Origin of the sequence: Falsiroseomonas frigidaquae (genome assembly GCF_012163145.1) — a bacterium.
In the GTDB taxonomy this organism is placed as follows: Bacteria; Pseudomonadota; Alphaproteobacteria; order Acetobacterales; family Acetobacteraceae; genus Falsiroseomonas; species Falsiroseomonas frigidaquae.
In genome coordinates, this window is record NZ_JAAVTX010000005.1 from 277,292 (window position 1) to 388,145 (window position 110,854).

The window sequence follows — 110,854 nt, forward strand, 5'->3', positions numbered from 1 at the left end:
AGACCCCCACGCCGCGGGCGCGGCGGCGGCAGTTGAAGCTGGTGGGGTAAAGGGGCGCGTAGGCCCCCACCCCGACCCTCCCCCGCTGCGCAGGGGAGGGAGAAGATGCGCTTCCCTCCCCCGCGCTTGCGGGGGAGGGTCAGGGTGGGGGCAGCAGCCTCGCGACCACCCATCTCAACAAGGACCGCAAAAATGCCCGGCACCGTCGACGCCAACCTCGCCAAGCTCGGCATCACCCTGCCGCAGGCGCCCGCGCCCGTCGCGAACTACATCGGCTTCAACCAGGTCGGGAACCTGCTGGTCGTCTCCGGCCAGATTCCGCTGGTGGATGGCAAGATCAGCACCACCGGCAAGCTCGGCGCCGGCGTCTCGATCGAGGAAGGTCAGGCCGCCGCGCGCACCTGCTTCATCAACCTGGTGGCGCAGGTGAAGGCGGCGGTGGGCGACCTGGACCGGGTGAAGCGCGTGGTGCGCCTCGGCGGCTTCATCGCCTGCGGGCCCGAATTCACGCAGCATGCGCTGGTGATGAATGGCGCCTCCGACATGGCCGTCGCGGTGTTCGGCGATGCCGGGCGCCATGCGCGCAGCACCATCGGCGTTCCCTCCCTGCCCGGCGATGCGGCGGTGGAAGTGGAAGGCATGTTCGAGATCGGCTGAGGCATTGCCGCGGCTCGGGCGCGCCCAATTTTGAGCGGCATGCCCGAACTCAGCCTGTCCCTGCACCGCGCCATCGCGGATATCCCGCCGCTGGACTGGGATGCCTGCGCCGGCGGCGGCAACCCCTTCGTCAGCCACGCCTTCCTCCTCGCCCTGGAGGAATCCGGCAGCATCGGCGGGCGCAGCGGCTGGCTGCCGCAGCATGCGGCGTTGCGCAACGAGGCCGGCCGCCTGCTGGCCTGCGCGCCCTGCTACGCCAAGGCGCATAGCCAGGGCGAATATGTCTTCGACCATGGCTGGGCCGATGCCTTCGAGCGGGCCGGTGGCCGCTACTATCCGAAGCTGCAGGTCGCCGCCCCCTTCAGCCCGGTGCCCGGGCCGCGGCTGCTGGTGCGGCCGGATGCGGGCATCGGGGTGGAGGCGCTGGCGCAGGGCCTGGTGCAGGCCTGCGGGCAGCTCGATCTCTCGTCCGTTCACTGTACCTTCTGCACGCCGGGCGAGTGGGAAGCCCTGGGCGAGGCCGGCTGGCTGCAGCGCATCGGCACGCAATTCCATTGGTCCAATGCCGGCTATGGGTGTTTCGACGATTTCCTCGCGGCGCTGTCCAGCCGCAAGCGCAAGCAGATCAGGCGCGAGCGGCGCGATGCCGAGCAGTCCGGCTTCGTGCTGAAGACGCTACGCGGGCATGAGATCACGCCGCGGCACTGGGAGGCGTTTCATCGATTCTACGTCTCGACCTCCGACAAGAAATGGGGCCGCAGCGCCTATTTGAAAAAGTCCTTCTGGCCGCTGCTGGGCGAACGACTCGGTGACAGGGTCGTGCTGATGGTGGCGGAGCAGGACGGCGAGCCGGTGGCCGGCGCGCTGAACCTGCTGGGCGCGGATGCACTGTATGGCCGCAACTGGGGCTGCCTGGTGGACGCGCCCTTCCTGCATTTCGAGCTATGCTACTACCGCGCCATCGACTTCGCGATCGAGCACAAGCTGCCCCGCGTCGAGGCCGGCGCGCAGGGCGAGCACAAGATCCAGCGCGGCTACCTTCCGGTGCCGACCTATTCCGCGCATTGGATCCAGCATCCGGGCCTGCGCCGCGCGGTGGCCGATTTCCTGTCCCAGGAGCGCCCGGCGATGCTGGCGGAGATCGAGGCGCTGCACGAGCTTTCGCCCTTCAAGCGCGAGGGCGAGGGGTAGCGTGCTGACGGCCTATGCGCAGCTTGCGTCCTCCATGGCGCTGGTCGGCGCCAATGTCGGCGTCGCCAAGCTGCTCGCGGCCTCCCTGCCCATTCCGATGATCGCCGGGCTGCGCTGCCTGCTGGCGGTGGCGGTGCTGTTTCCGCTGGCGCGGGTGATGGAAGGCGGCGTGCGGCCGGACCGGCGCAGCCTGTGGAACCTGGCCTGGCAGGCCGCCTTCGGCACGGTGATCTACAATGCCGGGCTGCTGGCGGGACTGCGTCTGACGACGGCGCTGGAGGCCGGGCTGGTGCTGGCCACGCTGCCCGCCGTGGTCGCCATCGGCAGCGCGCTATGGCTGCGGGAGACGCTGCCGCCACGGCAATGGGCGGCGGTGGCGCTGGCCGCTTTTGGCATGGCGGCGATCACGCTCGCCCGCACCGGCGCGGAAGGCAGCGGCAGCCTGCTGGGCAATTTGCTGGTGTTCGGCGGGGTGTGCGGGGAGGCGATGTATGTGCTGCTGGCCAAGCGCATCGCCGGCCGCGTGCCGGTGGTGACGGCCAGCCTGTGGATGCAGGGTTTCTCGGTGCTGTTCCTGCTGCCCTTCTGCCTGCCGGTGCTGGGCAGCGTCGCCGCGCTGGCCGACCCCGCTGTGGCCGGGCTGCTGGTGTTCCACAGCCTGACCACGAGCGTGATCTGCCTGCTGCTCTGGTATGCCGGCATGAAGCGCGCGCCGGCCGGCATCGCCGGCATCTTCACGGCCTTCCTGCCGGCGACGGCGGCGCTGGTGGCGGTGGGCTTCCTCGGCGAGACCTTCTCCGCCGTGCATGCGGCAGGCTTCGTGCTGCTGACCGGCAGCATGCTGCTGGCCACCTGGCCATCCCGGAGGCGAAACGCCTAGGCTGTGCCGATGCGCGCCTGGTTCGACTGCACCGGTTCCGAATTGCTGGCCCTGACACCGGATGCGGTGGCGAATGCCCTGGCCGCCAGCCAGATGTCCCGTCGCCTGTCCGGCGAACCGGCGCAGCTCCGCGCCTGGCAGGAACAGGTGCGCCTGTTGCAGGAATGCGTGCGGCACTGCGATGGCCAGGGCTGGACCATCGCGCTGGAATTCGACCTGCTGCGGCTGGAGAAGCGCATCGACGTGGTGCTGCTGACCGACTCCGCCATCCTGGTGCTGGAGTTCAAGGTCGGCGCCCGGGCGATCAGCAATGCCGACCGTGCCCAGGTCTCCGACTACGCCGAGGATCTGCGCGACTTCCACGCCGGCAGCCGGCGCCACCCGATGCAGCCCATCCTGGTCGCGACCGGGTTCGCGACGCCCGCCACGCCGCAGATCCCGCTGCCCATCCCCGGCGTGCTGCCGGTGGCGGAAGCCAATGCCGCGACGCTGCCCGGCCTGCTCGCCACGCTGCGCGACGCCCTGAAGGGGCCAAGGCTCGACGGGCGCGCCTGGCTGGCCGCCGCCTATCAGCCGGTACCGAGCATCATCGAGGCCGCAGCCACCCTGTTCGCCCGCAACAGCGTGGCGGAGATCGCGGCCGCCCGCGCCGACACCGTTAACCTGACCCGCACCACCGCCGCCATCGAAGCCGCGCTGGACGCGGCAGCGGCGGAGGGCGCTCGGGTGGTGGTCTTCGTCACGGGAATTCCGGGGGCCGGCAAGACGCTGTGCGGCCTAAACGTGGTGTTCGGCGACCGGCGGCGCGACGGCAGCGCCTTCCTCACCGGCAACAGCCCGCTGGTCGCCGTGCTGCGGGAGGCGCTGGCCTGCAATCGGGCCGGCATCGACCTGGCGCGCGGCCCCAGCGCGGACCCGGAACGCCGGCGCCTCGCGCCAAGGCTGCGCAAGGCGCGGCACGAATCGGAGGCGGCGCTGCAGAACGTGCACCGCTTCCTGGCCGACAATGCCGGGCGCGAGGCGCCACCGGCGGAGCGCGTGATCGTCTTCGACGAGGCGCAGCGCGCCTGGGATGCGGCGCAGGCCACGCGCGACACGCAGCGCCGCGTCAGCACATTGCACATGAGCGAGCCCGCCCATGCGCTGGAAATCATGGGGCGCCACAGCGGCTTCGCCGCCATCGTCGCCCTGATCGGCAATGGGCAGGAGATCAACACCGGGGAGGCCGGACTGCGCGAATGGGGCAGCGTGATCGCCGCGACGCCCGGCTGGCGCGCCGTCGCCGCCCGGCGGGTGCTGGACGCGGCGGAGCCGGCGCAGCGCCTGGCGGAAGGCCATCCCGACTGGCTGCGGCTGGACCCGGCGCTGGACCTCACCGTCTCGCTCCGCAGCGTTCGATCGGAAGCCGCGGCCGGCTGGGTGGATGCCGTGCTGCGCGGTGCCGTGGCCGAGGCACGCGCGACGGCGGAGGGGGCGCCGGAGGGCCTGCCCTTCCTGCTGACGCGCTCGCTCGACGACGCGCGCCGCGCCCTGCGCCAGATGACGCCGGGGCTGCGCCGCGCCGGCTTCGTGCGATCCTCCGGCGCCCGCCGGCTGCGGGCGGAAGGCTTCGATGCGCAGCTTGTCGGCACGGAGGAGCCGGTCGCCTGGTTCCTGGAGCGCTGGCCGGATATCCGCGCCTCGGACGCGCTGGAGGTCGCAGCCACCGAATACGCCTGCCAGGGGCTGGAACTGGATACGGTCGGCCTGGCCTGGGGCGGCGATTTCCGGCGTGGCGCCGATGGGCAGACAGGCGGTTGGCAGGCGCGGCGCTTTGCCGGGGCGGGCTGGCAGCTGGTGCGCAATCCGGCCGAGGCCGAATTCACCCGCAACACCTACCGCGTGCTGCTGACCCGCGCCCGCTACGAGACGGTGATCTGGGTACCGCCGGGCAGCCCGCGCGACGACCCGTTCCACGACCCGACCCGCGACGCGGCGGAGATGGATGCCATCGCCGATTTCCTCACCGCCTGCGGCGCCCGGCCGCTGCCCGAAGCCGCCCCGCCACCACAGGACACCGCCCCCGCCCTGCTGCTATAGCGCGCGCCATGCGCCGCATCCTGACCCTGTTGTTCCTGCTCCTCGCCATCCCCGCCGGGGCGCAGGAGATCAAGATCGCCACCTGGAACATCGCTTGGCTGACGCTGAAACCCTCCGGCCACCCCGACCTGCCGCGCAATGTGGATGCCCGCGCGCCCGAGGATTTCCGGTTGCTGCGCGACTATGCCAATCGCCTCGATGCGGATGTGGTGGCCCTGCAGGAAATCGACGGGGCGGAGGCCGCCGCGCGCGTCTTCGACCCGACGCAATGGGCCATCCACCTGACGGATGAGCCGGACGTCCAGCGCCCCGGCTTTGCCATTCGCCGCGCCCTCCGCGTCACGCCGCAGCCGGACCTGCGGGCGCTGGACCTGTTTCCGCGCGCCCGATACAGCCTGCGCCGCGGCGCCGATATCCTGGTGGAGGCGCCGGGCGGGGCGCGGCTGCGCCTGCTTTCGGTGCATCTGGACGCCGGTTGCCGGGAAGATGCCTTCAGCCGCGACTCCAGCCGGGATTGCCAGCAGCTCGAGCGCCAGGCGCGGATCCTGGCGGATTGGGCGCAGGCACGGCAGCGGGAGGGGGTGGGCTTCGCCATCCTCGGCGACTTCAACCGCCGCATGGGCGAGCAGGACGATTTCCTGGCGATCCTGGAAGCGGCGGCCCCGCTGGTCCGGGCAACGCAGGGCCTGTCCTCCCCCTGCTGGGCGGATAGCCGCGGCGGGCGGCCCTTCATCAGCCACCTGCTGCTCGGCGGCCCGGCGCGGGACTGGCTGGTGCCGCGCAGCCTGGCGGTGATGGTCTATGCGGAGCGCGCGCGGCGCTACCGGCAAAGCCTGTCAGACCATTGCCCGGTGAGTGTCCGCCTGCGGCTCCCCTGATCCGCGCGGCCGTGCCAGGATAAGGGCATGCGCCTTTTCGCCCGGATCACGCTTCCCCTCGCCGGGCTGAACTTCGTCAACCAGGCGTCCCGCACCATGATTGCGACCCTCGGGCCGCTGCTGGCGCTGGAATTCGCACTCTCGGCCAGTGAGCTGGGGTTGCTCGCCGCCATGTTCTTCGCGGCCTATGCGGCGGCGCAGCTTCCGGTGGGGCTGGCGATCGATTTGTGGGGCTCGCGCCGGGTTCAGACGGTGCTGGGGCTGGTCGCGGCGCTCGGCTTCGTCATCTGCGCGCTGGCGACCGGCCCGTTCGGCCTGGCCTTCGGGCGGGTGGTGACCGGGGTCGGCATCTCGGCCGGCTTGATCGCCATGATCAAGGTCAACACGCAGTGGTACGCGCGGGACCAGGTGGCGGGGATGACCGGGCTGGGCGTGCTGGTCGGCTCCATGGGCAGCATCGTGGCGACGGTGCCGGTGACGCTGCTGGTGCCGGAGATCGGCTGGCGCGGCGTGTTCGGGCTGCTGGCACTGATGTCGCTGGGCGTTTCCGCCTGGATCTGGGCCTCCGTCCCGGAACGCGGGCCGGGCGCACCGCCGCCGCCGCGCCGGGCTTTCGGGGCGGAGGTGGCGGAATTCGGCCGCATCTTCCGCCACCCCACCTTCCTTCGCTTCGCGCCCTCCGTCGCGCTGCTCTCGGCGATGAACTTCACCTATCAGGGCCTCTGGGCCGGGCCGTGGCTGCGCGACGTGGCGGGGCTGGAGGAAGCGGCACGGGCGGTGCTGCTGCTGTGCTATGCGGGCGGGCTGATGGCCGGCAGCGTCGGCACCGGCCAGGCGGCGTCCTTCCTGCAACGGCGCGGCGGGCACCCGATGCTGGTGCCCTGCATCTCCATGGGCGGGATTGCCGTGATGCAATTGCTGCTGATGACGCAGCCGGTCGGCAACCTGGCGGTGCTCGGCGCGATCTGGTTCCTGTTCGCCCTGTTCAGCGCCGCGGGGCCGGCCGGCTATGCCGCGATCGGCCAGCGCTTTGGCGCCGAGCTGGCCGGGCGGGTGGCCACTGCCATCAACGTCACCATGTTGGTGCTGGTCTTCCTGCTGCAGAACGCCATCGGCTGGATCCTGGATCTGTGGCCGCGCACCGCATCCGGCGGCTGGGATGCGGCGGGGTATGGCTGGGCGCTGGGGATGACGCTGGCGCTGCAGGCGGTGGCGGCGCTGCGGATGTTGCGACCGGAACGAGGATGAGGACTGGATGGAAGAACGGATCGAGTCGGTGCTGTCCCGCTTCCGGGTGGAGGAGGGGCAAGGCTTCCACCTGAAGGACCACAAGCCGGACGACACCGGCGGCCTGTCGATGACGAAGTCGGATGCGCCCGCCCTGCTGAAGCGCGGAGTCGAAATTCTCGCGGCGCAGCAGGACATGCTCTACGCGCAGGACCGCTGGGCGGTGCTCTGCATCTTCCAGGCGATGGACGCGGCGGGCAAGGACGGCGCCATCAAGCATGTCTTCTCCGGCGTGAACCCGCAGGGCTGCCATGTGGTGTCCTTCAAGGCGCCGAACGCGATCGAGCTGGATCACGACTTTCTCTGGCGCCACGCCGCGGCCCTGCCGACGCGCGGGCAGATCGGCATCCACAACCGGTCCTGGTACGAGGAAGTGCTGGTGGCCCGCGTGCACCCCAAGGTGCTGGATTCGCAGAAGCTGCCACCGCGCCTGCGGACGGAGCGTATATGGGAGGAGCGGCTGGAGGATATCGCCGCCTTCGAACGCTACCTCGGCCGGCAGGGCGTGGTGGTGCTGAAGTTCTTCCTGAACGTGAGCCCGGAGGAACAGCGCAAGCGCTTCCTCAAGCGGATCGAGGAGCCGGAGAAGAACTGGAAGTTCAGCGCCAACGACGTGGTCGAGCGCCGGCACTGGGACGACTATCAGGCAGCCTATGAGGCGGCGATCCGTGCCACCGCAACGCCGGACGCGCCCTGGTACGTGGTGCCGGCGGACCGGAAGTGGTTCACCCGCCTGGTCGTCGCCGCCGCCATCGCCCGGACGCTGGAATCGCTGGACCTGCACTACCCTGTGGTCACGGAGACGCAGAAGCGCGCCCTGGTGCAGGCGGGCGAGGAACTCGGCGCCTGATCCGGCGGCGTGCCCTGGGGCTGGCGCTGCTCGCCGGCGCCTGTTCGCCGAATGACGTCGCCAACCTGGCGACGCCGCGGCGCGGCACCATGCTGCTGGAGGGGCTGCGCTACGGCCCCCTGCCCCGCCACCTTCTGGACCTGACCCTGCCGCCGATGCCGCTGCCGGACACGCCGCTGGTGGTGTTCATCCATGGCGGCGGGTGGGAGATGGGCGATCGTGGGCAATACGCCTTCGTCGCCCGGCGCCTGGCCGCGCTGGGCATGGCGGTGGCGGTGCCGGACTACCGGCTGTGGCCGGCGGCGCGCTGGCCGGATTTCGTCGAGGATGCCGCGCGCGCCGTGGCCTGGCTGCGCGCCACGCCGGATATGCCGCGGGGCCCGCTTTTCGTCATGGGCCATTCCGCCGGCGGCTTCATCGCCGCCGCCCTGGCGCTGGACCCGCGCTGGCTAGCCTCGGCCGGGCTGCCCGGCGGGCGCGGGGCGCTGGCCGGCGGCATCCTGCTGGCCGCGCCGATTTCCTGGCAGCCGACCGATGAGCCGGTGGTGAGTATTTTTGCGAATGCCCCGGGCGGCCGGATCGAGGCGGCGCCCGACCCGACGACGCTGGCCGGCGCGCCGCCCATGCTGCTGCTGCATGGGGAGGCGGATACCATCGTCGGCGCGCTGCATTCGCGGGAATTGGCGGCCGCGCTGCGAGCCAATGGGCGGCCGGTGCGGCTACGGCTGTATGACGGCGTCGGCCATATCGGCATCATGACCGGCTTTGTCCCCGGCGCCGGTCTGGTCGGGCTGACCACGGCGCCGGTGGTGGCGGAGGTACGGGACTTCGTCGCCGCACCAGGCTGATCGGTCAGCCCTGCCCGGTCCCGTCCATCGCATCCAGCACATGCAGCGAATAGGTCAGCGCCGCGCCGGCGTTCAGCGCGATGGCGACGCCCAGCGCCTCCGCCACCTCCTCCTTCGTCGCCCCGGCGGCCTTGGCCTTGCGGGCATGGGCATCGATGCAGCCCTGGCAGCGGGTGGTGACGGCCACCGCCAGGGCGATGAATTCGCGGGTCTTGGCGTCGATATGCGTGGTGGTTGAAGCGCCGCGGTTCAGCGCCATGAAGCCCTTCATCACCTCGGGATGCAGCGCGCCCAGTTCCTTGCCGCGTTCCCGCAGCCCGGCGCTGTAGCCATCCCAATCCTCGATCCGCGTATCCGTCGTCACTGACCCATCTCCCCCTGGCAAAAAGAAAGGTGTCCCCCTTCCGGGAGACACCTTTCCAACTTCGAACGCGGCAGCGTCCCGAAAACTACTCGGCGGTTTCCGGTTCCTTCTCGGACTCGCCGTCGCCGCTATCCTCGGGCTTCGGCAAGGCGGGCGGGGCGGCTTCGAAATAGTCGAAGACCAGCGTGCCGTCCTTGAGGCCGACCTTCACCGAGCCACCCTTCACCAGCTTGCCGAACAGCAGTTCCTCGGCCAGCGGCTTCTTCACCACCTCCTGGATCACGCGGCCCAGCGGACGCGCGCCATAGAGCGGGTCGTAGCCACGTTCGGAGAGCCATTCGCGCGCCGCGGAGGACAGCTCGATGGTCACGTTGCGGTCGGCCAGCTGAGCCTCGAGCTGCATGATGAACTTGTCCACCACCCGCGCGACGGTCTCCGGCGTCAGGCCGGCGAAGCCGATCACCGCATCCAGCCGGTTGCGGAATTCCGGGGTGAACAGCCGCTTGATGGCGTCCTCATCCTCCCCGGTGCGCTTGTCGCGCCCGAAGCCGATGCTGTTCTTCGCCATGTCGGAGGCGCCGGCATTGGTGGTCATGATCAGGATGACGTTGCGGAAGTCGACGGTCTTGCCGTTGTGGTCCGTCAGCTTCCCGTGGTCCATCACCTGCAGCAGGATGTTGTACAGGTCCTGGTGCGCCTTCTCGATCTCATCGAGCAGCAGCACGCAATGCGGGTGCTGGTCGATGCCATCGGTCAGCAGGCCGCCCTGGTCGAAGCCGACATAGCCCGGCGGCGCGCCGATCAGCCGGCTGACGCTGTGCCGCTCCATGTATTCCGACATGTCGAAGCGGATCAGCTCGATGCCCAGCGTCTTCGCCAGCTGCTTGGCCACTTCCGTCTTGCCGACGCCGGTGGGGCCGGAGAACAGGTAGTTGCCGATCGGCTTCTCCGAGTCGCGCAGCCCGGCGCGGGACAGCTTGATGGCGGCGGACAGGGCATCGATGGCCTTGTCCTGGCCGAACACCATGCCCTTCAGGTCGCGCTCCAGGTTCCGCAGCGTCTCCTTGTCGTCGGAGCTGACGGATTTCGGGGGAATGCGTGCGATCTTCGCCACGATCTCCTCGACATCCTTCAGCGTCACCGTCTTCCGGCGCTTGTGCTCCGGCTGCAGCATGCGGCTGGCACCGACCTCGTCGATCACGTCGATCGCCTTGTCCGGCAGCTTCCGGTCATGGATGTACTTGGCCGACAGCTCCACCGCCGCGCGGATGGCTTCCGGCGTGTAGCGGACCTTGTGGTGCTTCTCGTAGTTCGTCTTGAGGCCCTGCAGGATCTTCACCGCGTCTTCGACGTTCGGCTCGTTCACGTCGATCTTCTGGAAGCGCCGCACCAAAGCGCGGTCCTTCTCGAAGTGCTGCCGGTATTCCTTGTAGGTCGTGCTGCCAATGCAGCGCAGCGTGCCCTGGGCCAGCGCCGGCTTCAGCAGGTTGGACGCGTCCATCGCACCGCCGGAGGTGGCGCCGGCGCCGATCACCGTGTGGATCTCGTCGATGAACAGGATGGAGCCGGGCTGCTGCTCCAGCTCGTTCACCACGGCCTTCAGCCGTTCCTCGAAATCGCCGCGGTAGCGGGTGCCGGCGAGCAGGCTGCCCATGTCGAGCGCGAAGATGGTCGACTTGGCCAGCACCTCGGGCACGTCGCCCTCGATGATCCGCTTCGCCAAGCCTTCCGCGATCGCGGTCTTGCCGACGCCCGGATCACCCACATAGAGCGGGTTGTTCTTGGTGCGGCGGCACAGGATCTGGATGGTGCGCTCGATTTCCGAGTCGCGACCGATCAGCGGGTCGATCTTCCCGGCCTGGGCCTTTTTGTTCAGGTTGACGCAGTAGTTGGAGAGCGCGTCCTGGCCGCGCGGGGCGCCGCCGCGGGCGGGCTTCTCCTCCTTCTCCGTCGGTTCCTCCGGCGTCTGGGCGCTGCCCTGGACCGGGCGGGTCTGGCTGCGGCCGGGCGCCTTGGCAATGCCGTGGCTGATGAAGTTCACCGCATCCAGCCGGGTCATGTCCTGCAGCTGCAGGAAATACACCGCATGGCTTTCCCGTTCGGAGAACAGGGCCACGAGCACATTGGCGCCCGAGACCTCGTCCCGGCCGGAGGATTGCACATGGATCGCGGCGCGCTGCACCACGCGCTGGAAACCGGCGGTGGGCTTGGCGTCCCCGGCGCGGTCGGAGACCAGGCCGGCCAGATCCTTGTCGAGGAATTCGGCCAGGTCGCGCTTCAGTTTCTCGCTGTCGACACCGCAGGCGCGCAGCACGGTGGCGGCGTCCACGTCATCGGCGAGGGCAAGCAGCAAGTGTTCGAGCGTCGCGTATTCGTGCCGGCGGTCGTTGGCGAGGCCGAGGGCGCGGTGGAGCGTCTGCTCGAGGTTGCGGGACAGCATGGTCTGACGCTCCCTATCGGGTGGCCTGGATGCTCAAAGCAGCATCCTGGCACGGGTTGCCCTCAATGTGGTCGCTACCTACCCCCGGGGCCAGCCCCCAGGGGCATGAACCCTGCCCTATCAAAGTGTAACCGAGGGGCAGCGCGGGCCACGGCTCATTCTTTTTCAATCGTGCATTGCAGAGGGTGCTGGTTCTGGCGCGCCAGGTCCATCACCTGCGTCACCTTGGTCTCCGCCACCTCATAGGTATAGACGCCGCAGACGCCGACGCCCCGCCTGTGGACATGCAGCATGATGCGGGTCGCCTCCTCCCGGCTCTTCTGGAAGAAGCGCTCCAGCACATGCACGACGAACTCCATCGGCGTGTAGTCGTCGTTCAGCATCAGGACCTTGTACATGGCGGGCTTGCGGGTGCGCGGGCGCGCCTTGACCACCACGCCGGTGTTCGGGCCCTCGGTTCCGTTGCTGCCCTGCCCCGCATTGCCTTGCCCGGGGCGCTTGTCGCTGTCGCTCATGCCTGCCTTGGTTGCTATCCGGAATTCGGGCCGGCTGGTTGGCCGGGGAGTGCTGGCCCGGCTCTGGTGGGGCCGGGACTGTTCTGACCGGTTATGGTGGCCGAAGACCGGCACCTTAATCCAACCAAGATATCGGAGCGCGGGGGCGCACGGAAAGGGCTTGACGCATTTCTCAGCGCAGATGAGCGGATTTGGGTTACCGCACCGGCAACAGCAAGCCTGGAAAGGTGGCGGACACCGGCGAGGCCAGGAACGCCGAAGGCCCGCCGAACCGCCGCGCCGGCCCCGAAGGGCGGCGACGACGGCCCGGACGGGCCTCGGTTCAGCGTCCTGGCCCGGCCCTTCCGGGCCGGAGCAAGGCTCAGGCGGCGAGCGGCTTGGAGAACTTCTCCACCGCCAGCGTCATGCGGGCGGCCAGCGGCGCGCCGGCCTGCTCGGCCAGGCGGTAGGCGGCTTCCTGCAGCTTCGCCGTCTCGGACATCGTCCGCTCCATCGAAGCCTTGGCGAAGGCGGCCTGGATGTCGGCGGCTTCCTTCAGGCTCTTCACGCCGGACAGCGCCTTGGCGCTTTCCATGGCATGCTCGCCGAGCGCCTGCGACATGGCAAAATACTGCTTGCTGAGCTCCTGCATGCCCGAGGTCAGGGTCTGCGTCGCCCGGGTCATCGCCTCAAGGTTGCCACGGCCGAATTCAGCGGCCTCCTCGGCGGCCTTGTAGAAGCCTTCGGTGGTCTTGGTCATCTGCTGCATGCCCTGCTCCATCTTGACGCGCGCCTGGCTGGCACCGTCTTCCATCATCTTCTTCGCGGCAGCCGCGCCGGCAGCTGCGGCCTGCATGCCACCCTGGGCGGTACCCTGGACGGCCTGCGTTGCATTCTTCGCCGCGGCCTCGGCCGCGTTGGTTGCGGCGGCCGGCGCGGTGCCGCTGATCGCGGCCTGCGTGCTGGTGCTCGCGGCCTGCGCCGCGCCGCTGGTCGCGGCCTGCGCCGTGCTGGTGGCGGGCTGCGCCGCGTTTTCCACCACGGTCATGCCGCGCTTGCCGTCGGTCTTCTGTTCTGCCGCCATGTATCCAGTTCCTTCAGGGTTGCTCGCCGGCGCATGCGCCAGGGCGGGAGCCTGTGACCCGGCTCCAGGGCTGTTTTGCTGCGGTGCAGCACGACCGCTTTTTAGCCAATGCCGACGTCATTTCGCAAGATTTTTTTGCAGTGCAGCATGGGATTTCGGCATTGTCGGGCGATGGGACGCGCCTCATGCGATAGAGCGCAGATCGCCGGATGGTGCAGCTCCACCGCCCAAGTGCTTGCATTAACTTGGTGTTCCGCATTCGTCCTTGTGGACAGCGCCCCCCCGACCTCACTAGCTTGTCCTTCTGGCGGCGCACGGGGGGTGGGCCGCCCAGGGGGTTCAGCATCCATGTTCATTCGGCTCAGGCCCATGGTCGCCCTGGCGGCCAGCCTGTTCGCCGCCATTGCTCCGGCCGCCTTCGCGCCGGCGCAGGCGCAGATCGGCAGCGAACGCTACGCCGCCATCGTGGTGGACCATCGCAATGGCAACATCCTGGTGGCCGCCAATCCGGACGAGACGCGGCACCCGGCCTCGCTCACCAAGATGATGACCCTTTACATGGTGTTCGAGGCGCTGCGCGACGGCCGCCTCTCGCTCGGCTCCGCCGTGCCGATCTCGGAGGAGGCGGCGTCCCGCCCCCCCTCGAAGCTCGGTATCCCGGCCGGCGGCCAGGTGACCGTGGAGCAGGGCATCCTGGCGCTGGTCACCAAATCCGCCAACGACGTCGCCGCCGCCTTCGGCGAGCTGCTCGGCGGGGATGAGGCGCGGTTCGGCCAGTTGATGACGCAGCGCGCCAGATCCCTGGGCATGACCCGCACCACCTTCCGCAACGCCTCCGGCCTGCCCGACTGGGACCAGGTGACCACGGCGCGGGACATGGCGACGCTCGGCCGCCGCCTGATGCTCGATTTTCCCGATCGCTACCACTATTTCGGCCGCACCGAGGCGGCTTTCCGTGGCCTGCGCCTGCGCAGCCACAACCGCATGCTGACCAGCTATGAGGGCGTGGACGGCATCAAGACCGGCTACATCCGGGCCAGCGGCTTCAACATCGTCACCAGCGCCAGCCGCGACGGGCATCGCGTGGTCGGCGCCGTCTTCGGCGGCAGTTCCTGGGTCGAGCGCGACCAGCACATGACGGCACTGCTCGACCAGAGCTTCGACCGTCTCGGTGCCAACCCGCGCGTGATGGTGCAGGCGCCGCCGACGGTGCTCATGCGCCGCGCCCAGGCCGCCACCGCCAGCCGCAATCCGCGCGCTGCGGCGCGGGCGGTGCCGGCGCGTACCGCTGCCCGCCAGGCCGCGAACCGCCGGGCCGCCAGCGCGCCGGCCGCCCGCCAGGTCAGCCGCACCGCACCGCGGACGGCAGCACGCACCACCGCCCGCGCCGCCAACCGGCCGGCGGCCCGCCGTGCGCCGCCGGCGCGCGCCCGCGCCGCCGTCCGCGCGCCGGTGCGCACGGCCCAGCCGCCGCGGGGCGCGGTCCGCACCGCCACCACCCGGACCGCCGCCACCAGCCGCAGCGCCGCGCGCAGCCCGGTTGCCACGCGCAGCGCCATTGCGCCGCGCGGCCGCACCCCGATCGCCCCGCCGCAGCCGCGGCGCTAGGAAATCCGCCCGCAGCCGCGGCGCTAGGAAATCAGCCGCAGCCGCGGCGCTGAGAGTATCAGGGCAGCCCGCCCGGTCCGGGCGGGCTGCGGCACGCGGCAGGTTCAGGCCGGCGCGAACATCGGCACCGGCGCCCCGGGCTCGCCTTCCGCCGTCTGGCTCGGCTTGAACACCACCCGCACCCTCATGCCGATGCGGATCTCATCGAAATCGCAATCGACGATGTTCGTGAAGATGCGCGGGCCTTCCTCCAGCTCGACATAGGCGCAGGCATAGGGCTGGGCGACGCGCATCACCGTGTAGCTGTAGATGGTGCCGCGGCCGCTGGCCTGCACCAGCTCCACATTCGACGACAGGGTGAAGGGCGAGGCGCCGCGCGGGTAGTAGAAGTGCCTCCCCGTATCCCGGCACCGGCCGATCAGCAGGCGCCCTTCGGCCGCCGCATCCCAGACCGGCTTCGTGGAGGGATCGACGACCGGGGCGGCAATGATGCGTTCGGACATCGGGGTCACTCCCTTTCCATGATGAGCGTGGCGCTGCCATGCCGGTGGCCGAGCAGCCCGCCCGTGCCATGCGCCAGCGCCAGGCCGCAATCGGCCACCTGCACCGCGGGGTGGGCTTCGCCGCGCAGCTGCCGCACCGCCTCGATCACCTTCGTCATGCCGCCCCGATTGGCCGGATGGTTGTTGCACAGCCCGCCGCCATCCGTGTTGAAGGGCAGCTTCCCCACGCCGGAGATCAGGTTGCCGTCGCGCACGAACTTTCCTCCGTCTCCCTTCGCGCAGAAGCCGAGATCCTCAAGCTGGATCAGGACCGTGATGGTGAAGCTGTCGTAGATGCTGGCGTAGCGGATATCGGAGGGCGTTACGCCGGCCTCCTCGAAGGCCCGGGCGCCGGAGAAGCGGGCGCCGGAGAAGGTGAGGTCCGGATAGCCGCCGAACTGGCCCTTCACCGCCTCACCGGTCCCGCGGATGCTGACCACCGGGCGCTTCAGGGACCGCGCGATCTCCGGCCGGGCGACGATCAGCGCGCCGCCGCCATCGGAGATGACGCAGCAATCCAGGCGATGCAGCGGGTCCGCCACCATGGGCGAATTCACCACCTCCTCCACCGTCACGGGCTTCTTCAGCATGGCGTGCGGGTTGTGCTGGGCGTGCTGGCTGGCGGCCACCTTGATCCAGGCCAGATCCTCGCTGGTGGTGCCGAATTCGTGCATGTGGCGCATGGCGCACAGCGCGTAGCTGCCGGCCACGGTGCGGCCCATCGGGATCTCGAAGGGATCATCCGGCACGGTGGCGTTCTGGGCGCGGGCGCCGGTGCCGGTGGCCTGGCCCTCGCTGCGTGGCCGGCCGGCCAGCGTGATCAGCGCGATGTTGCAGCGGCCGAGCGCGATGGCCGCCGCCGCATGGGCGACATGGGCGAGGTAGGAGCTGCCGCCGATATCGGTGGAATCGACATGGCTCAGCCGGTCCAGACCCAGATAGTCGGCCATGGCCAGCGGGCCCATGCCGGGCGCGTCGCCGGCGCAGAAATAGCCGTCGACGTCGGCCTTGGTCAGCCCGGCATCCTCCAGGGCGCCGAAGGCGACCTCCGCATGCAGCTGCGCCACGGATTTGTCGGGCGCCTTGCGGGTCGGGTGTTCATAGGCGCCGACGATGCAGGCGCGGCCGCGTAGGCTCATCTGGGGGCGTTCCTGGCGTTGTTCGGCGGGCAAACTGCCGCCACCGCGCGCGCGCGTCCAGCATCCCCAGCCGCCACGGATGCGCTATGCTGATCCCATCGAGGGGAGGCGAGCATGGATATCACGCCGCAACAGACGCTGATCAGCGCAGCCAATGCCGGCTACATGTCCGGCTTCGGCAATGGCTTCGAGACGGAGGCCCTGCCCGGCGCCCTGCCGGTCGGCCGCAATTCGCCACAGCGCTGCGCCTATGGGCTCTATGCCGAGCAGCTCTCCGGCTCCCCCTTCACCGCGCCGCGGGCCAGCAATGCGCGGTCCTGGCTGTATCGCATCCGCCCGACCGTCGCGCATATCGGCCGCTTCGCGCCGCGCGATGCCGGGCTGTGGCGCAGCGCGCCCTGCGCGGAGGAGACCGGCCTGCCGATCCAGCCGCTGCGCTGGGACCCGCTGCCGATCCCGGATACGGGCGAGACCTTCCTGACCGGCATGCGCACCATCACCACCTGCGGCGATGTCGCTGGCCAGACCGGCATGGCGGCCAGCATCGCGCTGGTGACTCGCAGCATGGTGGACGAGACCTTCTGGAACTCCGACGCGGAGATGCTGGTGATCCCCCAGCAGGGCCGGCTGCGTTTTCGGACCGAATTCGGCGTGATCGAGGTGGCGCCCGGTGAGGTCGCTGTCCTGCCGCGCGGCGTGAAGTTCCGGGTGGAGCTGATCCACGAGCAGCCGGCGCGGGCCTATGTCTGCGAGAACTACGGCGGCGCCTTCACCCTGCCGGAGCGCGGCCCGATCGGCGCCAATTGCCTGGCGAACCAGCGCGATTTCCTGTCGCCTGTCGCGGCTTACGAGGATGTGGAGCGGCCGCAGCTTGTCGTGGTGAAATGGGGCGGGCAGCTCTGGCAGGCGGAGATCGGGCATTCGCCGCTGGATGTGGTGGCCTGGCACGGCAACTACGCGCCGCACAAATACGACCTGTCCCGCTTCTCGCCGGTCGGGCCGCTGCTGTTCGACCACGCGGACCCGTCGATCTTCACGGTGATGACGGCGCCGTCGGAGACGCCCGGCACGGCGAATATCGACTTCGTGCTGTTCCCGGAGCGCTGGATGGTGGCGGAAAACACCTTCCGGCCGCCCTGGTACCACATGAACCTGATGAGCGAGTTCATGGGCCTGATCCTCGGCCAGTACGACGCCAAGCCGCAGGGTTTCGTTCCTGGCGGCTTCAGCCTGCACAATTGCATGCTGCCGCATGGCCCGGATGCGGAGGCCTTCGAGAAGGCGAGCACGGTGGAACTCGCGCCGCACAAGCTGGCCAATACCATGGCCTTCATGCTGGAGACGCGGCTGCCGCAGCGCGTCACAGCCTATGCCGCCGGCGTGGCGCAGCGCCAGCCGGACTACGAGGCCTGCTGGTCCGGGCTGGTCAAGAAATTCGATCCGACGAGGCGGTGACCTGGATGCTCGATGCAACTCATGACGCGGCCCGGCGCAGCCGCGTCGCCTCCGCCAATGGCCATGCGGATTTCCCGATCCAGAACCTGCCGTTGGGCGTGTTCGCGCCGCCCGGCGGGGCGAAGCGGGCGGGTGTGGCGATCGGCGACAGCATCCTGGAGCTGGCCAGCGCGCCGCTGACGGGTGTGGCGGCGGAGGCCGTGGCATCGATGGCGGATGGCACGCTGAACGGCTTCTTCGCGCTCGGCGCCGCGCCGCGGAAGGCGTTGCGTGCGCAACTCTCGGAGCTGCTTTCGGAAGGCAGTACGGCCGAGCTGGTCCTGCATGACTCGGGAAAATGCACGCTGCATCTGCCGGCGCGCATCGGGGACTACACGGATTTCTATGCCGGCATCCAGCACGCCACCAATGTCGGCGCGCTGTTCCGCCCGGACCAGCCGCTGATGCCGAACTACAAGCATGTGCCGATCGGCTATCACGGCCGCGCCAGCTCCATCGTGCCCTCCGGCACCGCGCTGCGGCGGCCGAACGGGCAGCGCAAGCCGGCCGCCGAGACGCAGCCGAGCTTCGGGCCGAGCCGTAACCTGGATTACGAGCTGGAGCTCGGCATCTGGATCGGGCCGGGCAATTCGCTGGGCGAGCCCATCCCGATCGCCCAGGCCGCGGGGCATATTGCGGGCTACTGCCTGCTGAACGACTGGTCGGCGCGCGACATCCAGGGGTGGGAATACCAACCGCTCGGCCCCTTCCTGGCGAAGAATTTCGGCTCGACCATCAGCCCCTGGGTGGTGACGCCGGAAGCGCTGGCGCCTTTTCGGGTGGCGCAGCCGGCACGACCGGAGGGCGATCCGAAGCCGATGGCGTATCTGTGGGACGAGACGGACCAAGCGGAGGGCGCGCTGGCGCTGGAGCTGGAAGTCTGGCTGACCGTGCCGGGCGCGGCGCCCCATCGCCTGTCCACCAGCGATGCGCGCGGCCTGTACTGGACCCCGGCGCAGATGGTGGCGCATCACAGCTGCGGCGGCTGCAACCTGCAGCCGGGCGATCTGTTCGGCAGCGGCACCATCTCCACCGAGGCCGGCTATGGCTCGCTGCTGGAAATCACCCAGGGCGGACGCAAGCCGCTGACCTTGCCATCCGGCGCCACGCGCCGTTTCCTGGAAGACGGCGACAGCATCACGCTGCGCGCCCGCGCCCGCCGCGACGGCTTTGCCGGCATCGGCTTCGGCGATTGCACGGGCACCATTCTCGCGGCGCCCTGAGGGAGAACGACCATGTCCGACCGGCCAAAGAAGGTCGAGTTCCTCGAGGAAGGCCCGCGCGAGGGCTTCCAGATCGAAAAGACCATCTTCCCTCTGGCGGAGCGTGTGAAGCTGGTGGAGGCGCTGGCGGAAACCGGGCTGCACCACATCCAGGTCGCCAGCTTCGTCAGCCCGAAGCATGTGCCGCAGATGGCCGACAGCGCCGAATTTTTCGCCGCCATCCGCAAGAAGCCGGGCGTGCACTATGCCGGGCTGTGGCTGAATGAGCAGGGGTTCGAACGCGCCCGCGCCACCGGGCATGTCGACCTCCAGGGCAAGATTTCGCTCTACGCCTCGGACGCCTTCGCGCAGCGCAACAACCGCTGCTCGGCGGCGGAGATGGCGGAGCGGCAGAAGGGCTGGCTGGACCGCTATGCGGAAGCGGGCGTGAAGCCGGACTACGCCATCATCATGGCCGCCTTCGGCTGCAACTATGAGGGCGACATCCCGCCCGAACGCGTCGTCGCCCTGGCGCGCTACGCCCACGACATCTGCGCCGAGCGTGGCGAGAAACTCCCGCAGGTCTTCCTCGCGGACACCATGGGCTGGGGCAATCCGGAGCAGACGCGGCGCCTGGTCGGCATGGTGCGGGACGCGCTGCCGGAGGTGCGGATCGGCCTGCATCTGCACGACACGCGCGGCCTCGGCACCGCCAATGTGCTGGCGGCGCTGGAGATGGGGGTGGATCTGTTCGACAGCAGCGTCGCAGGCCTCGGCGGTTGCCCCTTCGCCGCGCATGGCGATGCCGGTGCGGCGGGCAATGTGTGCACGGAGGACCTGGTGTTCCTCTGCCACGAACTCGGCATCGAGACCGGCATCGACCTGGAGGCGCTGGTGGAATGCGCCCGCATGGCGGAGCGCCTGATCGGCCGCCGGTTGAACGGCCGCGTCATGCATGCGGGGACATTGGCGAAGTATCGGGCGAAGCGGGACGTGGCGGCGTGAAGCCTCTGGATGGCGTGAAGGTGGTGGAGATCGGCCAGGTCTTCGCGGGCCCCTATGCGGGTGCGATCCTGGCGGATCTCGGCGCCGATGTGATCAAGGTGGAGAAGCCGCAGGGCGGCGATGATGCGCGGCAGATGGGCCGCGAATTCCGCCGCGGCGATGCGCTGGTCTTCCACGAGTTCAACCGCGGCAAACGCAGCGTGGCGCTGGACCTGAAATCCGCCGAGGGCATGGCAGCACTGCATGCGCTGTTGGAGCAGGCCGATATCCTGCTGCACAACATGCGGCCCGGCGTGCCGGAAACGCTCGGGCTGGGCGGGGCGGAGACCACGGCGCGGCACACCCGCCTGATCTATTGCGAGATGGGCGCCTTCGGCCATCAGGGACCGATGAAGGACCACCCCGGCTATGAGCCGCTGCTGCAGGCTTTTTCCGGATTGTCCTCCATCACGGGCGAGCCGGGCGGCAAGCCGGTACGCATGGGCGCCAGCGTGGTGGACCAGGGCACCGGCATGTGGACGGTGATCGGCGCCCTGGCGGCGCTGCGGCAGCGGGAGGTGACGGGGCGCGGCTGCGTCATCAACACCTCCCTCTTCGAGACCGCCTTCGCCTGGGCCAACCAGAAGGTTTCGGCCTTCGTGAACCAGAGGGAGCAGCCGGTGCGGCATGCGTCGGGGCACCCCGGCTTCGTGCCCTACGAGGCCTTCGACGCGTCCGATTCACCGCTGCTGGTCTGCTGCGGCAATGACCGGCTGTTCGCGAAGTTTGCCCGCGTGCTGGGCCATTCGGAATGGCCCGCGGACCCGCGCTTCCTCACCAACCGCGACCGCATCGCGCACAAGGATGCGCTGCTGCCGATGATCCGGGAGATCATGCTGGGGCGCCGCCGCGTGGAATGGCTCGGCCTACTGGTGGAGGCCGGCGTGCCCTGCGCGCCGATCAACACGATCGAGGAAATGCTGGCCGAGCCTCAGGCCGCGGCGATGCAGATGCTGGCGACGCCGCCGGGCGAGGATTTCGCCGTGGTCGCCACGCCGATCAGCTTCGACGGTGTCCGCCCGCTGCCGCCGCGCGGCGCGCCGCGGCTGGACGAGCATGCGGGTGCTGGGTTCAGCCCAGGACCTTCGGGGCGCTGACGGCAGCGCGCGCGCGGGCGTAATCGCGCAGGAAAGCCGCCACCTGCGCGTGGCTTTCCGTGCCGGGATCGTGCCGCCCGGCGCGGATTTCGGCGGCCAGCGCGGCCAGATCCGCCTCCGACATCGGCGGCGCCGCGGCCTGGCGTAGCGCGAGGGCGATGGCGGCGGCGACCATGCGGGCGGCGATCGCCTTTTCCGGCCGCAAGGCGGGCAGCAACTCGTTCAGCACCACCTCCCGCGCCGTGGCGAGCAGATCGGCGGCGTCGGGCTTTTCCTGCATCACAGCGCCTCCGCCATCGCCAGCACGTCCCATTCCAACTCCGGCACCATATGGCCCGTCAGCGCCAGTTCCAGGCTGCGTTCCTGGCCGGAGAGGTGCCGCGCCGCCTGGTCGGCCGCGATGACGGCCCAGCGGATGGTCGCCAGCAATTCCCACCAGGGCAGCCGCGCTGCATCCACCGGCCTGCCATAGCCGGCCAGGAAGGCGTCCCGCGGGCCGATGCCGCCGGCCTCCTGCGCCACCTGGCCGAAGCGCCAGCATTTCGCGCAGAACCAGCCGAGATCGGCATGCGGATCGCCCCAGCCGGCGAATTCCCAGTCCAGCACGGCGGCCACGCCCTGCGCGTCCAGCATGATGTTGCCGGTGCGGAAGTCGTTGTGGCAGAGCACGGGCGGCAGCGGCGCGGGCGCCTTGCGTTCCAGCGCGCGCAGCCCCCATTCCAGCACCGGCCGCGGCGTGCCGGCCGCATCCAGCCGCGCGCGCAGCCCCCCGATGGCGGCCAGCGCCGCATCCGCCTGCGGATCGCCGAGGAAATCCAGATCGGCGCGCGGCGGGCGGATGGCGTGGATGCGCGCCAATTCGCGCCCGAGCGCCGCGACGCAGGCCTCCCGCCCGCCGCCCAGCGTTGCGTCCTTCACCACGCGATGCGGCGCGGCGATGCCCTCCACCCGCGCCATGACGAAGAAGGGGCGGCCGATGACGGCGGGATCCTCGCAGAGGAACAGCGGGGCCGGCACCGTCACGCCTGCCTCACGCGCCGCGCGCAGCAGCGCGAATTCCTGCGGCCGGGTGTGGCTGACGGCGAGCACCGCCGGCGCATCCGTGCGCAGCACCCAGCGCAGCGCTTGGCCCGCAACCTCCACATCCAGCGCCCAGTTCTGCTGGATGGCGCCGCCCGAAAGCCGCGTCAGCGCGGTGATGCGCAGCGCGTCGTCGCCTGACGCCCGTGCCAGCCAGCCGCGGAGCGCCGCCTCATCCATGCGCGCCCCATTGGAAAAACTCGCGGCCCTCGCGGCGCAGGAAATTGGCCAGCACCATGCGGTGCACCTCGCTCGCGCCATCCACCAGGCGCGCCTGGCGGGCGTAGCGGTACATCCACTCCACCGGCGTGTCCTTGGAATAGCCGCGCGCCCCGAGCAGCTGCAGCGCGGTATCCACGGATTTGTGCAGCGCGTCGGCGACGACGATCTTCGCCATCGAGACCTCCTTCCGCGCGAAGCCGCCCTGATCCAGCACCCAGGCCGCCTTCATGGTCAGCAGCCGCCCGATCTCCAGCTCCATCGCCGCCTGGCCGACCAGGCCCTGCACGGATTCACGGTCGATCAGCTTCTGGCCGAAGCTCTCGCGAACCGCGATGCGCTCCATCGCAATCTCCAGCGCGCGGCGGCCCATGCCGAGCCAGCGCATGCAATGCGTCAGCCGCGCGGTGCCGAGGCGGATCTGCGTCAGCTTCAGCCCGTCGCCAACGCCCATCAGCACGTTCTCGTCGGGAATCTCCAGCCCGTCGAAGGCGATCTCGCAATGCCCGCCATGTTCCTCAGGCCCCATGATCGGGATGCGGCGGATGATGCGCCAACCGGGCTGGTCGGCGTGGAACAGGAAGCAGGTCAGCCCCTTGCGGTCATCGTCGCTGGTGCGGGCGATCAGCAGGAAATGCTTCGATTCCCCGGCACCCGTGATGTAGTGCTTGCGGCCCGTGACGCGCCAGCCGCCCTGCACCTTCTCGGCACGGGTATAGGTCAGCGAGGGGTCGCTGCCGCAGCCATCGGGCTCGGTCATCGCGAAGCTGGACTGCACCTCGCCATCGACGATCGGCTGCAGCCAGCGCGCCTTCTGCGCCTCGGTCGCCACCTTCTCCAGCACGATCATATTGCCGTCGTCGGGGGCCGCGCTGTTGAAGACGACGGGGCCGAAGATGGAGCGGTTCATCTCCTCATAACAGGCCGCCATGCCGACCACGGGCAGGCCGCCGCCGCCACGGCTTTTCGGCATCTGCAGGGCCCAAAGGCCCTCCGCCTTCGCCGCCGCCCGCATCCGCTTCAACACATCAGGGTGGATGTTCTCGTGCTCGTCGAAATTGGCGCGGTCGGATTCCAGCGGGATCAGGCGGGTATCCACGAAATCCCGCACCCGCTTCCGGATGGCGTCGATCTCGGGCGGCAGGGCGAAGTCCATGCGGGGCGTGTCCTACAGGCTGTTGATGGAATGGCCGCCATCGACGGTCAGCACGCTGCCCGTCATATGCGCGCCGGCCTCCGAGGCAAGCAGCAGCAGCGGGCCGGTCAGGTCCTGCACCTGGCCCAGCCGGCGCTGCGGAATGCGCTTCACCAGCGCCTGGCCGGCGTCGCTGGCGAAGAAATCGGCGTTGATCTCCGTGGCGATATAGCCCGGCGCCAGGGCGTTCACCCGGATGCGGTGCCGCGCGAGTTCCACCGCCATCTGCCGCGTCAGCTGGATCAGCCCGGCCTTGGCGGCGGAATAGCCGGCCACGCCCGGGATCACCCGCGCCCCCAGGATGGAAGCGACGTTGACGATCGCACCCCCCTGCCCCGCCGCCACCATCGCCCGCGCCACGGCCTGCGCCACGCGGAAGGCACCGCGGAGGTCCACGGCCATCACCTGGTCCCAATCCTCCTCGGTATGGTCCAGGAAGGGGCGCGTCGCGGCGATACCGGCATTGTTCACCAGGATGGTGGGCGAGCCGAAGCCGGATTGGGCCGCCGCCAGCGCCGCGGCGATGCTGGCCTCCTGCGTCACATCCAGCGCCACGGTCATGGCGTTCGCTCCGAGTTCCCCGGCCAGCGCCGCCACCGCCTCCGGCCGCCGCGCCGCCAGCACCACGCGCGCACCGGCGCCGTGCAGCACCCTCGCGAAATGCCGGCCGAGCGCGCCCGACGCGCCGGTCACCAGCGCCACCTGCCCCGCCAGGGAGAATACCATGTTCCGTTCCGTCCGCCGCCCGGCGGCAGCTTATGGTCCCGGAAGCAGCTTGCGAAGCGCCGCCAGCACCGCATCCATGTCCAGCGGCTTGGCGAACAGCGCGACCGGGCCCTCTCCCTGCCTGGCGAAGGCCCCGGCGCCGCCGGCCGGGGCGTAGCCGGTCATCACCACCACCGGCAGGGCCGGCCGGGAGGATCGCAGCGCGCGGATCAGCCCGGCACCGTCCAGCCTCGGCATGCGCAGGTCGGTCAGCAGCAGGTCGGGCGGCTGCTGCGCCGCGGCTTCCAGCGCGGCCTGACCGTCTGGGGCCAGCACCACCTCATAGCCCTCGCGCAGCAATTCATCCTCGATCGCCATCGCGGCGAGACCTTCATCCTCGGCAACCAGGATGCGCCAGGCCATCAGTTCCTTGCCTCCTCCGTGGTCAGCAGGCACGACAATGGCGCCAGGGCGAGCCGCATGGTGAACACGGCGCCACCCTCGGGCGCGTTGTGGCAATAGATCCGGCCGCCCATGCCACGCGCCACGGCGGCTGCCAGGGGCAGGCCCAGGCCGCTGCCATGGCCGGGGTCGCGGGTGGTGAAGAACGGGTCGAAGATGGCATCGCGCAGCGCCTCCGGCACGCCGGTGCCGGCATCCTGTACCTCCACCACCGCCTCCCCGGCTTCCTCCCGCAGCGTCACGCTGATCTGGCCGGAACTGGCGGGGTCGCTGGCGCGCCTGTCCTGAACCGCATCCCGGGCGTTGGCCAGCAATTGCAGCAGCGCCTGTTCTAGGCGGGCGGGCGCCCCGCGGACCGGCAGCGGATCCGGGTGGTTGCGCAGGGCAATCTCGATACCCTCGGGCCCATACTGGCCGGCTGCAGTGCGGATGGCGGCCTCGGCGGTGCGGGTCGCATCGAAGACATGGGTGGCGCCGGCCTCCTCACCCGGCAGGGCGCGGATGCGCGCCACCAGGTCGCCGGCCCGGCGAAGCTGGCCCTCGACCACGCCGAAGGCGGTGTTCAGCCGCGCCACCTGCGTCTCGGGCTGCATCCCATCCGCGGCGGCGCGGGCATTGCGGAGCCAGAGTATCGCGGCGTTCAGCGGCTGGCTGGTTTCATGCGCCAGGCCGGCGCACATGGTACCGACCGTCGCCAGCTTGGCGCTCTGCAGCAGATCCGCCTGCAGGCGGCGCGTCATGGTGATGTCCCGAGCCGAGCCGAGGAGGCGTTCCACCTGCCCGTCCGGCCCCACCATCGGCACCAGCACGGTCTGCCAGACCCGCCAGCCGGCCGGGGTCTCGGCTTCCATCACATACTCTGCCGGCTGGCGCTCGGCCGCCGCCTGGCGCCAATGCGGCAGGGCGGCGGCCAGCAGGGCGGCTGGCACCACGGTCTCGATCGGCTTGTGTCGCATCGCGTCACCGCTGATGCCGAACAGGCGCTCGAAGGCCGGGTTGACGGTTTCGGCCTGGAAGCCGCCATCTGGCAGCACGCGGATGACGAAAAGCGCTTCCGCCAGATGGGCGATGAAGGCGGCGCTGCGGGCCTCGCTCGCCAGCGCCCGGGCTTCCGCGGCCCGCCGCTCATCCACCTCGCGCGCCATGGCCTCGGGGCTGGGCAAAGCGAGCAATCGCGGCAGCAGCGGCCACAACACGATGGCGGTGGTGACGGACACGGCGGCGGTGATCGCCTTGATCAGCCCCTCCGCCTCATAGGCCGGGGTGAACATGGTCCAGGCATGCATCAGGTGCGTGGCGCCGCAGGCGATGATGAAGGCGGCGAAAAGCGCGAAGACCCAGGGATACGCCAGGTCGCGCCGGCGCAGCGCGAACACCATCAGGGCGGCGGGGATCGACAGGTAGGCGAGGCCCGTGGCGACATCCGAAATCAGGTGCAGCCAGATCAGGTCGGGATCGACAAGCGTACACAGCCCCGGCGGTAGGAGGAGTGGCGCCGGTAGAAGAAGAGGATCAAGTGCCATTCAGTGGCCGCGCACACGCTATGCAGTTTGACGAGTGTGTATCAGCGCATGAGGGTAAGCGTCGCCCCGCACGATGTTTCAAATCAATTACTCACGCTTGGTTGAAGGCGTGCAGCTCGGCGAGGGTCAGCTGTCCAGCGGCATCATGCTGACATGTGCGGCCACCACTCGCCAACCCTCCGCGTGACGCACCCATGTCTGGCTCTGCCGCCCAACCCGACCATTGCGCTCAAAGGTCGTATTGGCCGTGGCGAAATCCCGTCCATGGGTCGTGATGACGGTCCGCAACAAGCGCCGGTCCAGGCCGACGGATGGGCGGCCGGCGCGGAACGCCATGATCTCGGCATAGCCGTGCAGGATCTCGGTCGCGCCATATCGTATCGTTCTGATGTCATTCCAGAACAGCTCGTCGAGCACTGTCACGTCATTGGCGACCAGCGCCTTCTCATACCGCATGAAGGCAGCGGTCACCTCGGCCACGATCTCGGGGATGTCGATCTGCATCGGGCGTGGTCCTAGCGCGCAGGCTGGCCGGGGGCAGCCACGAAAACGTGTAGCGGCACAGCCGGTCGCGGAACAGATCGTGCGCGGCGGGATGATGCGGATCAAGGCCCGCTCCGGCGCCCTCGATCATGCTGGCCTCGGTCACACCGCATGGGGAAGGACGTAGACATGGCCTTGCAGGATCTGCTGGTACATCTGGACGGCACCGCGCGCGCGACGAAGCGGCTGGAATTCGCCGCTGCCCTCGCGGCGCGCCACGATGCGCATCTGATTGGCTTGCATGCGGTGGAGGCATCCCTGCCGATCGGGCTGACCGGCGAACTGGGCGGTGCCGCGCTCGGCGAGCTGGCGGCACGTTTGCGGGCGGAGGCCGCCGCATCCGCCACCCGGACCCGTGCGACCTTTGAGGACAGGCTGCGCCGCGACGGGCTGCGCGGCGAATGGCGCGAAAGCGACACGCTGCCGGCGGAGGCCGTGGCGCTGCATGCGCGCTATGCCGACCTGGTGGTGCTCGGCCAGCCGGACCCGGAGAGCCTGGACGCGCAGCAGGATGAGGCGACACTGGAATATGTTCTGTTCCAGTCCGGTCGCCCGGTGCTGATGGTGCCCTATTCCGGCGCCTTCCACACGGCGCCGGAACGTGTGCTGGTGGCCTGGAATGCGGGGCGGGAGGCGACGCGTGCGGTGCATGATGCGCTGCCGCTGCTGCATGCCGCGCGCGAGGTGACGGTACTGGCGATCAATCCGCGCCGGGGCATTGGCGGCCATGGCGACGTGCCGGCAGCCGACATCGCCCTGCACCTGGCCCGCCACGGCGTGAAGGCGACAGCGGAGCATATGGTGACAGATGAGGTGCCGGAGGCCGATGTGCTGCTGAACGAAGTGGCCGATTCAGACATCGGCCTGATCGTCATGGGCGCCTACGGCCATTCCCGCCTGCGCCAGCTGATCCTGGGTGGCGTCACGCGCGGCATCCTCGGGCGCATGACGGTACCGGTGCTGATGTCGCACTGAGCTCAGTCGAGGCCAAACAACGCCGCCGGGTTGGTCGAAGTCATCCGGCGGATCTCGGCTTCGGTGAAGCCTTCGCTCTGCACCAGCAGCAGGTATTCGCGGAAGCACTCCACCGGTGGCGGCAACAGGAAGACGCCGCCATCGGATGACAGGATGCAGTGGTCGCCGGCGGCGCGGATGCGCGGCGTGAAATCCTGGATGGTGCTGGCGGAGGCGATCTTGTGCTTCTCCTCATCCACATGGGTCAGCCCGACCTGCGTTGCATGGGTCAGGATGAAGAAGGACAGCTCCACATAGCCGCCGAGGGCGGTGATCGCCTGGATCTGATCGATGGCGTAGCGCGACCCATGCGTGCGGATGCGGGTGACGCCGCGGCGCCTGCATTCCTCGGCGAGCGCCACCGCCTCCCGCCCCGAGACATGGCCGCAGTCGAACACCACATCCTTCTCCGCACAGAGATCCATGATGGCGCAGACCACGTCGGGCACCTTGCCCGAATCCGGCACCTGGAATGTGGTCTCCAGGAAGGCCGGGCTGCGGCCCTCGCGCTCGGCGATGTAGCGCGTGTGGTGCGTGGGCAGGGAGACGAAGCGCGCGCCGGTGCCGGGGCCGTAGCCATAGCCGATGGCGGCCTTCGCCACTTCCAGCGTCACGCCGCCGGCGGTGGGCTGCATGATGACGCCACCGAACGCCTTGCAGCCGAGATGGCCGAGTTCGTCATTCACCAGCGCGGCGAAGCCCGAGGTATTCTGGAAATTGCACATGATGCCGATGGCGCGCATGCCCGCGGCGGCCGCCTGGCGCACTGCCTCGAACACGTTCACCGAGCGGCCGTTCAGATGCGGCGCGCAATGCACATGCGGGTCGATGGCGCCCTGCAGCAGATGCGTGCCGGGCATGACATAGGGCATGGCGTGGATCCTCAGCGTCGGGCGAGGCGGCGTTCAAGCCGCTCGCCGAAATGTTTGGTGGGCCAGCAGATCAGGAAGTACAGCAGCAGGATCGTGCCGAAGCACAACAGGGCGGAGAAGCCACGGGTGTTCAGGATCTTCGCCGCATAGGTCAGTTCCATCACGCCGATCTGGCTGGCGATGGAGGTGCTTTTGATGAAGCCGACCGTGTAGCCGAACAGTGGCGGCAGCACGATCCGAAAGCTTTGCGGCGCCACCACGCGCCATAGCGTGCGCCAGCGGCCGAAATTCATCGCCTCCGCCGCGTCCCATTGCGGGGCGGGGATGGATTCGAGGCCGGCGCGCGCAATCTCCGCCGCGAAGGCCGCCGCCGAAAGCACCACGGTGACCAGCGCGATGGTGAACAGCGAGGCCTGTGCGCCCGAAAGCTGGAAGGCGAAGAAGACGCACATCAGCTTCACCAGGAAGGGGATGCGGCGGAACAGCTCGACATACAGCGTGGCCAGGATGCGCAAAGGCAGCAGCCCGAACAGGCGCGGGTGACGGCAGATGGCGAACAGGAAGCCGAAGCCGAAGCCCACCGTGGCGCCGATCCAGGACAGCAGCAGCGTGTTGACCAGCGCCTCCCCGATGAAGATCAGGTTGTAGTAACCGAAGAAGCGCGGCGCTTCCTCCACCACCTGGTCCCACATCGCTCAGAACACCTTCGCGTTGACGCGGAACAGCCAGCGCCCGAGCAGGGCCAGCGCCAGGCTGCAGAGGATGGTCAGCGCGATGTAGATGACGGCGGTGATGGAGAAGACCTCCAGCGCGCGGAACGTCAGCGAGTTCACGTTGTAGGCGCGGCCGGTCAGCTCCTCGACCGCGAAGATCGCGGCGATGGAGGTGGTCATCACCTGGATGATGAACTGGTTTGCCAGTGGCGGGTACAGCGCCTTCGCGATATGCGGCAGCACCACGTACCAGATGGTCTGCACCAGGCTGAAGCCCATCGCCGCCGCCGCATCCATCTCCGCCCGCCGCAGGCTGCCGAAGCCGGCGCGCTGGATTTCCGTGAGGTAGGCGCCGGCATTAAGCGACATGCCGATGGCGACCGCGGCATAGGGTGACAGCAGGATGCCCATGTCGGGCAGCACGAAGAAGATGAAGAAGATCTGCACCAGCAGCGGCGTGTTGATGAAGAAGGTCACATAGGCCCGCACCGCCATCCGCGCCGGCCTGGGTCCGTAGGCCAGCACCGCCGCATTCACCAGCCCGATTCCCCAGCCGATGAAGAAGGAGATGCAGGCCAGTTGCAGCGTCAGCCAGGCACCGGCCAGCAGATAGGGAATATGGCCGGAAACCTGCGAATAGATGAGCGTGTAGCTCATCGTTCAGAAGAACGGGCTTGCCGGAACCTTGGTGAACATCGGCCCGTCGAACCACTTCTCCCACGCCCGCTCGATCGTACCGTCCATGTGCAGCTCATACAGCGCGATGTTCAGCCAGTTGCGGAGGGAATGGTTGTTCTTGGCGACGCCAAGACCGGAATAGGTGACGCCGAAGGACGGCACGGCCGTCACCTCCCACTGCACCTGGCGGAAGGGGCGTAGCGCGAAGCGTACGGAATCAATGCCGTCGAAGCTGGCCTGGGCGCGACCCTGGGCGATGGCGCGGTTGCGGTCCGGGTAGTTGTCCAGCAGCAACACCTGCGCGTTCGGCAGGGCACGCGCAATGTAGGGGATGGCGGTGGTGCCGCGCACCTGCGCCAGCGTGACATCGGGCTTGTTCAGCGCCTCCAGCGTGGTGTGGCCACGGCCCTGGACGGCGACGATGCCGTAATTCTCGGAATGCACCGGCACGGTGTAGTCGATGACCTTGGCGCGCTCGCTGGTGCGGGACATCGCGCCCATCACGAAGTCGATGCGGCCGGAAGCCACCATCGGGATGCGGTCCGGCGAGCCCACCGTCTGCAGCGTCAGCGGCACGCCCAGCTTGCGCGCGATGGCGGCGGCGACCTCCGGCTCGAAGCCGTCGATCTGGTTGCGGTCGTTGTACAGCGCACGCGGCGGCAAGGTGGGGTTCACACCGACGCGCAGCTCATTCGCGCGCAGCACATCTTCCAGCGGCCTCGCGGATGCCTCGCCCGGCGCGAACAGGGCGGCGCCGGCGGCGGCCGCGGCGGCACCCCCAACGAAAAGCGAGCGACGATCGGTCATGGCGATGGCTCTCCCTAATGCCGCAGGATGCGGGCGGTGAAGTCACGCAGGCGCGGGCTTTGCGGCGCATCGAAGATCTGCGCCGGCGGGCCGACCTCCACCACGCGGCCCTGGTCCATGAAGACGACGGTGGTCGCGACCTCGCGGATGAAGGCCATCTCGTGGCTGACGATCAGCATGGTGATGCCTTCGGCGTGCAGCGCACGGATGGTATCCAGCACCTCGCCCACCAATTCCGGATCGAGCGCGCTGGTCACTTCGTCCAGCAGCAGGATGTCGGGGTGCAGCGCCAGCGCGCGGGCGATGGCGACGCGCTGCTGCTGCCCGCCCGAAAGCTCGTCCGGATAGGCGTTGAACTTTTCGCCGAGCCCGACCTTGGTAAGCAGGCTGCGCGCCTCTGCCTCCACCTCCGCCGCCTTGCGCTTTTTCACCAGCGTCGGCGCGATGGCGACGTTGCGCAGCGCCGTCATGTTCTGGAACAGGTTGTATTGCTGGAAGACGATGGCAAAGCGGTCCCGCGCCGCACGCAACGATTGGCGACTGCCGTAGTCCACTGCCTCACCGCCCAACGTCACCTGACCGGCACGCGGCTTCAGCAGCCCGACCAATGCGCGCAACAGCGAGGATTTTCCCGAGCCCGAAGGGCCGATCAGCCCCACCACCTCGCCCTTCGCGAAGTTCAGCGTGACGTCGCTGAGCACGTCCTTGGCGCCACCATAGCTGGCGCATAGCCCATCAAGCGCGAGGAAGGCCAAGCCGCGGTCCCCACTTCCCTGTCTGTTGCAGGCAAGTGTCTTTGCGTAACCATCGTGCCGTCAAGCAACATTGCGGGCATGGACGTGATCGCGAAGCACGATAGGATGAAAGATGTGGCACACACCCTCCGCATCGCAGGCATTTCGCGCCCCGCCGACGTGACCTTCAGCTTTGAAGGCACGTCGCTTTCCGCGCCAGAAGGCGAGAACCTCGCTGCGGCATTGATCGCATGCGGTATACGACGCCTTGGCGAAGGGCAGGATGCGGCGCGGCCGCGCGTGGCGCTCTGCATGATGGGCGTGTGCCAGCAATGCCTGCTGCGTGTGGATGGCCGGCTGGCACAGGCCTGCATCACGCCGATCCGCGCCGGCATGGTGGTGACGGCGGCATGATGCACGACATCGCCGTGCTGGGCGGCGGGCCTGCCGGCATGGCCGCGGCGACGGAAGCGGCACGCCGCGGCGCGCGCGTGGTGCTGCTGGAGGAGAGCGCGGCGCCGGGCGGGCAGGTGTATCGCGCGCCACCCACGGGCTTCGTGGTGCCGGCCGATGCCGATAGCCGTGTCGGTGACGCGCTGCGCGCGGCGCTGCGGCAATCGGGGGCGGAGATCCGCCCCGGTTGCCGCGTCTGGGGCGTCGGCGGCGGACCGCTGGTGCCACAGGGCATGGCGGCCGCGCCGTTCCGCCTGGACGCGCTGGCACCGGATGGGCAGAGCTTCGCGGTGGAGGCGCGCGCGCTGGTGCTCTGCACCGGCACGCATGAACGCATCATCGCCTTTCCTGGCTGGACGCTGCCCGGCGTGCTCGGCCTGGCGGCGGCGACCATCCTGTTGAAGGCGCATGGTGTGCTGCCGGGGCGGCGCGTGGTGGTGGCGGGTGCGGGGCCGCTGCTCTACGCGGTGGCGGCGAAGTTGTTGAAGGCGGGTGCCGAGGTCGCGGCGGTGGTGGATCTGGCGCACAGCCGTGAATGGGTGCGCGCCCTGCCCGCGCTGGCGGCGCGGCCCGATCTGCTGGCGCGTGGCGTGGCGTGGCGCGCGAAGCTGCTGGCGCGTGGCATTCGCGTGATGGCCGGTGCGCAGGTCAGCGCGGCGGCGGGTGGAGAGGTGCTGGAACGCGCGCGGGTCGGCGACACATGGATCGATTGCGACGCGCTATGCGTCGGCCACGGCCTGGTGCCGGCGACGGAAGCCACCCGCGCGTTTCGCGCCGCACATCGCTACGCCGCAGCGGAAGGCGGCTGGGTGCCGGTGCTGGATGCGGATCAGCGTTGCTCCGTGCCCTTCCTCTACGCGGCCGGTGATGGCGCCGGTGTGCGTGGCGCGGCGGCGGCGCCGGCCTCCGGTCGCCTCGCCGCGCTGGCGGCACTGCACGACCTCGGCATGCTGCCGGACCATGCCGCGGCACGCGCCGCGCCGGCACGGGATCTGGCGCGCGCGGCCAGGGCGGGTGGCGCCATGGCGCGGATGATGGCGTTGCGGCCGGAGCTGGTGCAGGCGATTCCGCCGGAGACGGTGGTGTGCCGCTGCGAGGGCGTGACACGCGCGGAGATCGATGCCGCCTGCGCTGATGGTGCCGGCGACATGAACCAGATGAAGCAGTTCACCCGCTGCGGCATGGGGCCCTGCCAGGGCCGGCTCTGCGGCGAGACGGCGGCGGAACTGGTGGCCATGCATTGCGGCGGGCGTGAGCGCGCCGGCTTCGCCACCGGGCGCCTGCCGCTGCGGCCGGTGGCGATGGACGCGCTGCTCGGCGATTTCGACTATGCCGATATCCCCGTGCCCAATGCGGCGCCGATCTGATGTTCGATGTCGCGATCATCGGCGCGGGCGTGATGGGATGCTCCACGGCGCTGTTCCTGGCGCGCGCCGGCATGAAGGTGGTGCTGCTGGATCGCGGCGCGATCTGTCGCGAGGCCTCCGGCGTCAATGCCGGCACGCTGACCATGCAGATGACGCGCGCGGCGCTGATCCCCTATGCGCTGCGGGCGCATGAGATGTGGCTGCGCATGCCGGAATGGTGCAATGGCGGCCATGTGCTCGCCACCGCCTGCCCGGGCCTCTCCGTCGCCTTCACCGAGCATGAGGCGGCGATGCTGGAGGAACGCGCGCATTTTCGGCGGCAGGCTGGGGCGCCGATCGAGCTGGTGACGCCGGCGCGGGCGCAGGAGATCGAGCCAAGGCTGTCAGGGGGCGTGATCGCGGCCGGGCATTGCCCCATCGACGGTTTTACGAGTGCCTATCTCACGGGACGGGCCTTCCGGCCGGCGCTGCTGAATGCCGGCGTGGAGCTGCGGGAGAATTGCGCGGTGCGCGGCATCGCAGCCGGCTTCGTGCTGGATACGCTGGCGGGTGAGGTGCAGGCGAAGCGCATCGTGCTGGCGGGCGGCGTGTGGCTGCAGGACATGGCGGCCTGGCTCGGCGTGACGCTGCCGATCAAGGTGCTGGTCAACCAGCTTGTGGTGACGGAACGCATGGCGCCGGTGATGCGCACGGTGCTCGGCGTCGCCTCCGGCCTGTTGTCGTTGAAGCAATATGCCAATGGCTCCGTGCTGATCGGCGGCGGCTGGCAGGGCATCGGCGACCGCGTGCGGGGCGGGCTGGCGGTGAAACCGGAGAGCTTCCTCGGCAATGTGCGGCTGGCCGCCCATGCCGTGCCGGCGCTGCGCGAAGCGCGGGTGCTGCGCGCCTGGCTGGGGCTGGAGGCCGAGACGGCGGATGCACTGCCGGCCATCGGGCCCATCCCCGGCATCGAGGATGCCTGGATCATCGGCAGCGTGCATTCCGGCTATACCAGCGGGCCCTATCTCGGGAAGCTGCTGGCCCAGGCCATCTGCGGCCGGGCGCCGGAACTGCCGCTGTTTCCCATCGACCGTTTGCTTGCGCAGGAGAAGGCGGCGTGAAGCCCCAATCATTCCACGGGATCTATCCCTCCACCGTACTGCCGATGCGCAGCGACTACAGCGTGGATTGGGAGAGCTACGCCCGGCATACGGCACATTGCGTGCTGCGCGACGGCATGGCGGGCGTGCTGATCAACGGCCATGCCGGCGAGAATTTCTGCATATCGCGCGAGGAGAAGCGGCGCGCCGTCGAAGTGACGGTGGCCACCGTCGGCGCAAGCCGCCTCGTTGTCGCCGGCGTCAATGCCGAAAGCAGCCTGGAGGCGGCGGAGGAAGCGCGGGACGCCAAGATGGCCGGCGCCGATGCGGTGATGGTCTTCCTGCCCAACAGCTTCGCGCTCGCTCACACCACCGCCATGTCCGTGCTGCATCATCGCGCGGTGGCCGACGCCGTGCCCGGAATGCCGATGTTCCTGTTCCAGGCGCATCACGCCGCCGGCCGCATGGCTTTCACCGCGGAGACGCTGGAGGCGCTGCTCGATATCCCGGAGGTGGTCGGCATCAAGGAAGGCGGCTGGGAGGTGGACAGCTACGACGATGTCCGCCGCCGCGTGCGCGCGAAGCGGCCGGATGTCGCCGTCTGCGCCTCCGGCGATGAGCATCTGTTCGCCTGCTACGTGCATGGCTCGGACGGCAGCCTGGTCTCGCTGGCCGATATCCTGCCGGATGAGATCGTGGCGCTGGATGCCGCGGTGCGCGCGAACGACCTGCCCGCGGCGCGTGCGCTGCATGAGAAGCTGGAGCCGCTGGCGGAGGCGATCTACGGCTCACCACCCGGCGGGCGCGCCACGGCGCGGCTGAAATTCTGCCTGCGCGAGATGGGCGTGATCCCGGATGCGACGGTCCGCCTGCCGCAGCCGCCGGTGGAGGCCGCGGAGGCGGCGATGCTGCGCGCGGCGCTCAGGGAATCTGGGTTGTAGGGCGCAGCGTCAGCCGCCGTTCCGCCCAGCGGCCGAGATTGGCCAGCGCCCAGCTGATGAGGAAGTACAGCACCAGCGCGGTGCCGTAGGTAATCAGCGCGGAGAAGCCGCGCTGCGTCAGCATCTTCGCCGCGAATGTGATCTCGATGAAGCCGATCTGACTGACCAGCGAGGTCTCCTTCACCATCGACAGCACATGCACGATCGAGGGCGGCAGGATCACCCGCCAGCTCTGCGGCAGCACCACGCGGCGCAGCGTGGTCAGGCCCGGCAGGTTCATGGTCTGGGCGGCTTCCCACTGCGTCCGCCGCACCGTCTCGAACCCTGCCCGCACATTCTCCGCGGCCAGCGCCGACATACGCAGCGCCACGGCGGTGACGGCGATGGACCAGAGCGGCGCCTCCAGCTTCGCGAATTGCGAGAGGAAGAACACCAGCAGCAGCAGCACCAGGAAGGGGATGCGGCGGAACACCTCCACCCACAGGATGCAGGCCGCGCGTAGCGGCGCGAAGGGATTGATCTGCGGCAGGCGCAGCACCGCCAGCAGGAAGCCGATGGCATAGCCGATGCCGCAGCCGGCGACCGCGGCCACCAGTGTATTGCCCACCGCGATCGCCAGGAAGCGCAGGTTCCACCAGGTGTAGAAGCGCGGCGCCTCGGCCAGCAGCATGTCCCAGGCATTCATCTCAGAACACCTTGGCCTTCACCCGGAACAGCCAGCGGCCGACCAGCCACAGCAGCGCGGAGGCCACCACCGTCAGCGCGACATAGATCACCGCGACAATCGAGAAAATCTCGACCGAGCGGAAGGAGATGGCATTGGCGTTCAGCGCACGGCCGGTCAGTTCCTCCACCCCGAAGATCGCGGCCATGGAAGTGCCGAGCGTCATGATGATGTAGTGGCTGGACAGCGCCGGATAGAGCGCGCGGATGACATGCGGCGCGATCACATACCACACCGTCTGCACGCGGCCGAAGCCGAGCGTCTCCGCCGCCTCCAGCTCCGCCCGCGGCACGCTGGCGAAGCCGGCGCGTTCGATCTCGGTCAGGTAGGCGCCGGCATTCAACGTCATGCCGATCAGCACGGCCGCGACGGGCGACAGGATGATGCCGAGCTCCGGCAGCGCGAAGAACAGGAAGAAGATCTGCACCAGCTGCGGGGTGTAGGTGAAGAACCGCACATAGGCGGTGACCAGCGCGCGCAGCGGCCAGGCGGAGTAGACCAGCGCCGCCGCGCCGGCCAGGCCGATCAGCAGCCCGCCGGCGAAAGCGACGCCGGCGATCCACAGCGCGGTTGCCGCGCCCAGCAGGAAGTCGGGCAGGTAGTGCCAGACCTGCCCGTATTGAAGCTGCACGCGGGCCGCTTCAGAACATCGGGTTGAAGGGGATCGGCGTCGTCATCGGCACGCCGAAGTACTTCTGCCAGGTGGTGTTGACGAATCCGCTGCGGTGCATCTCGAACAGAATGACGTTCAGCACGTCCTTCAGCATGGTATTGCCCTTCTGCACGCCGATGCCGACCCAGAAGCTGGCCAGCACCTCGTCCAGAATCTTCCACTGCACGGGGAAGTTCCGCATCGGGATGACGACCGATTCCGCCACATCGACCATGGCATCGGCGCGGCCCTGCGCCAGGGCGCGGAAGCAATCCGGGTAGTTGTCCAGCAGCGTCACCTGCGCCTGCGCGGCATTGGCCTGGATCCAGGGCACGCCCACCGTGCCGCGCACCTGCACCAGCCGCACCGCGCGGTTGTTGAGGTCCGCCGGCGTGTTGATCGGCACCGCGGTGCCGCTCGCCTTGGTCAGCACCACCATGGACTGCGTATGCAGCGGCATCGTGTAGTCGATGACCAGCGCGCGCTCCACCGTGCGGGTGATGGAGCCCAGCACGATGTCGATGCGGTCGGATTGCAGGAAGGGAATGCGGTCCGGGCTGCCGACCTGCACGATCTCCAGTTCGACATTCATCCGCTTGGCGATCTCGCGCGCGATGTCGGCGTCGAAGCCGTCGATCTGGTTGCGCTCGTTGAACAGGCCCATCGGCGGCAGCGTCGGGTTGATGCCGGCGCGCAGGCGCTTGGTGGACAGCACCTGGTCCAGCGGCCGCGCCTGGGCCGTGTTGCCCAGCAGCGGCAGCGCGGCGGCGGCGAGGCCGAGCAGGTGGCGGCGATCGAGATGGCTTGGCATGTATACGCTCCCTTCGAATCGGTTGGCGCGAGGCAGTCCCTGGATGCGGCACTTGATCGGCCGCGTGGGATGCAGCTTGGCCGCCGATGCGCGCCGCCACAAGGCCGCAACACACCCGAATTCAGCGTGAGAGGGAGCGTCCTGCCAAAGTCGCGAGCAGCCCCGCCACCAGCAGCGGCAGGGAGGCCAATGCCCAGGATTGCGCCGCCAGCGCGCCGATCAGCGGCGGCGCCAGAAGCTGTGCCAGGTTATTGCCCTGGATCACCAGCCCCACCGCCGGCGCCACCAGCGCCGGGTCCGGCACGGCGCGCGGCAGCAAGGCGAAACAGGCCGCCGGCAGCAGCCCGCCGATGCCGCAGGCCAGCACGGCCAGCACCACCACCGCGCCGGGATGCGGCACCAGGTAGACGCCGGCCGCCATCACCGCCATGCCGAGCGCGCCCGCCACGACCAGCCTCTCCGCCGCCACGCCCCGGCGCATCAGCAGCCCGGCCGCGAGGTTGCCGCCGGCATTGGCCAAGGCCGCCAGCGCCGCCGCGGCCCCTGCCCCGCCGGTTCCGGAGCCGAGCGCCTCCAGCCGCGCCGGAAGGAAGGCGGCGATGCCGAAATACATGATGTTGTAGGTGGCGAAGGCGCTGGCGATGCGCAGCGGCCGGCGCGCGGCGGCCAGGGCGCGCAGCTGCGCCGCAATGGGCGCGGCGGGTGGCGCCTGCGCCACCGTGGTGCGCGGCACCAGGCGCCAGCAGACCAGCGCCGCCAGTCCCAAGGCCAGCGCCAGGACCATCCAGGCGAAGCGCCAGCCCTGCGCTTCCACCAGCGGCGCGCTCAACAGGCCGAGCGCGATGCCGGCCGGCATATAGGTGCCCCACAGCCCCATGGCGAGGCCGCGATCCCGCGGCGCGACGCTGGCGGAAATCAGGCCGGGTGCCGCGACCACCAGCAGCAGGAAGCCCGCACCTTCCGCCACGCGCGCCAGCAGCAGCAATGGCGTGCTGGGGGCCAGGGCCGCGGCCACCGCCGCCGCGGCGCCCAGCCACAGCCCGGCCAGCAACGCCCGGCGCGGGCCGATCCGCGCTACGGCCAGGCCGATGCCCAAGCCGCCCGCCGCCGCCATCAGCGCGAAGAGCGAAACAAGCAGCGCGGCACCCGCCAGGCCGAGGCCGAATTCGGCGCCGATGGTCGTCATCGCCGCCGGCACCTTGCCGATCTGCGCCGCCCCCAGCACGCCGCCGGCCAGCATGGCGGCGACGGGGGCCCAATGGGGGGCCCAAGGCGTCATCGGCGCGACTGATTCAGCCGCGGCGCTCGATCAGCTCCACGCGGACGCCATCCGGCGCCTGCAGAAAGGCGATGCGGACGCCCGGGCGGGCCTCGGTGGGGCCGGAGATCAGGGGCACGCCCTTGGCCTTCAGGTCGGCCAGCGCCCAATCCAGGTCATCGACGCCGAGGCCCACATGCTCCAGCCCCAGGAAGGGCGGCGCCGGCGGGGCGGCGGTGTCGGCCGGCACCTCCTCGATGAACAGCGGCACGGAGGCGAGGTCCAGGATCACCCGCAGCTTGCCGCCCGGCATCACGCGCTGGCGGATCTCGGCGCCGAAGGCCGAGACATAGAAGGCGGCCGTCGCCTCCGGGTCCGGGCTGCGCAGGTGGATATGGTCGAAGCGATAGGTGTTCATGCGTCCTTCTCACCCATTCCGGGTCGTTGCTCAAACAGTCTCTGGCGCCTGGCGGTGCAGCAGGCGCCCGGCGGGCGTCTCGCTGGCGCCGCCGGACTGGGTATAGACGGATTGGCCGTTCACCCAGGTCTCCAGGATGCCCTCCGCCACCTGGCGCGGTTCGGCGAAGCTGGCGCGGTCGCGCACCTTGGCGGCGTCGAACAGCACCAGGTCGGCGAAGGCGCCTTCGCGCAGCACGCCGCGGTCCGGGATGCCGAAGATCGCCGCCGTGCGGCCGGTCATCTTGTGCACCGCCGTCTCCAGCGGGAACAGGCCGAGGTCGCGGCTGTAATGGCCGAGCACGCGCGGGAAGGTGCCCCAGAGCCGCGGATGCGGGTGCGGCGCCAGCGGCCCGCCATCGCTGCCGACCATGGACAGCGGATGCGCCAGGATGCGGCGCACATCGGCCTCCGCCATGTTGTGGAAGACGCCGCCGCCGGGGGCCAGGCGCCGCGCCGCCTCGGCCAGGTCCACGCCCCATTCGGCGGCGATCTCCGCCAGCGCCCGGCCGGCCATCTCGGGGTGCGGCACGGAATAGGTGACCGTCACCGGCACATCCGCCCGCGGCACCCGCGCGGCGAGGGAGGTGGAGGAGGCGGTGTAGGGATAGACATCGAAGGCCAGGGGGTAGTCCGCCGCGTGGCGTTCGATCAGCGCCAGGCTCTCGGCGGAGCGGCCGTGATTTTCCGGCTGGGCGCATTTGTGGTGGCTGATGATGACCGGCGCGCCGACCGCGCGGCCGATGCGCAGCGTCTCCTCGATGCTGTCGAGCACATGGTCGGCCTCGTCGCGCATATGGGTGACATACAGGCCGCCATGTTCGCGCAGCGCCTCCGCCACCGCGATCACCTCATCGGTCGGCGCGGCCTTGCTGGGCGGGTAGAACAGGCCGGTGGAGAAGCCCGCGGCGCCTTCGGACAGCGCCTGGGCGAGTTGCCGGCGCATCCGCTCCGCCTCCCGGTCCGTCGCCGGGCGGCCGGTGTCGCGGCCCATGGCGCCGATGCGGAGCGACATGTGGCCGATCAGGGCGAGCGTGTTGACGGAAGACGGCGTGGTGCGGAGGCGGTCGGCGTAGGCGGCGAAACTGTCGAAAATCCACCATTCGGGGGCGCAGATGCCGTCCATCGGCGCGGGCGGGCGTTCCGCCATGGGCACCGGGGCCAGGCTGATGCCGCAATTGCCGACCACCACCGTGGTGACGCCCTGGCTGGTCTTGCACAGCATGCAGGCCGGGCCGCAGAGCACCGCCTGGTCGTCATGCGAATGCGCATCGATGAAGCCGGGCGCGAGGACGCGGCCCTCGGCCATTACCTCCCGGTCCGCGGCCAGGCCGGAGAGGTCGCCGATCGCGGCGATGCGGTCGCCGCGCACCGCCACATCGCCGCGGCGGCGCGGTGCGCCGGTGCCGTCCACCAGCGTGGCGTCGCGCAGGATCAGGTCGCAGCGGAAGGCCATGGGCGGGCGTCCTTCGGTCCGGGCGCAGCATGCCGGGGGATGGCGCGGGGCGGAACCCCTCCCGCCCCACCGCCATCCGGGGCATGCTGGGGCGACGCCAGAGGAGGCCGCCCGTGCCGGATCGCCGACATCTGCTGCTGCTCGGCGGTGGCCATGCCCATGTCGAGGTGCTGCGCCAGCTCGGCCAGAACCCCCTGTCCGGCTGGCGCGTGACGCTGCTGACGCGGGAGGAGATGTCGCCCTATTCCGGCATGCTGCCGGGCGTCATCGCCGGGCTGTACCGGCCGGAGCAGGCGCTGATCGACATGCCGGCGCTGACGGCGCGCAGCGGGGTGGAACTGCTGCTGGACCACTGCACGGGCATCGACCCGCGGGCGAAGCAGGTGCGCCGGGCCGGTGGGGCGGATCTGGCGTGGGACCTGCTGTCGATCGATACTGGCGCCACGCCCGATACCAGCCGCACGCCCGGCGCCGCGGCGCATGCGCTGCCGCTGAAGCCTATCGATGCGCTGCTGCCGCGGATGCGGGAGATTACCGAGGCGGCGCAGGCCGGGCAGCGGATCGTGGTGGTCGGCGGGGGTGCGGCGGGGTTCGAGGTGGCCTGCGCCCTGGCGGTGCGGCTGCCGGCCTCCGTCACGCTGGTGGCGGGGGCCTCCGGCCTGCTGCCGGGGTTTCCGGACGGGCTGCGACGCCGGGCGGCGCGGGCGCTGCTGCGGCATGGCGTGGCGCTGACGGAAGGGCACAATGTGGCGCGGGTCGAGGACGGCCTGGTCCATATGGAGGACGCCGCGCCGCTGCCCGCCACGGCGGTGATCTGGGCCACCGGCGCGGCGTCCGCGCCCTGGCTGGCGGAGACCGGCCTGGCGCGGGATGCGCGCGGCTTCCTGCGGGTGGATACCTGCCTGCGCGCGGAGGGGCATGACGCCATCTTCGCCGCCGGCGACGTGGCCAGCTTCCCCGACCCGCTGCCCAAGGCCGGAGTCTTCGCGGTGCGGCAGGGGCCGGTGCTGGCCGCCAATCTGCGGGCCGTGGCGATGGGCGAGGCGCCGCAGCCCTATGTGCCGCAGCAGGACTACCTGCGGCTGCTGTCCCTGGCGGATGGGCGCGCGCTGGGCACGCGCAACGGGTTCGTCTTCGGCGGCCGCTGGGTGTGGTGGCTGAAGGACCGGATCGACCGGCGATTCATAGCCCGCTACCAGAACTGAGCATAACGGCCAGCGCCGGCGACAGCCCCATGGTCTCCACCGCCCCATGCGGGATCAGCCCGGCGCCGCCCTGGCCGATGGCGGCGAAGGCGGCGCGCACGCCCTCCTCCACCGAGCACAGCACCGGCACGCCCACCGCAAGCCGCGAGGCCAGCCCGGCCAGGCCGGCACCGCCCAGGATCACCACCTCCGCCCCGTCCCGCTCCATGCAGGCCCGGCAGCTTTCCGCCAGCAGCGCCAGCGCGCCATCCGGGTCGCGCGCGATCTCGCCACCGGTGGGGGCGACGGTGCGGATGCCTGCCAGCTGCGCCGCATAACAACGGCCGGCGAAGAACTCCTCAAGCATCGGCTTCCAGGCCGCGCCGCCGGTCACCACGCCGAAGCGGCGGCCCCGCGCGACGGTGGCGGCGGCGTCCGCCAGGCCGAGCACCGGCACCGGCGCCAATTCGCGCAGCGCATCCAGGCCAGGGTCGCCGAAGCAGCCGATCAGCACGGCATCCGCCCCCGCGCCGTGTTCCGCATAGGCATCCAGCGCGGCGTGGGCCGCGATGGCTGAGCTTGCGCGGCTGGCGATGTAGCGGGCGCCGAAGCGGCCCGTCGCGCCCTGGACGGTCACGCCGGCCGGCGCCAGGCCGCGGGCGATGGCCACCAGGCGGTCCGTGATGGCCTGCGTGGTATTGGCGTTGATCAGCAGCAGCTTCATGCGGGTCTCAGTTCGGGTCGCCGCTGCCCTCGTACCACGCGAGGATGTCGCGTGCCTGCAGGAAGGCCACGCCGGGCATCGCCGCCAGATCGTCCAGCATCGCCTCCAGCGCCGCGATGCGGTGCGGCACGCCGGTGATATAGGGGTGGATGGCGATGCACATGATGCGGGGCGTCGTCCCGGCCTCCGCCAGCAGCCGCGCCGCATGCAGCCGGGCGCGGCGGGGCAGTTCCTGTTCGTCATGGTGCTGGATCATCACCACGGGAATGTCGTTCAGCTCGACGCTGTAGGGCATGGTGATGAGCGGGCCATGAGCCGTCTCAAGCCGGCAGGGCAGGTCATCCACCACCCAGTCGGCGCAGTAGCGCAGCCCGGCCTCGGCCAGCAGATCCGCCGTCTCCAGCGTCTCCGTCAGTCCCGGGCCGAGCCAACCCAACGGCGGCGCCCCGGTGCAGTCCTGGATCGCCTGGATGGTCTGGCGGATCATCGCGCGCTGGTCGGGCACCTTGTGGGTCGGCACCTGCACATGGCCGTGCCCCATGAAGTCCCACCCCGCCTCATGCGCCGCCTGCGCCACGCGCGGATAGGCGGTGCAGACGGAGCCGTTGACGGACAGCGTCGGCCGGATACCGCGCTTCTGGAAGGCCTCCAGGAAGCGCCAGAAGCCGACGCGCATGCCGTATTCGTGCCAGCCCCAATTGGCGATGTCCGGCAGCAGCGCCGCGCCGGTCGGGGCCACCAGCACCTGGCGCGGCATCGGGTTGTCGATCAGCCAGTTCTCGACATTCACCACCGGCCAGACCGCGACCTTCGCGCCGTTCGGCAGCGCGCTGGGCGGACGGTCGCCGGGGGTGAAGTAGCGCAGGCGTTGTTCGGGCCGCATCAGGCTGCCTTCTTCGCATGGTGGGAATGCAGCCGCGCGCCGAGTTCGCGCCGCACCTCGTTGAATTCCGGCGAGGCGACGTCGCGTGGGCGCGGCAGTTCCACCTGATGCGCGCTGGCGATGCGGCCGGGGCCGGGTTCCATCACCACGACGCGGTCGGAGAGGAAGATCGCCTCCTCGATGCTGTGCGTGACGAACAGCACGGTCAGCCCCGTGCGTTGCCACAGCTCGAGAAGTTCGTCCTGCAGGCGCTCCCGCGTCATCGCATCCAAGGCGCCGAAGGGCTCGTCCATCAGCACCACCTCCGCGTCATTCGCCAGCACGCGGGCGATGGCGACGCGCTGCTTCATGCCGCCGGAGAGCTGGTGCGGATAGGCATCGGCGAAGCGGGCCAGGCCGATCAGGGCGATGAAACGCTCGACCGTGTCGCGCACCTCCGCCTTCGGGCGGCCACGGCTGGCGGGGCCGAAGCCGATATTCTCCCGCACCGTCAGCCAGGGGAAGAGGCCGTAATCCTGGAAGACCATGCCGCGATCCGGCGCCGGGCCGTCGATCGGCTTGCCCCACATCAGCGCCTGCCCGGCACTCGGTTTCTCGAAGCCCGCGACGATCCGCAGCAGCGTCGATTTGCCGCAGCCGGAGGCGCCGATCAGGCAGATGAACTCCCCCTTGCGCACGGTGAGGTTCGCGTCGCGCAGCGCCTCGATGCGACTGTCGTTCAGGATGTAGGTCTTGCCCACGCCCTGGATGTCGAGGATCGGGATCTCAGCCACGGTGCATCGGGCTCCATCGCAGGAGGCGGTTCATCAGCATCACCACGGCGCGGTCGGAGAGGAAGCCGGCGATGCCGATCACGATCATGCCGCAGATGACCAGCTCGGTGCGCGACAGCGTGCGGCCATCCATGATGACGGCGCCGAGGCCCTGCGGCACGCCCGTCATCTCCCCCACCACGATGACGAACCAGGCCAGCCCCAGGCCAAGCCGCAGCCCGGTGAAGATGGAGGGCAGCGAGGCCGGCAGCACCACCTTGAAGAACTGCGCATTGCCGCGGCAGCCGAGCATGGCGGCGGCCTCGAACAGCCGCGGCTCCACATTCTTCACGCCAAGGATGGTGTTCAGCAGGATCGGGTAGAAGGCGCCGAGGAAGACGAGAAAGAAGGCGGATTGGGTGCCAAGGCCGAACAGGATCATCGACAGCGGCAGCCAGGCGGTGACCGGGATCGGCCGCATCAATTGCAGGAAGGGGTCCATCAGCTGCCGCACCAGCGGGACGCGGCCGATCAGGATGCCGAGCGGCACGGCGACCAGCGCCGCCAGGATGAAGCCGCCATAGACCCGGCTGGCGGAGGCCAGCAGGTGGATATGCAGCGTGGCCGAGAAGGCATCGTCCCAGATCCCGCCGACCGCGAAGTCCACCATGTATTCGGCGACCTCGGCTGGCGAGGGGATCAGCCGCGTCATTCCCGCCGCCACCGCCCAATGCCAGCCGAACAGCAGCAGCAGCGGCACGATCAGGGACAGCAGCACCGGCCGGACGCGCCGCCACAGCCGCAGCGCCGGTAGGGGCGGCGCTGCCGTCACCTGTGAGAGGCTTACGTCCGACATGGTGCTGCCCTCCCCTTTCAGGCCGTCGCGATGGCGTTGGAGAAGGACGGGTTCAGGAAGGTGTCGAAATTCGGCAGGCGGCGGATCTGGCGCAGCTGCAGCATCTGCTCGGCATAGGTGCGGGACTGGCGCAGCACGGTGTCGTCCAGCTTCCAGATGTATTCGACATTGCCCGCGCCCAGCGCCTGCTGCACGGCGGCGCGCGGCGCGCCCAGGATGCGGACCGTGGCCTCCGCCACCTCGGCCGGGTTCGCCTTCATGTATTCGCTGGCCTGCCGATGGATGTTCAGCATGGTGCGGACCAGCGCCGGGTCGTTCTTGATGAGATCCTCGCTGGTGCCGAAGATCATGTTCAGCCCGCCCATGGCGGTGCCGTAGGGGTATTCCACCAGCTGCCCGACGCCGGAGGAGATGGAGAGGCCCGGCCCAGGCTCCGCGCCCACATAGGCGTCGATATCGCCGCGGGACAGCATGGCGTGCATCTCGCCGAAGGGCACGCGGACCGGCGTGATGTCGCGCACGGACATGCCGGATTCGCGCAGGCGTTCCAGGATGAACACCTCCTGCGTCGAGCCCGGCCAGATGCCGATGCGCTTGCCGCGCAGATCGGCCAGGGCGCGCAGCGGGCCGCCGGCCTTGCTCACCACGCCCATGCCCTTGTTGCAGAAGGCGCCGACGACGACCACCGGCTCACCCGCCGCGGCGCCCAGCGTGGCCGCGGCGATGCCGAAGCCGCCGCAGGCGACGGAGCCGGTGACCACGGCGTTCTTACCATCGGTCGGGCTGTCGAAGGTGATGATCTCGATGGTCAGGCCGGCGGGGGCGAAGCGCTGGTAGAAATGCGGCGTCATCGAATGGATCAGGCGCAGCGAGCCCATCTTCACCGTGCGCGCGGCCTGCGCATTGGCGATGTGGGGCGCGGCAAGCGCGGCGGCGGAGGCGGCGAGCAGATGGCGGCGACGGATCATGGTCTGGTCTCCCTGTTTCAGGCGGCGTCGTTCAAGCGGGGGCGAGGCTGGCGATGAAGGCGCGCCAGCCGCCAAATCGAGAAATGTCCTCGGCCCCGTGCAGGCCTTCCGGCTCCACGAGGAAGCCCTTGGGCGTGCTGCCATCGGCCAGGCGCAGCGTGCCGATGCAGAGCGGGGACGGGATGGCGGCGACGAAGCGGCCGAAGCCCTCCGCCGGCAGCGCCCAGACCTCGGTGGCGATGGCAGCCCCCTGCGCCACGCGCAGCAGGCCGGGACGGCGCGGCGGGCCGCCGGCGATGGCGAAAAGGCGGTAGCAGGGCTCGGTCTGCACGGCGCGGCGCAGTTCGGCACCCTCGCGCAGCAATTCGCGGTTCAGCGCCATGCCGGACAGATGCGCGCCGACGACGCAGATCTCGATCATGCCATCACCTGCATCAGCTTTGCGCCGGTGGCGGCGAGCGCGGCATCGCTGGCGCGGGGGCCGATCAACGTGACGCCGAAGGGCAGCCCATCCGGCCGCCGCATCGCCGGCACGGCGAGTGCCGCCAGATCCAGCAGGTTGACGAAATTGGTGTAGGTGCCGAGGCGGGCATTGGGGCCGATGGGGTCGGCCTCCAGCTCCGCCAGGGTGGGGAAGTTGGGCGCGGTGGGTACCAGCAGCGCCTCCATCCGCCCCCAGGCCGGCAGCGTCGCCAGGCGCAGGGCGGCCAGGCGGTGCAGGCCGGCGAAGGCGTCCGTGGCGGTGAAGCGGGCGGCGCCGGCCAGGATGCGCTGCGTCACGGGGTGCATCGCCGCGCGCGGCACCAGATGGCCGAAAGCGGCATCGCGTTCGGCGACGAAGGCACCCTCGTAAAGCAGGCGCGCCACCTCCAGGAATGGCGTGAGGTCGAACTCCTCGATCGCCACATGCGGGGCGATGCGGGCGAGGCTTGCCTCCCACGCCGCGCGCTGCTCCGCGCCATCCAGGTGCAGGTCCGTGGCGCGCGGAATGCCGAGGCGCGTCAGCGCCGCGCCCGGCGTGCCGAGGGCGATCGGGCGGGACCATGGGTCGCGGTCATCCGCGCCCGCCATCACCGCATAGGCGGCCCAGGCATCGGCCACGCTGTGGGCGAAGACGGAGATGCAATCCAGGCTCGGGCAGGCCGGCACCACGCCGCGGGAGGGAATGGCGCCGACCGAGGGCTTCAGCCCGACCAGCCCGTTCAGCGCCGCCGGCACGCGGCCCGATCCCGCCGTATCCGTGCCGAGCGCCAGCAGCGCCAGCCCCTGCGCCACCGCGACGGCCGAGCCGGAGGAGGACCCGCCCGGCACGCGGTCCGGCGCGCAGGCGTTGCGCGGGATGGGATGCGGCGTGCGGGTGCCGACCAGGCCGGTGGCGAACTGGTCGAGGTTGGTCTTGCCGATGACCAGCGCCCCGGCCGCCAGCAGCCTGGCCACGGCGGGGGCGCTTTCGGCCGGCAGATGGGCGAAATCCGGGCAGGCGGCAGAGGTCGGCATGCCCGCGACGTCGATATTGTCCTTCACCGCCACCGGCACCCCCCAGAGCGGGAAGCGCGCCGGATCGAATGGCGGCAGGGCGGCGGCAGCGGCCTGCAGCGCCGCGGGGTCCGGCTGGTGCAGGAAGATGCCCGGATCGGCCAGCGCTTCATGCCGGGCGGACAGGGAATCGAGCAGAGAGGCCGGCGTCAGCCCGGCGGCATAGGCGGCGTGCAGCGCGGCGATGCCGGCGGGCAGGCTCGGCGCGGTCATGGGTGGCTTGGGTGTGACATCGCACGCAGCCAAGCAAGGCGCGTGCCGCCGTCGGCCGTGTTGCGAATCAGGTGCTTAGCGGGTGGGTTGATCCATCATGTATGCAATCACGCCCTTCAAGCAGGATTCCGCCCAATATTCAGGCAGCGCTAGGGCGCCGCAGGGCCTCCGCCATCGTCGCCCAGGTCTGCTCCGTCAGCCCGATATGGGTGCGGATCATCGCCGCCGCCCCCGCCGCATCGCCGCGCTGGATCGCGGTCAGGATCGCGCCATGCTCCGCATGCGACCGCCGCAGCCGGTCCGGCGCCTCCAGCTGCGCGGCGCGGAAGGGGGCCAGGCGGCGGCGCGTGGCGGTGGCCAGCTCGCCCAGATAGCCGTTATGGGCGCCCAGATAGAGCAGGTGGTGGAAGGCCACATTGGCGGCGCGATAGGCAGCGACATCGCCGGCGCGCACCATGGCGGCCATCGCGGCGTGCTGGCGTTCCAGCCCGCGCCGTTCCTCCGGCGTCATCGCGAGCGCAGCCAGGGCGGCGGCCATCGCCTCCAGCTCCGCCATCACCAGGAACATCTCGGCAAGCTGGGTCGCGTCCGGAATCGCGACCACGGCGCCGCGGCGGGGGGCGACCTGCACCAGGCCAGTGGGGGCCAATTGCCGCAGCGCTTCCCGCACCGGGGTGCGGCTGCTGCCATGGGCGCGGGCCAGGCCGACCTCATCCAGCGGCGTGCCGGGCTTGAGGCGGCCGGCGACGATATCCTCCGCCAGGCTGGCGGCAATCGCCTCCGCCCGCGTGGGGCGGGGCGGTGGCGGGGTGGGGCTGGTGCTCCGGCGGGGCATGGGCCGGTTGTGCCGTGCCGCAGCCCTGCCCGTCCAGCCGCCGGCGCGCTTCTAGCGGAAGGGGAAGGGATACATCAGCCCGCCGCGGCGCCACAGGTCGGACAGGCCGCGATCGAGGCCGATGGGAGAGCCCTCGCCCAGGTTGCGGTCGAAGATCTCGCCGTAATTGCCGACCTGGCGGATTGCCTCCGCCGCCCAGGTGTCGCGCAGGCCGAGCGCGGCGCCGAGGCCCGGGTCCAGGCCGATCAGGAAGCGGACCTCGGAATCATCCGAGCCCAGCGCGGCCTCCAGCGTGCCGCTGCTGATCTCCAGCTCCTCCGCCGCCACCAGCGCATGCAGGGTCCAGGAGACGATCTCGCGCCAGCGCTCGTCACCGCCGCGAACGAAGGGGGTCAGCGGCTCCCGGCTCAGGCGTTCGGACAGCAGCAGGGCGCCGGCCGGGTCGGGCAGATCCGTGGCGCGCAGCGTGGCGAGCGCGGCGGCATCGGCGGTGACGGCATCGCAGCTGCCGTTCTTGAAGCCATCCATCAGCGCCGTGCCGCTCTGCGTCGTCACCACCGGCACCACGGTGATGCCGGCGCGGCCGGCGGCATTGCGGAGGATGCGCTGGCTGGCATCGACCGTCGCGGCGGCGACGCAGATGCGCTTACCGTCGAGCTGCGCGAAATTGGCGATGCCGGCATCGGTGCGCACCAGCACTGCCTGCCCATCATACAGCAGCACACCGGTCGGTGCGATGTTGCGGCCGGCATCGCGCATCGCGGTCGCCGTCAGGTTGCTGGACAGAAGATCCACCCGCCCGGATTCCAGCCCAGCCAGCCCGGCCTCCACGGAATTGGCGGTGACGAACTCGACCAGCTCCCGGTCGCCCAGCACGGCGGCGGCGATGGCGCGGCAGAAATCCGCGTCCATTCCGCGCATGTTGCCGTCCGTATCCTGCGCGGAGAAGCCGGGCAGCTGGCCGAAGACACCGCAGCGGACGGTCTGGCGCTGGCGCACCGCATCCAGCGTCTGGGCCGCGGCCGTGCCGGCCAGCGCAAACAGCGTGAGAAGGCCGATAAGGCAGCGGCGCATGGCGATGTTCCGATCCAGGAAGGGGCGCGGCATGTGTTTCAGCATCCGGAGGCTGCGATGCGGCAGACGATGCCGGAGCCGCCACGCTCCGCCACCCGGCATTGCTGCAGCGCCTGCGCCTCCGCCTGTTCGCGGGTCTGGCCGGCGCCGGCGGCGGTGCGCCGCAATGCCGGCGGCGCCCCGCTGACGGCCTGGGCCAGCGCCCCGCAGGCATTGGGGAAATCCAGCGTGATGCGGCACTGGTTGCGGCCGACCACCGCCTCGCAGGCGCGGATCGCCGCCATGCTGGCCGCCAGGCGGTCCTGTTGGCCGCTGGTGAAGCCGAAGGCGGTGGAGGGCGGCTCCGCCGTGTAGATGAAGCCGAAGCGACCGCGGATCGCCGCCGCGGTGCCGCGCGGGATCGGCGCCGCCGCATGGGTCATGTTGCCCTGGGCGCAGTTCTGTTGGCAGGCATTCACCAATCCGCGCGGCTGCGTGGCGCAGTCCCGGCGGCAGGATTGCGGGATGCTGGCCGGGCGCGCGGCCACCCTTGCCGGCGCCGGGGCACCAACGCCGAGCGGCCCGAAGCAGGCCCCGGCAGCCGGGCCGGATGACAGGCCGCAGGCGAAAAGTCGCGGGGCGCCCCAGCGCTGCGACGGCAGGGCGATGCGCCACGGCCCGCCATCCCGGCATTGCAGGTCCCAATAGGCGGTGCGGTCGCGGCCGAGGCCGGCGGCATAGAGGTTGGTCACCTCCGAGCAGGCCAGGCCGTTGGTCCGCAGCAGGCTGCGAAGCGCTTCCCTCTGTCCGGCCGGGTTGCGGGCCAGCAGCGCGTCATTCGCAGGGTTGCCGGTCTGCGCCATGGCGGGCGGCGCCGCCAGGGGCGCAAGAAGCGCGAACAGACCCGCCATTGCCAGCACAGCCCATCGCATCGCCTGAACCCCCAACGTCCTGCAGCCGGCCATGCGCCCAGGTGTCGCGCTTCATTACGCCAAGCGCAAGTCCCGAAAAGCCAAGGAAATGCAAAGACGTGCACCGGATGTCCCGGGTGCGGCACGGGGCGATCCGGGTATCCGGTTTTGCGGCAGGTGAGACACGCGCACCGCTCGTGCGGGTTGTGTTCGCCGCCCACCCCACGCGGGCCCCGTGCAAGCCCGCCGCCTGTCCCGTCCTGGCCCCGGGATGCTATAGGCAGGCGGCGATGCAGACGGAGCGGATGGCATGAAGACGCGCGCAGCAGTGGCCTGGGCGGCCGGCAAGCCCCTTTCGGTGACGGAAGTGGAGATCGGCGGCCCCAAGGCCGGGGAGGTCCTGATGGAGGTCAAGGCCACCGGCCTGTGCCACACGGACCTCTACACCCTGTCCGGCGCGGACCCGGAGGGGCTGTTCCCCGCGATCCTGGGCCATGAAGGCGCCGGGATCGTGCGGGAAGTGGGCGCGGGCGTCACCAGCGTGAAGCCGGGCGACCATGTGATCCCGCTCTACACGCCGGAATGCCGGCAGTGCAAAACCTGCCTCAGCCAGCGGTCCAACCTGTGCACCGCCATCCGTGGCACCCAGGGCCGCGGCGTGATGCCCAATGGCACCAGCCGCTTCTCCTGCGAGGGCGCGCCGGTGATGCACTACATGGGCTGCTCCACCTTCGCGAACTACACGATCCTGCCCGAGATCGCGGTCGCCAAGGTCCGCGAGGACGCGCCATTCGAGAAGATCTGCTACATCGGCTGCGGCGTGACGACGGGCATTGGCGCTGTCATCAACACCGCCAAGGTCTGGCCCGGCGCCAACGTCGCGGTGTTCGGCCTGGGCGGCATCGGGCTGAACGTGATCCAGGGCGCCCGCATGGTTGGCGCCGATAAGATCATCGGCATCGACCTGAATCACGGGCGTGAGGAAATGGCCCGGAAGTTCGGCATGACCGACTTCATCAACCCCAACAAGATCGGCCACGACAAGGTGGTGCAGGCGATCGTCGACCTGACCGGCGGCGGCGCCGATTTTTCATTCGAGTGCATCGGCAATGTGAAGGTCATGCGCCAGGCGCTGGAATGCACGCATCGCGGCTGGGGCGAGTCGATCATCATCGGCGTGGCCGGTGCGGGGCAGGAGATTTCGACGCGGCCCTTCCAGCTGGTCACCGGCCGGTCCTGGCGCGGCACGGCCTTCGGCGGCGCCCGCGGGCGGACCGATGTGCCGAAGATCGTCGACTGGTACATGCAGGGCAAGATCGACATCGACAGCCTGATCACCCATGTGATGCCGCTGGACGAGATCAACCATGGCTTCGAGCTGATGGAACGCGGCGAGTCCATCCGGTCGGTCGTGGTGTACTGAGGGACCAATGCTGAGGCTGACTGAAATCAAGCTGCCGCTGGACCACCCTGAAGGGGCGGTCCAGCAGGCACTCTGCGCGGCGCTCGGGCTGCGGGCGGAGGCGGTGCGCGACATCACCATCGCCCGCCGCGCCTGGGACGCGCGCAAGCGGTCGGCCATTCTTTTGGTTTACTCGGTGGATTTCTGCGTCGATGACGAGGCGGCGCTGCTGCGGCGTGCGGCGGCGGACAAGGTGCTGGCGCGGACGCTGATCCGCACGCCGGATACCAGCTACCGGCCCGTCGCGCAGGCCCCTGCCCGGCTGCCGGCCCGCCCCGTCGTGATCGGTACCGGGCCCTGCGGCATCTTCGCCGCGCTGATCCTGGCGGAGATGGGTTTTCGCCCGATCATACTGGACCGCGGCAAGGTGGTTCGGGAACGCACCAAGGACACCTGGGGCCTGTGGCGCCGCAACCAGCTGGTGCCAGAGAGCAACGTGCAGTTCGGCGAGGGCGGCGCCGGCACCTTCTCCGACGGCAAGCTGTGGTCCGGCATCAAGGACCCGCAGCATCTCGGCCGCAAGGTGCTGACGGAATTCGTGGCCGCCGGGGCGCCGGAGGAGATCCTGTATGTGGCGAAGCCGCATATCGGCACCTTCCGCCTCGTGACGATGGTGGAAAGCCTGCGCGCGAAGATCGAGGCGATGGGCGGCGAATACCGCTTCGGCACCAAGGTGGTGGATTTCCTGGTCGAGACCGGGCGCGACGGACAGCGCCGCATGCGCGGCGTGGTGACGGAGAGCGGCGAGACGATCGAGACGCAGCATGTCGTACTCGCCATCGGCCACTCCGCCCGCGACACCTTCGCGCAGCTGCACGCGGCCGGCGTCTTCGTCGAAGCAAAGCCCTTCTCGATCGGCCTGCGGATCGAGCATCCGCAATCCATCATCGACCGCGCCCGTTTCGGCCACTTCGCCGGCAACCCGATCCTAGGCGCGGCGGACTACAAGCTGGTGCATCACTGCGCGAATGGCCGCAGCGTCTATTCATTCTGCATGTGCCCGGGCGGCACGGTGGTGGCAGCCGCCAGCGAGCCGGGGCGCCTCGTGACCAATGGCATGAGCCAGTATTCGCGGGCCGAGCGCAACGCCAATGCCGGCATCGTCGTCGGCATCACGCCGGAGGTGGATTTCCCCGGCGACCCGTTGGCTGGCATCGCCCTGCAGCGGCACTGGGAGGAACGCGCCTTCGTGGCCGGCGGCAGCAATTACTGCGCCCCTGCGCAGCTGGTCGGCGATTTCCTCGCGGGGCGTGCTTCGACCAGCCTCGGCGCCGTGGTGCCCAGCTACAAGCCGGGCGTGACGCCGACCGACCTCGCGACCTGCCTGCCGGATTTCGCGGTGGCGGCGATGCGGGAGGCGCTGCCGGCCTTCGGCAAGCAGATCCGCGGCTTCGACATGGCGGAAGCGGTGATGACGGGGGTGGAGACGCGCACCTCCTCCCCCATCCGCATCCGCCGAGATGCCGCCTTCCGCAGCGTGAACACGCTCGGCCTGTATCCGGCGGGCGAAGGCGCGGGCTATGCGGGCGGCATCTTCTCCGCCGGCGTGGACGGCATCCGCGTGGCGGAGGCGGTGGGGCGGGACATGGCCGGGCTGGCGGAAGCCGCCTGATGACGCATTTCGATGTGGTGGTGCTGGGCGCCGGTGCGGCCGGCCTGTTCGCCGCCATGCGCGCGGGCCAGCGCGGGCGGCGCGTGCTGCTGCTGGATCATGCGGAGGCGGCGGGGAAGAAAATTCTTATCTCCGGCGGCGGGCGCTGCAATTTCACCAATACGGGCTGCGTGCCGGAGCGCTTTCTCTCGGCCAATCCGCATTTCGCGCGGTCCGCCCTGGCCCGCTACACGCAGCACGACTTCATCGGCCTGGTCCGCAAGCACGGCATCCCGTTCCACGAGAAGACGCTGGGGCAATTGTTCTGCGACGGATCGGCGCGAGCCATCGTCGCGATGCTGCTGGCGGAGTGTTCGGCGGCGGGCGTGGACCTTCGCCTGTCGCACCGCATCACCGACCTCACCCGCGACGACCGCTTCCGCATCACAACCGACCGCGGCGGCTTCACCGCGGACAGCCTGGTGCTGGCCACCGGTGGCCTGTCCATCCCGAAGATGGGCGCCACCGGCTTCGCGCATGATGTGGCGCGCCGCTTCGGGCTGAAGCTGGTGGCGCCGCGCCCCGGCCTGGTGCCGCTGACCTTCGCCGGCGACCTGCTGGCGCTGATGCAGCCGCTGTCGGGAGTCGCCCTGGAGGCCGTGGCCAAGGCCGGCAAGGCAGCGTTCCGGGAGGCGCTGCTCTTCACCCATCGCGGCCTGTCCGGCCCCGCCATCCTGCAGGCCTCCTCCTATTGGCAAGAAGGCCAGGCCATCACGCTGGACTTGGCACCGGAACGCGACGCCACGGCCCTGCTGCTGGCCGGCAAGCGGGCCCGGCCGAAGGCGGAGCCGAAGACGATCCTGGGCGAGTTCCTGCCCTCACGCCTGGCGCAGGCAATGGCCGCGCTGCACCTGCCGCCGCGGGTGATCGGGGAAGTCGGCGATGCGCCGCTGAAGGCGCTCGGCGCGCTGCTCAAGGCCTGGCGGCTGGAGCCCTCGGGCAGCGAGGGCTATGCGAAGGCGGAGGTGACGCTGGGCGGGATCGACACCGCCGGCCTGTCATCTCAGACCATGATGGCGAAGGACATACCCGGCCTGTTCGCGGTGGGCGAGGCGGTGGATGTGACCGGCTGGCTCGGCGGCTACAATTTTCAATGGGCCTGGTCGAGCGGCTGGGTCGCCGGCGAGTCCGCCTGAAGCGCCTGGGAGAAACGCAGCAGGTAGCCATCCGGGTCCTGCACCAGGAATTGCCGCACGCCGATCTCGCCATCATCCACGCGGTACCATGTCTCCTCGACGTCCAGGTAGAGCGGCCAGCCTGCCGCCTCCAGCTTCGCCAGGATCGGGTCCACCTGCGCCACGGTAATCTGGAAATTGATGCCGCGCCCGAAGGGCTTCTCCATCGCCCCAGTGAGCCAGCGGCGCTCCGGGCCCGCGGCTTCCTCCAGCATCACCTGTGCCCCGTCGCGGTCGAGATAGGCGAAGCGGTCCTCCGGCCGGTCGTAGGCGATGCGAAAGCCGCAGAGCCCGCACCAGAAGCGCAGGCTGGCCGCCAGGTCGGCGACCAGCAGTTCCGGAACCAGGAGGGCCCGCTGCATCACGCGATGGACGCCACCACCAGCATCAGCGCCGCCATGGCGACACCCGCGACCCGCACGACAAGCTGGTTGGTGATGGCGCGTGCGCCGAATACACCGAGCGCATGCAGTGCGGCCGTGGCGACGATGAAGCCTGCCGCGTAGCCGAGCGCGCCTTGCCCGCCGAGTTCCGTGCCATGCGCATGGCCATGCAGCAGCCCGAACACCGCCACCAGCGGCACCGCGGCCGCAAGTGGGAAGCGCGCCGCGGCGGCAACCAGGGCGCCGAGGATGATAACGGAGGCGAGGATGCCGGCCTCCACCATCGGCAGGCCGATACCACCGGCGCCGAGCCCGAAGCCCACCACCATGGCGCCGAGGAAGCCGGCCGGCAGCGCCCAGGTCGCGCGGCCCGCCAGCAGCCCGGCCCAGAGGCCAACGGCGACCATGGCCAGCACATGGTCCAGCCCGCCTACCGGGTGCAGGAAGCCGGCGAGGAAGCCGTGCACATGCGCGCCGCCCTCATGCGCCAGCGCAGGCATCGGCGCCAGCAGCGCCGCCAGGGTGAGAAGGCGGCGCATCACGCGATGCCACCGGATTTGAGGATGAAGGCTGCGATGTCGGACACGCCCTGGTTCTCCTTGAGATTGGTAAAAATAAAAGGCCGCACGCCGCGCATCTTCTTCGCGTCGCGATCCATGACGGACAAGTCGGCGCCAACCAGTGGTGCCAGATCGGTCTTGTTGATGACAAGCAGGTCGGAGCGCGTGATGCCCGGCCCACCCTTGCGCGGGATCTTGTCGCCGGCCGAGACATCGATGACGTAGATCGTCAGGTCGGCCAGCTCCGGGCTGAAGGTCGCTGCCAGATTGTCGCCGCCGGATTCGATGAACAGGATCTCCAACGCGGGGAATCGGGCGTACATTTCCGCCACGGCCGCCAGGTTGATCGAGGCATCCTCGCGGATCGCGGTGTGCGGACAACCGCCGGTCTCGACGCCCATGATGCGGTCCGCGGCCAGGGCGCCGGAGCGGGTGAGGAACTCGGCATCCTCGCGCGTGTAGATGTCGTTGGTGATTGCGGCGACGTCATGCGCATCCCGCATCGCCTTGCACAGGCGATCGACCAGGGCGGTCTTGCCGGAACCGACGGGGCCGCCGATGCCGACGCGGAAGGGGCCGTTACTCATGAGCGGAAAAGCCTCGTGTATTGCGTCTCGTGGCGCAGGGAGAACAGGTCGATGATGGGCGCGGCGCCGCCAACTTCATCGGCGTCGGTCACGGCCAGCGCGGCGTCCGTGGCGGCAGTAATGGCGGGCAGCAGCGCGGCCGTCGCGACCTGGCCATCCGTCTGGCCGAGCGGCACCACGCGCACGCCGGCGGAGACCAGATTGGCCGCGAAGGCGGCGAGCCAGGCGAAACAGGATTCGCGCAGTGGCATCGTGTGGAAGCCAGCAGCGGCGCCGAAGGCAACGGCATGCGTCAGGCGCCCAATGTGGCGAGCGGAAAAAGCGGAAAAGTCCGGCTGCGGCCAGGCGGCGTTGGTGGCCAGCGCGAAGGCGCCTCCGGGCTGCGTAGCTTCCAGCGCGAGTTCGGCGGTGCCGCGCATGGCCGCGGCGAGTTCCACCAGCGCATCCAGCCCTGCCGCATCCCGCGCCACGGCGGCGCGCCAGGACAGCGCCAGCAGCGCGCCATCCACCGCGCCAGCGCCGTGTGCCAGCGCCGCCTCGGCATAGGCGACGAGACCGGCGCGATCCGTCACCGCACCCTCCTCCACCGCCATCTCCAGCCCGTGGCTGTAGCTGAAGGCGCCCGTCGGATAGGCGGGCGAGAGCCAGGCCAGCAGCCGCGCCAAAGCGGGCAGGTCAGTGGTCGTGGTGATGGTCATGGTGATGACCGTGGGGATGATCCGGCAGGCGGTTGTGCTCGCCATAGGCGCCGCCCTCCGGATTGAAGGGTGCGCGCACCTTGGCCAGCGTGGCGCCGAGGCCCTCCAGCATGCGGATGATGACGTGGTCGTGCCGGATCAGGATGCGGTCGCCATCGAGCTCCGTCGGCAGGTGCCGGTTGCCGAGATGCCAGGCGAGGCGCAGCAGCTTCGCCGGGCTGTCGGCGGTGACGGAAACCAGATCCTCCGCCGCCGCGCGCAGGCGGATGAAGCCGCCGGAGTCCAGTTCCAGACCATCGCCATCCCGCATCACCGTGGCTTCCGCCAGATCCAGCAGGAAGCTTCCGCCGCCATCGGTCAGGTAGACCTTGCGGCGGCGGAAGCGGTCATCGAAGTCGACGGTCACGGTATCCTTCGCCGAGTCCTCCGGCCAGCTTCCGGCGGGGTGGACGGCAATGGCGCGGGCTTGCGACATGAGTGCTCTCAGAACAGGAAGTAGCGCTGCGCCATCGGCAGCACGGTGGCGGGTTCGCAGACCAGAAGCTCGCCATCGGCGCGGACTTCGTAAGTTTCGGCATCCACCTCGATCCGCGGCAGCGCATCATTCAGCACCATGTCGCGCTTCCCGATGTTGCGGGTATTCGCCACCGCCAGCATGGGCCGCTGCAGGCCAAGCCGTTCAGCGATGCCGGCATCGAGCGCCGCCTGGCTGGTGAATGTGACGGAGGACAGCGTATTGGCGCGGCCATAGGCGCCGAACATCGGGCGGTAGCGGATCGGCTGCGGCGTGGGGATGGAGGCGTTGGGATCACCCATCGGCGCCATGGCGATGCTACCGCATTTCAGCACGTAGTCCGGCTTCACGCCGAAGAAGGCCGGCGACCACAGCACGAGGTCCGCCAGCTTGCCCACCGCGATGCTGCCGACATGCGTCGCGATGCCTTGCGCGATGGCCGGGTTGATCGTGTATTTGGCAATGTAGCGGCGGACGCGGAGATTGTCGTTGTCGCCCGTCTCGCCCGGCAGCCGGCCGCGCTGCTGCTTCATCTTATGCGCGGTCTGCCAGGTACGGATGATGACCTCGCCGACCCGCCCCATCGCCTGGCTGTCGGAGGACATCATGCTGATGGCGCCGAGGTCGTGCAGGATGTCCTCCGCCGCGATCGTCTCCTTGCGGATGCGCGATTCCGCGAAGGCCACGTCCTCCGGAATGCGCGGGTCGAGGTGATGGCAGACCATCAGCATGTCGAGATGCTCATCCACGGTGTTCTTCGTGTAGGGCATCGTCGGGTTGGTGGAGGAGGGCAGGAAGTTCGGCTCGCCGATCACCTTCAGGATGTCCGGCGCATGGCCGCCACCGGCGCCCTCCGTATGGAAGGCCTGGATGGCGCGGCCGCCGATGGCGCGGATCGTGTCCTCCACGAAGCCGCTTTCGTTCAGCGTGTCCGAGTGAATGGCGACCTGGATGTCGAATTCATCCGCCACCTTCAGGCAGGTGTCGATCGCCTTGGGCGTGGTGCCCCAATCCTCATGCAGCTTCAGGCCGCAGGCGCCGGCGCGGATCTGTTCCTCCAGCGCCGCAGGCAGCGCGGCATTGCCCTTGCCGAGAAAGCCGAGATTCATTGGAAAGGCTTCCGCCGCCTGCAGCATGCGCGCCAGATGCCACGGCCCCGGCGTGGCGGTGGTGGCCAGCGTGCCGTGCGCCGGGCCAGTGCCGCCGCCGAACATGGTGGTGACGCCGGAGACCAGCGCCTCCTCGATCTGCTGCGGGCAGATGAAGTGGATATGCGGGTCGATGCCACCGGCCGTCAGGATGCGGCCCTCGCCGGCCAGCACTTCGGTCCCCGGGCCTATGATGATGGTGACACCCGGCTGCGTATCCGGATTGCCGGCCTTGCCGATGCTGTGGATCAACCCGTCCTTGAGGCCCACATCGGCCTTGTAGATGCCGCTGTGGTCGAGGATGAGCGCATTGGTGATGACGGTGTCCACCGCGCCGTTGGCACGCGTCACCTGCGACTGGCCCATGCCATCCCGAATGACCTTGCCGCCGCCGAACTTCACCTCCTCGCCGTAGGTGGTGAGGTCGCGCTCGACCTCGATGATCAGGTCGGTATCCGCCAGGCGCAGGCGGTCGCCGGTGGTCGGGCCATACATGCCGGCATAGGCACGGCGGGAGAGCTTCGCGGGCATCAGAGCTTCCCCTCCGTCTCGCCGCGGAAGCCATGCACGATGCGCGCGCCGGCATAGGGCACCAGGCGCACGCTGCGCGCCTGCCCCGGTTCGAACCGCACCGCGGTGCCGGCGGGAATGTCCAGCCGCTGCCCATGTGCCGCCGCACGGTCGAAGCGCAGCGCCGGGTTGGTCTCCGCGAAATGGTAGTGGCTGCCGACCTGGATCGGACGGTCGCCGGTATTGGCGACCTCGATCTCCGTCGTCGGCCGGCCGGCGTTGAGTTCGATTTCGCCCGCCGCTGGGAACAGCTCACCGGGGATCATTCTGGCGATCCGATTCACGCTCCGCTCCTCGCTTCGCCGCGAGGCTCCGCGACCGGATCGCGGATCGGCTCATGCACGGTGACGAGCTTGGTGCCGTCGGGGAAGGTGGCTTCCACCTGGATCTCGTGGATCATCTCGGCAATGCCCTCCATCACCTGGTCGCGGGTGATCACCGTTGCGCCGTCGCGCATCAGCTCCGCCACGCTGCGGCCATCGCGGGCGCCTTCCACCACATAGTCAGTGATCAGCGCCACGGCTTCCGGGTGGTTGAGCTTCACGCCACGCTCCAGCCGCCGTCGCGCGACGGTGGCCGCCATGGCGACCAGCAGCTTGTCCTTCTCACGCGGCGTCAGGTTCATGCGTCACCTCCGACTCGAGACAAGCATGGCGCATGCCACCTCATGCACGCCAGAGCCTCGGCAGCTTCGCCGGCAGGCCGAGCGCGGCGGCGCGCAGGCCGATGATCGCCGCACCAAGCGCAGCGCGCACGGCCCCGGCCTCACCGAGCCAGCGCGCCACCAGCAGGCCCGGCGCGACCAGCCCCGCCCCACCCTGCGCCAGGTCTCGCGCCAGTTCGCGATGGGCGAGCGCTTCCGGCATGGCCAGCACCAGGGTCGCCATGGCGCCGGCGCCATCCAGCGTGAAACGGTGACCGAGCGCGCCTGGGTCCAGCCGCAGCGCGTCCACCCATAGCAGGCGTCCGTCGCGCACTATGCGCCAGCGGTCGCGCACTGCGCCGTGCGCGAAGACCTCGCCCCTGGCGGCCCGGCCGAAGACCAGCATCTCCACGGCCAACAGGCGGGCATCCGGTGCCAGCGCGATATCCAGGCTGCGGCGCAACCGCGCCCCATCGAACAGGATCGTCTCCTGCGGCAGCCATTCGCAGGTCGAATTCGCATCCAGCGTCAGCTGTGCTGCGATCTCCGTCTCCGGGCCCAGGCTGCGATAGATTTTCTCGGCGGCCGGCGTGGTCGCCGTGAAGCGGGCGGCACGGCCAAGTGTGATGGCGGATTGCAGCGCATCGCCGCCCGCGAGCCCGCCCGCGACGTTGACCAGCGCCGCCTGCTTCGGTTCATCCGGGTCGGCATCAGGAAACAGCACGCGCAGCGGGGCGGATTGGTAGAGATGCGCGATGCGCGCGCCACCAGGGCTCGCGACCAGGCCGAGTTCGGCACGCCCGCGGGCGCGCTGGTGCTGGGGCGCGGGGGCGGTTTCGCTGCACATCGGTCGAAACATGGCACGGCATCCCGCACACGACCAGAGATCACGCATCTGCCCAATCCGGATGCGGCCATACCGCAGGCGATGCAGGATTCGCCCATTTCGGCAGCACCACCCGGGTGATCGTTGCCGGAAAGTGACGGACGCGCGCGGCAGGATCGTATGCGATGGCCGTGGCACGTATCTCGCAAAGACAGGACCTCGGGAGGCGACGGCGGCGCTGTCGCCGTGACGCAAATTCCCGAGGAGGCTTAAAAAAATGATCCATCGCATGCCCATCACGCGGCGCGCCGCGCTCGCCGGCCTCGGCAGCGTGCTCGCCGCGCCCGCCATCCGCCCCTCCTTCGCGCAATCGGCGCCGATCAAGGTGGGCGTGCTGCACTCCCTCTCCGGCACCATGGCGATCAGCGAGACCGCGCTGCGCGACACCGTGCTGATGATGGTCGAGGCGCAGAACGCCGCCGGCGGCATCCTGGGTCGCCGGCTCGAAGCCGTGGTGGTGGACCCGGCCTCCAACTGGCCGCTATTCGCCGAGAAGGCGCGTGAACTGCTCGCCGTCTCCAAGGTGGATGTCACCTTCGGCTGCTGGACCAGCGTGTCCCGCAAATCCGTGCTGCCGGTATTCGAGGAACTGAACGGCCTGCTGTTCTACCCCGTGCAGTATGAGGGCGAGGAAGAGAGCAAGAACATCTTCTACACCGGCGCCGCGCCGAACCAGCAGGCGATCCCGGCGGTGGAATACCTGATGAGCGCGGATGGCGGCGAGGCGAAGCGCATCGCGCTGCTCGGCACCGATTATGTGTATCCGCGCACCACCAACCGCATCCTGCGCGCCTTCCTGAACAGCAAGGGCATCTCCGATGCCGACATCATGGAGGAATACACCCCATTCGGGCACAGCGACTGGCAGGGCATCGTCAGCCGCGTGAAGCGCTTCGCCGGCGAGGGCAAGCGTACCGCCATCGTCTCCACCATCAATGGCGACGCCAACGTGCCCTTCTACCGCGAGCTGGGCAACCAGGGCATCAAGGCGGAGGATATTCCCTCCGTCGCCTTCAGCGTCGGTGAGGAGGAACTGGCCGGCATCGACACGCGCCCGCTGGTCGGCCACCTGGCCGCTTGGAACTACTTCATGTCCGTGGACAGCCCGGCGAACACGCAGTTCAAGACGATGTGGCAGGCCTATATCAAGAACCCGCGTCGCGTGACCAACGACCCGATGGAAGCCACCTTCACCGGCTTCAAGATGTGGGCGCAGGCCGTGGCCAAGGCCGGCACCACCGCCGTCGATCCGGTACGCACGGCGATCATCGGCCAGAAGGTCGATGCCCCCTGCGGCTATACCGAGGAGATGCATGCGAACCATCACCTGTCGAAGCCGGTGATGATCGGCGAGATCCAGGCGGATGGGCAGTTCAATATCGTCTGGAAGACGCCGACGGCGATCCCGGCCGAAAACTGGTCGCCCTTCATCCCGGAGAATGCGAACCGGCGCCGCGGCTGAAGCAGGGAAAAGGGGGGCGGCCCGCGCCGCCCTCCACCGAATTTCATGAAGCACCCGCTCCTCGCCTTCCTGCTGCTGCTGGCGCTGGCCCTGCCGGCGCGCGCGCAGGATGCAATCAGCGCCGCGCTCGAAGGGCTCGGCACCGGCTTCAACCAGACGGCGGAGGCCGTGGACCGGCTCGGCGCCAGCGGTGACCCGCGCGCCCTGCCGTTGCTGCGCGCATTGAACAACGGGCGCCTGCTGCGCCGCGCGGATGGCACGCTGCTGATCCGCGCCGAGGCCGGCGTGACGGAGGCGCTGACCGGCACACCCACCGAAGTCGCGGAAGCCACAGCGGTGCGGCTGAACAACCGCGTGCGCGTGGCGCTGCGCGGGGCGCTGGGGCGGCTGCAATTGCTCTCCCCGGACCAGGCCGAGCGCCAGGCCGCGGCGGAGGCCGTGTTCCGCAGCCGATCGGCGGATAACGTACCGCTGCTGGAAACCGCGCTGGCGCGGGAGACGGTGCCGGCGATCCGCGCGCGGATGGCGCTGGCCTTGGCCGCCTCCCGCCTGATGGCGAGCAACGCAGCGGACAAGCTGCTGGGCGTGACGGCGCTCGGCGCCACCGCCTCGCCGGAGGCACGCGCCGTGCTGCTGGAATTCCGCGGCGCCAATCCGGACATCGCCGGGCAGATCGATGAAGCCGTGGCCGCGATCGACCAGCGCCTGGCGCTGCGCCGCGCGGCGGAGACGCTGTTCCAGGGCCTCTCGCTCGGCTCCGTGCTGCTGCTGGCGGCGCTCGGCCTGGCGGTGACCTTCGGCGTGATGGGCGTGATCAACATGGCGCATGGCGAGTTCGTCATGCTCGGCGCCTACACCACCTTCATCGTGCAGGAGGCGCTGCGCGACATTCCGGCGCTGCAGCCCTGGTCGCTGCCCCTGGCCGTGCCGGCCGCCTTCCTGGTGACCGCCGCCTGCGGCGCGGCGATGGAGCGCGGGCTGATCCGCCACCTGTATGGCCGGCCGCTGGAGACGCTGCTGATGACCTTCGGCGTCGGCATGATGATCCAGCAGGCGGTGCGCCTGGTCTTCGGCGCGCAGAACCGGGAGATCATCAGCCCCGCCTGGATGCAGGGCACGCTGATGCTGCCGGGGGATATCGCGGTGACGCAGAACCGGCTGTGGATCCTGGCCTTCTCCCTGATCGTGCTCGGCCTGACGGTCGCCGCCATCCGCTTCACGCGCTTCGGGCTGGAGATGCGCGCGGTGACGCAGAAGCGCGCCATCGCCGCCTCCATGGGCATCCGCACCGGCCGCGTGGATGCGCTGACCTTCGCCTTCGGATCGGGAATCGCCGGCATCGCCGGTGTGGCGCTGAGCCAGATCGACAATGTCTCCCCCAACCTCGGCACGGGCTACATCATCGACAGCTTCCTCGTCGTCGTCTTTGGCGGCGTCGGGTCGCTGGCGGGCACGCTGGTGGGCGCCTTCGGCCTCGGCATCATCAACAAGATGCTGGAGCCCTGGGCCGGGGCGGTGCTGGCCAAGGTCTTCGTGCTGGTGGCCGTGATGCTGTTCATCCAGCGCAAGCCGCGGGGCCTGTTCGCGCAGAAGGGAAGGGCGGCGGAGGCATGAGCCTGGTGATGTCACCCCCCTCCCCGCCCACGCGGCTGCGGCTTGGCCTGCGCGCGGGGCTGATCATCTTCGTGCTGCTGCTCGGCTTCATGCCGGTGCTGAACCTGCTGCCGGCGGCGCATCCGCTGCATGTCTCGGACTTCCTTGTGTCCATCACGGGGAAATGGATCTGCTACGCCATCCTGTCGCTGTCGCTGGACCTGGCCTGGGGCTATGCGGGCATCCTCTCGCTCGGCCATGGCGCCTTCTTCGCGCTGGGCGGCTATGCGATGGGCATGCATCTGATGCGGCTGATCGGGCCGCGCGGCGTCTACGGCCATCCGGTGCTGCCGGATTTCATGGTGTTCCTCGGCTATCAGGAGCTGCCCTGGTACTGGCTGGGCTTCGACAGCTTCCCCTTCGCCATGCTGATGGTGCTGCTGGTGCCGGGCATGCTGGCGCTGGTGGTGGGCTTCCTGTCCTTCCGCAGCCGCATCACGGGCGTGTATCTTTCCATCCTGACCCAGGCGATGACCTTCGCGCTGATGCTGGCCTTCTTCCGCAACGACATGGGCCTCGGCGGCAATAACGGCTTCACGGATTTCAAGGAGCTGCTGGGCTTCCCGCTGAACACCTCCGGCGCGCGGGCCGGGCTGTTCTACGCCTCGCTGGTCGCGCTGGTGCTGTCCTTCCTGATCTGCATGCGGTTGACGCGCAGCAAATACGGCCGGGTGCTGACGGCGATCCGCGATGCCGAAAGCCGCGTGCGCTTCCTGGGCTATGACACGACCAGCCACAAGCTGTTCGCCTTCGTGCTGTCGGCGATGCTCGCGGGCCTGGCCGGCGCGCTGTATGTGCCGCAGGTCGGCATCATCAATCCTGGCGAGTTCAGCCCGACCAATTCGATCGAGGCCGTGATCTGGGTGGCCGTCGGCGGGCGCGGCACGCTGGTGGGTGCGGTGCTCGGCGCCTTCACGGTGAACGGGCTGAAGACCTGGCTGACCAGCGCGGCGCCGGATCTGTGGCTGTTCGTGCTCGGCGGGCTGTTCGTCGCGGTCACGCTGTTCCTGCCGAAGGGGCTGATCGGGCTGATGAAGGGGCGCAAGCCATGAGCGGGCGCCGCCTGTACCTGGATGGCGTCTCGGTCGTCTTCGACGGCTTCAGGGCGCTGAACAATCTTTCGCTCATTGTGGAGCCCGGTGAACTGCGCTCCGTCATCGGCCCGAACGGCGCGGGCAAGACGACGATGATGGATGTCATCACCGGCAAGACCCGGCCAACCGCCGGCCGCGTGCTGTTCGGCGAGACCGACCTGACGCGGATGGACGAGGCCGGCATCGCCAATCTCGGAATCGGGCGGAAGTTCCAGAAGCCCACCATGTTCGATGCACTGACGGTCTTCGAGAATCTAGAGCTCGCCCTGAAGGCGCCGCGCGGCCCGATCGCCTGCCTGCGCTGGAAGCTGAATGGCGAAGCGCGCACGCGGATCGAGCAGACCATGGCCGAGATCGGCCTGACGGAACGCGCGCAGGACCTGGCCGGCATCCTCAGCCACGGCCAGCGACAGTGGCTGGAGATCGGCATGCTGCTGATGCAGGACCCGGAGCTGCTGCTGGTGGATGAGCCGGTGGCCGGCATGACGGATGCCGAGACGGAGCACACCGCCGCCCTGCTGGTCCGCATCGCCGGCCGCCGCAGCGTGGTGGTGGTGGAGCATGACCTGGAATTCGTCCGCGCGCTCGGTCGGCGCGTCACCGTGCTGTGCGATGGCAGCGTGCTGTCGGAAGGCTCGATCGATCACGTGCAGAACGACCAGCGCGTGATCGAAGTGTATCTGGGGCGCTGAGATGCTGAATGTCGCGGCCGTCGACCTGTCCTACGGCGCAAGCCTGTGCCTGCGCGGCGTCTCGCTGCAGGCGGAGCCTGGGAAGGTGACGGCGGTGCTGGGGCGCAACGGCGTCGGCAAATCCTCCCTGCTGCGGGCCATCATGGGGCTGGAGCGGGTGCGCGCCGGTACCATCACCTGGGAAGGCCGGGACGTGACGCGGCTGGCGCCGGCGGAACGCGCTCGCGCCGGCATTGGCTATGTGCCGCAGGGAAGGGAGATCTTTCCCTTCCTGACGGTGCAGGAAAACCTGGAGACCGCGCTGGCCGCGGCGCCGCGCGGTTCGGGGGTGGATGCGGAAATCTTCGACCTGTTCCCGATCCTGCGGCAGTTCCTGCGCCGGCGCGGCGGCGATCTTTCGGGTGGCCAGCAGCAGCAATTGGCGATCGGCCGCGCGCTCTGTGCCCGGCCGCGGCTGCTGATCCTCGATGAGCCGACGGAGGGCATCCAGCCTTCCGTCATCAAGGACATCGCCCGCGTCATCCGCCATCTGGCGAAGGATCGCGGCATGGCCGTGATCCTGGTTGAGCAATACTACGACTTCGCCCGCGAACTGGCCGATTCCATCGCCGTGATGGTGCGCGGCGAGGTGGCGCTGGCCGGCACCGCCGGCACGCTGGACGAAGCCGCGGTGCGGAAACTGCTGACCGTCTGACTACCACATCCCCGGCAGCCACAGCGACAGCGCCGGGAACAGCACCAGGATGATGATGCGCGCCAGGTCGGACAGGCAGAAGGGCAGCACACCGCGATAGGTCTCGCCCATGGGGATGTCCTTCGCCATGGCGTTGATGACGAAGAGGTTGAGCCCGAAGGGTGGCGAGATCATCCCCACCTCCACGCTCATCAGCACCAATATCCCGAACCAGACCAGCACCTGCGTGCGGTCCATGCCGAAATCTAGGCCGAGCATCAGCGGGATGAAGATGGGCAGCGTCAGCAGCACCATCGCCATGCTTTCCATGAAGCAGCCGAGGATGAAGTAGACCACCAGGATCAGCGCCAGGATCGCCAGCGGCGGCACCGGCAAGGCGGCCACCATGGCGGACAGTTCCGAGGGCAGATGCGAAAGGGCCAGCGCCGCGCTGAACAACTCCGCCCCCAGCAGCACCAGGAAGATCAGGCCGGTCGTCTCCGCGGTGGACAGCAGGCTTTCCTTCAACCCCTGCCAGCGCATGCCGCCCAGCGCCACCGCCAGCAGCCCCGTCGCGGCGGCGCCGATGGCCGCGCCCTCCGTCGCGCTGAACCAGCCGCCATAGATGCCGGTCACGACCGTGATGAAGACCAGCATCACCGGCCAGACCTCCGCCGTGGCGCGCAGGCGCTCGCGCAGCGGCATGCGCTCCGCCGGCGGCGCGGCGCCGGGCACCAGGCGGCTGTAGAGGTTCACCACCAGCATGTAGCCCGCGGTCGCCAGGATGCCCGGGATGACGGCGGCGACGAACAGCGCGCCGATGCTCATCTCCGTGTAGATCGCGTAGATCACCAGGATGACGCTCGGTGGGATGAGGATGCCCAGCGTGCCACCGGCCGCCAGCGTGCCGGTGGCGAGTGCCGGCGAATAGCCGTGCCGCCGCATCTCCGGCAGCGCCACCTGCGACATGGTGGCGGCGGTGGCGAGCGAGCTTCCGCAGATCGCACCGAAGGCCGCGCAGCCGCCGATGCTGGCCACCGCCAGCCCGCCGCGCCAATGCCCCATCCAGGCCCGCGCGCAACGGAACAGCGCGCGATTCATGCCGCCCTTGGTGGCGAAATCGCCCATCAGCAGGAACAGCGGAATGACCGACAGGATGTAGGAGGAGAAGCGGCTGAAAGTCAGCGTGTTCAGCGTGGCGAACAGCCGGTCCCAGCCGGACATCTCGGCATAGCCCAGCCCGCCCACCAGCAGCATGGCGATGCCGACCGGCATGCGCAGCCCGATCAGCAGCAGCGCGCCGCCGAACATCAGCAGCCCGATGGTGAAATTGCTCATGCGGGGTGGCGCGGCCGGATGAGGCTTTCGGCCGCGACGAAGGCGGCGCAGAGGCTCCACGCCGTCATGCCCAGCGCCGCTGCGGCATAGCCCCACCAGAAGGGCAGTTGCAGGAACATCGTATCCCTCTCGCGGTCCCACATGTTGTAGCCGCCAATGGCCAGCCGCCAGGCCAGCACGGCCACTACCACCGCCACCACCACCCGCATCACCGCATCCAGCACGGCCAGGCCGCGCGGCGGCAGCTTCTGGGTGAAGAAATCCACCACCACATGCGCACCCTTCATCTCACAGAGCGGCATGCACAGCACCACGGCGACGCCGAGCAGCATCTCCACGATCTCGCTGTCACCCAGGATCGGCCGCCCGAAGGCGCCGCGCAGCACGGAGGCGGTGGTGACCGCGACCGCCGCGAGCAACAGCATGCCGCTCACCAGCGCACAGCCGACCGCGAGGCGCGTCAGCGCGCCCCGCAGCGCCGCGAGGCTCACGCGCGGCCGTGCTTCGCGGTGATGGCCTGCAGGTCCGCGAACATCGCGCGGCCATCGCGGCCCCGGCGCGTCATCTCGGCGATCCAGGCGTCGTAGGCGGGCTGCACGGCGGTGCGCCAGCGCGCCTTCTCCTCCGGGCTGATCGAGATGATCTCGTTGCCGGCCGCGATCGCCGCATCCACCGCGGGCTTGGTCTGCGTGTCCCAGATCCTGCCGCGATCGGCGGCCAAGGCGGGGCCGGAATTGGCGTCGATCACCGCCTTCAGGTCGGGCGGCAGGCGGTTGTAGCTGCGGCCGTTCATCAGGGTCAGGATCATGCCCTGGAACAGGCCGACGCCCGCCGGCTCGCTGTGGAATTTTGCCACCTCATACAGCCGGAAGGGCTGGGTGATGGCCCAGTTGATCAGGAAGCCGTCCACCTGGTTGCGCGCCGTCGCCTCATAGACGCCGCCCAACGGAATGCCGACAGGCGTGCCACCGAGCGCCGTGACGGCCTCCCCGATGAAACGGCCGGCGACGCGCAGCTTCAGGCCCCGAAAGTCCTCCATCGTGCGGATCGGCTTGCGGGAGGTATGCACCAGCGCGCGGTCCGTGGAATGCACGGCGATGATCTTGATGCTGCGGTATTCGGTATCCGCCAGGTGCTTGCCGATGAACTCCATCGCCGCCGGACTCTCAGTGGCGGACAGGCCGGTGTTCATGAAGGGCAGTTCCAGCCCCTCCGTCCCCATGAAGCGACCGGGGGTAAAGCCGGGCACGGTCCAGATGATATCGACCACCCCGTCCTCGAGCTGCTGCACCAGGTCGCGCGGCTGGCCGCCGAGCTGCATGGCCGGGAAGACATCGATCTTGATGCGCCCGTTCGATTCCTTCGCCACCTTCTCCGCCCAGGGGTCCAGGTGCAGCGTGTGGTCCAGCGCGGTGGGAGAGGAGAAGCTGTGCAGCCGAAAGGTGAATTGCGGCGCCCCCTGTGCGCGCAGCGTGGCCGGCGCGGCGAGGGTGAGGCCGGCGCCCAGCAGGTGACGTCGCTTCATCATCATGGTCCCTGTCCTAATCTTTTTTCAGCGTGCGGGATGCGCGGGCACGAAGACCGGCTTCAGCAGCCAGCGGCGCGCGATGTCGAAATAGCCCCGGAAGACGTAGTGGCCGTTATGCGCCAGCAGGCGTTCCCGGTGCCGGCGCCAGAAGCCGGGAATCTCGAACCAGGCCATCTGCGGATACAGGTGATGCACGATATGCAGGTTGTTCCACAGGAACAGCAGGCCGAAGACCCAGTTGGACTCCACGCTCGCCGTGCGTTCGCCAGGCGTCGGTCCCCAGCGATGCTCGATGAAGGCGCGCAGCAGGCCGAGGCTGAGGCCCGGCAGCACGAAGACCAAGTAGTAGTGCCAGATCGGCATGCCCGCGACGGCGGCGACGAACCACAGCACCACGGCGAGCCCCGCGAAGAAGCCGAGCCAGATCGGCACGTCGCGGAAGTCCCCCGCGCGCAGCTTCGCGGCCTCGACCAGCACCAGCTTCCGCAGCCGCAGCAACGGCCCGATGGTCAGGCGCCCGAGCAGCGTCTGGTTGAACAGCAGCACGGCGCGCCAGGGGCGCGAATAGCCGGACCAGTCCGTCTGGCGGTGATAGACGCTTTCCGTGTCCTCGCCGGGATAGGTCAGCACCGTGTTGCGGTGATGCGCGGTGTGGCTGCGCTTGTAGAGCTCGAAGGGAAACCAGCCACCGATCGGCGGCCAGACCAGCGCCGTGCGCAGCCAGCGTGGAATGCTGCGCCATCCATGGATCGCCTCATGCTGCAGGGAGAAATGCCAGGCGAGCACATAGGCGCCGCCCAGCATCTGCAGCGGCCAGGGGATGCTGGCGTGAAACCAGACCAGGGCGAGCCAGCACGCATAGATCGCGACCATAACGCCCCAGGTCGGCAACTCCCACCGCCGCCACCAGATCGGTGAGGGCGCGAGGGCGGCGGCTCGGGGAAGGGTCTTCTCCTGCATGTGTGCAGCGTGGCAATAATTACCGGCGCCTTGCAAGCGCGTTTGCCGGCTTCGTTTGCGCCCTTGGCATCGGGCCTGCGCGGCACCGCGGCAGGCGTTGCCGGTATACGCGGCAAAAGGCTGTTGCATACGATTTCAGGCGGCGTTCCGGGGCTGGCGGCGTCGCGGAATGCGCCCATCCTGTTGACGTGCCGCAGATCGGAGACGCCTGCCTTGCCCGCCGCTCGCAGCCTCACGGAGCTCGAAGCCGATGTCCGGCGCGACCTGGACCTGATCGCGCATCCCCGCATGGACTGGCTGCAGCCGAAGACCTGCGGCGGCGCGCCGGTGCTGGATGTGCTGGTGGTCGGCGGCGGACAATGCGGCGTGGTCGCGGCCTTCGCGCTGATGCGCGACAAGGTGCGCAACCTGCTGGTGCTGGACCGCGCCCCCCATGGCCGCGAGGGGCCGTGGACCACCTATGCGCGGATGCACAATCTGCGGTCCTGGAAGGACCAGAGCGGCCCCGATCTCGGCGTGCCCTCCCTCACCTACCAGGCCTGGCACGAGGCGCAGTTCGGCACCGCATCCTGGGAGACGCTGCGCTACATCCCGAAGGAATTCTGGAACGACTACCTGCTGTGGTTGCGCCGCGTGGTCGGCGTGCCGGTCCGCAACGGGGTGGAGGCCGGCCGCATCGGCCCGGCGCGCACCGATGACGGCCTGCCCTGCCTGCGCGTCGAGACCAGCGCGGGCCCGATGCTGGCGCGCAAGGTGGTGCTGGCGACGGGGCAGGAAGGTGCCGGCATCTGGTGGATGCCCGATTTCATCCGCGCCCTGCCCGCGCATCTGCGGGCACATAGCGCGGATGCCATCGATTTCGGTGCGTTGCGCGGCAAGGTGGTGGCGGTGCTCGGCGCCGGGGCCTCCGCCTTCGACAATGCGGCGATGGCGCTGGAGGCCGGCGCGGCCGAGGTGCATCTGTTCTGCCGGCGGGCGGAGCCGATGGTGGTGCAGCCCTATCGCTGGCTGACCTTCGCCGGCTTCATGCGCCACATCCACGAAATGCCCGATGAATGGCGCTGGCGCTTCATGGCGCATGTGCTGGGGCTGCGGGAAGGCTTCCCGCCCGACACCTATGCGCGCGTCCTGGCCTTCCCGAACTTCACCATGCATGTCGGCCGCCCCTGGAGCGATGCGCGGGTGCAGGATTGCCAGGCGGTGGTCGCCACCTCGCGCGGCGACTTCACCGCGGATTTCCTGATCTGCGGCACCGGCGTGCGGATGGACCCTGCACTGGTGCCGGAACTCGCCGGCTGCGCCCACAACATCGCCCGCTGGTCGGACCGCTACACGCCACCGGCGGAGGAAGCGAACCCGCGGCTCGGCGCATTCCCCTATCTCGCCGATGACTACAGCTTCCAGGAACGCGTCCTGGGCGACACGCCCTGGATGCGCGACATCCACCTGTTCGGCATCGGCACCACCATGTCCTTCGGCCCGGCCGGTGCCTCCATCAATGCCATGGGCATCGCCGTGCCGCGGCTGGCGGCGGGCATCACGCGCGGCCTTTTCGCCAGCGACCTGCCGCGATTCTACGATTCACTGCGTGCCTATGACGTGGCGCAGGTGGAGATCGACCCCACCCGCATCGCCGCGGATTAGCGCAGCGTCTCCATCAGCCGGCGCAGCAGCTCCGCGCGCGGGACCAGGCTGTCGAGGTAGATCTGCTCGAAATCCGTGTGCCCGCCCTTGCCGTCGGCGCCGAGGCCATCGAGCACCGGCGCCAGGTCGGCGCAGAAATTGCCGTCGCTGCCGCCGCCGGTCTTGAGGTCCTGCAGATCGAAGCCGATCTCGGCGGCCAGCTTCCGGGCGTGGTCGAACAGCGCGGCGATCCCGGGCGTCTTCTCATAGGGCGGGCGGTTCAGCCCACCGGTGATGGTCAGCGTCACATCCGGCCCGTGCGGTTGCAGCGCCTGCACCTTCGCCAGCATCTCCGCCGCGATGTCCGGCGTCGGCAGCCGCATGTCGATGGCGGCGCGGGCTTCCTCCGCCACCACATTCGCCCGCGTGCCACCGGCGATGGTGCCGACATTCACAGTGACGCCGCGATCGTAGTCGGTCATGGCATGCAGCGCGATGATCTGGTGCGCCAGCTCCCCGATCGCGGAACGGCCATCCTGGTGGCGGCTGCCGGAATGGGCGGCGCGGCCTGTCACCACGAGGTCGAAGCGGGCGGCCCCCTTGCGGGCAGTGACGATCTTGCCGCCCTCCCGCGCCGGCTCCGTCACCAGCACGTATCTCGCCTTCGCGCCCAGGCTGCGGATCAGGTCGCGGCTGGTGGGGCTGCCGACCTCCTCATCCGAGTTGAAAAGATAGGTGATGGGCAGCGGCGTCGGCGTGCTGGCGCGCAGGAAAGTCAGGAATGCCTCGAAGGCCAGGCGCGCACCGGCCTTCATGTCGTAGATGCCGGGGCCATAGGCCTTGTCGCCCTCCACCCGGAACGGCATCCGCGCCAGCATGCCCATCGGGTGCACGGTATCCAGATGCGACAGCACCAGGATGCCCGGCGCATCACCGCCCCAGGGCGAGCGCAGCAGCAGATGGTCGCCCAGGCCGTCGCGGCCAGGGATGATCTCGGTCCGCGCCCCGGCCTCCCGCGCCTCCGCCTCCACCTTCGCCATCAGGGCGGAGACGGCGGCGGGCGCATCGGTAGGGGTCTCATGCTCCACCCAGGGGCGGATGGCGGCGAGCAGGGCGTCGGTGGTGAAACTCATGCGGCGGGCACCAATCTGGACATCAGGGTCGAGGCATCGGCCGGCTGCGCGATCGCCGCAAGGGCCATTTCCGCCTCGCGCGGATCGAGCACGTGGGAAGCGCAGTCGTTGAACTTCCGCAGGTGCTCGTCCTCGCTCATCGGGTTCTCCGCGGCGCCGCGCCGAATGCTGCGCGTCTCGGTGCGGCGCGTGCCGTCGGTAAGGTGCACGGTCACGCTGGTCGGCGGGCGCGGCTCGGCATCCGGCAGCGCATGCATGGTGATGCGTGGCATCAGCGCGCGAATCGCGGGGCTGTGGATGGCTTCGCCCTCGAAATCCGCCAGCGTCACCTGGCCCTGCAGGGCCGCGGTGGCGAGGCAATATTGCATGCTGAACCGCGCTTCCATGCCGCTGCGGGGGTCTCCATGCACCAGGTTCCCGGCGAGCACGGCGGGCAGCGACGTTTCGATGCGCGCGATTCGCTCCGGCGGCACGCGGAGCGCCAGCAGCGCATCCAGCGAAAGATGCGTCGCGGCACAGGTTGGATAGGCCTTGTAACTGATGCCCACTGCCGCGATGGCCAGTGCCTCACGGCCTGCCGGCGGGTCCATGGCACCCACCGGCGCATCCGCGCCGGCGAACATCCGGGCGAAGCGCCAGGTGCCTTCCAGCGCCTCCGCCGCGCCACTGACACCCTGCTCCGCCAGGCTTGCGGCTAGCACGCCGGATTTCGCCGCGAGGCCGGCATGAAGGGATTTCGCCATGGCGCCGAGTTGCATGCGGCTGCCGCTCGCCATGCTGGTGGCGAGGCTCAGCGCATCCCTGGCCTGCGTCGCATCCAGCCGCAGCAGCCGCGCGCAGGCGCCGGCCGCACCGATCGCGCCAATGGTGGAGGTGGCGTGCCAGCCGGCTGCATAATGGCGTGGATTCACGCCGCGGCCGATGCAGGCCATCACCTCCAGCCCTACGACCAGCGCATCCAGCAGTGCCGGGCCATCGGCGCCGCGCTCCTCGCCCAGCGCCAGGATGGCGGGCACCAGCACGGCGGTAGCGTGGCCGGCGAGCGGGTTGAAGGTGTCGTCGTAATCCAGCACATGCGCCGCCGCACCATTGACCAGCGCCGCCCAGGGCGCAGCGAGCGCCTGCCCCGTGCCCACGATGCGCGAGGTTCCGCTGCCCCAGCGCGCGACGGCGGCGGCGGTACGGCGTGGCGTCTCCTCCACCGATCCGGCCAGCATCACGCCGATGGCATCGCGCAGCCCCGCGGTGGCGAGCGGCGCCACCGCCGCCGTGCGGGCGCGCGGCAGATCCACGATCCATTGCGCGATGCGCTGCGTCGCCGCCATCCCTGCAGGCCCCTGCTGACCCGGCAAGCGTCGCGCCGAAGCCGGAGGGGTGCAAGCCCCGCACGTCTTCACGCGGCCGGCAAAGCCGTGCGAAGCTTTGCCCGCATTGCGGGAAGGGACTGGGCATGGCGGGCACTCGGGCTGGAGCGATCGCGCGCGCGGAACGCTGCTTTGATGAAGGCGCATATCTCGACGCGCTGCGGAAGCTGGTGGCGGTGCCGACGGAGAGCCAGCTGCCGGACAGCCTGCCGGCGCTGACGCGCTACTGCACCGAGACGATGCCCGGGCTGATGCGCGACATGCCCTTCGAACAGACGGTGCTGGAGAACCCGCGCAGCGGCCGCGGCCCGGTGTTCCTGGCGACGCGCATCGAGGATCCGGCGCTGCCGACCGTGCTGGTCTACGGCCATGGCGACGTGGTGCGCGGCCTCGCGCCGAAGTGGAGCGACGGCATCGACCCCTGGCAGGTCACGCAACGCGGCGACAAATGGTACGGGCGCGGCACGGTGGACAACAAGGGCCAGCACCTGATCGCCATCGAGGCGCTGCGCGCCGTCATGGCGGAACGCGGCGGCAGGCTCGGCTTCAATGCCAAGGTGCTGGTGGAGACCGGGGAGGAACAGGGCTCCCCCGGCCTGCGCGACCTGCTGCGGGCGGAACGCGACCGACTGGCGGCCGATGTGTTCATCGGGCTGGACGGGCCGCGCCAGACCACCTTCATGCCGGAGATGAAGCTGGGCGCGCGTGGCGGCGTGGCCTTCGACATGGTGGTGCGGCTGCGCGACCACGCGCATCATTCCGGCCATTGGGGCGGCGTGCTGACCGATCCGGGTTTTGTTCTCGCGCATGCGATGGCGAGCATCGTGGACCGCAACGGCCGCATCCTGGTCGAGGGCTGGACGCCCGCCGCCATGCCTGCCTCCGTCAAGCGCGCGATCGGCGACCTGGTCTTCGAGGATATTCCTGGCCTGCCCGAAGGCGATCCCGGCTGGGGCGAGCCGGGGCTGACGAAAGCCGAGAAGATCTTCGGCTGGACCAGCGTGATCGTGCTGGCGCAGGTCACCGGCCACCCGGATGCGCCGACCAATGCGGTGCAGGGCGAGGCGCGCGCGCGGCTACAGGTGCGGCACACGGCGGACATTCCCGGTGCGGATTTCATCCCAGCGCTGCGGCGTCACCTCGACGCCAGGGGATTTCCGGAAGTCGAGATCGTGCCGATGATGGAGCGCGACATGTTCGGCGCCTCCCGCACCGATCCGGACGACCCCTGGGTGGCGATGGTCGCGGGATCGATGCGGCGCACCACCAACCGGGCACCGAACATCATCCCAAATTCCTCCGGTTCCAACCCCTCCGACATGTTCCTGGAGGAGTTGGGCACGCCGGTGATCTGGATTCCGAACAGCTATGCCGGCTGCAACCAGCACGGCCCCGATGAACACGCCTTGGCGCCGCTGCTGCGCGAGGGACTGGGCCTGATGGCCGGCATCTGGTGGGACATTGGCGAGGGCCAGGTGCCCTCGCGCCGCTGAAGGAGACGACGCGCATGACCGACGCAGTGCCCGGCAGCCTGACCGATTCCGTCAGCGGCCCGGAGATGATGGCGAACCTGCGCGAGATCGCGCGCTGGATGAAGCTGAGCGGCGAGAAGGATGAACTGGAATCCATCCGCTTCCTCGAGACCCGCATGCGGGACTACGGCTTCCGCACCCAGCTTCTGCTGCACGACGCCTATATCAGCCTGCCCGGCAAGGCGAGCGTGCTGGTGGATGGCAAGTCGATCGGCTGCATCACGCAATCCTTCTCCTGCCCCGGCAGGATCTCCGGCGTGCCGGTCTATCTCGGCCATGGCACGGATGCGGATTTCGCCGGGCGCAGTCTGGCCGGGCGGATCGTGCTGTGCGAGGGCATGGCGACCCCCGCCGTGGCACAGCGTGCCTCCCGCGCCGGCGCCGCCGGGCAGCTCCATATCAGCCACCATGAGCATATCCACGAGATGTGCATCTCGCCGGTCTGGGGCAGCCCCGGCACCAGCACGCTGGACGGGCTGCCGACGACCATCGTCTGCAGCGTGAACAACGCCGATGGTGGCGCGATCCGCGATGCGCTGGCCGGCGGCGGCCAGCCCGTGGTGACGCTGGAGGCGGAGGTGGATACCGGCTGGCGCAAGACGCCGATCCTGGTCGCGGAAATCGGTGCGGAGGACGCGCCCTTCGTCATGATGTCCGGCCACCAGGACACCTGGTATTACGGCGTGATGGACAATGGCTCGGCCAATGCCGGGATGATGGAGGCGGCGCGGCTCTGCGCTCAGCAGCAGGCGAAGTGGCAGCGCGGCCTGCGCGTGTGCTTCTGGTCCGGCCATTCGCATGGCCGCTACTCCAGCTCCGCCTGGTATGCCGATACGCATTGGGATGAGCTGGACCGGCGCTGCGCCGCGCATGTGAATGTGGACAGCCTGGGCGGTATCGGCGCCACGGTGCTGGAGAATGCGGCGGCGATGACGGAGCTGCGGCACCTGGCGGCGGAGGCGGTGCAGGCGCAGACCAACCAGACCTACAAGGGAAAGCGCAAGGCGCGGAACAGCGACGAGAGCTTCGTCGGCATCGGCATTCCGTCCATGCTCGGCTCCATCAGCGAACAGCCTGCGAAGCACGAGCAGGCGCGCAATGCGCTCGGCTGGTGGTGGCACACGCCGCATGACCTGCTGGACAAGATCGACGAGGGCAATCTGGTGCGCGACACCCGCGTGCTGACGCAGGTGCTGTGGAAGCTGCTGGCGGAGCCGGTGGTGCCGCTGGACCACGCGGCGACCGCGGAGGCGCTGCTGAAGGAGTTGGCGCCGCTGGCGCAGAAGCTGGATGGGCGCTTTGATCTCGGCGGGCTTGTGGCAGCCGCGACCCGGCTGCGCGACAGCGCCGCGGGCCTCCCGGGCCGCAGCGCGAAGGATGCGGCGGCTGCGAGTGCCGCATTGATGCGTGCATCCCGCGCGCTGGTGCCGGTGGACTACACGCCGGGTAACCGCTTCGGCCATGCCGCCGCACTGCCCCTGCCCGCCTGGGCTACGCTGCAGCCGGTGCGGGACCTGGCGGCGACGGAAGCAGGCAGTGACGCCGCGAAGTTCGCCGCGGTGGACGCGCAACGAGCCCGAAATCGCCTTGCCCATGCGCTGCGTGAGGCACAGGCCGCCATCAATGCCGCCGACGCGGCGCTGAACTGAAGGAACTACACCCATGCGAAACGACGAACAGGTCTGGCGCAGCGTTGATGAGCGGAAGGAGGCCTATGCGGCACTCAGCGACCGCGTCTGGGGCATGCCGGAGCTCTGCTACAACGAGCATCGCAGCGTGGCGGAGCATATCGCGATGCTGGAGGCGGAGGGCTTCGCCATCACCCGCGATGTCGCCGGAATCCCGACCGCGGTGATGGGCGAGGCCGGCGAAGGCGGGCCTGTCATTGCGATTCTCGGCGAGTACGACGCCCTGCCCGGCCTGTCGCAGGAAGCCGGCGTGGCCGAGCACAAGCCGCTGCCGGGGGATGGCTACGGCCATGGCTGCGGCCACAATGTGCTGGGCTCCGCCAGCCTGCTCGCCGCTGCGGCGGTGAAGGATTACCTGAAGGCGAACAACCTGCCTGGCCGCGTGCGCTACTATGGCTGCCCGGCGGAGGAAGGTGGCGCCGCCAAGGGCTTCATGGTGCGCGGTGGCGCCTTCGATGATGTGGACATCGCCATCTCCTGGCACCCGGCAAGCTTCTCCGGCGTGAACGAGGCGATCTCCCTGGCCAATACGCGCATCGATTTCTCCTTTACCGGCCGCGCGGCGCATGCCGCATCCTCCCCGCATCTCGGGCGGTCGGCGCTGGATGCGATCGAGCTGATGAATGTCGGCGTGAACTACATGCGGGAGCACATGCCGAGCGACGCGCGCATCCACTACGCCTATCTCAATGCCGGCGGCATCGCGCCCAATGTCGTGCAGTCGCAGACCAAGGTGCGCTACCTGATCCGGGCGCGGAACCTGGTGGAGTTGAACGCCCTGGTCACGCGCGTGCGCAAGATCGCGGATGGCGCGGCGCTGATGACGGAGACGACCGTCTCGACGCAGGTGATCTCGGCCGTATCCAACCTGCTCGGCAACTCGCCGCTCGAACAGCTCATGCAGGACAATTTCCAGCGCCTCGGCCCGCCACAATTCACCGATGCGGACAAGGCCTATGCGGCGGAGATCCAGAAGACGTTGAGCGAGGAGGACATCCTCTCCGGCTATCGTCGCCAGGGCGTCACCCCGGATACCGGCAAGGCGCTGTGCGAGCTTATTGTGCCGCCGGGAGCCAAGGGCGCCGGCATGAACGGCTCCACCGATGTCGGCGACGTATCCTGGAAGGTGCCGACGGTGCAGGCGCGCGGTGCCACCTACGCCATCGGCACGCCCGGCCATAGCTGGCAGGTTGTGGCGCAGGGCAAGGCGCCGGCGGCGCATACCGGCATGGTCCATGTGGCGAAGGTGATGGCCGGCACGGCGGTGGATGCACTGCAGAACCCGGATCTGATCGCCAAGGCCAAGGCCGACCACGCTGCGCGCACCGGCGGCAAGCCCTATGTCAGCCCGCTTCCGGCGGATGCGAAGCCGGCGCTCGGCATGTCGCTCGCCGAGTGATCTGAAACCGCGAAACCCGCGATCGCCACAGCAATGCTTGCGGCGGCGCGGGGATGGCGGCAGCCTTTGCCTTTCGGTGGAGGGTGTCGCCATGGCTCGGCGTCAGATGAAGCTCGGTGTCTCGATGATCGGGCTGGGCTACCACATGGCGGCGTGGCGCCATCCGGATATCGATCCGGCCGGCAACATGAAGCTGTCGCACTACGTGGATGTCACCCGTATCGCGCAGCGCGGCAAGCTGGACCTGGTGTTCCTGGCCGATGGCGTCGGCATCCGCGCGCAGGACGAGCCGAAGGGTGCGCTGGCGCGATCTTCCAAGAACGTGGTGTTCGAGCCGCTGACGCTGCTTTCGGCGCTGGCCATGGTCAGCGAGCATGTCGGCCTCGTCGCCACTGCCTCCACCACCTACAACGAGCCCTATCACGTCGCCCGCAAATTCGCCTCGCTGGACCATATCAGCGGCGGCCGTGCAGGCTGGAACGTGGTGTCCTCCTTCACCGATACCGAGGCGCGCAATTTCGGCTTCGAGAAGGCACCGGACTATGACAAGCGGTATGATCGCGCCGGTGAATTCGTCGAGGTGGTGCGCGGGCTGTGGGAGAGCTGGGAGGATGATGCCTTCATCCGCGACAAGGCCTCCGGCATCAACTACGACGAGTCGAAGCTGCATGTCCTGAACCACAGGGGCGAGCATTTCCGCGTCGCCGGACCGCTGAACGTGGCACGCACGCCGCAGGGGCATCCGGTGATCTTCCAGGCCGGCGCCTCCGATGCCGGGCGGGAATTGGCGGCCGCGACGGCGGACGGGCTGTATGCCGCCTCGCAGGAGCTGTCCGTCGCGCAGGCCTACTACAGCGACGTGAAGGGCCGCATGGCGCGCTATGGGCGGGAGCCGGAGCATCTGAGGATCATGCCCGGCCTCCTCGCCGTGCCCGGCCGCACGCGACAGGAGGCGCAGGACAAGCATGAGCAGGTGCAGTCGCTGCTGGACCCGCTGCTCGGCCTGAACCAACTTTCCCGCGTCATGGGCGACCTCTCCGCCTATGACGTGGACGGGCCGGTGCCGGACAGCATCGACCCACGCATGCGAAGCCGGGCGCAGATCTTCCTGGACCTGGCGAAGCGCGACAACCTGACCATCCGCCAGCTCTACACCCTGGTCGCAGCCGGCAATGGCCACCGCACCGTCGTCGGTACTCCGACGGACATCGCCGATGCGATGCAGGAGTGGTTCGAGCAGGGTGCCGCCGATGGCTACAACATCCTGCCGCCCTGGCTGCCCGGCGGGCTCGCCGATGTGGTCGACATGGTGGTCCCGGAATTGCAGAGGCGCGGCCTGTTCCGCACCGAGTACGAGGGCACGACACTGCGCGAGAATCTGGGCGTGCCCTACCCCACCCATCGCCGCGCCGCACTCGCCCGCGGCCTGGCCGCCGAATAGTCGAGAGGGAGACGCCACCATGCGCCTGCTCCGCCCCCTGCTGCTCGCTTCCGCCATGCTCGCCAGCCTGCCCGTCGCTGCACAGGAATTGCGCATCGGCTTCAAGGCCGCGGTCACCGGCGCCGACCCGCACCAGAACTACACGCCCAACCGCAACGTGCAGCTCCACGTCTATGAACCGCTGGTGCTGCAGGATCCCTTCATGCGGCTGCAGCCCGGCGCCGCCAGCGCCTGGCGCAATATCGACCCCAGCACATGGGAGTTCACGCTGCGCGAGGGGCTGAAATTCCACGACGGCACGCCGGTGACGGCGGATGACGTGGTGTTCTCCATCCGCCGGGCCAGCGCCGCCACCGGGCTTCGCACCTTCGTGGCGCAGACGCGCAACGTGGCGAGCGTGGAGGCGAAGGACCCGCGCACCGTCATCATCCGCACCACCGCGCCGACGCCGCTGCTGCCGGTGCAGATGGCCGTGATCGCCATCGTCTCCGCCCTCGCTGCCGCGGATGCGGGGGAAGCCGAGTTCAATGGCGGCCGCGCCGCCATCGGCACCGGGCCCTATCGCTGGGTACGCTATACGCCCGGCCGCGACGTGGTGATCGAGCGCGCGGCGAGCCATTGGCGGGAGCCCGAGCCATGGGAACGCGTGACCTTCCGCTTCATCTCGAATGACAGCGCCCGCGTCGCGGCCCTGCTGGCGGGCGATGTGGACGTGATCGACAACGTCCCGCCCTCCCTGTTCGGGGAAGTGCGTGCCAGCGACCGCACGCAGCTCATCACCACGCCAGGACTGTTCACGCTGTACATGTACCTGGACCATTTCCGCGACCAGGTGGTCTTCGCCACCGGGCCGGATGGCCAGCCCCTGGCGCGCAACCCGATCCGCGATCCGAAGGTGCGGCAGGCGATGAACCTGGCGATCAACCGTGTGGCGCTGGCCGAGCGCGGCATGGAAGGTGCGGCGGACCCGATCGGGCAGTTCGCTGGCCCCGGCTTCATCGGCCATGACGAAAGCCTGGCCCCGCCGCGGCACGACCCGGCGCAGGCCCGCCGGCTGCTGGCGGAGGCCGGCTATCCAAATGGCTTCGGCCTGACCATCCACTGCACCAATGACCGCTTCCCAGGCGATTCCCGCACCTGCCAGGCGGTGGGCCAGATGTTCACCGCTGTCGGCATCCGCACCATCGTGGAGCCGCTGCCGGCGGCCGTGTTCTTCCGTCGCGCCAATGGCAACGCCACGCAGGACCCGGAATTCACCGCCTTCATGGCAATCTTCGCTTCCTCCACCGGCGTGGCGAGCGAGAGCATGACAACGATCCTGCGCACCCGGAATCGCGCCACCGGCGCGGGGTCGCTCAACCGCGGGCGCTATTCCAGCGCCGCGCTGGATGTGGCGCTCGACCGGGTCGATTCGATCTTCGACGATGCGGCACGGGAACGCGCCATGGGCGACGCCGCGCGCATCGCGATCGAGGACAATGCGATCATCCCGGTATTCTCGCTGCGCGCTTCCTACGGACTGCGACGGGGCCTGAGCATCGTGCCGCGCGGCGACCAGTACACCTACGCCACCACCATCCGCGTCGCGCCGTCGCGGTAGCCTACAGGGGCCAGAACAGCAGCAGCGCGGGCATCGCCACCGCCACCACCAGCAGTTCCAGCGGCAGACCCAGCCGCCAGTAGTCGCTGAAGCGGAAGCCGCCGGGGCCAAGGATCAGAGTGTTGTTCTGGTGCCCGATCGGCGTCAAAAAGGCGCAGGATGCGCCGATCGCCACGGCCATCAGGAAGGGGTCCGTGGCGACGCCGAGCTGGCTGGCAGTGCCGATCGCCACCGGGCACATCACGGCTGCGGTGCCGGCGTTGTTCATGAAATCGGACAGCGTCATCGTCACCACCAGCACCAGCGCCAGCGCCGCAACCGGGCCATAGGGCGCGACCGGCGCGAGCAGGGCGTTGGCCACCAGATCCGCCGCGCCCGTCGTGGCCATCGCCTCCGCCACCGGCAGCAGCGCGGCCAGCAGCACGATCACCGGCCAATCCACCGCATCATACAGCCGCCGCACCGGCACCTGGCCCAGCGCCACCACCGCCAGCACGCCCGCCGCGAAGGCGATGGCGGCGGGCACCAGGCCGAAGGCGGCACCAGCGATGGAGGCCAGCATCACGCCTCCGACCAGCGCGGCGCGGCGCGCATCTGGCAGGCGCAGCGAGCGCTGTGCCAGCGGCACCAGGCCGAAGCGCTGGGCAAACTCCGCCATCGTCTCCGGCGAGCCCTGCAGCAGCAGCATGTCGCCCTCGCGCAGCGCCATGGTGTTCAGCCGTGCGGTGGAACGGACGCCGCGGCGCGAGATGGCCAGCAGGTTCACACCGAAATGGTGGCGCAGGCGGATACCCCGGGCAGAGAGGCCGGCAATCTCGGCCCGAGGCCGCACCACATATTCCGCCAGGACCACATCGGGCGATTGCAGCGCGGCGGCGGGGCTGTCCGGCTCGGGCGGGTTCTCGTTCGAAGCGTCGTCGCCCGCGCGCACATCCTCCTCCAGCTTCAGGCCAAGATCCGCCAGAGCGGCAGTCAGCGCCTCCGGCTCCGCCTCGATCACCAGGATGTCGCCGGCCTGAACCTCCCGCGACAGATGCGGCGCGGCGATACGGCGCTCGTCGCGCAGCAGGCCGAGCACCTGCGCCTCGCTGGCTTTCAGCGCCTCCTCGATCGCGCGCAGCGACATGCCGGCCGCCTTGGCGCCTTCCGGGACCCGCGCCTCGGTCAGGTAGGCGCCGGCGGCAAAGCCCTCGGCACCGCTGACCTTGCGCTCGGGAACCAGGCGCCAGCCGAGCGCCATCAGCGCGAGGCCCGACAGCGCCACGGCAACGCCGACCGGCGCGAAGTCGAACATGGCAAAGCTGTCGGCGCCGCCAGCCTGGGCGCGGAAGCCGGAGACGATGAGGTTGGGCGGCGTGCCGATCAGCGTCGTCATGCCGCCGAGGATGGAGCCAAAGGCCAGCGGCATCAGCACCCGCCCTGGCGCCAGGCCAAGCCGTGCGGCGACCGGAATTGCCACCGGCATCAGTAGCGCCAGCGCGCCGACATTGTTCATGAAGGCCGAGAGCAGCGCGGCCAGACCGGACAGCGCCGCGATGGTTAGTGTCGGCCCGGCCTTGCGCGGCACCGCGACGCTGGACAGCCAGTCCACCGCGCCGCTGGCTTGCAGCGCAGCGCTGAGGATCAGGATGCAGGCGACAGTGACGACGGCCGGGTGCCCCAGCCCGTTGAATGCCGCGTCAGGTTCGACCAGCCCCGCCGCGACCGCGGCCAGCAACGCGGCCACCGCCACCACGTCATGCCGCCAGCGGCCCCAGATGAACAGGATGATGGTGGCCGCCAGGATGGCGAGGAGGCTGGCTTGGGCAAAGGTCATCTGGTCGGTCTCGGCAGCGGGCGGAGGCCATAGCAGCCGGCGGACATATCGGTTGCATCACGGACGCGCGTGCGGGCGCGACGGCTAGATCTTGTGCGATTCCAGCGTACTCGGATGGAACAGTTCCTCCGGCACCAGCAGCCGGCTGGACAGGCCCTGGGCGTGATGGTGGCGCAGGAACCAGTCGAAGACGTGACGGTTCTCGGACAGGCCGTAGGAGAAGAAATCCTCCCCCATCAACCGGCGCGCGGCACGGAGACTCTCCTCCACGAAGGGTAGCGTCACCTTGGTGGCGGAGGTGTCGGCCAGCTTCGCCAGCGCCACCGCCTTGGATTTCTCGAAGGCTTTCTGGACCGCGGCCGGCAGCCAGGGGTGCCGCTCCACCAGCGTGCGCCGGATGCCCAGCACATGCATGACCGGGAAGATGCGCGTCTTGCGGAACCAGGCCTGGGCCGCGGCGGTGGGGTCGGGGAACAGCCAGTCGATATCCGGGTCGCCGCGTTCGAAGCAGGAGGGCGCGCGCGGGCCCATCACGCCATCCAGCTCCCCCGCCGCCAGCATGCCGGAGATGGTGGCGCCTTCCGGCGCGTTCTCGATCACGACGCCTGGCGGCAGGTTGAGGGAGATCTTCTCCACCCGTCCCGGCGTATCGTAGCCGCCGCGCACCCAGGTGATTTCGGCGGGGCGCACCCCGTACTCCTCCTCCAGGATCGCCCGCGCCCAGACATTGGCGGTGAGCTGGTATTCCGGGATGCCGATGCGCTTGCCGCGCAGATCCTCGGGCCGTGCGATGCCGCGATCCGTGCGTACGACGATGCAGGTGTGGCGGAAGGCGCGGGAGGGGAAGACCGGCACGGCGATGTAGGGGGAATCGCCCTTGGCGACCCGCACGGAATAGGAGGAGAGCGACAATTCGCAGATGTCGAAGGCCTCGTGCCGGAAGGCGCGGAAGAAGATTTCCTCCGGCTCCAGCAGCATGAATTGCGGATCGACCGCGTCGATCTGCACCTCCCCATCCACCAGCGGGCGCATGCGGTCATAGGGGCCGATGGCAATGGAGAGCTGGAGCTTTGCCACCTGCTATTCCGCCGCGATCGAGGAGGGGGCGTCGACGAAGAGGCTGCGTTCCATCTCCGTCGTGCCGAAGCTGCGCCAGTCGGTGGTCTTCGGGACCACGCCCTCGAAAGACGAAATATCCTTCAGCGGCACGCGCGGCTCCGTACGGCCAAGGGCGGGCGCGCCTTCCGCCAGGGCGCGTGCGGCCTCGATCATCAGGCGGCGCCATTGCACGATGGCGACGTCGCTGGCGGCGAGGCGTTCGGTGGTGCGGTCGGCGATCGGGCCCATGCTTTCCCACATCGCCATGTCCTGCGCCGGGATGCCCTTGATGCCGGTGAAATTGCCCAGCGCCATCAGGCGGCGGTCCTGGCCGTAGTCATTTTCCCGGGTCCGCTTCTTCTGCCAGTCGGCATCCACGTCGATGCCCGGCTGCAGGGCGAGGAACTTGCGCCAGTCCTCGGTGGAAGGAACGTCCGGCCCCTCCCCCCAGGCCATGAAATAGAACCAGGAATGGTGGTCATCGATCGGCACCGTCACCTGCGCCACGTTGTAGCTGGCATTGGGCGGGATCAGCGAGGTGACAGGCGCCACGAAGGTGGTGATGCGCACATAGTCATGCGTCGCCGCATTGGCGATCGGCCGGCGGATGGCGGCGTAGCGGAAGCCGTAGGAGGTGAGCTGCACCTGCAGCCGCGGCGCCTTGTCCGTGGAAGGCCGCGTCCAGTTCTTCGCATTCGCCCCGGCGCGGCCGACGCGGGCCGGCACCATGTCCGAGGAATGCAGCGAGGAGGAATGGGCGCTATCGATCTGCCCCTCGACGATCTGCGCCCAGTTGCAGGGCACCATGGTCTTGCCGATGGCGACGCGCGTGTCGGGGGTCGGCGCGAAGGGGGGCGGTTCGAAGTCCGGCATATCGGCGCCATTGCCGAGGAAGGCCCAGACGAAGCCGCCGGCCTCCTCCACCGGATAGCTGGGGTGCTTGAAGCGGGCGGCGGCGCAGGCTTCCGGCGGCTCGCTCGGCATCTCGAGGACGTTGCCCTCCACGTCGATCTTCCAGCCGTGATACAGGCAGCGCAGGCCGCCTTCCTCGTTGCGGCCGTAATAGAGCGAGGCCTTGCGGTGCGGGCAGGCCTCCGCCACCAGGCCGAGGCGGCCGTCGCTGTCGCGGAAGGCGACCAGCTTCTCACCCAGCACCTGGACGCGAATCGGCTTGCCGTCCGGCTCCTCCACCTCCTCGGAAAGGCAGACCGGCAGCCAGTGGCTGCGCATCAGGCGGCCCATTGGGGCATCTCCGGTGACGCGGCAGAGCAGATCATTCTCGTCCTGGGTGAGCATGGCGGTCCCTCCCATATACTTAGCAGGCTAAGATATGCGGCGATGGCCGAGGGCTGTCCAGGCCGGTTGACCTTTTTAATTAGTCTTCTAAGTATCTTCAGAACACTAGGGAGGATGGCGGAATTGGAGGACGGCTTCACCCCGCTGCGGGTCCTTTCCGCTGACCGCATCGCGGAGGATATCTTCCGCTTCGACTTGGCGCATCCGGCCGGCGAGGGCCTGCCCGCCTTCACCGCCGGCGCGCATCTGCGGGTGCGGGTGCCGGGCGAGCTGGAACGGCGCTATTCGCTGTGTTCGGACCCGGGCGAGACGGCGGGCTATTCCATCGCGGTGAAGCGGGATGCGGCGGGCCAGGGCGGGTCCGTCGCGCTGTGCGACCAGGTGAAGGCGGGCGACCTGCTGCCCTGCTCGGCGCCGCACAACGATTTTTCGCTGGTGGGCCGGCCGGTTGCGCGGCTGTTCATCGCCGGCGGCATCGGCATCACGCCGATCATGGCGATGATCCGTCATCTGGAGGCCGAGGGCGGGCCGCCCTGGAAGCTGGTCTATCTCACCCGCTCCGCCGCGCAGACCGCGTTTCGGGAGGAACTTCTGGCCTTCCGCGGCAAGGTGACCCTCCACCATGATGGTGGCGACCCGAACCGCGCCTTCGACCTCTGGCCCCTGCTGGAACAGCCGAGGGGCCGGCACATCCATTGCTGCGGGCCGCGCGGGCTGATGCAGGCGGTGCGGGACATGACGGGCCACTGGTCCTCCGCCGCCGTGCATTTCGAGGACTTTTCCGCCGGCAGCGGCCAGATCCGGCCGGACGACCTGGCCTTCACCGCGCGGCTGGCGCGTTCCGGCACCGAGATCCCGGTGCCGGCGGGCACCACCCTGCTCTCGGCGCTGCACCGGGCGGGCCATGCCGTGCCATTCTCCTGCGAAAGCGGCACCTGCGGGTCCTGCCGCACCGGGCTGGTCTCGGGCGAGGTGGACCATCGCGACCTGGTGCTGATGGAGCATGAGAAGGCCATGGCCATCCTGCCCTGCGTCTCCCGCGCCGCGCCCGGCTGCGACACGCTGGTCCTCGACCTGTGAGGCGGGAGGCCGATCCGGAGCTGGACCTGCGGCCGCCCGAGGCGCCGCGGCGGCTGCGGCTCGGCGTTGCCGGCCTCGGCCGGGCCTTCATGCTGATGCTGCCGACGCTGGCGCATCATCCGCGCATCCAGCTGGTGGCCTGCGCCGATCCGCGGCCGGAGGCGCGCATCCGCTTCACGGCGGATTTCGACGCGCCGGCCTATGCCGATTTCGGCGCGCTCTGCGACGACAAGCAGGTGGAGGCCATCTACCTCGCCACGCCGCACCAGTTCCACGCGGCCCAGGTGGCGCGGGCGGCCGATTCGGGCAAGCACCTGCTGGTGGAGAAGCCGCTGGCGGTGACGCTGGCGGAGGCGGCCTCCATGGTCGAGCGCGCCCGCGCCGCCGGGGTGCGGCTGGTGGTGGGCCATAGCCACGGGCAGGACGGGCCGGTGCTGGCCGCGCGGCGCATGATCGCGGCCGGGGAATTCGGCGCCGTGCGCATGATCACCGCGCTGAATTTTACCGACTTCCTGTACCGCCCGCGACGGCCGGAGGAGCTGGACACCGCCCAGGGCGGCGGCGTGGTGTTCAGCCAGGGGGCGCATCAGGTGGATGTGGCGCGGCTGCTCGGCGGCGGGCTGGTGCGCTCCGTCCGCGCCGCGACGGGCGCCTGGGACCCGGCGCGGCCGACGGAGGGCGCCTATACCGCCTTCCTCACCTTCGAGAATGGCTGCGTCGCCAGCCTGACCTATTCCGGCTATGGCCGCTTCGACAGCGACGTCTTTCTCGATTGGGTGGGGGAGATGGGCATGCCCAAGGATCCGGCCCACCACGGCACAGCCCGCGCGGCACTGTCCGGCCTGCCCGATGCGGCGGCGGAGGCCGCCCTCAAGGTGACCCGCACCTATGGCGCCCCGGGCCAGCCCCCTGGCCTGCCGCCGGCCGCCCCGCCCGCCTTCCACAACCAGTTCGGCCTGGTGATCGCCAGCTGCGATCGGGCCGACCTGCGGCTGACGGCGCAGGGCGTCGAGATCCACGGCGACACCACCCGCCTGCTGCGCAAGACCCCCCTGCCGGCGGTTCCGCGCGGCGAAGTGCTGGACGAGCTTTGCGCTGCCGTGCTGGATGGCGCCCTGCCGCTGCATGACGGCGCCTGGGGCATGGCCACGCTGGAGGTCTGCCTCGCCATCCTGCAATCCGCCCGCGAGGGCCGAGAGGTCGCGCTGCACCACCAAGTGGCGCCGAAGGACGACTGAGACGATGCCCACCCTGCGAATCGAGCCACGCCAGGACAGCGCTACCGGCCTGTTCTTCCTGGAGGTTTTTCTGCCCGCGGAGGCGCCCACCCCCTTCGTCAGCACCGCCCCCCGCTATGCCAGCGCCGCGGCGGCCGAACAGGACATGATCGCAACGCTGACGGCGGCCGCGAACCGACCCCGCGCATGAGCGACCGCGAATCGGCGCTGCCTTTCGACGAAAGCCTCGGCTACCTGGTGCGGGACCTGAACCGGCGCATCCAGCGCAGCCTGCAGGCCCGCATCCAGCCCAGCGGCGCGACACTCGGCGCCTGGTACTTCCTGCGCGTGCTGTGGGAGGAGGAGAGCCTGACCCAGCGAGAGCTGGCGCAGCGCATCGGCATGCAGGAACCCACCGCCGTCATCGCGCTGCGCGGCATGGAGGAAGCCGGCTGGATCATCCGCGACCGCAGCGAGGAGGATCGCCGCAAGGTGCATATCCGCCTGACCGATGCCGGCCGCGCCCTGCGCGGCACCCTGCTGCCGGAGGCCAAGGCGGTGATCGGCCAGGCGCTGGGCGGCATGAGCGAGGTGGAGGTCGAGACATTGCTTGACCTGCTGCGCCGCGCCCGCGCCAACCTGGCCGACCCACCTACGACTTCAGCCGCGCAGCGGCGGCGGCGACGCAAAGGCTGAACACCTCGAGCGAATCGAAGGGCACGTCGGCGCCGCCTGGCGGCAGGAAGATCGGCAGGCCGCCGCCCTGCTCCACCGCGCCGGGGATCATCAGGTTGTCCGGCAGGCCGAAGCCGCCCACCGTCAGCCCCGGCATCGGATCCGGCACCACCGCCGTCTGCGCCTGGCTGCGGGCGGCGAAGGGCGTGGCGCTGTTGGAATAGGCGAAGATCGGCCGGCCGCGGCCGAGGAACCAGCCCAGCTCCAGCAGCGTGCCCGCATCGGCCGAGGCGCCGCGGAAGGGGGTGAGGTTGGCGATGATCAGGTCCGCACGCTCCATCATCGCCAGATCCTTGGCGAAGATCACCCGCCAGGCCTCGGCCTCCGGCATGCTGGCCAGGGAGGCGACATCCTCGTTCAGCGGTGGCAGGGCGGTGATGCCGTGTCGGGCGCAGATGGCGGATTTGCGGGCCGCCTGTGCCGGGGCGTCGGGCAGGAAGACATCGGGGCCGGCGAGATAGGCAAGGGGCATGGCGGCAAGCTGACCACGCGGCGCGCAGCCTGTGCAAGGCGCGGGCAATCATCGGCGGCGCCGGACCGGCACGGCGGAAATGGCCTCTGGCCCGCCACGGGGCGCATCTGGCAGGTTCGCCGCATGAGGATATCGATTTGAAGCCGGCTCCCTTCGCCTGGCATGCGCCGGAGGATGTGGCGGAGGCGCTCGCGCTGAAGGCCAGCCATGGCGAGGCCGCGCGATTCCTGGCCGGCGGGCAATCCCTGGTGCCGGCGATGAATTTCCGGGTGGCCCAGCCGGCCGTGCTGGTGGACCTGAACCGTGTCTCGGCGTTGGATTCGCTGAATTTCGACGCGGCGGGCGGGCTGCGGATCGGCGCCATGTGCCGCTACCGGCGGATCGAGCGCGATGCCGAGGTGGCGCGCCACCTGCCGCTGCTGGTGGAGGCGCTGGCGGAGGTGGCGCATCCGCAGATCCGCACCCGCGGCACCCTGGCCGGCAACTTGTCCCATGCCGATCCGGCCAGCGAGATGCCGGCGGTGATGCTGGCGCTGGAGGCCCGCTTCCTGCTGCGCCGGCAGGGTGGCGAAAGGCTTGTGGCGGCGCGGGACTTCTTCCTCGGCCCGCTGGCCACGGCGCTGGCGGAGGATGAGATGCTGGCGGAGATCCACATTCCAGCCCTGCCCCCCGGCAGCGGCACGGCCTTCCTGGAGGTGGCTCGCAGGCGGGGTGACTACGCGATGATGGGTGTGGCGGCGGTGCTGCGCCGTGGGCCGGACGGGCGTTGCGTGGCGGCGCGGCTCGCGCTGTGCAGCGCGGGGCCGACTCCGATCCTGGCGGACCGCGCGGCGGCCAACCTGGTGGGCACGCGGCTCACCGGGGAGGACTTCGCGGCAGCCGCCGCGCTGGTGGTGACGGAGATCGACCCCATGGGCAGCGTGCAGGCCTCGCCCGCCTATCAGCGGCACCTGGCCGGCGTGCTGGTCCCCCGCGCCCTGGCTTTGGCAGCGGAGCGCGCGGCATGAAGGTCACCATCCGCGTTAATGGCGTGGAGCACACGCGCGAGGTGGAGCCGCGGCTGCTACTGAGCGACTTCCTGCGGCACGAGATCGGACTGACCGGCACCCATGTCGGCTGCGAGCACGGCGTCTGCGGCGCCTGCACCATCCTGTGGGACGGCGCGCCGGCCCGTTCCTGCCTGGCCTTCGCCGTGCAGGCCGAGGGCCATGAGATCCGCACCGTGGAAGGCCTGGCCCCCGCCCCGGGCAAGCTCAACCCGCTGCAACAGGCTTTCCAGGACGCGCATGGCCTGCAATGCGGCTACTGCACGCCGGGCATCCTGATGACCATGACCGCCTTCCTGGAGGACAATCCAAAACCTGACGAGGCGCAGGTGCGGGAGGCACTGTCGGGCAACCTCTGCCGCTGCACCGGCTACCAGCACATCGTCGATGCCGTCCTGCTGGCAAGCCAGGCATGAACAGCTTTGGTCGTCCGCTGACCCGCAACGAGGACCCGCGCCTGCTGCGGGGCGAGGCGCTGTTCGTCGATGATGTGGAGCTGCCCGGACTGCTGCACGTCACCTTCTTCCGCAGCCCGCATGCGCATGCGCATCTGCTGTCGCTGGATGTCTCCGCCGCCCGCGCCCGCGCCGGCGTGGTAGCCGTGGTGACGGCGGCCGATCTCGGCGACTACTGGCAGCCCGGTCCGCTGCTGGTGCCGCCACCGCCGGTGCCGGGGATGGTGTTCAACCAGCGCTGCCAGGTGCCGCTGGTGCGCGACACGGCGCGCCATGTGGGGGAGCCCGTGGCGATGGTGATCGCCGAAAGCCGCTACATCGCCGAGGACGCCGTCGGCGACATTTTTGCGGAATGGGAAACGCTGCCGGCAGTGGGCGACCTTGAAGCCGCGCTGGCGCCCGGCGCAGCGTTCGTGCACGCGGATCTTGGAACCAACGTCGCGGCGGAGGTACATCAGGCGCGCGGCGACTACGTGGCGGCGGCGCGCTCTGCGCATCTCGTCCTGAAGCGCCGCTTCACCTATGACCGCGGCGCCTCCATCCCGATGGAGACGCGCGGCGTGGTCGCGCAATGGGATCCGCGCGCGGATCGGCTGACCGTGTGGGACACGACCCAGGCGCCCGTCGTGATCCGCAACGGGCTGGCGGCCATGCTCGGCCTGAGCGAACGGCAGGTGCGCGTCGTGGCGCCGAATATCGGCGGCGGCTTCGGGCCGAAGATGATGATGTTCTACCCGGAGGAAGTGCTGGTGCCCTGGGCCGCCATGCGGCTCGGCCGGCCGGTGAAGTGGATCGAGGACCGCCTGGAGCATTTCTTCTCCACGACGCATGAGCGCAGCCAGATCCATGATGCGGAAATCGCGCTGGATGCTTCCGGGAAAATCCTCGGCATTAAGGACGAATTCCTGCACGATACGGGGGCCTATGATCCCTATGGGCTGACGGTGCCGCTGAACAGCCAGTGCACGCTGCTCGGCTGCTATGTGGTGCCGGCCTATGACAGCCGCTTCACCGCCGTCTTCACCAACCGCACGCTGGTCACGCCCTATCGCGGCGCCGGGCGGCAGCACGGCGTCTTCGTGATGGAGCGGCTGCTGGACCTGGCGGCGCGGGAGCTGGGGCTGGACCGCGCGGAAATCCGCCGGCGCAACTTCATCCCCGCCGATGCCTTCCCCTTCGACCAGGGCGTGATCTACCAGGATTTCTCGCAGCTCTCCTACGACAGCGGCGACTACGAGCCGATCCTCGACAAGGCGCTGGCCGCCATCGGCTACGACGACTTCGTGGCGCGCGTGCAGCCGGCCGCGCGTGCCGCCGGGCGCAGCCTCGGGCTCGGCCTGGTCTGCTATGTGGAGGGCACCGGCATCGGTCCCTATGAGGGGGCGAAGGTGCAGGTGCAGAGCTCGGGCAAGGTCAGCCTGGCCACCGGCATCGGCAGCCAGGGCCAGGGCCACGCCACCGCCTTCGCGCAGGTGGTGGCCGAGCAGCTCGGCGTCGATCTGCGTGACGTGGAGGTGACGACCGGCGACACCGACCAGTTCTATTGGGGCGTCGGCACCTTCGCGAGCCGCGGCGCCGTGGTCGCCGGCAGCGCGGCGCATGAGGCGGCGAAGGTGGTGCGCCAGAAGGTGCTGCGCACGGCGGCGGCGCATTTCGAATGCGCGGAGGAGGACCTGGTTCTCGCCGATGGCAAGGTGCATGTGGCCGGCGTGCCCGATCATGCCATCACGCTTGGGAAACTCGCCGGCCTCGCCAATCCCATGCGCGGCGCCGTCACGCCGGGCACCGAGCCGGGGCTGGAAGCCACCAGCTATTTCGGCCCGGCCAGCGGCGCCACGGCGAGCGGCGTGCATGCGATGATCGTGGAATTCGACGCCGGCACGCTGCGCCCGACCATCCTGGACTATGTCGTGGTGCATGATTGCGGCACCGTGATCAACCCGCTGATCCTCGCCGGCCAGATCCATGGCGGCGTGGCGCAGGGCATCGGCAATGCCTTCTTCGAACAGCTCGCCTGGGATGAGAACGGCCAGCTTCTGAATGCCAGCCTGGCCGACTACCTGATCCCCACCGCGCTCGACGTGCCGCGCATGCGGCTGGAGCACACCGTCACCCCCTCCCCGCTCAATCCGCTCGGCGTCAAGGGCGCGGGCGAGGCGGGCGCCATTCCGGTCGGCGCGCTGTTTGCGCAGGCGATCGAGGATGCGCTGGACCTGCCGGCGCGGGGCATCGAGATCCTCGAAATGCCGCTGAGCCCCTGCCGGCTCTGGGAGATCACGCAGCGTGGCTGAACCCGTCATTGCCGCCCGCGACCTGTCGCTGGTCTTCGCCACGCGCGACGGGCCGGTGCAGGCGCTGTCCAACTTCAACCTGGATATCGCACCGGGCGAGTTCATCTCGCTGATCGGCCCCTCCGGCTGCGGCAAGACCACACTCCTCCGGGTTATCGCGGATCTGGAAAGCGCCACCGGCGGCAGCATTACCGTGAATGGCCGTACGCCCGAACAGGCGCGGCTGGCGCGGGACTATGGCTATGTCTTCCAGGCGCCGGCGCTCTATCCCTGGCGCACCATCCTGGGCAACGTCATGCTGCCGCTGGAGATCATGGGCATCCCACGGGCGGAGCGCGCGGTGCGGGCCAAGGCGCAGCTCGCGCTGGTCAATCTCTCCGGCTTCGAGCGCAAGTTTCCCTGGCAGCTCTCGGGCGGCATGCAGCAGCGCGCCTCCATCGCCCGCGCGCTGGCCTTCGAGCCGAAACTGCTGCTGATGGACGAGCCCTTCGGCGCGCTGGACGAGATCGTCCGCGACCATCTGAACGAGCAGCTTTTGAAGCTCTGGGCAGCAACGCGAAAAACGGTGGTCTTCGTCACACATTCGATTCCGGAGGCGGTCTTCCTTTCCACCCGCATCGTGGTGATGTCGCCGCGGCCTGGGCGGATCACCGATATCGTGGACTGCAATCTCGGCCCGGACCGCCCGCTGGAAATTCGGGAAACGCCGGAGTTCCTGCGCATCGCCCAGCGGGTGCGCGAAGGCCTGCGGGCAGGTCATTCCTACGATGTCTAGAAGCATCATCCCCGTGCTGACCATCTGCGCCGGCCTCGTGCTGCTGTGGTATGGCGGCGCCATCTGGATGAACTGGCAGGTGGTGGCGGATACCCAGGCGCGCGCCGGCGCCACGCCGGGCCTGATGGACATGGTGCGGCTGACGCTGAACCACGCCCGCCCGCTGCTGCCCGCGCCGCACCAGATCCTGGACGAGCTCTGGCGCAGCACCGCCACCCTGCCCGTCACCTCTCGCCGCAGCCTGGTGCATCATGCCTGGGTGACGCTCTCCGCCGCGCTGGTGGGCTTCGGCATGGGCACGGCCATCGGCGTGCTGCTGGCCGTCGCGGTGGTGCATGTCCGCGCGCTGGAACGCAGCCTGATGCCCTGGATCGTCGCCTCCCAGGCCGTGCCGGTGCTGGCGCTGGCGCCGATCGTCATCGTGGCGCTCGGCGCCATGGGGCTGGAGGGGCTGCTGCCCAAGGCCATCATCGCCGCCTATCTGTGTTTCTTCCCGATCGCCATCGGCATGGTGAAGGGGCTGCGCGCGCCGGATGCCATGGCGCGGGACCTGATGCGCACCTGGTCCGCGACCCAGGCCCAGGTGTTCTGGAAGCTGCGCCTGCCGGCCTCCCTGCCCTATCTGTTCGCCGGGCTGAAGGTGGCGATGGCCGCGGCGGTAGTCGGCGCCATCGTGGCCGAATTGCCGGCCGGCGCGCAGGCGGGGCTGGGGGCGCGGCTGCTCGCGGGATCCTATTTCGGCCAGACCATCCAGATCTGGGCGGCGCTGGTGGCGGCGGCCATCCTCTCCGCCACGCTGGTCGGCCTGCTGGGGGCCGCGGAGCGCCTGGTGGCACGGCGCATGGGGGCACGGGCGTGACGGCGCTGCTGGCACTGGCCGTCGCCGCAGCCTTCGCGGCGCTGATCGCGGCGGTGCATGGCGGCGCGGCGGGCGCGGCGGTCTGGGCCGGCGTGGTCCTCGCCACGGGCCTTGCCGCTTGGCTGGTGCAGCGCCTGGGCGATGCGCCGGAGCGGGGCCTGGCCGCGCTCGGCGCGCCACTGGCCTTCGGCGCCACGGTGCTGGCCTTGTGGGAAGTGCTGGTGGTGGGCCTGGCGGTGCCCATGGTGCTGCTACCGGCACCCTCCGCCATCGCCGCGCGGTTCTGGCTGGCCGCGCCGATGCTCTGGGGCGATTTCACGCAGACCTTCCTGAAGGCCGTGCTCTCCGGCTATGCCATCGGCTGCGGGGCGGGCTTCGGGCTGGCGCTGGTGGCGGACCGCGTGCCCTTTCTGCGGCGCGGATTGCTGCCGCTCGGCCATCTGGTGGCGGCGCTGCCGGTGGTGGGCATCGCGCCGATCCTTGCGATGTGGTTCGGCTTCGATTGGCAGTCCAAGGCCGCGGTCGTCGTCGCCATGACCTTCTTCCCGATGCTGGTGAATACCGTGGCGGGCCTGGCCGCCGCCGGCGCGCTGGAGCGCGACCTGATGCGCAGCTACGCCGCCAGCCCTGGCCAGACGCTGTGGCTGCTGAAGCTGCCCGCCGCCCTGCCCTTCATCTTCACCGCGCTGAAGGTCAATGCGCCGCTGGCGCTGATCGGCGCCATCGTCGCCGAGTTCTTCGGCAGCCCGACGCAGGGCATGGGTTTCCGCATCACGACCGAGGCGGCAAAGCTCGCCCTCGACCTGGTCTGGGCGGAAATCGTTGTAGCGGCGGTTGCCGGTTCGGCATTCTACGGGCTGGTCGCGCTGGCCGAGCGCGCAGCCACCTTCTGGCACCCCTCGGCCCGCCCATGAAAAGCAGGAGAGACACGATGCGACGAAGCATTCTGGCCGGGCTGGTGGGCCTCGGCCTGCTGGCGGGTGCCGCGGCGGCTGAAGCCCAGGCCCAAGGGGTGGAGCGCGTCACGCTGCAATTGAAGTGGGTCACCCAGGCGCAGTTCGCCGGCTACTACGTGGCGCAGGCGCGCGGCATGTACCGGGCCGCCAATCTCGACGTCCGCATCAATGCCGGCGGGCCGGATATCGCCCCGCCGCAGGTGATGGCCGGTGGCCGCGCCGATGTGGTGGTGGAGTGGATGCCCGCCGCGCTCGCCAGCCGCGAACGCGGCGTGCCGCTGGTGAATATCGCGCAGCCCTTCAAGCAATCCGGACTGATGCTGACCTGCCGCGCCGAGACCGGCATCCGCACCCCGGCCGATCTGCGCGGCCGGACGCTGGGCGTCTGGTTCTCCGGCAATGAATACCCGTTCCTCGCCTGGATGGCGCGGCTGAACCTGCCGACCAATGGCACGCCGCAGGGCGTGCGCGTGCTGCGCCAGGGCTTCAACGTGGACCCGCTGCTGCAGCGCCAGGCCGATTGCGTCTCCACCATGACCTACAATGAATACTGGCAGGTCATCGATGGCGGCTTCCGGCCGGACCAGCTCACCGTCTTCCGTTATGCCGACCAGGGCGTGGCGACGCTGGAGGATGGGCTGTACGTGCTGGAGAACCGGCTGAGCGACGCCGCCTTCGTCGCCCGCATGGGCCGCTTCGTGCGCGCCTCCATGCAGGGTTGGGACTGGGCGCGGCAGAACCCGGATGCGGCGGCGGCCATCGTGCTGGACAACGACGCCTCCGGCGCGCAGACGGAGGCGCATCAGCGCCGCATGATGGCTGAGATCGCCAAGCTGCTGGACACCACCGGCGGCGGCCGCCTGGACCCGGCGGATTACGAGCGCACGGTGCAGACGCTGCTGTCCTCGGGCGGCGAATCCCCCGTGATCACCCGTGCGCCGACCGGCGCCTGGACGCATGCGGTGGTGGACGCGGCGCGCTGAAGCGGTTCAGACAGCGCGGGCGAAGACGCAGACCAGGCCGCCACCCGGCGGCCCCTGATGCTCCGCCCCGCCACTGACAAAGACCTGCCCTTGGCCGGCGACACTGGCCACGATGGCGCCCAGGGCACCGCGCAAATGGCGCTGCGCATCCAGGTCCGTATCGCCCAGCATGGTATGGCGCGCACCGCGGATGGCGCCGGATTTCTCGGGCTCGCCCTTTGCCAGCACGCCGAGCACGCGCGCCCTTTGCGCGACAGGCACGGCGGGCGCGGCCGGAAGCCCTGCGGCATGAAAAGCAGCGACGACGCCATCCAGGTCCAGCAGATCCGCCATCGGCGCCACGCCCGCCGTCAGGCCCGGCGCCCAGCCATCGGCATGGCCGAAAACCAGCACCTCATTCGCCGTCACCTCGATGCCGGAGGAGATGCTGGCGCGGTTCGAATACTTGAGCAGATCGCGCAGCAGATCGTCCTCCGTCCCGTCCGGGATGTCGCCGAGCGCACGGCCGACGCCGAAGGCCGCGGCGGCGCGGGACAGGGCCATCAGAAGCCGTGGATCGCCGCTGCGGGCCTCCGGCCCAGGCGCCTGGGCACAGGGCGCCTTGACCTGCACCAGCACCACATCCTCCGCGCGCGTAATGCCGGCATCCGCCATGGCATCGCGTACTGCCCGCGCGACCAATTCGATCTGCGCCTCGCGCCCGATATCGGCAGCGGGCGTGGGCGCGCTGAAGGCGGTGCCCAGCGCCAGACCGCGCGGGCCGGCAGCGGCGCGATCCACGGCGAAGACCAGGTAGTGCGGCGATAGCGCGCCCTCCGTCCCGCCAGACAGCACGCAGGGAATTCGCCCGGCGAGCGCCGCCAAGTCTTCGCCCGTCGCGCGTGACAGCAGCAGCATCAGCGACTGCGTGAAATAGCCACGGGTGAAGTCGTTCAGCCCGCCATTGCCCTCGGTCTTGCCGATCACCGCGCGGATCTCCGCGGCGCGGACCTCGCCGCGATCGATCAGCGCCGCCAGGGCCGAGAGGTCGCCCGGATGGGCCATGGGCAGGCGGTGGATGGCAAGGTTCGGCATGCCGCGAGCATACTGCCTCTGGCGCGCCGATTGCACCGGCTTGCGCGGATTCTGGGGCGGCACTTCATGCGGATCGGCATCATCGGCACCGGCGTTGCGGGCAGCCTGCTGGCGGAAGGCCTGCAGGGCTTCGACGTCACAGCCTTCGAACGTGTGGCACCCGGCGATCAAGCGGAATCCGGCACCGGCCTCAATATCGGTCCTAATGCGCTCAAGGCGCTACGCCTGCACATGCCGGCGCGCCATGCGGCCCTGCGCGCGGCCTCGCTGCCCTGGCAGCGCTGGTTCGTGGACCTGGCCGATGGCACGCGGCTGTTCGACCTGGACATGCTGGCGGTGGCGGAGGAGCCGGGCGTCCGTATTCGCTGGTCTGAACTCTACCGCCTGCTGCGTGAGCCCCTGGCCGGATTCACGCGCCATGGCCATGCGCTGGAGGCGCTCGAGGAAGATGCGGCAGGCCGCCTTGTCCCAGTATTCCGCACCGCGGATGGCCTGCGGCGCGATGGCGGCTTCGACCTGCTGGTCGGCGCCGATGGCCGCTACAGCCGGCTCAGAGCGCTGGCGGCGGGGGAACCACCCGCAACGCTGCTCGGGGTCTGCATCTGGCGGCTGCTGGTGACCGATGCGGCGGACTGCCCCTATGATGATTACGGCCAGTGGTTCAATGGCAATGCGCGGCTGCTGTCCTTCCGTGTGCCGGGCGGCGCCGTCTACATTGCGGGCACCTTCCCCCTGCCTGCGGATGAGCGAATTCCAGAGGCGATGAAGACAGGTGTGGCGCAGCGTGCCCTGTTCACGCCGAAGACGGGCGCGCCCTGTGCTGCCGTCGCCTGGATGCTGGCGAAGATCGACCAGCATGTGGCGCAGATTCATTGGGCCCGGTCCGCGGTCGTACCAGTCCTGCGACACGCGCTGGATGGGCGCGCCCTGTTCCTCGGTGATGCGGCGCAGGCGATGGTGCCCACACTTGGCCAGGGGGCGACGCAGGCGGTGGAATGTGGCGTGGTGGCCGCACGCGTTCTGCGGGCCGGCGGCGACGCGGCGGCGGTCGCGGCTGCGCGGGATTCGCGTGTGGCCTTTGTTCGCGACTTCTCCATGGCGGCGTCCGACACGCTGCTGCCGCCAGCAGACGTGGTGGCGGGCACGCGCCGCAAGATGCAGCCGGAATTCCTCAACCGGCTGCGGCAGCTCTACACAGAGGTGGATTAGTGCCCGGACCCGTGCACGAAGCGATTCTCCAGCAGCAGGAAGGCGAGGTTCAGCAGGTGGCCGAGAGCACCCGCCACGAAGATCAGCGCAAGGGAAAACGCAGCCGTGCCTGCCCACCAGGATCTGCGGCAGCGCCTCCCGGATCAACACGTCCACCAGGATCGGGGCCCGGGGAATGTCCATGATGCGGGCAGCCAGTACGCCGGTTCGGCGCACATTGATCATGCCATAGCGGCGTTGAACAGGTTGACCAGCCTGGCGCCGAAGGCGGTCACCGCGATCTTCGTGCCCTCTCCGGATAGGTACTGGGCACAAGGCGCCGCTTCCGGAGACGGCGCATAGACGGCGCCACATGATTGACAGGGTCTCGCGCTGACGCGCCCCATCAGATCGGATCATGGCACGGACAAGGAACGACATCAGCATGACCGACATCCCGGCCCTGCTCGAGCGCATCGCAAAGCATGATGGGGCGATCGGCGCCTTCTGGCAGGTGGATGCGACAGGCGCCCTTGCCACGCCGCCGCGTGGCGAGGGCCCGCTGCGCGGGGTTGCCATCGGCATCAAGGACAATGTCGACGTCGCCGGGTTGCGGGCCACAGGCGGCATCGCGGCCTTCCGTGACGTGGTGGCGACGCGGGACGCGCCCTGCGTACGGGGGCTCCGCGAGGCAGGGCTGGTGATCCTCGGCAAGCTGGCGATGCATGAGGGCGCGCTGGGCGCGACGACGGATACGCCAGGCTTCGGCCGCTGCATGAACCCGCTGCGTGCGGGCTTCACGCCCGGAGGCTCCTCCGGCGGCTCCGGTGCCGCGGTTGCGGCCGGCTTCGTGCCGCTCGCCGTGGGAACGGACACGATGGGCTCCGTCCGCATACCCGCCGCCTATTGCGGCGTCACCGGTCTGAAGCCGACGCGCGGCCTGATCGGGCGCAGCGGCGTGGTGCCCCTGTCGCCGACGCTCGATCATGTCGGCGTGCTGGCGAGCACGCCGCGGCTGGCCGGGCTCGCGCTTCAGGCGATGGCGGCGGATGACCCGGCAGACCCCGCCTGGCGCCCTGCGCCAACCGGCTGGCAAGCGGTTCCGGATGGGCCGCCGCGGCTGGCAGATCTGCGGATCGGCCTGCCGGAGCCCGTCCTGGCCGCGACGATGGAGCCGGTCCTGCGCGCCGCTTGGTTGGCGGCGGCCGCACGGTTACGCGCAGCGGGCGCGACAGTGGAGCCGGTGGCGATGCCGGAATGGGACCCCGGCGCCGCCCGCCGCGCCGGGCTGCTGCTGCTGGAGGCGGAAGCCGCCGTGCTGCATGCGGCGCTGATCGACGACCCGGCGGCGGCCAGCCCCGATTTCCGTTCCGCGCTGGCCTATGGCCGCGATGCAGGCACGGCGCGGCTGGTGCGCGCCCTGTTCCGCCTGGAGGAGGTCAAGGCGGCAACGGTGCGGGCGCTCGACCGGTTCGACCTTCTTCTGATGCCCACCGCGCCGCAGCGCGCCTTTGCCCATGGCAAACCTGCGCCGGTGGATCAGGCGGATTTCACAGCCCTCGCCAATTTCGCCGGCCTTCCGAGCATCGCTCTGCCATGGCCCGCGGAGGATGGCGGCCTGCCCGCCTCGGTGCAACTCGTCGGCCACCCCTATGCCGAGGCGCTGCTGGTGGGCGTGGCGGAGGCGCTGGACGGAGCGTGAGGCGCGGGCCCGGCCCGCGGCGCAAGCCTGCCCGCACGGCGAGCCCCAAGTCTCTACAATCATAGCCCTGGAAGCTAGGGTCGGGCTGAAATGCAGCAGCCGGAGTCGTCCCGCATGGATCGCTTCTTCGAACTCACCGCGCGGGGCACGACAACCCGCACCGAGATCCTCGCGGGCCTCGCGACCTACCTAACCATGGTCTACATCGTGGTGGTCAACCCCTCGATCATGGCTGCAGCGGGCATCGACCCGGGGGCGGCCTTCGTCGCAACCTGCCTGGCGGCCGCCATCGGCAGCCTGCTGATGGGGCTGCTGGCGAATTTCCCCATCGCGCTGGCGCCGGGGATGGGGCTCAACGCCTATTTCGCCTTTGCTGTCGTCGGTGGCATGGGCATTCCCTGGCAGGTAGCGCTCGGCGCCGTCTTCGTCTCCGGCCTGCTGTTCTTCCTGGTCTCCGTCCTGCGGATCCGGGAATGGCTGGTAAACGGCATCCCGATGTCGCTGAAGCTGGGCATTGCCGCGGGCATCGGCTTCTTCCTGGGCCTGATCGGACTGCGCGGCATGGGCGTGGTGGTCGACAATCCGGCAACACTGGTGGGCCTCGGCCCGCTTTCCACGCCGGCCACGCTGATCGCCTGCGGCGGCTTCGTGCTGATCGCGGGGCTGGTGGCGCGCGGTGTAACCGGGGCGATCGTGATTGGCATCCTCATCACCGCCGCGGCCGGGCTGCCTTTCGGACTGACGGAATTCCACGGCATCGCCTCCCTGCCCCCCTCCCTGGCACCGACCTTCCTGCAGATGGACATCGCCGGGGCGCTCGGCATCGGTCTGGTCGGGATCGTCTTCACCTTCTTCCTGGTGGATCTGCTGGATAATACCGGCACGCTGATCGCCACCACGCACCGGGCAGGCCTCATGAACCGCGACGGGTCCGTGCCGCGGCTCGGTCGCGCACTGATGGCGGATTCGGGGGGCGCGATGATGGGCGCGGCGCTCGGCACATCCACCACCGTCTCCTATATCGAGAGTGCCGCCGGCATCCAGGCCGGCGGGCGCACCGGCCTGACGGCGGTGACGGTGGCAGGACTGTTCCTGCTGACCCTGTTCCTGGCCCCGCTGGCCGGCTCCATCCCCGGCTTCGCCACGGCGCCGGCGCTGGTCTTCGTCGCCTGCCTCATGGCCAAGGGGCTGCAGGACCTGGCATGGGACGACACCACTGAATACCTGCCGGCGATCCTGACGGCGCTGGCGATGCCCTTCACCTTCTCCATCGCCACCGGGATCGGCCTCGGCTTCCTCAGCTATGCGCTGGTGAAAACCCTGGCCGGCCGGGCGGGGGAGGTGCATGGCGCGGTCTGGCTGCTGGCTGCGCTGTCGGCGGTGAAGTTCGCCCTCGGCTGAGGCGGCGGGTCAGGCGGCGGGGGGTTCCCGCCCGTCCGGCGCCACGCCGGCCCGCTCCAGTTCCGCCTGCAGGTGTCCTGTCAGCATCAGCCACGCCATGCGAAAGTCGCTGGCGAGCGACCACAGGGGGTGGCCGAAGGTGGCCGGCCGGTTGCCCTCGATGAAGAGATGGGAGGTCCATGCGGCGCCATAGCCGACCAGGACCGCCACCAGCACCAGCCACAGCGGCCCGGCCAGCAGCCCCCAGGCCAGCAGCACCAGGGCCGCCAGGGTCCCGCCGACATGGATCGTCCGGGTGCGCGGTGCGGCGTGCTGGCGCAGATAGTGAAGCCAGAAGGCCTCATAGCTTTGCAGGCGCGGCGGGTTCATGGCCTGGCCATAACAGAGCGCAGCGCTCGTACCGCTTCACGTCTCGGTTTAGGCTTCCCCTGCCGTCGCAGCTTAGCCACCCTGTGCACGATGCAACTGCCGACAGCCCTGACCCCGCTCCGCCATCCCGCCTTCCGGCTGCTCTGGTTCGCGAACCTGTGCAGCAACACCGGCATGTGGATGCAGAACACCGGGGCCGGCTGGCTGATGACCTCGCTCGCTCCCTCGCCCCTCATGGTCAGCCTGGTGCAGGTGGCGAGCCTGCTGCCGGTGTTCCTGCTGGCGCTGCCAGCCGGGGCGCTGGCGGATATCGTGGACCGACGGCGCTACCTGATCCTGGCCCAGGCGTGGATCGCCTGCGCCGGCGCGCTGCTGGCCGTGCTCGCCTGGACCGGCAATCTCGGCGCCTGGGGGTTGGTCGGGCTGACCTTCTGCATCGGCATCGGCACCGCCATGAATTCCCCGGCCTGGGCGGCGACAACGCCGGAGACGGTGCCACGCCAGGATCTGACCGGTGCCATCGTGCTGAACGGCATCGGCTTCAACCTGTCCCGCACGGTCGGGCCGGCGATCGGTGGCTTCACCGTTGCGGCGGCCGGGGCGGAGGCGACCTTCGCGCTGAACGCCCTGTCCTTCCTGGCCGTCATCGTCGCCCTGCTGGTCTGGAAGCGGGAGGCGCCGCGCGCCACCCTGCCGAAGGAGCATTTCCTGTCCGCGATCCGCGCCGGGCTCGGCTACACCCGGGCGAGCCCGGTGCTTCGCGGGGTGATGCTGCGCGGCTTCGTCTTCTTCCTGTTCGCGGCGGCACTTTGGGGCCTGCTGCCGCTGCTGGTGCGCCAGCAGCTAGGCCTGGGCCCCGAATGGTTCGGCATCATGCTGGCGGGGATGGGCGTCGGTGCGGTGGGCGCGGGCCTTCTGCTGCCGTCGCTCCGTGGGCGACTGGACCGCGGCGGGACGGTAACCGTGGCTGCGGTCATCACCGGCGCGGCGTTGATCCTGCTGGGCCAGGCACAGCACTGGGCTGTGGCATTGCTTGCCATGCTGCTCTACGGCGTCGGCTGGCTGGCCGGGGCTTCCACCCTGCAGGCAAGCGCCCAGCTCTCCGTTCCGAGCTGGGTGCGGGCGCGGGCGATCGGGATCTACCAGCTTGTGACCTTCGGCGGCCTGACCCTGGGCGCGGGCTTCGGCGGCTACGGCGGCGAAGCCTTCGGGATCGGGCCCGCGCTGGGCCTCTCCGGGCTGTTGTGTGCGGGCGGCGGCCTGCTGGTGCGGCGCTACGCCATCGAGCCGCCGGCTGCGGAGACCGCCGCCCTGGCAGCGGACGCGCCCGTTCCCGCCGTGCCGACGCCCGAACCTGCCGCCCCCTCCCTCGCCCAGTTGCTGAACGAGGAAAGCGGACGGGTGCTGGAGGTGGTGCGCTACCGCATCGCGGCCCGGGACCGGGCCGCCTTCCTGGCCGCGATGGCGGCCTGCCGCCAGGTGCGGCTGCGGAGCGGCGCACAGGGGTGGCGGCTGTATGAGGATGTCGCCCATCCGGACCGCTGGGTGGAATTGTGGCTGATGGACAGCTGGACCGAACATCTGCGGGAGGAAGGCCGGATGACCGAATGGGATCGCAGCGTGCTGGCCCGCGCCGCCGCCCTGCATGGCGGCCCGGCCGCACCCGAAGCGTCGCGCTACCTGAATGTCATGCCGGGATTGCTTTCCTGAGGGATGCAACGCGGCCGCATGTCGCTACGTTATGGCGCGACGCAACAGCAATGGAGACACCCCATGGCGAAGTCCGCTCCCAAGAACCGCAACGACCTGCAGGACAATGCGAAGGCCACCTCCATCGAGGTGCTGCAGGCCTGCCTGACTGACAGCATCGACCTCTACAACACGACGCGCCAGGCACATTGGAACGTCAAGGGCCCGAACTTCCACGGCCTGCACCTGATGTTCGAGACGTTCTACAACACGCTTGCAACCGATATCGATGAGCTGGCGGAGCGCCTGGTGCAGCTCGGCGGCACCGCGGTCGGCGCCAGCCAGGACGTCGCCGCCAAGACCCGACTGGCGGCCTATCCGGCCGAGATCAAGCTCGGCTCCGAACATGTCGCGGCGCTGACCGACCGTTATGCCGCCCTGGCGAAGTCAGTGCGCGAAGGCATCGACGACACCGACGAGGCGGGGGACGCCGATACGGCGGACATCCTGACCGGCGTTTCGAAGAATCTCGACAAGGCGCTGTGGATGCTCGAGGCCTCCGGCACCACCGACCGCTGAGGCGGAAATCGCCGCACGGCCAAGCGCCGCCGGCGCTTTGGTTGTGCGGCGCGCCTTCGGCCGCTATCTTCCGGCCGGATTTCGAGAACACAGCATGAACGACCTGTTCAAGGCCAGCCGCGCCCCTAAGCCGCCGGCGAAGGCGGCTGCGGCCGTGACACCCGCTGCGGCTCCCTCTGAGTATTCTGCGAAGGACATCGAGGTCCTTGAGGGGCTGGAGCCGGTGCGCCGGCGGCCGGGCATGTATATTGGCGGCACCGACGAAAACGCCCTGCACCACCTGGCATCCGAGATCCTGGACAACGCCATGGACGAGGCGGTGGCCGGGCACGCGGACCGCATCGACGTCACCCTCGAGGCCGGCAACTGGTTGACGGTGCGCGACAATGGCCGTGGCATTCCGGTTGACCCGCATCCGCGCTTCCCGAAGCTCTCGGCGCTGGAGGTGATCCTCACCACCCTGCACTCAGGCGGCAAGTTTTCCGGCAAGGCCTATGAGACCTCGGGCGGTCTGCATGGCGTCGGCTCCTCCGTGGTGAATGCGCTGGCGGAGCGGCTGGAGGTGGAGGTGGCGCGCGACCGTACCCTGTTCGCCCACGCCTTCGAGCGCGGCAAGCCGATGCAGAAGCTGAAGACCGTCGGGCCGGTGCACAATCGGCGCGGAACGCAGATTCGCTTCAAGCCGGACCAGGAGATCTTCGGCAATCAGGCCTTCAGCCCTGCCCGTCTGCACCGGCTATGCCGATCCAAGGCCTATCTGTTCCGCGGCGTGGAAATCCGATGGGCCTGCGACGCGGAACTGGTCGCGGGGACGGAGACGCCGGCCCAGGCGGTGCTGCACTTCCCGGGCGGTCTTTCCGACTTCCTTGCTGCCTCCACCGAAGGACGCAGCCCTGTCGTCTCGAGCCCCTGGGCCGGCGAGGCAACCTTTCCCGAGGGGGCGGGCCGTGTGGAATGGGCGGTGACCTGGCTGGAGCAGGGCGATGGCTTCCTATCCACCTACGCCAACACCATCCCGACCCCGCAGGGCGGCACGCATGAGGCCGGGCTTCGCGCCGCCCTGGTGAAGGGCCTGCGCGCCTATGGCGAGTTGAAGAAGGAGCGGCGGGCGGCGAATGTCACGGCGGAGGATCTGCTCGGCGGCTTGGCCGGCATGCTCTCCGTTTTCGTGCGCGACCCACAATTCCAAGGCCAGACCAAGGACCGCCTGACCAGCCAGGACGCGGCGCGGCTGGTTGAAGCGGCGCTACGCGACAATTTTGACCATTGGCTGGCAGGTGATCCCGGGCGCGCGGACAATCTGCTGGCCTGGTGCATCGAGCGCGCAGAGGATCGCATCCGTCGGCGCGAGCAGAAGGAGACGCCGCGGAAATCGGCCACCCGCAAGCTGCGCCTGCCGGGCAAACTCGCGGACTGTTCCCGTGAAGGCGTGGATGGAACCGAGCTGTTCCTCGTGGAAGGCGATTCGGCCGGCGGCTCCGCCAAGCAGGCGCGGGACCGGGAGACGCAGGCAGTGCTGCCGCTGCGCGGCAAGATCCTCAACGTCGCCAGCGCCAGCGCCGACAAGCTGCGGCAGAACCAGGAACTGCGCGACCTGATCGAGGCGCTGGGCTGCGGCGCCGGCGACCGGTTCGAGATCGGCCGGCTGCGCTATGGCCGCATTGTCATCATGACGGACGCCGATGTGGATGGCGCGCATATCGCCGCGCTGCTGATGACCTTCTTCTACAAGGAATTGCCGGAGCTGGTGCGCCAGGGCCGCCTGTTCCTGGCTCAGCCACCGCTGTTCAGGCTGCAGGCACAGGGCAAGACGGTCTATGCCCGCGATGACGCGGATCGCGAGCGACTGCTCAAGAAGGAATTCAAGGCCAACCAGAAGGTCGATGTCAGCCGGTTCAAGGGTCTCGGGGAGATGCCGCCGGCCTCCCTGAAGGAGACGACGATGGACCCGAAGCGCCGCACGCTTCTCCGCGTGGTGCTGCCAACGTCGCAGATTGCGGAGACGTCGAACCTGATCGAGGCGCTGATGGGTCGCCGCCCGGAGTTGCGCTTCCGCTTCATCCAGGACAATGCGGCAAAACTGGATGAGGAGGCGGTGGACGCCTGACGGGCCGCACCGCCTCCTCAACCAGCGCTTCTACCCACGCGCCGCTTGCGCGTTTTCACCCGCGCGCCGCTTGCGCGATGCCGACCACGAATGGCTGCGGGTCGACCGGTCGGACCTGCCGCGCCGGTGATGTGACCTGCACCTTCAGGAAGCGTCCCGCCGCCTCGCCGAGGCACAGCAAGGTCTGCAGCTGGGTGCGGCCATAGGTGCCGCTCAACTCGATGCACTGCAGCGGCGCCTGGCCAGGGATGGGGAGCACGGAGCGGACGCCCTCGGTGAACTCCTGGCTGGTGCGCCCTTCCGCCACCGCCATCGCATCCCGCACCGCCTGGAGGAACTCGCCCTGGATGGTGCTGGAGGTGATGTCGGACGGCACCAGGCGCTGGCCGCGATCATAAAGGCTGACGGTGGAAACCGCGCTGCGGGCCGGGCCAGCGTAATCCACGGCGACCCCGAAACCCGGCCGCTCGCGTTCATGCCAGTTGGTTTCGCCGCGGGTGAAGTCCGCGACGCTTTGCGGCAGGCGGCTTGCCGCCTGCTCAAGGCTCGGCCGGTCACCCGGCCGGCCTGTCGTCGAAAGCCCGGCGCCGCCCGGCGCCTCGGCGCAGCCCGCGATCAATCCGATCAGCAGGGCGCCGAGTACCGGAACCGCGCGCCGCCTCATTCGCGGCTCCGGCGCGCCACGTGCCGGGTGAGGTCCACCATGAGGGTGGCGACCACGGCAAGCACCGCGACATGCATGACGGTCGCCAGCACCCAAAGGCTGACCGGGAAGACGCCCGGAAGCGCCATCCAGCCCAGCGGCAGGAACAGGTAGCCGTAGGCCTGCGGCACATTCTCGGCCACCTGGTGGGTGCCCTCGAAGATCATGTTGATGGCGACGTAGAGAATGACGAGCAGGCCGACCCAGGCGATCCAGCGATGCTTGTCCAGCAGGCGAGCGATCAGCGTCGCGGCGACACCCATCAGCACGACCGAGAAGGCCAGGCCGATGATCATGATGTAGGGATGGTCCTTGGCCGCACCGGCAACCGCCAGCACGTTGTCCAGGCTCATCGACACGTCGGCCACCAGGATCTGAATGATCGCCTGCTTCAGCGTCTTGCGCGGCGGGCCCGAGCCCTCCTCGCCCTCAAGCGCCTCGACGCCCTCGGTCTCATGCGAGCCGCCATGGCGAAGCTCGCGGTACATCTTCCAGCAGACCCAGAGCAGCAGGACGCCGCCGGCCAGCACGATGCCGACGATCGAGAGCAGCTGCACGGTGATGGAAGCGAAGGCGATGCGCATGACCGTGGCGGCAATGATGCCCCAGAAGATCGCCTTGCGACGCTGGTCGGCCGGCAGACCCGCGGCCGCCATGCCAACGACGATGGCATTATCGCCCGCCAGGACGATGTCGATGAACAGAACCTGTCCGAGGGCGACGAGCTCCGGCCCGTATGAAGAAAAATCCATGTCTCGGTGCATCCATCCCGCTTGCGGCCGCGCTAATGCCATGCGGAGCGGGAGACTTGTCAACCGCCTGCTCGCCGCGCCATGACACATGCACCCAATCGCGCATGGAATTCGGTCAATGGTCCCCCGCTACAGCCGGCCCGAGATGGTCGCCATCTGGTCGCCGGAGACCCGCTTCCGGATCTGGTTCGAGATCGAAGCCCTGGCGGCGGAAGCCATGGCGGAGCTTGGCACCATCCCCGCCGGTGCCGCCGAGGCCATCCGGCGTGGCGGCGCGGCGAAGGTCGCCGATATTACCGCCGCCGACCTGGAACGCATTGACGCGATTGAGCGGGAAACGCGGCACGACGTCATCGCCTTCCTCACCTGGCTTGGCGAAGGCATTGGGCCAGAGGCGCGATTCGTCCACCAGGGCATGACCAGCAGCGACGTGCTCGATACCTGCCTGGCGGTGCAGATGACCCGGGCGGCGGACCTGCTGATCGCCGATGTCGATGCACTGCTGGAAGCGCTGCGTGCGCGGGCGGAGGAATTCCGCCACACCCCCACCATCGGCCGCTCGCACGGCATCCATGCCGAGCCCACCACCTTCGGCCTGAAGCTGCTCGGCCACCTGGCGGAGTTCCAGCGGCACCGCGCCCGGCTGGTCACAGCCCGCGCCGAGGTTGCCACCTGCGCCATCAGCGGGCCGGTGGGCACCTTCGCCAGCGTCGATCCGCGGGTCGAGGCGCATGTCGCGGCCCGGCTCGGCCTGGCGGTCGAGCCGGTTTCGACCCAGGTGATCCCGCGCGATCGCCACGCCGCTTTCTTTTGCACCCTCGCCGTGGTGGCGAGCGGCGTCGAAAGGCTGGCGACCGAGGTGCGCCACCTACAGCGGAGCGAGGTGCGCGAGGCGGAGGAATTCTTCCACGCCGGCCAGAAGGGCAGCAGTTCCATGCCCCACAAGCGTAACCCGGTGCTGAGCGAGAACCTCACCGGCCTAGCGCGTCTGGTGCGCGGCTACGCCATGCCGGCGCTGGAGAACGTGACCCTCTGGCATGAGCGCGACATCAGCCACAGCAGCGTGGAGCGGGTGATCGCCCCCGACGCGACCATCACCCTGGACTTCGCGCTGATGCGCCTGACCGGCATGATGGCCAAGCTGACAGTATACCCCGAACGCATGGCGGAGAACCTGGCGGGCCTCGGCGGCGTCGTGCATAGCCAGAAGGTGCTGCTCGCGCTGACCCAGGCCGGGCTGAGCCGCGAGGCGGCCTACGCCGCGGTCCAGCGCGCGGCCATGGCCACCTGGCGGGCGCTGGGCAAGCCGGACGCCAAGGACTTCCGGAGCAACCTGCTGGCAGATCCGGAGGTTTCCAGCTGCATGGATGCATCGGCGCTGGAGGCGGCGATGGACCCGCAGCGGGACTTCATCCATGTGGACAACACTTTCGCCCGCGTCCTTGGATAGGCGTAGTGGTCACGCGGGTGTCATCGCGCAAGCCAGAGACTGCCCAGGTACCGCCACAAGGGGAGCCTAGATAAGGCTCGACGAAAGGGAGGTTGCATGATGGGTTTCCGCGCCCTGCTTATTCCCATGGCTGTCGGTGCAGTCTTGCTTCTGGCAGGAGAACCGGCACCCGCTGCGGCGGAGGTAATGGCGCAGGCCAAGCTGGATGCGCCGCTCCTTCTTGTCGACGGGCGGCATCGCGGCCGGGGCTACGGTCACCGTCATTGGCGCGGCCCGCCGCCACGCCACTATGCGCCGCGCCCTCGACACTACAGGCCGCCCCCGGTCTACTATGCGCCGCCGCCCGTGTATTACGCGCCTCCGCCGCGCTACTACAGGCCGCCGCCTCGGTACTATAGCCCGCCGCCGGGGGTGGGGCTTTACTTCCGCTTTTGATGGAACGACCAGACCCTTGTGCGCTGCCCCGTGT

At 69.6% G+C, this 110,854-nt stretch carries 109 protein-coding genes and 1 pseudogene (2 of these 110 cut by a window edge); 53 read left to right on the forward strand and 57 right to left on the reverse strand.

Annotation, left to right across the window (positions count from 1 at the left end; translation table 11 throughout):
- From HB662_RS17585 to HB662_RS17625, 9 genes are all read left to right on the forward strand, one after another.
- A protein-coding gene (locus HB662_RS17585; protein WP_168051125.1) for a TSCPD domain-containing protein crosses the window boundary here: on the forward strand, window positions 1–50 show its final stretch. 1,483 nt of this gene lie to the left of the window's left edge; 50 of the gene's 1,533 nt are visible here — the last part of the coding sequence; its start codon lies beyond the left edge, outside the window; it ends in the stop codon at window positions 48–50.
- Between the two features lie 142 nt (window positions 51–192).
- Complete coding sequence (locus tag HB662_RS17590) at window positions 193–657, forward strand: RidA family protein (protein ID WP_168051126.1); 465 nt, start codon at window positions 193–195, stop codon at window positions 655–657.
- 39 nt (window positions 658–696) lie between these two features.
- On the forward strand, window positions 697–1,848 hold the full coding sequence (locus HB662_RS17595) for a GNAT family N-acetyltransferase (protein WP_168051127.1): 1,152 nt from the start codon (window positions 697–699) through the stop codon (window positions 1,846–1,848).
- 1 nt (window position 1,849) lies between these two features.
- Entirely contained in the window at window positions 1,850–2,728 is an 879-nt protein-coding gene (locus tag HB662_RS17600; RefSeq protein ID WP_168051128.1) for an EamA family transporter, read from the forward strand.
- A 9-nt stretch (window positions 2,729–2,737) separates the two neighbouring features.
- Window positions 2,738–4,807 (forward strand): DNA/RNA helicase domain-containing protein, encoded by a 2,070-nt coding sequence (locus HB662_RS17605; RefSeq protein WP_168051129.1) that lies wholly within the window; start codon window positions 2,738–2,740, stop codon window positions 4,805–4,807.
- A gap of 8 nt (window positions 4,808–4,815) precedes the next feature.
- Window positions 4,816–5,685 (forward strand): endonuclease/exonuclease/phosphatase family protein, encoded by an 870-nt coding sequence (locus HB662_RS17610; RefSeq protein ID WP_168051130.1) that lies wholly within the window; start codon window positions 4,816–4,818, stop codon window positions 5,683–5,685.
- Window positions 5,686–5,712: 27 nt separating this feature from the next.
- A complete protein-coding gene (locus HB662_RS17615; RefSeq protein ID WP_168051131.1) occupies window positions 5,713–6,933 on the forward strand; it encodes an MFS transporter in 1,221 nt (406 codons plus the stop codon).
- A gap of 7 nt (window positions 6,934–6,940) precedes the next feature.
- Window positions 6,941–7,822, forward strand: a complete 882-nt coding sequence (locus HB662_RS17620; protein WP_168051132.1) for a polyphosphate kinase 2 family protein — start codon at window positions 6,941–6,943, stop codon at window positions 7,820–7,822.
- A gap of 89 nt (window positions 7,823–7,911) precedes the next feature.
- Window positions 7,912–8,670 carry an alpha/beta hydrolase gene (locus tag HB662_RS17625; RefSeq protein WP_168051133.1) on the forward strand — a complete coding sequence of 253 codons (759 nt, stop codon included), beginning with the start codon at window positions 7,912–7,914 and terminating at the stop codon, window positions 8,668–8,670.
- A 4-nt stretch (window positions 8,671–8,674) separates the two neighbouring features.
- Here HB662_RS17625 and HB662_RS17630 read toward each other — a convergent pair whose 3' ends face one another.
- The 4 genes from HB662_RS17630 to HB662_RS17645 form a co-directional block, all read right to left on the reverse strand.
- On the reverse strand, window positions 8,675–9,016 hold the full coding sequence (locus tag HB662_RS17630) for a carboxymuconolactone decarboxylase family protein (RefSeq protein ID WP_342449544.1): 342 nt from the start codon (window positions 9,014–9,016) through the stop codon (window positions 8,675–8,677).
- Window positions 9,017–9,119: 103 nt separating this feature from the next.
- Window positions 9,120–11,474, reverse strand: coding sequence for an ATP-dependent Clp protease ATP-binding subunit ClpA (gene clpA, locus HB662_RS17635; RefSeq protein WP_168051134.1), 2,355 nt, complete (start codon window positions 11,472–11,474; stop codon window positions 9,120–9,122).
- Window positions 11,475–11,629: 155 nt separating this feature from the next.
- A complete protein-coding gene (gene clpS, locus HB662_RS17640; protein ID WP_168051135.1) occupies window positions 11,630–11,989 on the reverse strand; it encodes an ATP-dependent Clp protease adapter ClpS in 360 nt (119 codons plus the stop codon).
- Window positions 11,990–12,350: 361 nt separating this feature from the next.
- A complete protein-coding gene (locus tag HB662_RS17645) occupies window positions 12,351–13,052 on the reverse strand; it encodes a phasin family protein (RefSeq protein WP_245185709.1) in 702 nt (233 codons plus the stop codon).
- Between the two features lie 348 nt (window positions 13,053–13,400).
- Between HB662_RS17645 and HB662_RS17650 the strand changes: the two genes are divergently transcribed.
- Window positions 13,401–14,660, forward strand: a complete 1,260-nt coding sequence (locus tag HB662_RS17650; RefSeq protein ID WP_168051136.1) for a D-alanyl-D-alanine carboxypeptidase family protein — start codon at window positions 13,401–13,403, stop codon at window positions 14,658–14,660.
- A gap of 104 nt (window positions 14,661–14,764) precedes the next feature.
- Here the strand turns inward: HB662_RS17650 and HB662_RS17655 are convergent, their stop codons facing one another.
- Together HB662_RS17655 and HB662_RS17660 are read right to left on the reverse strand one after the other, a co-directional pair.
- Complete coding sequence (locus tag HB662_RS17655) at window positions 14,765–15,163, reverse strand: Zn-ribbon domain-containing OB-fold protein (RefSeq protein ID WP_168051137.1); 399 nt, start codon at window positions 15,161–15,163, stop codon at window positions 14,765–14,767.
- A gap of 5 nt (window positions 15,164–15,168) precedes the next feature.
- The gene (locus HB662_RS17660) at window positions 15,169–16,341 is read right to left on the reverse strand and encodes a thiolase domain-containing protein (RefSeq protein ID WP_168051138.1); all 1,173 of its coding nucleotides are present in this window, start codon (window positions 16,339–16,341) and stop codon (window positions 15,169–15,171) included.
- A 114-nt stretch (window positions 16,342–16,455) separates the two neighbouring features.
- On the opposite strand from HB662_RS17660, the gene hmgA reads away from it, so the two are divergent.
- From hmgA to HB662_RS17680, 4 genes are read left to right on the forward strand one after another with little or no spacing between them, the layout of a single operon-like run.
- Complete coding sequence (gene hmgA / locus HB662_RS17665) at window positions 16,456–17,796, forward strand: homogentisate 1,2-dioxygenase (protein ID WP_168051139.1); 1,341 nt, start codon at window positions 16,456–16,458, stop codon at window positions 17,794–17,796.
- A 5-nt stretch (window positions 17,797–17,801) separates the two neighbouring features.
- A complete protein-coding gene (gene fahA / locus HB662_RS17670) occupies window positions 17,802–19,058 on the forward strand; it encodes a fumarylacetoacetase (protein WP_168051140.1) in 1,257 nt (418 codons plus the stop codon).
- Between the two features lie 12 nt (window positions 19,059–19,070).
- On the forward strand, window positions 19,071–20,042 hold the full coding sequence (locus HB662_RS17675; RefSeq protein WP_168051141.1) for a hydroxymethylglutaryl-CoA lyase: 972 nt from the start codon (window positions 19,071–19,073) through the stop codon (window positions 20,040–20,042).
- A complete protein-coding gene (locus tag HB662_RS17680; protein ID WP_209443349.1) occupies window positions 20,039–21,178 on the forward strand; it encodes a CaiB/BaiF CoA transferase family protein in 1,140 nt (379 codons plus the stop codon). The genes HB662_RS17675 and HB662_RS17680 overlap by 4 nt, the downstream gene beginning before the upstream one ends.
- Here HB662_RS17680 and HB662_RS17685 read toward each other — a convergent pair.
- From HB662_RS17685 to hpxZ, 7 genes are all read right to left on the reverse strand, one after another.
- Entirely contained in the window at window positions 21,153–21,458 is a 306-nt protein-coding gene (locus tag HB662_RS17685) for a hypothetical protein (protein ID WP_168051143.1), read from the reverse strand. The genes HB662_RS17680 and HB662_RS17685 overlap by 26 nt on opposite strands.
- A complete protein-coding gene (locus HB662_RS17690; RefSeq protein ID WP_168051144.1) occupies window positions 21,458–22,438 on the reverse strand; it encodes a phosphotransferase family protein in 981 nt (326 codons plus the stop codon). Before HB662_RS17690 ends, HB662_RS17685 begins: the two co-directional genes overlap by 1 nt.
- Window positions 22,431–23,633, reverse strand: coding sequence for an acyl-CoA dehydrogenase family protein (locus HB662_RS17695; RefSeq protein WP_168051145.1), 1,203 nt, complete (start codon window positions 23,631–23,633; stop codon window positions 22,431–22,433). Before HB662_RS17695 ends, HB662_RS17690 begins: the two co-directional genes overlap by 8 nt.
- A gap of 12 nt (window positions 23,634–23,645) precedes the next feature.
- Window positions 23,646–24,398 (reverse strand): SDR family NAD(P)-dependent oxidoreductase, encoded by a 753-nt coding sequence (locus tag HB662_RS17700; RefSeq protein ID WP_168051146.1) that lies wholly within the window; start codon window positions 24,396–24,398, stop codon window positions 23,646–23,648.
- A gap of 30 nt (window positions 24,399–24,428) precedes the next feature.
- Window positions 24,429–24,800: a response regulator gene (locus HB662_RS17705; protein WP_168051147.1), complete on the reverse strand. Its 372-nt coding sequence runs from the start codon at window positions 24,798–24,800 to the stop codon at window positions 24,429–24,431.
- The gene (locus tag HB662_RS17710; protein WP_168051148.1) at window positions 24,800–26,362 is read right to left on the reverse strand and encodes a sensor histidine kinase; all 1,563 of its coding nucleotides are present in this window, start codon (window positions 26,360–26,362) and stop codon (window positions 24,800–24,802) included. The genes HB662_RS17705 and HB662_RS17710 overlap by 1 nt, the downstream gene beginning before the upstream one ends.
- 126 nt (window positions 26,363–26,488) lie before the next feature.
- Entirely contained in the window at window positions 26,489–26,866 is a 378-nt protein-coding gene (hpxZ, locus tag HB662_RS17715; protein WP_168051149.1) for an oxalurate catabolism protein HpxZ, read from the reverse strand.
- Window positions 26,867–27,034: 168 nt separating this feature from the next.
- Here hpxZ and HB662_RS17720 point away from each other — a divergent pair, with 168 nt between their 5' ends.
- Window positions 27,035–27,880 (forward strand): universal stress protein, encoded by an 846-nt coding sequence (locus HB662_RS17720; RefSeq protein ID WP_168051150.1) that lies wholly within the window; start codon window positions 27,035–27,037, stop codon window positions 27,878–27,880.
- Window positions 27,881–27,882: 2 nt separating this feature from the next.
- Here HB662_RS17720 and HB662_RS17725 read toward each other — a convergent pair whose 3' ends face one another.
- The 5 genes from HB662_RS17725 to HB662_RS17745 are packed head-to-tail and all read right to left on the reverse strand — an operon-like array spanning window position 27,883 to window position 31,744.
- Window positions 27,883–28,791: a DUF6282 family protein gene (locus HB662_RS17725; protein ID WP_168051151.1), complete on the reverse strand. Its 909-nt coding sequence runs from the start codon at window positions 28,789–28,791 to the stop codon at window positions 27,883–27,885.
- 11 nt (window positions 28,792–28,802) lie between these two features.
- On the reverse strand, window positions 28,803–29,483 hold the full coding sequence (locus tag HB662_RS17730) for an amino acid ABC transporter permease (RefSeq protein WP_168051152.1): 681 nt from the start codon (window positions 29,481–29,483) through the stop codon (window positions 28,803–28,805).
- 3 nt (window positions 29,484–29,486) lie between these two features.
- Window positions 29,487–30,161, reverse strand: coding sequence for an amino acid ABC transporter permease (locus HB662_RS17735; protein ID WP_168051153.1), 675 nt, complete (start codon window positions 30,159–30,161; stop codon window positions 29,487–29,489).
- A 3-nt stretch (window positions 30,162–30,164) separates the two neighbouring features.
- Window positions 30,165–30,989, reverse strand: coding sequence for a transporter substrate-binding domain-containing protein (locus HB662_RS17740; RefSeq protein WP_168051154.1), 825 nt, complete (start codon window positions 30,987–30,989; stop codon window positions 30,165–30,167).
- A 14-nt stretch (window positions 30,990–31,003) separates the two neighbouring features.
- Complete coding sequence (locus HB662_RS17745) at window positions 31,004–31,744, reverse strand: amino acid ABC transporter ATP-binding protein (RefSeq protein WP_168051155.1); 741 nt, start codon at window positions 31,742–31,744, stop codon at window positions 31,004–31,006.
- Window positions 31,745–31,822: 78 nt separating this feature from the next.
- Between HB662_RS17745 and HB662_RS17750 the strand changes: the two genes are divergently transcribed.
- From HB662_RS17750 to HB662_RS17765, 4 genes are read left to right on the forward strand one after another with little or no spacing between them, the layout of a single operon-like run.
- Window positions 31,823–32,137: a (2Fe-2S)-binding protein gene (locus HB662_RS17750; protein WP_245185710.1), complete on the forward strand. Its 315-nt coding sequence runs from the start codon at window positions 31,823–31,825 to the stop codon at window positions 32,135–32,137.
- Window positions 32,134–33,543: an FAD/NAD(P)-dependent oxidoreductase gene (locus tag HB662_RS17755; RefSeq protein ID WP_168051156.1), complete on the forward strand. Its 1,410-nt coding sequence runs from the start codon at window positions 32,134–32,136 to the stop codon at window positions 33,541–33,543. The genes HB662_RS17750 and HB662_RS17755 overlap by 4 nt, the downstream gene beginning before the upstream one ends.
- On the forward strand, window positions 33,543–34,643 hold the full coding sequence (locus HB662_RS17760) for an NAD(P)/FAD-dependent oxidoreductase (RefSeq protein ID WP_168051157.1): 1,101 nt from the start codon (window positions 33,543–33,545) through the stop codon (window positions 34,641–34,643). The genes HB662_RS17755 and HB662_RS17760 overlap by 1 nt, the downstream gene beginning before the upstream one ends.
- A complete protein-coding gene (locus tag HB662_RS17765) occupies window positions 34,640–35,563 on the forward strand; it encodes a dihydrodipicolinate synthase family protein (protein WP_209443350.1) in 924 nt (307 codons plus the stop codon). The genes HB662_RS17760 and HB662_RS17765 overlap by 4 nt, the downstream gene beginning before the upstream one ends.
- Here the strand turns inward: HB662_RS17765 and HB662_RS17770 are convergent.
- The 6 genes from HB662_RS17770 to HB662_RS17795 all read right to left on the reverse strand — a co-directional run bounded on the left by HB662_RS17770 (window position 35,544) and on the right by HB662_RS17795 (window position 40,920).
- Complete coding sequence (locus HB662_RS17770) at window positions 35,544–36,248, reverse strand: amino acid ABC transporter permease (protein ID WP_168051158.1); 705 nt, start codon at window positions 36,246–36,248, stop codon at window positions 35,544–35,546. The genes HB662_RS17765 and HB662_RS17770 overlap by 20 nt on opposite strands.
- Before the next feature lies 1 nt (window position 36,249).
- Window positions 36,250–36,918, reverse strand: coding sequence for an ABC transporter permease subunit (locus tag HB662_RS17775; protein ID WP_168051159.1), 669 nt, complete (start codon window positions 36,916–36,918; stop codon window positions 36,250–36,252).
- Between the two features lie 10 nt (window positions 36,919–36,928).
- Window positions 36,929–37,750, reverse strand: coding sequence for a transporter substrate-binding domain-containing protein (locus HB662_RS17780; RefSeq protein WP_168051160.1), 822 nt, complete (start codon window positions 37,748–37,750; stop codon window positions 36,929–36,931).
- A 121-nt stretch (window positions 37,751–37,871) separates the two neighbouring features.
- Window positions 37,872–39,029 carry an MFS transporter gene (locus tag HB662_RS17785; protein WP_168051161.1) on the reverse strand — a complete coding sequence of 386 codons (1,158 nt, stop codon included), beginning with the start codon at window positions 39,027–39,029 and terminating at the stop codon, window positions 37,872–37,874.
- Window positions 39,030–39,042: 13 nt separating this feature from the next.
- On the reverse strand, window positions 39,043–39,426 hold the full coding sequence (locus HB662_RS17790) for a VOC family protein (RefSeq protein WP_168051162.1): 384 nt from the start codon (window positions 39,424–39,426) through the stop codon (window positions 39,043–39,045).
- Between the two features lie 30 nt (window positions 39,427–39,456).
- Window positions 39,457–40,920, reverse strand: a complete 1,464-nt coding sequence (locus HB662_RS17795; RefSeq protein ID WP_168051163.1) for an N-acyl-D-amino-acid deacylase family protein — start codon at window positions 40,918–40,920, stop codon at window positions 39,457–39,459.
- A 113-nt stretch (window positions 40,921–41,033) separates the two neighbouring features.
- On the opposite strand from HB662_RS17795, the gene HB662_RS17800 reads away from it, so the two are divergent.
- Window positions 41,034–42,125, forward strand: a complete 1,092-nt coding sequence (locus tag HB662_RS17800) for an FAD-dependent oxidoreductase (protein WP_168051164.1) — start codon at window positions 41,034–41,036, stop codon at window positions 42,123–42,125.
- Here the strand turns inward: HB662_RS17800 and HB662_RS17805 are convergent.
- From HB662_RS17805 to HB662_RS17845, 10 genes are all read right to left on the reverse strand, one after another.
- Entirely contained in the window at window positions 42,103–42,828 is a 726-nt protein-coding gene (locus tag HB662_RS17805) for an aspartate/glutamate racemase family protein (protein WP_168051165.1), read from the reverse strand. The genes HB662_RS17800 and HB662_RS17805 overlap by 23 nt on opposite strands.
- 7 nt (window positions 42,829–42,835) lie before the next feature.
- Complete coding sequence (locus tag HB662_RS17810; protein WP_168051166.1) at window positions 42,836–43,711, reverse strand: polysaccharide deacetylase family protein; 876 nt, start codon at window positions 43,709–43,711, stop codon at window positions 42,836–42,838.
- Window positions 43,711–44,484, reverse strand: coding sequence for an ATP-binding cassette domain-containing protein (locus HB662_RS17815; protein ID WP_168051167.1), 774 nt, complete (start codon window positions 44,482–44,484; stop codon window positions 43,711–43,713). Before HB662_RS17815 ends, HB662_RS17810 begins: the two co-directional genes overlap by 1 nt.
- On the reverse strand, window positions 44,477–45,319 hold the full coding sequence (locus tag HB662_RS17820) for an ABC transporter permease (RefSeq protein WP_168051168.1): 843 nt from the start codon (window positions 45,317–45,319) through the stop codon (window positions 44,477–44,479). The genes HB662_RS17815 and HB662_RS17820 overlap by 8 nt, the downstream gene beginning before the upstream one ends.
- A 17-nt stretch (window positions 45,320–45,336) precedes the next feature.
- Complete coding sequence (locus HB662_RS17825; RefSeq protein WP_168051169.1) at window positions 45,337–46,287, reverse strand: ABC transporter substrate-binding protein; 951 nt, start codon at window positions 46,285–46,287, stop codon at window positions 45,337–45,339.
- Between the two features lie 31 nt (window positions 46,288–46,318).
- Window positions 46,319–46,708: an allophanate hydrolase-related protein gene (locus HB662_RS29305; protein ID WP_245185711.1), complete on the reverse strand. Its 390-nt coding sequence runs from the start codon at window positions 46,706–46,708 to the stop codon at window positions 46,319–46,321.
- Complete coding sequence (gene atzF, locus HB662_RS17830) at window positions 46,705–48,036, reverse strand: allophanate hydrolase (RefSeq protein WP_245185712.1); 1,332 nt, start codon at window positions 48,034–48,036, stop codon at window positions 46,705–46,707. The genes HB662_RS29305 and atzF overlap by 4 nt, the downstream gene beginning before the upstream one ends.
- 139 nt (window positions 48,037–48,175) lie before the next feature.
- Window positions 48,176–48,871 (reverse strand): GntR family transcriptional regulator, encoded by a 696-nt coding sequence (locus HB662_RS17835; RefSeq protein WP_168051170.1) that lies wholly within the window; start codon window positions 48,869–48,871, stop codon window positions 48,176–48,178.
- 51 nt (window positions 48,872–48,922) lie between these two features.
- Complete coding sequence (locus HB662_RS17840; protein ID WP_168051171.1) at window positions 48,923–49,978, reverse strand: transporter substrate-binding domain-containing protein; 1,056 nt, start codon at window positions 49,976–49,978, stop codon at window positions 48,923–48,925.
- A 5-nt stretch (window positions 49,979–49,983) separates the two neighbouring features.
- On the reverse strand, window positions 49,984–50,835 hold the full coding sequence (locus HB662_RS17845) for a DUF4189 domain-containing protein (protein ID WP_168051172.1): 852 nt from the start codon (window positions 50,833–50,835) through the stop codon (window positions 49,984–49,986).
- Window positions 50,836–51,145: 310 nt separating this feature from the next.
- Here HB662_RS17845 and HB662_RS17850 point away from each other — a divergent pair, with 310 nt between their 5' ends.
- From HB662_RS17850 to HB662_RS17860, 3 genes are read left to right on the forward strand one after another with little or no spacing between them, the layout of a single operon-like run.
- The gene (locus HB662_RS17850) at window positions 51,146–52,258 is read left to right on the forward strand and encodes an S-(hydroxymethyl)glutathione dehydrogenase/class III alcohol dehydrogenase (protein WP_168051173.1); all 1,113 of its coding nucleotides are present in this window, start codon (window positions 51,146–51,148) and stop codon (window positions 52,256–52,258) included.
- Between the two features lie 7 nt (window positions 52,259–52,265).
- A complete protein-coding gene (locus HB662_RS17855) occupies window positions 52,266–53,909 on the forward strand; it encodes an NAD(P)/FAD-dependent oxidoreductase (protein WP_168051174.1) in 1,644 nt (547 codons plus the stop codon).
- Window positions 53,909–55,084 (forward strand): BaiN/RdsA family NAD(P)/FAD-dependent oxidoreductase, encoded by a 1,176-nt coding sequence (locus tag HB662_RS17860; RefSeq protein WP_168051175.1) that lies wholly within the window; start codon window positions 53,909–53,911, stop codon window positions 55,082–55,084. The genes HB662_RS17855 and HB662_RS17860 overlap by 1 nt, the downstream gene beginning before the upstream one ends.
- On the opposite strand, the gene HB662_RS17865 is transcribed toward HB662_RS17860, so the two are convergent.
- The 9 genes from HB662_RS17865 to HB662_RS17905 are packed head-to-tail and all read right to left on the reverse strand — an operon-like array spanning window position 55,039 to window position 61,085.
- On the reverse strand, window positions 55,039–55,485 hold the full coding sequence (locus tag HB662_RS17865; RefSeq protein ID WP_168051176.1) for a bleomycin resistance protein: 447 nt from the start codon (window positions 55,483–55,485) through the stop codon (window positions 55,039–55,041). The two genes, HB662_RS17860 and HB662_RS17865, sit on opposite strands and share 46 nt — an antisense overlap.
- A complete protein-coding gene (locus HB662_RS17870; protein WP_168051177.1) occupies window positions 55,485–56,045 on the reverse strand; it encodes a HupE/UreJ family protein in 561 nt (186 codons plus the stop codon). Before HB662_RS17870 ends, HB662_RS17865 begins: the two co-directional genes overlap by 1 nt.
- On the reverse strand, window positions 56,045–56,653 hold the full coding sequence (gene ureG, locus HB662_RS17875) for an urease accessory protein UreG (protein ID WP_168051178.1): 609 nt from the start codon (window positions 56,651–56,653) through the stop codon (window positions 56,045–56,047). Before ureG ends, HB662_RS17870 begins: the two co-directional genes overlap by 1 nt.
- On the reverse strand, window positions 56,650–57,351 hold the full coding sequence (locus HB662_RS17880) for an urease accessory UreF family protein (RefSeq protein ID WP_168051826.1): 702 nt from the start codon (window positions 57,349–57,351) through the stop codon (window positions 56,650–56,652). The genes ureG and HB662_RS17880 overlap by 4 nt, the downstream gene beginning before the upstream one ends.
- Window positions 57,329–57,826: an urease accessory protein UreE gene (locus tag HB662_RS17885; RefSeq protein WP_168051179.1), complete on the reverse strand. Its 498-nt coding sequence runs from the start codon at window positions 57,824–57,826 to the stop codon at window positions 57,329–57,331. The genes HB662_RS17880 and HB662_RS17885 overlap by 23 nt, the downstream gene beginning before the upstream one ends.
- Before the next feature lie 8 nt (window positions 57,827–57,834).
- Window positions 57,835–59,544 carry an urease subunit alpha gene (ureC, locus tag HB662_RS17890; protein ID WP_168051180.1) on the reverse strand — a complete coding sequence of 570 codons (1,710 nt, stop codon included), beginning with the start codon at window positions 59,542–59,544 and terminating at the stop codon, window positions 57,835–57,837.
- Window positions 59,544–59,849: an urease subunit beta gene (locus tag HB662_RS17895; protein WP_168051181.1), complete on the reverse strand. Its 306-nt coding sequence runs from the start codon at window positions 59,847–59,849 to the stop codon at window positions 59,544–59,546. Before HB662_RS17895 ends, ureC begins: the two co-directional genes overlap by 1 nt.
- 14 nt (window positions 59,850–59,863) lie before the next feature.
- Window positions 59,864–60,208 (reverse strand): urease subunit gamma, encoded by a 345-nt coding sequence (locus HB662_RS17900; RefSeq protein ID WP_168051182.1) that lies wholly within the window; start codon window positions 60,206–60,208, stop codon window positions 59,864–59,866.
- Window positions 60,209–60,248: 40 nt separating this feature from the next.
- Entirely contained in the window at window positions 60,249–61,085 is an 837-nt protein-coding gene (locus HB662_RS17905; RefSeq protein ID WP_168051183.1) for an urease accessory protein UreD, read from the reverse strand.
- Window positions 61,086–61,329: 244 nt separating this feature from the next.
- On the opposite strand from HB662_RS17905, the gene urtA reads away from it, so the two are divergent.
- The 5 genes from urtA (at window position 61,330) to urtE (ending at window position 66,707) form a co-directional block, all read left to right on the forward strand.
- Window positions 61,330–62,574: an urea ABC transporter substrate-binding protein gene (gene urtA / locus HB662_RS17910; RefSeq protein ID WP_171970256.1), complete on the forward strand. Its 1,245-nt coding sequence runs from the start codon at window positions 61,330–61,332 to the stop codon at window positions 62,572–62,574.
- Between the two features lie 45 nt (window positions 62,575–62,619).
- Window positions 62,620–64,188 (forward strand): urea ABC transporter permease subunit UrtB, encoded by a 1,569-nt coding sequence (gene urtB / locus HB662_RS17915; protein ID WP_168051184.1) that lies wholly within the window; start codon window positions 62,620–62,622, stop codon window positions 64,186–64,188.
- 89 nt (window positions 64,189–64,277) lie between these two features.
- Window positions 64,278–65,279: an urea ABC transporter permease subunit UrtC gene (gene urtC / locus HB662_RS17920; RefSeq protein WP_456305482.1), complete on the forward strand. Its 1,002-nt coding sequence runs from the start codon at window positions 64,278–64,280 to the stop codon at window positions 65,277–65,279.
- Window positions 65,276–66,013, forward strand: coding sequence for an urea ABC transporter ATP-binding protein UrtD (gene urtD / locus HB662_RS17925; RefSeq protein WP_168051186.1), 738 nt, complete (start codon window positions 65,276–65,278; stop codon window positions 66,011–66,013). Before urtC ends, urtD begins: the two co-directional genes overlap by 4 nt.
- Window position 66,014: 1 nt before the next feature.
- Window positions 66,015–66,707: an urea ABC transporter ATP-binding subunit UrtE gene (urtE, locus tag HB662_RS17930; protein ID WP_168051187.1), complete on the forward strand. Its 693-nt coding sequence runs from the start codon at window positions 66,015–66,017 to the stop codon at window positions 66,705–66,707.
- Here the strand turns inward: urtE and HB662_RS17935 are convergent, their stop codons facing one another.
- From HB662_RS17935 to HB662_RS17950, 4 genes are read right to left on the reverse strand one after another with little or no spacing between them, the layout of a single operon-like run.
- The gene (locus HB662_RS17935) at window positions 66,708–68,024 is read right to left on the reverse strand and encodes a TRAP transporter large permease (protein WP_168051188.1); all 1,317 of its coding nucleotides are present in this window, start codon (window positions 68,022–68,024) and stop codon (window positions 66,708–66,710) included.
- Window positions 68,021–68,515, reverse strand: coding sequence for a TRAP transporter small permease subunit (locus HB662_RS17940; protein ID WP_168051189.1), 495 nt, complete (start codon window positions 68,513–68,515; stop codon window positions 68,021–68,023). The genes HB662_RS17935 and HB662_RS17940 overlap by 4 nt, the downstream gene beginning before the upstream one ends.
- Window positions 68,512–69,555 carry a TRAP transporter substrate-binding protein gene (locus tag HB662_RS17945; protein WP_168051190.1) on the reverse strand — a complete coding sequence of 348 codons (1,044 nt, stop codon included), beginning with the start codon at window positions 69,553–69,555 and terminating at the stop codon, window positions 68,512–68,514. Before HB662_RS17945 ends, HB662_RS17940 begins: the two co-directional genes overlap by 4 nt.
- 21 nt (window positions 69,556–69,576) lie before the next feature.
- Entirely contained in the window at window positions 69,577–70,512 is a 936-nt protein-coding gene (locus tag HB662_RS17950; protein ID WP_168051191.1) for a fatty acid desaturase, read from the reverse strand.
- A gap of 213 nt (window positions 70,513–70,725) precedes the next feature.
- Here HB662_RS17950 and HB662_RS17955 point away from each other — a divergent pair, with 213 nt between their 5' ends.
- The gene (locus HB662_RS17955; protein WP_209443351.1) at window positions 70,726–72,156 is read left to right on the forward strand and encodes an NAD(P)-binding domain-containing protein; all 1,431 of its coding nucleotides are present in this window, start codon (window positions 70,726–70,728) and stop codon (window positions 72,154–72,156) included.
- Here HB662_RS17955 and HB662_RS17960 read toward each other — a convergent pair.
- Window positions 72,153–73,268, reverse strand: a complete 1,116-nt coding sequence (locus HB662_RS17960; RefSeq protein ID WP_168051193.1) for a M20 family metallopeptidase — start codon at window positions 73,266–73,268, stop codon at window positions 72,153–72,155. The genes HB662_RS17955 and HB662_RS17960 overlap by 4 nt on opposite strands.
- The gene (locus tag HB662_RS17965) at window positions 73,265–74,593 is read right to left on the reverse strand and encodes an MmgE/PrpD family protein (RefSeq protein ID WP_168051195.1); all 1,329 of its coding nucleotides are present in this window, start codon (window positions 74,591–74,593) and stop codon (window positions 73,265–73,267) included. The genes HB662_RS17960 and HB662_RS17965 overlap by 4 nt, the downstream gene beginning before the upstream one ends.
- A gap of 125 nt (window positions 74,594–74,718) precedes the next feature.
- Here HB662_RS17965 and HB662_RS17970 point away from each other — a divergent pair, with 125 nt between their 5' ends.
- The 5 genes from HB662_RS17970 (at window position 74,719) to HB662_RS17990 (ending at window position 82,292) form a co-directional block, all read left to right on the forward strand.
- Window positions 74,719–76,125, forward strand: coding sequence for a M20/M25/M40 family metallo-hydrolase (locus HB662_RS17970; protein ID WP_168051197.1), 1,407 nt, complete (start codon window positions 74,719–74,721; stop codon window positions 76,123–76,125).
- Window positions 76,126–76,139: 14 nt separating this feature from the next.
- Window positions 76,140–77,813 (forward strand): M28 family peptidase, encoded by a 1,674-nt coding sequence (locus HB662_RS17975; protein WP_168051199.1) that lies wholly within the window; start codon window positions 76,140–76,142, stop codon window positions 77,811–77,813.
- Window positions 77,814–77,826: 13 nt separating this feature from the next.
- The gene (locus HB662_RS17980) at window positions 77,827–79,251 is read left to right on the forward strand and encodes a M20 family metallopeptidase (protein ID WP_168051201.1); all 1,425 of its coding nucleotides are present in this window, start codon (window positions 77,827–77,829) and stop codon (window positions 79,249–79,251) included.
- Window positions 79,252–79,342: 91 nt separating this feature from the next.
- Window positions 79,343–80,692: an LLM class flavin-dependent oxidoreductase gene (locus HB662_RS17985; RefSeq protein ID WP_168051203.1), complete on the forward strand. Its 1,350-nt coding sequence runs from the start codon at window positions 79,343–79,345 to the stop codon at window positions 80,690–80,692.
- 19 nt (window positions 80,693–80,711) lie between these two features.
- Window positions 80,712–82,292 (forward strand): ABC transporter substrate-binding protein, encoded by a 1,581-nt coding sequence (locus HB662_RS17990; RefSeq protein WP_168051205.1) that lies wholly within the window; start codon window positions 80,712–80,714, stop codon window positions 82,290–82,292.
- A gap of 1 nt (window position 82,293) precedes the next feature.
- On the opposite strand, the gene HB662_RS17995 is transcribed toward HB662_RS17990, so the two are convergent.
- From HB662_RS17995 to HB662_RS18005, 3 genes are all read right to left on the reverse strand, one after another.
- Window positions 82,294–84,108 carry an SLC13 family permease gene (locus HB662_RS17995; RefSeq protein ID WP_168051207.1) on the reverse strand — a complete coding sequence of 605 codons (1,815 nt, stop codon included), beginning with the start codon at window positions 84,106–84,108 and terminating at the stop codon, window positions 82,294–82,296.
- Window positions 84,109–84,192: 84 nt separating this feature from the next.
- Window positions 84,193–85,185 (reverse strand): PhnD/SsuA/transferrin family substrate-binding protein, encoded by a 993-nt coding sequence (locus HB662_RS18000; protein WP_168051209.1) that lies wholly within the window; start codon window positions 85,183–85,185, stop codon window positions 84,193–84,195.
- Window positions 85,186–85,188: 3 nt separating this feature from the next.
- Window positions 85,189–86,502 (reverse strand): Rieske 2Fe-2S domain-containing protein, encoded by a 1,314-nt coding sequence (locus HB662_RS18005; protein WP_168051211.1) that lies wholly within the window; start codon window positions 86,500–86,502, stop codon window positions 85,189–85,191.
- 114 nt (window positions 86,503–86,616) lie between these two features.
- On the opposite strand from HB662_RS18005, the gene HB662_RS18010 reads away from it, so the two are divergent.
- From HB662_RS18010 to HB662_RS18025, 4 genes are read left to right on the forward strand one after another with little or no spacing between them, the layout of a single operon-like run.
- Window positions 86,617–87,582, forward strand: coding sequence for a PDR/VanB family oxidoreductase (locus HB662_RS18010; RefSeq protein WP_168051213.1), 966 nt, complete (start codon window positions 86,617–86,619; stop codon window positions 87,580–87,582).
- Entirely contained in the window at window positions 87,579–88,820 is a 1,242-nt protein-coding gene (locus HB662_RS18015) for a Gfo/Idh/MocA family protein (RefSeq protein ID WP_342449535.1), read from the forward strand. The genes HB662_RS18010 and HB662_RS18015 overlap by 4 nt, the downstream gene beginning before the upstream one ends.
- Window positions 88,821–88,824: 4 nt before the next feature.
- The gene (locus HB662_RS18020) at window positions 88,825–89,010 is read left to right on the forward strand and encodes a hypothetical protein (RefSeq protein ID WP_168051215.1); all 186 of its coding nucleotides are present in this window, start codon (window positions 88,825–88,827) and stop codon (window positions 89,008–89,010) included.
- Window positions 89,007–89,495: a MarR family winged helix-turn-helix transcriptional regulator gene (locus HB662_RS18025; protein WP_168051217.1), complete on the forward strand. Its 489-nt coding sequence runs from the start codon at window positions 89,007–89,009 to the stop codon at window positions 89,493–89,495. Before HB662_RS18020 ends, HB662_RS18025 begins: the two co-directional genes overlap by 4 nt.
- Here the strand turns inward: HB662_RS18025 and HB662_RS18030 are convergent.
- On the reverse strand, window positions 89,452–90,006 hold the full coding sequence (locus HB662_RS18030; RefSeq protein ID WP_168051219.1) for a nucleoside 2-deoxyribosyltransferase: 555 nt from the start codon (window positions 90,004–90,006) through the stop codon (window positions 89,452–89,454). The genes HB662_RS18025 and HB662_RS18030 overlap by 44 nt on opposite strands.
- Window positions 90,007–90,143: 137 nt before the next feature.
- On the opposite strand from HB662_RS18030, the gene HB662_RS18035 reads away from it, so the two are divergent.
- Genes HB662_RS18035 through HB662_RS18065 form a run of 7 tightly spaced genes read left to right on the forward strand, consistent with a single transcriptional unit; the run spans window position 90,144 to window position 97,371 of the window.
- A complete protein-coding gene (locus tag HB662_RS18035) occupies window positions 90,144–91,013 on the forward strand; it encodes an FAD binding domain-containing protein (RefSeq protein ID WP_168051221.1) in 870 nt (289 codons plus the stop codon).
- On the forward strand, window positions 91,010–91,468 hold the full coding sequence (locus tag HB662_RS18040; RefSeq protein ID WP_168051223.1) for a (2Fe-2S)-binding protein: 459 nt from the start codon (window positions 91,010–91,012) through the stop codon (window positions 91,466–91,468). The genes HB662_RS18035 and HB662_RS18040 overlap by 4 nt, the downstream gene beginning before the upstream one ends.
- Window positions 91,465–93,798 (forward strand): xanthine dehydrogenase family protein molybdopterin-binding subunit, encoded by a 2,334-nt coding sequence (locus HB662_RS18045; RefSeq protein WP_168051225.1) that lies wholly within the window; start codon window positions 91,465–91,467, stop codon window positions 93,796–93,798. The genes HB662_RS18040 and HB662_RS18045 overlap by 4 nt, the downstream gene beginning before the upstream one ends.
- Window positions 93,791–94,573, forward strand: coding sequence for an ATP-binding cassette domain-containing protein (locus HB662_RS18050; protein ID WP_168051227.1), 783 nt, complete (start codon window positions 93,791–93,793; stop codon window positions 94,571–94,573). The genes HB662_RS18045 and HB662_RS18050 overlap by 8 nt, the downstream gene beginning before the upstream one ends.
- Entirely contained in the window at window positions 94,566–95,432 is an 867-nt protein-coding gene (locus HB662_RS18055; protein WP_168051229.1) for an ABC transporter permease, read from the forward strand. The genes HB662_RS18050 and HB662_RS18055 overlap by 8 nt, the downstream gene beginning before the upstream one ends.
- Window positions 95,429–96,346: an ABC transporter permease gene (locus HB662_RS18060; protein ID WP_342449536.1), complete on the forward strand. Its 918-nt coding sequence runs from the start codon at window positions 95,429–95,431 to the stop codon at window positions 96,344–96,346. The genes HB662_RS18055 and HB662_RS18060 overlap by 4 nt, the downstream gene beginning before the upstream one ends.
- Window positions 96,347–96,363: 17 nt before the next feature.
- On the forward strand, window positions 96,364–97,371 hold the full coding sequence (locus tag HB662_RS18065; RefSeq protein ID WP_168051231.1) for an ABC transporter substrate-binding protein: 1,008 nt from the start codon (window positions 96,364–96,366) through the stop codon (window positions 97,369–97,371).
- 6 nt (window positions 97,372–97,377) lie between these two features.
- Here HB662_RS18065 and atzD read toward each other — a convergent pair whose 3' ends face one another.
- Entirely contained in the window at window positions 97,378–98,445 is a 1,068-nt protein-coding gene (gene atzD, locus HB662_RS18070) for a cyanuric acid amidohydrolase (RefSeq protein ID WP_168051233.1), read from the reverse strand.
- Between the two features lie 66 nt (window positions 98,446–98,511).
- Between atzD and HB662_RS18075 the strand changes: the two genes are divergently transcribed.
- The 3 genes from HB662_RS18075 (at window position 98,512) to HB662_RS18085 (ending at window position 102,736) form a co-directional block, all read left to right on the forward strand.
- Window positions 98,512–99,654: an FAD-dependent oxidoreductase gene (locus tag HB662_RS18075; RefSeq protein WP_168051235.1), complete on the forward strand. Its 1,143-nt coding sequence runs from the start codon at window positions 98,512–98,514 to the stop codon at window positions 99,652–99,654.
- Window positions 99,655–100,078: 424 nt separating this feature from the next.
- Window positions 100,079–101,335, forward strand: coding sequence for an amidase (locus tag HB662_RS18080; RefSeq protein WP_168051237.1), 1,257 nt, complete (start codon window positions 100,079–100,081; stop codon window positions 101,333–101,335).
- Between the two features lie 114 nt (window positions 101,336–101,449).
- The gene (locus HB662_RS18085; RefSeq protein ID WP_168051239.1) at window positions 101,450–102,736 is read left to right on the forward strand and encodes an NCS2 family permease; all 1,287 of its coding nucleotides are present in this window, start codon (window positions 101,450–101,452) and stop codon (window positions 102,734–102,736) included.
- A gap of 9 nt (window positions 102,737–102,745) precedes the next feature.
- On the opposite strand, the gene HB662_RS18090 is transcribed toward HB662_RS18085, so the two are convergent.
- Window positions 102,746–103,105, reverse strand: a complete 360-nt coding sequence (locus tag HB662_RS18090) for a DUF962 domain-containing protein (protein WP_168051241.1) — start codon at window positions 103,103–103,105, stop codon at window positions 102,746–102,748.
- 90 nt (window positions 103,106–103,195) lie between these two features.
- Here HB662_RS18090 and HB662_RS18095 point away from each other — a divergent pair, with 90 nt between their 5' ends.
- From HB662_RS18095 to parE, 3 genes are all read left to right on the forward strand, one after another.
- Window positions 103,196–104,815: an MFS transporter gene (locus HB662_RS18095; RefSeq protein ID WP_168051243.1), complete on the forward strand. Its 1,620-nt coding sequence runs from the start codon at window positions 103,196–103,198 to the stop codon at window positions 104,813–104,815.
- 63 nt (window positions 104,816–104,878) lie between these two features.
- Window positions 104,879–105,373: a DNA starvation/stationary phase protection protein Dps gene (gene dps / locus HB662_RS18100; protein ID WP_168051245.1), complete on the forward strand. Its 495-nt coding sequence runs from the start codon at window positions 104,879–104,881 to the stop codon at window positions 105,371–105,373.
- 94 nt (window positions 105,374–105,467) lie between these two features.
- Entirely contained in the window at window positions 105,468–107,480 is a 2,013-nt protein-coding gene (gene parE, locus HB662_RS18105) for a DNA topoisomerase IV subunit B (RefSeq protein WP_168051247.1), read from the forward strand.
- Between the two features lie 55 nt (window positions 107,481–107,535).
- On the opposite strand, the gene HB662_RS18110 is transcribed toward parE, so the two are convergent.
- Both HB662_RS18110 and HB662_RS18115 read right to left on the reverse strand, forming a co-directional pair.
- Entirely contained in the window at window positions 107,536–108,144 is a 609-nt protein-coding gene (locus HB662_RS18110; RefSeq protein ID WP_168051249.1) for a hypothetical protein, read from the reverse strand.
- Window positions 108,145–108,308: 164 nt separating this feature from the next.
- Window positions 108,309–108,935, reverse strand: a pseudogene (locus HB662_RS18115) (TerC family protein); the annotation flags it as partial.
- 118 nt (window positions 108,936–109,053) lie between these two features.
- On the opposite strand from HB662_RS18115, the gene purB reads away from it, so the two are divergent.
- On the forward strand, window positions 109,054–110,385 hold the full coding sequence (gene purB, locus HB662_RS18120; RefSeq protein WP_168051251.1) for an adenylosuccinate lyase: 1,332 nt from the start codon (window positions 109,054–109,056) through the stop codon (window positions 110,383–110,385).
- A 465-nt stretch (window positions 110,386–110,850) separates the two neighbouring features.
- Window positions 110,851–110,854: the 5' portion of an NRDE family protein gene (locus tag HB662_RS18125; RefSeq protein ID WP_168051253.1), read on the forward strand. It continues 737 nt past the right edge of the window; 4 of the gene's 741 nt are visible here — the first part of the coding sequence; the start codon lies at window positions 110,851–110,853; its stop codon lies beyond the right edge, outside the window.

What these genes read in the sequence shown, in the direction of transcription:
- HB662_RS17820 (WP_168051168.1), bottom strand. Translation starts at nt 45,319, where the DNA reads ATGTCGGACGTAAGCCTCTCACAGGTGACGGCAGCGCCGCCCCTACCG.
- HB662_RS17625 (WP_168051133.1), top strand. Translation starts at nt 7,912, where the DNA reads ATGCTGCTGGAGGGGCTGCGCTACGGCCCCCTGCCCCGCCACCTTCTG.
- fahA (WP_168051140.1), top strand. Translation starts at nt 17,802, where the DNA reads ATGCTCGATGCAACTCATGACGCGGCCCGGCGCAGCCGCGTCGCCTCC.
- HB662_RS17610 (WP_168051130.1), top strand. Translation starts at nt 4,816, where the DNA reads ATGCGCCGCATCCTGACCCTGTTGTTCCTGCTCCTCGCCATCCCCGCC.
- HB662_RS17660 (WP_168051138.1), bottom strand. Translation starts at nt 16,341, where the DNA reads ATGAGCCTACGCGGCCGCGCCTGCATCGTCGGCGCCTATGAACACCCG.
- HB662_RS17705 (WP_168051147.1), bottom strand. Translation starts at nt 24,800, where the DNA reads ATGGCCTGGCGCATCCTGGTTGCCGAGGATGAAGGTCTCGCCGCGATG.
- ureG (WP_168051178.1), bottom strand. Translation starts at nt 56,653, where the DNA reads ATGAGTAACGGCCCCTTCCGCGTCGGCATCGGCGGCCCCGTCGGTTCC.
- HB662_RS18075 (WP_168051235.1), top strand. Translation starts at nt 98,512, where the DNA reads ATGCGGATCGGCATCATCGGCACCGGCGTTGCGGGCAGCCTGCTGGCG.
- HB662_RS17975 (WP_168051199.1), top strand. Translation starts at nt 76,140, where the DNA reads ATGACCGACGCAGTGCCCGGCAGCCTGACCGATTCCGTCAGCGGCCCG.
- HB662_RS17620 (WP_168051132.1), top strand. Translation starts at nt 6,941, where the DNA reads ATGGAAGAACGGATCGAGTCGGTGCTGTCCCGCTTCCGGGTGGAGGAG.
- HB662_RS18025 (WP_168051217.1), top strand. Translation starts at nt 89,007, where the DNA reads ATGAGCGACCGCGAATCGGCGCTGCCTTTCGACGAAAGCCTCGGCTAC.
- HB662_RS17790 (WP_168051162.1), bottom strand. Translation starts at nt 39,426, where the DNA reads ATGAACACCTATCGCTTCGACCATATCCACCTGCGCAGCCCGGACCCG.
- HB662_RS17935 (WP_168051188.1), bottom strand. Translation starts at nt 68,024, where the DNA reads ATGAGCAATTTCACCATCGGGCTGCTGATGTTCGGCGGCGCGCTGCTG.
- HB662_RS17740 (WP_168051154.1), bottom strand. Translation starts at nt 30,989, where the DNA reads ATGACCGATCGTCGCTCGCTTTTCGTTGGGGGTGCCGCCGCGGCCGCC.
- HB662_RS17960 (WP_168051193.1), bottom strand. Translation starts at nt 73,268, where the DNA reads ATGAGTTTCACCACCGACGCCCTGCTCGCCGCCATCCGCCCCTGGGTG.
- HB662_RS17650 (WP_168051136.1), top strand. Translation starts at nt 13,401, where the DNA reads ATGTTCATTCGGCTCAGGCCCATGGTCGCCCTGGCGGCCAGCCTGTTC.
- HB662_RS18110 (WP_168051249.1), bottom strand. Translation starts at nt 108,144, where the DNA reads ATGAGGCGGCGCGCGGTTCCGGTACTCGGCGCCCTGCTGATCGGATTG.
- urtE (WP_168051187.1), top strand. Translation starts at nt 66,015, where the DNA reads ATGCTGAATGTCGCGGCCGTCGACCTGTCCTACGGCGCAAGCCTGTGC.
- HB662_RS17735 (WP_168051153.1), bottom strand. Translation starts at nt 30,161, where the DNA reads ATGAGCTACACGCTCATCTATTCGCAGGTTTCCGGCCATATTCCCTAT.
- clpA (WP_168051134.1), bottom strand. Translation starts at nt 11,474, where the DNA reads ATGCTGTCCCGCAACCTCGAGCAGACGCTCCACCGCGCCCTCGGCCTC.
- HB662_RS17695 (WP_168051145.1), bottom strand. Translation starts at nt 23,633, where the DNA reads ATGGACTTCGCCCTGCCGCCCGAGATCGACGCCATCCGGAAGCGGGTG.
- atzF (WP_245185712.1), bottom strand. Translation starts at nt 48,036, where the DNA reads ATGACCGCGCCGAGCCTGCCCGCCGGCATCGCCGCGCTGCACGCCGCC.
- HB662_RS17770 (WP_168051158.1), bottom strand. Translation starts at nt 36,248, where the DNA reads ATGAATGCCTGGGACATGCTGCTGGCCGAGGCGCCGCGCTTCTACACC.
- HB662_RS29305 (WP_245185711.1), bottom strand. Translation starts at nt 46,708, where the DNA reads ATGATCGAGATCTGCGTCGTCGGCGCGCATCTGTCCGGCATGGCGCTG.
- HB662_RS17980 (WP_168051201.1), top strand. Translation starts at nt 77,827, where the DNA reads ATGCGAAACGACGAACAGGTCTGGCGCAGCGTTGATGAGCGGAAGGAG.
- HB662_RS17755 (WP_168051156.1), top strand. Translation starts at nt 32,134, where the DNA reads ATGATGCACGACATCGCCGTGCTGGGCGGCGGGCCTGCCGGCATGGCC.
- HB662_RS17990 (WP_168051205.1), top strand. Translation starts at nt 80,712, where the DNA reads ATGCGCCTGCTCCGCCCCCTGCTGCTCGCTTCCGCCATGCTCGCCAGC.
- HB662_RS17750 (WP_245185710.1), top strand. Translation starts at nt 31,823, where the DNA reads ATGGACGTGATCGCGAAGCACGATAGGATGAAAGATGTGGCACACACC.
- HB662_RS17785 (WP_168051161.1), bottom strand. Translation starts at nt 39,029, where the DNA reads ATGACGCCTTGGGCCCCCCATTGGGCCCCCGTCGCCGCCATGCTGGCC.
- hmgA (WP_168051139.1), top strand. Translation starts at nt 16,456, where the DNA reads ATGGATATCACGCCGCAACAGACGCTGATCAGCGCAGCCAATGCCGGC.
- HB662_RS17850 (WP_168051173.1), top strand. Translation starts at nt 51,146, where the DNA reads ATGAAGACGCGCGCAGCAGTGGCCTGGGCGGCCGGCAAGCCCCTTTCG.
- HB662_RS18090 (WP_168051241.1), bottom strand. Translation starts at nt 103,105, where the DNA reads ATGAACCCGCCGCGCCTGCAAAGCTATGAGGCCTTCTGGCTTCACTAT.
- dps (WP_168051245.1), top strand. Translation starts at nt 104,879, where the DNA reads ATGGCGAAGTCCGCTCCCAAGAACCGCAACGACCTGCAGGACAATGCG.
- HB662_RS18055 (WP_168051229.1), top strand. Translation starts at nt 94,566, where the DNA reads ATGTCTAGAAGCATCATCCCCGTGCTGACCATCTGCGCCGGCCTCGTG.
- HB662_RS17970 (WP_168051197.1), top strand. Translation starts at nt 74,719, where the DNA reads ATGGCGGGCACTCGGGCTGGAGCGATCGCGCGCGCGGAACGCTGCTTT.
- HB662_RS17885 (WP_168051179.1), bottom strand. Translation starts at nt 57,826, where the DNA reads ATGTCGCAAGCCCGCGCCATTGCCGTCCACCCCGCCGGAAGCTGGCCG.
- clpS (WP_168051135.1), bottom strand. Translation starts at nt 11,989, where the DNA reads ATGAGCGACAGCGACAAGCGCCCCGGGCAAGGCAATGCGGGGCAGGGC.
- parE (WP_168051247.1), top strand. Translation starts at nt 105,468, where the DNA reads ATGAACGACCTGTTCAAGGCCAGCCGCGCCCCTAAGCCGCCGGCGAAG.
- HB662_RS17845 (WP_168051172.1), bottom strand. Translation starts at nt 50,835, where the DNA reads ATGGCGGGTCTGTTCGCGCTTCTTGCGCCCCTGGCGGCGCCGCCCGCC.
- ureC (WP_168051180.1), bottom strand. Translation starts at nt 59,544, where the DNA reads ATGCCCGCGAAGCTCTCCCGCCGTGCCTATGCCGGCATGTATGGCCCG.
- HB662_RS18040 (WP_168051223.1), top strand. Translation starts at nt 91,010, where the DNA reads ATGAAGGTCACCATCCGCGTTAATGGCGTGGAGCACACGCGCGAGGTG.
- HB662_RS18010 (WP_168051213.1), top strand. Translation starts at nt 86,617, where the DNA reads ATGGCGGAATTGGAGGACGGCTTCACCCCGCTGCGGGTCCTTTCCGCT.
- HB662_RS17950 (WP_168051191.1), bottom strand. Translation starts at nt 70,512, where the DNA reads ATGCAGGAGAAGACCCTTCCCCGAGCCGCCGCCCTCGCGCCCTCACCG.
- HB662_RS17710 (WP_168051148.1), bottom strand. Translation starts at nt 26,362, where the DNA reads ATGGCACTTGATCCTCTTCTTCTACCGGCGCCACTCCTCCTACCGCCG.
- HB662_RS17675 (WP_168051141.1), top strand. Translation starts at nt 19,071, where the DNA reads ATGTCCGACCGGCCAAAGAAGGTCGAGTTCCTCGAGGAAGGCCCGCGC.
- HB662_RS17615 (WP_168051131.1), top strand. Translation starts at nt 5,713, where the DNA reads ATGCGCCTTTTCGCCCGGATCACGCTTCCCCTCGCCGGGCTGAACTTC.
- HB662_RS17900 (WP_168051182.1), bottom strand. Translation starts at nt 60,208, where the DNA reads ATGAACCTGACGCCGCGTGAGAAGGACAAGCTGCTGGTCGCCATGGCG.
- atzD (WP_168051233.1), bottom strand. Translation starts at nt 98,445, where the DNA reads ATGCCGAACCTTGCCATCCACCGCCTGCCCATGGCCCATCCGGGCGAC.
- HB662_RS17590 (WP_168051126.1), top strand. Translation starts at nt 193, where the DNA reads ATGCCCGGCACCGTCGACGCCAACCTCGCCAAGCTCGGCATCACCCTG.
- HB662_RS17720 (WP_168051150.1), top strand. Translation starts at nt 27,035, where the DNA reads ATGGCCTTGCAGGATCTGCTGGTACATCTGGACGGCACCGCGCGCGCG.
- purB (WP_168051251.1), top strand. Translation starts at nt 109,054, where the DNA reads ATGGTCCCCCGCTACAGCCGGCCCGAGATGGTCGCCATCTGGTCGCCG.
- HB662_RS17995 (WP_168051207.1), bottom strand. Translation starts at nt 84,108, where the DNA reads ATGACCTTTGCCCAAGCCAGCCTCCTCGCCATCCTGGCGGCCACCATC.
- urtD (WP_168051186.1), top strand. Translation starts at nt 65,276, where the DNA reads ATGAGCGGGCGCCGCCTGTACCTGGATGGCGTCTCGGTCGTCTTCGAC.
- HB662_RS17895 (WP_168051181.1), bottom strand. Translation starts at nt 59,849, where the DNA reads ATGATCCCCGGTGAGCTGTTCCCAGCGGCGGGCGAAATCGAACTCAAC.
- HB662_RS17690 (WP_168051144.1), bottom strand. Translation starts at nt 22,438, where the DNA reads ATGGATGAGGCGGCGCTCCGCGGCTGGCTGGCACGGGCGTCAGGCGAC.
- HB662_RS18080 (WP_168051237.1), top strand. Translation starts at nt 100,079, where the DNA reads ATGACCGACATCCCGGCCCTGCTCGAGCGCATCGCAAAGCATGATGGG.
- HB662_RS17595 (WP_168051127.1), top strand. Translation starts at nt 697, where the DNA reads ATGCCCGAACTCAGCCTGTCCCTGCACCGCGCCATCGCGGATATCCCG.
- HB662_RS17860 (WP_168051175.1), top strand. Translation starts at nt 53,909, where the DNA reads ATGACGCATTTCGATGTGGTGGTGCTGGGCGCCGGTGCGGCCGGCCTG.
- HB662_RS18045 (WP_168051225.1), top strand. Translation starts at nt 91,465, where the DNA reads ATGAACAGCTTTGGTCGTCCGCTGACCCGCAACGAGGACCCGCGCCTG.
- hpxZ (WP_168051149.1), bottom strand. Translation starts at nt 26,866, where the DNA reads ATGCAGATCGACATCCCCGAGATCGTGGCCGAGGTGACCGCTGCCTTC.
- HB662_RS18085 (WP_168051239.1), top strand. Translation starts at nt 101,450, where the DNA reads ATGGATCGCTTCTTCGAACTCACCGCGCGGGGCACGACAACCCGCACC.
- HB662_RS17655 (WP_168051137.1), bottom strand. Translation starts at nt 15,163, where the DNA reads ATGTCCGAACGCATCATTGCCGCCCCGGTCGTCGATCCCTCCACGAAG.
- HB662_RS17605 (WP_168051129.1), top strand. Translation starts at nt 2,738, where the DNA reads ATGCGCGCCTGGTTCGACTGCACCGGTTCCGAATTGCTGGCCCTGACA.
- HB662_RS17835 (WP_168051170.1), bottom strand. Translation starts at nt 48,871, where the DNA reads ATGCCCCGCCGGAGCACCAGCCCCACCCCGCCACCGCCCCGCCCCACG.
- HB662_RS17825 (WP_168051169.1), bottom strand. Translation starts at nt 46,287, where the DNA reads ATGATCCGTCGCCGCCATCTGCTCGCCGCCTCCGCCGCCGCGCTTGCC.
- urtB (WP_168051184.1), top strand. Translation starts at nt 62,620, where the DNA reads ATGAAGCACCCGCTCCTCGCCTTCCTGCTGCTGCTGGCGCTGGCCCTG.
- HB662_RS17880 (WP_168051826.1), bottom strand. Translation starts at nt 57,351, where the DNA reads ATGACCATCACCACGACCACTGACCTGCCCGCTTTGGCGCGGCTGCTG.
- urtA (WP_171970256.1), top strand. Translation starts at nt 61,330, where the DNA reads ATGATCCATCGCATGCCCATCACGCGGCGCGCCGCGCTCGCCGGCCTC.
- HB662_RS17795 (WP_168051163.1), bottom strand. Translation starts at nt 40,920, where the DNA reads ATGGCCTTCCGCTGCGACCTGATCCTGCGCGACGCCACGCTGGTGGAC.
- HB662_RS17730 (WP_168051152.1), bottom strand. Translation starts at nt 29,483, where the DNA reads ATGTGGGACCAGGTGGTGGAGGAAGCGCCGCGCTTCTTCGGTTACTAC.
- HB662_RS17725 (WP_168051151.1), bottom strand. Translation starts at nt 28,791, where the DNA reads ATGCCCTATGTCATGCCCGGCACGCATCTGCTGCAGGGCGCCATCGAC.
- HB662_RS17760 (WP_168051157.1), top strand. Translation starts at nt 33,543, where the DNA reads ATGTTCGATGTCGCGATCATCGGCGCGGGCGTGATGGGATGCTCCACG.
- HB662_RS18030 (WP_168051219.1), bottom strand. Translation starts at nt 90,006, where the DNA reads ATGCCCCTTGCCTATCTCGCCGGCCCCGATGTCTTCCTGCCCGACGCC.
- HB662_RS17700 (WP_168051146.1), bottom strand. Translation starts at nt 24,398, where the DNA reads ATGGTATTCTCCCTGGCGGGGCAGGTGGCGCTGGTGACCGGCGCGTCG.
- HB662_RS17985 (WP_168051203.1), top strand. Translation starts at nt 79,343, where the DNA reads ATGGCTCGGCGTCAGATGAAGCTCGGTGTCTCGATGATCGGGCTGGGC.
- HB662_RS17840 (WP_168051171.1), bottom strand. Translation starts at nt 49,978, where the DNA reads ATGCCGCGCCCCTTCCTGGATCGGAACATCGCCATGCGCCGCTGCCTT.
- urtC (WP_456305482.1), top strand. Translation starts at nt 64,278, where the DNA reads ATGCCGGTGCTGAACCTGCTGCCGGCGGCGCATCCGCTGCATGTCTCG.
- HB662_RS17905 (WP_168051183.1), bottom strand. Translation starts at nt 61,085, where the DNA reads ATGTTTCGACCGATGTGCAGCGAAACCGCCCCCGCGCCCCAGCACCAG.
- HB662_RS17685 (WP_168051143.1), bottom strand. Translation starts at nt 21,458, where the DNA reads ATGCAGGAAAAGCCCGACGCCGCCGATCTGCTCGCCACGGCGCGGGAG.
- HB662_RS18065 (WP_168051231.1), top strand. Translation starts at nt 96,364, where the DNA reads ATGCGACGAAGCATTCTGGCCGGGCTGGTGGGCCTCGGCCTGCTGGCG.
- HB662_RS17870 (WP_168051177.1), bottom strand. Translation starts at nt 56,045, where the DNA reads ATGCGCCGCCTTCTCACCCTGGCGGCGCTGCTGGCGCCGATGCCTGCG.
- HB662_RS17780 (WP_168051160.1), bottom strand. Translation starts at nt 37,750, where the DNA reads ATGCCAAGCCATCTCGATCGCCGCCACCTGCTCGGCCTCGCCGCCGCC.
- HB662_RS17810 (WP_168051166.1), bottom strand. Translation starts at nt 43,711, where the DNA reads ATGCGGCCCGAACAACGCCTGCGCTACTTCACCCCCGGCGACCGTCCG.
- HB662_RS18005 (WP_168051211.1), bottom strand. Translation starts at nt 86,502, where the DNA reads ATGCTCACCCAGGACGAGAATGATCTGCTCTGCCGCGTCACCGGAGAT.
- HB662_RS17865 (WP_168051176.1), bottom strand. Translation starts at nt 55,485, where the DNA reads ATGCAGCGGGCCCTCCTGGTTCCGGAACTGCTGGTCGCCGACCTGGCG.
- HB662_RS17645 (WP_245185709.1), bottom strand. Translation starts at nt 13,052, where the DNA reads ATGGCGGCAGAACAGAAGACCGACGGCAAGCGCGGCATGACCGTGGTG.
- HB662_RS17965 (WP_168051195.1), bottom strand. Translation starts at nt 74,593, where the DNA reads ATGGCGGCGACGCAGCGCATCGCGCAATGGATCGTGGATCTGCCGCGC.
- HB662_RS18020 (WP_168051215.1), top strand. Translation starts at nt 88,825, where the DNA reads ATGCCCACCCTGCGAATCGAGCCACGCCAGGACAGCGCTACCGGCCTG.
- HB662_RS17855 (WP_168051174.1), top strand. Translation starts at nt 52,266, where the DNA reads ATGCTGAGGCTGACTGAAATCAAGCTGCCGCTGGACCACCCTGAAGGG.
- HB662_RS18095 (WP_168051243.1), top strand. Translation starts at nt 103,196, where the DNA reads ATGCAACTGCCGACAGCCCTGACCCCGCTCCGCCATCCCGCCTTCCGG.
- HB662_RS17945 (WP_168051190.1), bottom strand. Translation starts at nt 69,555, where the DNA reads ATGATGATGAAGCGACGTCACCTGCTGGGCGCCGGCCTCACCCTCGCC.
- HB662_RS17805 (WP_168051165.1), bottom strand. Translation starts at nt 42,828, where the DNA reads ATGAAGCTGCTGCTGATCAACGCCAATACCACGCAGGCCATCACGGAC.